Origin of the sequence: Roseobacter sp. SK209-2-6 (assembly GCF_000169455.1) — a bacterium.
Taxonomy (GTDB): domain Bacteria; phylum Pseudomonadota; class Alphaproteobacteria; order Rhodobacterales; family Rhodobacteraceae; genus Pseudophaeobacter.
Map to the genome: position 1 here is coordinate 172,480 of NZ_AAYC01000002.1, position 112,483 is coordinate 284,962.

Below are 112,483 nucleotides of genomic sequence, written 5' to 3' on the forward strand. Positions count from 1 at the left end.
ATGATCAAACCACCTGCGGCGCGCATTTCCCAATGCAACAGGCCCACGGCGTTCTGCTCATCATCATCAGAGCGGAAGGAGTTGGAGCAGACCATCTCACCCAGATTGCCGGTCTGATGGGCAAAGGTTTCCACTTTGGGGCGCATTTCGTGGATCACCACCTCTACGCCCATGTTTGCCGCCTGCCAGGCAGCCTCAGAGCCGGCCATGCCGCCGCCCACGATATGCAATGTCTTTGTCATGAGGGGCACATAGGGCAGGCGCGGCCTTTAGGCAATATTGCAGCTGCAGGAATGCGGCGGGATTGCGGCATCCTGACTGCGGCGCGACTGATTCCAGGCTGCTTTGGGGCAGGGTGATCTACATGGAGGCTGGGTTGCCAAGTGGCGAGCAGGTCAAGATCCGAAACAGCTAGCGCCGTTTTGCGTTCTTTTTCAGAAGATTAGGGGGATTTTGGGGCCGCTGCGCGGGAATGTCGACCGGGAGAGAGATCCGGCTGGAGGGACCTTCCGCCACAGCGGCCCAAAATTGTGTCCAGGCCTCGGCCTGTGCCCAATCTTTGCCATTATCCTGCCTTGATTGAAAGGCCTGATATGGAAACAATATGTGCCGAATGTTAAACAAAGCCTAAAATTTTAGGAAAACTCAGGATTTTTCCCAATTCGGGCTGCGTTTTTCGACAAAGGCAGCCATGCCTTCGATGGTATCGGCCTGCATCAGGTTCTCGACAATCACGCTGCTGGTATAGGCATAGGCTTCTTCGATGGGCATCTGCAGTTGATTGTAATAGGCCTCTTTGCCCACTTTCACCGCTGCGCCCAGTTTAGAGGCGATACGCTCTGCTATCGCGCCGGCCTCGGCCTGCAGGTCTTCTGCGGGAACCGAGCGGTTGATCAGGCCCAATTCGGCGGCGCATGGGGCCAGCATGAAGTCACCGGTAGTGAGCAACTCAAACGCATGTTTGCGCGGGATGTTGCGTGAGAGGGCCACCATGGGTGTGGAGCAAAAGAGCCCGATATTGACGCCATTGACGCCAAAGCGGCAATCCTCGGCAGCAACGGCCAGATCGCAAGAGGCCACCAATTGGCAACCTGCAGCGGTGGCAATGCCATGCACCTGGGCAATGACCGGCTGCGGCAGTTTTTGCAGCCCCAGCATGACAGAGGTGCAGCGGCGAAACAGATCCTCGAAATAGGCGCGCCCGCCATCCGCCGCAGCACGGCCCGCCGTCATTTGGCGGATGTCGTGGCCCGCGCAAAAGGCCTTGCCCGCGCCAGAGAGGATCACAGCCTTGATGGTGCGATCCTCTTGCAGAGCGTCGATCTGCTCTTGCAGTGCGGCCAGCATTTCATCCGAGAGGGCATTGAGCCGCTCGGGCGCGTTCATCTGTAGATGTGCCACCGCGCCTGTGTCGTTACGTTCCAGAATTGCCATCTTGCCCTCCGCCGCAATTGCAGGTGAACACTAGTGGGCAACGAGAGGAAGGGAAAGCATGGGGTTGGCGTTTGATGCAAAAGGCTTGCAGGCCTATATGGATGAGATTTTCCCGCAGGTGGCAGAGGACTTCGCCATCGATGAGCTGAGCGAGGCGGGCATCACCATGCGTCTGAAAGTGGCAGAACGGCACCTGCGTCCCGGCGGGACGGTTTCTGGTCCATCGATGTTCTCCTTGGCTGATTGTACGGTTTATGCGCTGGTGTTGTCGCGCCTGGGGCAGGAGGCGCTGGCAGTCACAACCAATTGTTCGCTTGATTTCATGCGCAAACCAGAGGCAGGCAGAGACATCATCGCCAAGGGCACCCTGCTAAAGCTAGGGCGTAGTCTGGCGGTTGGCGATGTACATATGTTCTCTGAAGGGTCGGACAGGCTGGTGGCACGATCCACCATGACCTATTCAATCCCTCCAAAAGGTTAGCGCGTATAGTTAAAGAGAAGTGGCCAGGGGTTGCCCCACCTTTACCAGGGTTTCGCGCCCCATGGCACTATTGCGGATCAGGTCATCGCTAAAGGCAATTTTCCCAGGTTCGAACACCACCACAACGGTGGAGCCACCAAATTTGAAATAGCCCTTTTCGTCCATTTTCTGCACCTCGCCAGAGGTGCGGGTATTGACGATACTACCAACGCCAAAGGCGCCCACTTCGACAAAGCAATAGCTGCCGAGCCGCTCGTTTTCGATCAATGTCCAGCTGCGCTTGTTCTCACCAAAGACATCGGGTCCAGCGCCCAGTGCAATCGGATTGACCGAATGGAGGTCGCCCGCAAGATCCTGCGCCTGGCTGATCCGGCCCGCGGCCGGAAAATGGTAACGGTGATAATCCGCTGGGCAGAGCCGGACAATGGCAAGGGCGCCACCGACAAAACGCTCCGCGATCCCAGGCAGCATGCTGCGGACTGACATCGGATGCCCCTTAACCGGAACAAAGACATCCTCATTCAGCACTGGGAACACCAGCACGCGGCCATCCGCAGGGGAGACCACCTCCGCCGGGTCGGTGCTGAAGGGGCGCGCTTCGGGTTTTAGCCGACGAATGAAGAAGTTATTGAAACTGTTGAAGGATCCAATCGGATCAAGGGCTTCATCCATATCGATGGAGAGTTCCTCTACCACTGTGCGGATCTTCCCCTTTGACAGGCCGGAATCAAACCAGGCCCCCATCAGGCAGCTGATGAAAGAGGAGCGAAACAGGAGTTTTTCGACAGGCTTTGCGCTGGCGTTCTGATAGGCCCAGCGGATCCATTTCTCCCCCAGAACCACCTCTTCGAAGGTCTTTCCGGTTTCGCGGTCAACAACAGTAATCGGGAGGTTGGTCATCATGCCTGTTCCTGGTTTGCCTGCCAGTCGCCTAGCAGAGCTAGTGGACCTTGCTCAAGAGGGCATTGTTGGCTTTTTGGCGCGCGCCTGCACTCAGGAGCCAGAAGAGGGAATGGCGATCCAAACGCCTGCAAACATCAAAAGCCCCCCGAGGTTCACCCAAATGTGCCAGATGGCATAGCGGAAAGGCAGCGATTTGCGGGCATAGAATGTGGTGCCAATCACATAGCAGGCTGATCCGCCAAGGATGCACCAAAGCGTGGCAAGGGGCACATTTGTCAGATCTGGCAAAGCTCCCAATCCAAGAGCGCCAAGCCCTAGGTAAGAAGCGGTGGACCAGCGCGTTTTTACCGAGCTATGGGTGAGCTTATGCCAAATCGCGAGCAGGGTTAGGGCCCAGCAGAGGCAAAGCAGTGTGAGCGTCCAAGGGGTTCCTGCAATGATGAAAAACGGCGTGAAAGTGCCTGTAATACTAGGGTAAATCGCCGCATGATCCAGCCTGCGTAACAGGGTGCGATGCGGATGCCAGGGTGAAAAATGGTAAAGGCAGGACGCCAGGTTAGAGGCCAGTGCACAGAGCACATAAAGAGCTACTGCTGCCGTCAATAAGGTGGAAGCATTGCTGCCCACCTTGTTCAATAGGATGGCTCCCGCCACCAGGATCAGGGTTAGCCCAAGCAGATGAACCGCCACATCGGCCAGGCGATGGGCGCGGATCGGACTGGGGAAATTCGGCGAAAATGCGGTGGTCATATCTGGCTCTGAAAGATTGCCACATATGCCTAGGATTTGGCGGAGAGCTTGTCCATGTTTCCGGGGCGTCAGCTTCTCAGTCCGGAATGATGCATTCGGTGTCTAAAACCTGCGTAAAAGTCGTGCGTCCAGATCGTACCCCCATGTGCCGACCTTAGGCTTGGGTTTCTACCTCTTCCAGCCAGCGAACCTGTTTTTGGGCTTCGGTTTTTGCGTCTGCAAAGCTCTGAAAGACTTGCTCGCCGTAGTAGCCGATGCTGAACCATCCGCGCCCGTCTTCTGGTTCCCGGCGAAAAGAAAAGAGGGAGCAAATTGCCCCCTCTTTTTGTCAAACCTCTGTCCTCATCCTCAGGGGAAGAGTTTGCGCACATAGTTCGGCAGTGCAAAGGCGGCTTTGTGAATGTCCGGATTGTAGTATCCGGTCTCGATCCCTGCGGCGGCAAAGCGTGCTTCAACATCGGCGAGGGTCACGTTGCGCGACTTGTCCGAATGGCTGCCCCAGCCAAAGGCCATCGGGCCGCCTGCATAGGTTGGCACCGACGCCAGATAGCACGAGGCATCGGCAAAGAGCGCCTGGAACGCGCGCAGGGTGCCGGTGAGCTCGTCGCCCTGCATGAAGGGCACGCCGTTTTGGGTGACGATGATGCCGTCCTCAGTCAGCGAGCGGGCCGCATGGCCGTAGAAAGTATCGGTGAACAGCACTTCGCCGGGGCCGATCGGGTCGGTCGAATCAACGATGATCACGTCGAATTTTTCGGTGTTCTCTTTCATGAAGAGGGCACCGTCGTTGATCACCAGATTGAGGCGCGGATCGTCAAAGGCGCCGTTGCTCAGCATCGGCAGGTATTCTTTTGAGAAATCCACCACACCGGCGTCGATCTCCACCATGGTCACATGCTCAACCGAGGTGTGGCGAAGGGTCTCGCGGGCCATGCCGCCGTCGCCGCCGCCGATGATCAGCACCCGTTTTGCATTGCCATGGGCCAGGATCGGCACATGGGTCAGCATCTCATGATAGATGAAATTGTCACCCTCAGTGGTTTGAACCACGTCATCCAGCGTCAGGATGCGGCCGAACTGGCCGTTCTCAAACACCTTCAGGCGCTGATGCTCGGTCTTGCTGTCATAAAGCATCTCCTCCACGCGCAGACGTTGGGCGTAGTGCTCATGCAGGCTTTCGGTGATCCATTCCTGCTTCTCTGTGCCGCTCATGCTGCCACCTCTTTGGCGATCAGCTCTTCACCGCGCAAAAGCTCGCGCACTTCGACCAGATCGGTGTTGAAGGCCTCTTTGAGGACGTCGACGGCTTTCCAAGGTTCCGCATCGCCGCACATGAAGACGTCAAAGGCGCCATAGCCGATTTCCGGCCAAGTGTGCACAGAGATGTGGCTTTCCGCCAGAACCGCCACGCCGGAGACGCCCTGCGGGGAGAATTTATGCGTGTGAATGTGCAGCAGGGTGGCGCCGCAGACCTCGACACAATCACGAAAGGCTTTCTGAATGCGCGCTTCGCAGTCCAGGCCGGTGCCTTTCATCACTTCGATGATCAGATGCGTGCCGGCAAAAACCTTGCCATCCTTGCGGATGAAATGGTCTTCGCGGTCAGATTCAACAACAGCATCGATATTCGCAGCAGTTACACCGCGCGCGGTATCTTCCTCATGGGCGCCTGTCTCCAGACCGATCCCCAGTTGGAAGAGGTTGGCGTCTTTCATGACACTCCCCTTCGTTCCAGTAGATTGCAATCCAGCCGGCCCTTAGCGCCCCCCCGAATAAGAGTTCAGGGTTGGGATCGGTACCGAAAGTGAGCTGCATCTAGGACTGGACCGGGATTCGATCAAGGAAAATTTTTGGTAAGCGGAAAATAGTCGCCAAAGCCAAGGCGGTTGAAAAGGGGGGTAGCCAGAAAAAAAGGGCCGGGGCGAACCCCGGCCGTCAGGTTGTTCTTTTGTCCAGGGGATCATGGACGCCAGAACGGAAGAGTTCCTTCATAATGGGCTTCCTCACGGGTAAGCCCAATGTCTTTTAATTGCTCTGCGCTAAGATGGCGCAGGTGCTGGCGTGTGCGTTGGCGGCCGGACCATTTAGTGACCAGCACTGCAAAAGCGACCGCTGCCTGCGCCAGCACCGGCAGAGCGGGGCGGCTGTTCAGGTAAGAAATTTGCGAGTTGCTGGATGCGATAGGTGTGGTCATGGTTGCATTCCTTATTGTGTTGATACAATCCTAAATCTCTGTTACAAGCATTTGATACAATGTCTCTGACACAATGTCGAAAGAAGGATTGTAATGGGTACAATTTGGGCGCCGAGCCTAGCAAATAATGCTGGACCAAAGTATCAAAGGGTCGCGGATACGATCCGTACTGCTATTTCAGAGGGTACTTTAACGGTGGGAACAAAACTGCCGCCGGTCCGTGAACTCGCGTATCAGTTGCAGATTACGCCGGGAACAGTCGCTCGGGCCTATAGTGTTTTGACAGATGAAGGCGTTCTGCAGGCAGAAGTGGGGCGCGGCACATTTGTAGCCGAGAAGCAGAGGCAATTGCAGGATGATGTCTGGTCGCGCGAATTGCACCGGCTAGAGGCCAAAGATCCAGGACATGCCAGTCTTTTCAGCCCCAGAATGGCCGATGTGGGTCAGGTCTCTGCCCTCCGCTCTGCCATGCAAGTGGTCGCAAAGTCAGACCCTTACGCCTTTTTGAACTACCCAACGCGTGATGCCTATCGTCCGGTGCGGCAAGCTGTTGTGGATTGGCTTTCGGACCAACCTTTGGGGGCGCTGCGAGAGGATGAGGTGATCCTGACCCACGGCGGCCAAAATGGCATTTTGACGGTGCTTCAGGCCCTGTTGAAGGGGCCGCAACCCGTGATGCTGGTGGAGGATCTCAGCTATGCCGGTTTTCGTCGGGCTGCAGAGTTGCTTCGCGCTAGGGTAGTGGGCGTGGCGATGGATGAGAAGGGGATTGTACCCCAATCTCTGGAACTGGCGATCCGCAAGACCGGTGCCACTGTCCTTTGTACCAGTCCCGAAGTGCACAATCCCACTGGACTGTTCACCCCTTTGGCGCGTCGCAAAGAGATTCTGGAGGTGGTCCGCCGTCACGATGTGCAAATTCTGGAAGATGATTGCTATAGGATGGGAGAGGCCCAGGCACCAAGTTATCGGGCTTTAGCACCGGAACTGGCCTGGCATGTCTGCTCCATCTCCAAAAGCCTGACACCCGCCCTGCGGGTTGGTTTTGCTCTTGCGCCTTCCGGGCGCGCGCAGGATCTGCGTCGGGTCGCGGAGTATAGCTACTTTGGTTTGGCCCAGCCGCTGGCGGAATTGACCCGTGTTTTCCTAAGCGATCCACGAACCAAGGGTCTGGCCCAAGAGGTGCGCCGGGAAATGGCAAAATATGTCCGGGTTGCGGTCAATGCACTCGGCGGTTTTGATTTGGTCTGGAATGATCAGGTGCCCTTCCTTTGGTTGCGACTGCCCGCCGGATGGCGCTCCGCCGCCTTTACGCGTGCAGCGGAAGCCAATCGTGTGCAAATTCGTTCAGCGGATGAGTTTGCGCTGCGCGATGGGCGCGCGCCCAATGCGGTGCGGATCGCCATCAATGCCCATATCAGCCTAAAGCAGTTTGAAGAGGCCATGCTGAGGCTGCGCACGTTATTAGACAATCCGCCCGAGCAGATAAGCGTTTGATGCACGCGCTGCCTGAGCGCGCGCAGTTGTCCATCGAGTTCGTTACTTTTGTTCCACTGGAATTCTAAAGGCTATGTCCGAGGCACCATAGCTCCACTGGTCTTTGGAGGCCGCTATCCCAGCTGTAACAGCTGCGGCTACCAATCCTGCGATCGAAGCGCCGCTAACAATGACACCATCAAGAGTTGCTTGCATTTTGACATCACCTTCGAGATTTTCGCTTGCGCAATTCAGGTGGATCTTGGTCGGCTTCCCTTTGAATTTGGGGAGACGTACGACCGCGGGTGTCACAAAGCTAGCTTTTAGCTCCGCTGAATCAAGTCGACAGGCAAGACCAGTAACTTCCTTGCTCTTGGCCGGGTAGGGCGTACCCGCTTGCGCGGCAGCAACCTGCTTTTCTTCGTCGACTACGCTAACAAATGTGCGCATCACGGGCTCTGTATAGCCGACAATCCGGTTCTGGCTGATGGCTGGATTCTTGAGGGTCGGCTCAATCGGTGGCCCTTTGGGTTCTGCACCTTGCATGCAGCCTGCGAGGAGAACAGAGGAAGTGAGCGCAATGAGTGTTTGAGGTTTCATTAAGTGGTCCAGTTTCAATTTCTGGGTGCTTAGCTAGTTCTGAAATTTGCTTTGGTAAATGATGTGGTGTTCAACGGCATTTTGTGGTGTTTTATTGGCGCAGTTCGAAAAGGCTTACCTTTTTCCCTGTGATGCTTTTGACGTGAAGTGCAGGTGAATAGAGTTTGCGTCCCTCTAGGTGCAGGACACTAGGCCTCCGAATGACAGCTCTGAGCAATTTTGTGGGGTAAAATAATACCCAATTTTTAAGATATTGAATTCACTGTATTTATTCTTTTCAAACCCTGTTGACCTGCATCACAGCCCCCCGTAAATACCCAACATCGAATTCTGATGGTGACTCCCGTCGCTATCTTCACGTCAAACAGGATTGACCTGCCATGAAAACCTTCTCTGCTACCCCGGCAGATATCGAGAAGAAGTGGATCCTCATCGACGCCGAGGGCGTTGTACTGGGCCGTCTTGCCTCGATCATTGCTATGCGCCTGCGTGGCAAGCATAAAGCTTCCTTCACTCCGCATATGGACATGGGTGACAATGTCATCGTGATCAACGCGGACAAAGTCCAGATGACCGGCAAGAAGCGCGAAGAGCACTTCTACTGGCACACTGGCCACCCCGGCGGCATCAAGTCCCGCACTAAGCAGGAAATCCTGGAAGGCAAGCACCCCGAGCGTGTTGTCTATCAGGCCGTCAAGCGCATGCTGCCAGGCAACCGCCTGTCGCGTCAGCAGATGACCAACCTGCGCATCTATGCTGGCACCGAGCACGGGCACGAAGCCCAGTCTCCTGAAGTTCTGGACGTTAAGTCCATGAACAAGAAAAACACCCGGAGCTGATATCGATGTCTGATCAGATCAACACTCTCGAAGAGCTGGCAGCTGCAACCGGTGTGGAAGCAGTCGCTGAAGAAATCATCGCGCGTGAGCCCGTCCGTGACGAGCTGGGCCGCTCCTATGCCACCGGCAAGCGTAAAGACGCTGTCGCCCGTGTTTGGATCAAGCCTGGCTCTGGCAAGGTTGAAGTGAACGGCAAAGAGATGAGCAAATATTTCGCTCGTCCCGTTCTGCAGATGATCCTGCGTCAGCCGTTCCAGGTTGCCGGCGTTGAAGACCAGTTTGACGTTTACGCAACCGTCAAAGGCGGTGGTCTGTCCGGTCAGGCCGGTGCGGTCAAGCACGGTATCTCCAAAGCCCTGCAGCTTTATGATCCCGCCCTGCGCGGTGCTCTGAAGGCAGCTGGCTTCCTGACACGCGACAGCCGTGTTGTTGAACGTAAGAAGTTCGGTCGCCGCAAAGCGCGTCGTTCGTTCCAGTTCTCCAAGCGCTAATTTTCGCTTTCAAATCCTTCTGGATTTTCTTGGGGCTCGCCATTGGCGGGCCCTTTTCCATTGTTAATTTTCCTCTCTCACGAGCCAGTTGATTCAAAGTTTCTTCAGATGTTTCGCATAGATATCAGAGAAAGAGTGATACTGGTTTAGGATTCAGGAGAACCGAATGGCAACCGCGTCAAGTTTCAAAGAAGCCCCGCTGGGCGACGGGAAAATCGAAATTGGGCGCTTTACCCATGGGTATGAAACCGTAAATTTTCGCAACTGGGGGCAGGGTGCTAATGTCCAGCTTGGGTCCTTTTGTTATTTCTCCGAGAATATTCAGGTCATCCTGGACCCCCAAAGCCCATTTGATCGCATTGCGGGATTTCCTTTTGGTAAAGTGTTTCAGGAAGAACTGGGCGGTGAAGACCTGCCGATCCAAAAGGATTGTGAATGGGATGTCTCTATCGGGAATGATGTTCGGATTGGGGACGGTGTGACCATCATGTCCGGGGTCACGATTGGGAATGGTGCGGTGATTGCCGCCAATTCGACCGTGTTCAATGATGTTGGTGCCTATGAAATCTGGGGCGGCAATCCTGCGACCTTCTTGCAGAAGCGGTTTGACGACGAGTTGATCTCTGCGCTGGAGGAACTGGCCTGGTGGAACCTACCTGAAGAGCTGATCAAGGAAATGGCGCCACTCCTGTCTATGGCCCCAAATCTAGAGCTTATTGCTGGGCTGAAATCCATCGTAGCGGATTTTGTCACTTTCCAGGATGATGCAGCCTAGACGGCTGATGACGCTGCGGTAACACAAAGGGCCTCGGTAAATTTGCCGGGGTCTTTGCTTTTCTAGCCCGTTAGGTGTCTGGGTCAATCAACCCCAAACCGCGCAGATAAATGCCGATACCAGTTTCCAAGAGATCCTCTGGCGGAAAGGGTGAAGTCGCACCGGGTGTGTTTCGCGCATAAAGCTCGACCACGCCGTGACTCATCGCAAGGATATGAGCCGAAAACATCGAGGCGGGCGGGCGCTTTTCTTCTGGAATATGCTGGCTGAGGTCCTCTGCCGCTTTTTCCAGAATCGTGCGGGCCCTATGGGCGGCATTGGCCAATTCAGGCGTCCGGTTTACCGATATGCCGCTTTCAAACATGGCGATGTAGTGGCCGGGATATTTGCGCGCAAAAGCAAGATAAGCACGTCCGGTTGCCTCAAAGGCGGCAAGGGCTGAGGGTTGGTATTTGTCATAGGCATGCTGCATCAGGTCGGCAAACATCAAGAAACCCTGACGAGCAGCTTCGGCGATGAGCTCTTCTCGCCCTTCAAAATGGCGATAGACCGCTGCCGGGGTTACGCCTGCTTGTTTCGCCGCCTCCGAAAGCGTAAAACCTGTCGGTCCCTTGGCCTCCACCAGGCGCAGAGCTGCTTCGACGAGGGCCTGGCGTAGGTTGCCGTGATGATAGCCGCGTTTAGGCATTCCAGAGATCCGGTCCGGAACAAATGTTTGGGTCAGCGGGTCCGATGGTAGAGATATCCTTGTTGGCATAGGGCAATGCGTGCAACACGTGACGGATTGCTTCGAGGCGCGCCCGCCGTTTGTCATCCGAGCGCACCACCTGCCAGGGCGCGGCCATATTGTGACTTCGTTCAAGGGTCTCCTGGATCGCCTGTGAGTACTCCTCCCAAAGCGAGAGCCCCTTGATGTCGATCGAGCTGAGTTTCCACTGCTTCAGCGGGTCCGACTCTCTGGAGAGGAAACGGCGCAGTTGTTCTGCACGCCCCACGTTGAGCCAGAATTTGAACAAATAAATCCCGTCCTCAACCAGAGCCCGTTCAAAACCCCCAACCTGGTTGAAGAACCGATGGCGCTCTTCACGGCTGCAAAAGCCAAAAACATGTTCGACCACGCCGCGATTGTACCAGCTTCGGTCAAAGAAGGCGATTTCCCCGGTTGAGGGCAAATGATTGACATAGCGCTGGAAATACCATTGACCGCGCTCCGTTTCTGACGGCTTGGAAAGCGCCACGACACGGGCACCTCGTGGGTTAAGGTTCTCCCGGAACCGCTTGATAGTACCACCTTTTCCAGCTGCATCCCGTCCCTCGAAAAGAACCGCGACGCGATTTCCCGTCTCTTTTACCCAGGCCTGTAGTTTGACCAGTTCGATCTGCAGGGCAGCGATTTCCTCCTCATAAGTCTTGCGTTTCAGGCGCTTTTTATAGGGAAAACCGGGGGCAAGGATGTCATCCTTGTCTGCAGATTTGATCGCTTGGGCGATATCCTTAGGCGCTTCAGTGTCAAAGAACTGGCTGATGGCTCCGTCAAAGGGCAGCGTCATGGTCAAATTTCCTCTATCCTCAGGCATTTATAGGGGAAAATGCAGGGGTAAGTGAATCGCTTTTACAAGAGGCTGTCAATCTGTCCCAGCACCAAGAGGGGGCAAGGGCCGGGGCAGATCACGCCGCATGGTGGGTAAAGCACCGGTTTGGAGCCCTCCTGCGGCGTTTTTTTCCGGACACAAGGTAAGCCGGTTCTATGTGCCGATGTCATCCATGTTGAACGGAGTCGACTGATAGATCTGGTTTATCCAATTGCCATAAAGGAGATGCGCATGGCTACGCCAGCGGTTCTGTGGCGCGCAGCTTGGATCGTCATCCGGGTAGTAGTTTCCGGGCACGTTGATTGGTGTTCCATTGCCCACATCGCGGTCATATTCCTGTTTCAGTGTGTCGCTGTCATATTCAAAATGGTTGAAGATATAGAGCGCGCGATGCGCCTGATCTTCGACCAGACAGGGGCCGACCTCATCACTGCCTAGAAGGGTTTGCAACCCGGGGGCTTCACTGATTTCATCCTGCTTCATCTCCGTCCAACGGCTGACCGGGATCACAAACTCATCAGAAAAGCCGCGCAAATAGGGGGAGGCGGGCTGAAGGTTCTGGTGCCGGAAACAGCCAAAGGCTTTGTGATCCAGCATGTGTTTCTTGACCCCATGGAAGTGATTGATCATGGCCATGCCACCCCAGCAGACGCCAAAGGTGGAATGCACATTTGTCTGTGTCCATTCAAAGACTTCGCAGATTTCGTCCCAATAGGTTACCTCGTCGAAATCGAGATGCTCAATCGGCGCACCAGTGATGATCAGCCCGTCGAACTTCTCCTCTTTCACCTCCTGAAAGGGGCGATAGAACTCAGCCATATGAGCGGCTGCGGTATTCTTGGTGCGATGCTCGCTCATCCGGATCAGCGACAGTTCAATCTGCAAGGGCGTGGCGCCAATGAGGCGTGCAAACTGATTCTCGGTCTGGATTTTCTTGGGCATCAGGTTGAGCAAACCAATGCGGATGGGTCGTATATCCTGACGTGCCGCCTGATCCGGCGACATAACCATCACGCCTTCGTTCGTCAGAACGTCATAGGCGGGTAGGTCAGAGGGGATCTTGATAGGCATGTCAGTGTCCTGATGGTTGGAATTTTGTACGATATAGCGGAAAGTGTTAGATAGGCGAGTTAGCCGCCTGCCTCAAGAGTGCGCGCGATCAATTCATTGAAATCCGCTTCACTCTGAACGGCAGAGATCTGATCAGCTGTCACCGTGACACCCCAATTCCGCGCCATAGACTCATAACGCGGCTGGCGATGGGCCAAGGCCTGGGCATAGGTCCAACGAATGAAGGCATCTGGGTCTGCATCGCCCTCTGATATCGACATTTCCTTGAGATATTCTTCCCAAACCCGGCCCAGGAACTCTGGCTGATAGGACATCGGCTTGGGCGCGCGATCAAAGCGGCGCACCAGCTCCTCTGTATGGGCGTCATCGCCCTTGATCCAGACCATAAGGCAGTGCTTGGACAGCTCGCTTAGAACCGGATCATTGGGGTCATTTGCGTCGACCCATTCGCAGATCGATCCGCCTGTATCGCAGATGAAATTGGAATAACCATAAAGCCGGTCTGCGCGGTCAATGAAGTATTCCGTGTCAAGCAAAGCATGTATTTCCGCCAAGCGGAACTGCTCCTGCCGTCTGCGGTATTCTTCTATGGGCAAACCGCCTTTTGCGGGATCACCAGGTTTCCCCAAATAGGAGGCGACGGGGGTTAGGTTTTCAAAAGAGATATTTGAGCCGATATAGATCGAATCCGACAGCAAGAGATCCCTTAGAAATGGGTTTTTCATCGCTTCAGCCTTGGCATTATCAGCGATATATTCGCCCATGTAACGGGTGCCGATGCGGTAGTCGATTGAATAGTGGAACCAACTGCCTGCACCCCGCAGGATATTGCTGACATAGGTTTTCCCAAGGCCAGACATACCAAAGAACAAGACGCGTTTTTGTGGCGCATCACGCCACTCCTGTGCGGAAGAATACAGCATGGTCCGGCCAGCCTCCTCGATCATTTGACCCTTTGCTAATGAGGCAGACAGGGGGCGTCAATCGTGGCTTTTGCCTGCCACCTGCGGTTTGTGGATTTCGCTGTGGTGCGGCGGCAATGGAGACCTAGGCATGTTTTGCGCGGTTCTCGGCGAGAACATTGTAATAGTTGGCGCCAAAAATAATCACCGCGCCAACCAGAACCCAGATATCCAGCATTTCGCCATAGAGCGCCATGCCCAGCAGAGCCACAGCGGGAAGGCGGGCGAAATCCATTGGAATCACGACGCTTGCAGGTGCCAAGGATAGCGCGGTGGTCAGGCAGAAATGTGCAGTTAGACCGCAAATGCCAACCAAGACTAGATAGGGGAAAGTCTGCGCTGTTGGCAGGGTAATGTCGCCGTCATAGCCAGCAGCCACCAATCCCAGAACGATCTGCATGCCGGTCAGCCAGAACAGAATGTTTGCGATTGTCTGGCTCCGGGTTAGGCGCTTGGTAAAGGTCAGTGTCAGCGCAAAGAAAATCGCGGCGCCGGCGGCCATGACGATCCCGGTGTTGATACTGTCGGGGCTGGGGCGGGCAACGATCAATACGCCAATAAAACCCAAAAGCGCGGATGTGGCGCGGGCCCGTGTCAGGGGCTCTTGGATAATAAGCGGAGCCAGCACAATCACCCACAAAGGTGTGGTGAACTCCAAAGCAACTACCTGCGCCAAAGGGATGACGGTTATCGCATAAAACCACAGGTTCTGCCCGGTGAAATGGGCGATATTGCGAATAACATGCTGACCAAAAAGATCTGTGCTGATCTGATGCATACGGCCCGTGAGTTTCAGGACAAAGCACACAATGCCAAATCCGACAATGCTGCGGTACAGCATGATCTCAAATGTGTCGTGGCTGACAGAGGCTTCGCGGCCCATCACCGCCATGGTCGAGAACGAGGCAATCGCTCCAATCATCCAGAAGGCGGCACGGGTCAAATCGCTCATGCTTTTTGCGATCCCTGTTTTGGGGAAGTTTCGAATTTCGGTGTCCTGCCGCAGGGCTAGCAACTGCGGCGGGAAAAAGCGAGGACCAAAAGAAAAAACGCCGCGCTCCTTTGGGAGGCGGCGATTTTGATTGTAAACTAGAGCAGGCATTCAAAGCGCGTGACGCTTGTTGCCTGTGGCGCCCTTATTCCCACTCAATCGTGCCCGGAGGCTTGGAGGTGATGTCATAGGTGCAGCGGTTGATGCCCTGGACCTCATTGATGATCCGTGTGGCGGTCTCGCCCAGGAACTCATGGCTGAAGGGATAATAATCCGCGGTCATGCCATCGACCGAAGTCACTGCGCGCAGGGCGCAGGCATAGTCATAGGTGCGCCCGTCACCCATCACACCGACAGTACGCACTGGCAGAATGGCCACAAAGGCCTGCCAGATCTCGTCATACAGGCCATGCTTGCGGATCTGGTCGATATAGATCGCATCCGCTTCGCGCAGGATTTCCAGCTTTTCGCGGGTGATCTCACCAGGGCAGCGGATCGCAAGACCTGGACCAGGGAAGGGGTGGCGACCGATAAAGCTCTGCGGCAGGCCCAGCTCACGCCCCAGGGCGCGGACCTCATCCTTGAACAGCTCGCGCAGCGGCTCTACCAGTTTTAGGCCCATCTTTTCAGGCAAGCCGCCCACATTGTGGTGCGATTTGATGGTGACCGAGGGGCCACCTGAAAAGCTAACCGATTCAATTACATCAGGGTACAGAGTGCCCTGTGCCAGGAACTCAGCCCCTTCGATGGTATCCGCATGTTTCTGGAATACATCAATGAACAGCTTGCCGATGATCTTGCGCTTGGTTTCCGGGTCGCTTTGACCGTCCAGCTCGCCCAGGAAAAGATCGCTCTCATCCGCGTGGATTAGCTTGATATTGTAGTTGTCGCGGAACATTGCGACCACTTCTTCGGCCTCATTCTTACGCAACAGGCCGTGGTCCACGAATACACAGGTCAGCTGATCACCGATCGCCTCGTGGATCAGGATTGCCGCTACCGAGGAATCGACGCCACCGGACAATCCGCAAATCACCTGTTTGTCGCCGACCTGCTCGCGGATCTTCTCGATCATCTGCTCGCGGTAGGCGCCCATGGTCCAGTCGCCGCTGAAACCCGCCAGACGCACAAAGTTCTCATAGAGCTTGGCGCCATTGGGGGTGTGATGCACTTCCGGGTGGAATTGCACCGCGTAGAAATTGCGGCTGACGTCGGCGGTGATGGCATAGGGCGCATTGGGCGAGGTGCCATAGACCTCAAAGCCGGGCGCCAGTTTGCTGACGTGATCACCATGGGACATCCAGACCTGTTCGCGGTCGCTGTCATCGGCGAACCAGCCATCGAGGAAGTCCAGGTTGGCAACCGAGGGTGCCACATAGGCACGGCCAAACTCCGCCGTGCCACCACCGCCAGAGATTTTGCCGCCTTCGACCTTGCCGCCAAGCTGCTCCATCATCACCTGCTGACCATAGCAGATGCCCAGGATCGGCACGCCGTAGTCAAAAATCTCCTGCGGTGCGCGTGGAGATCCTTCGCGGGTCACGCTGTCAGGCCCACCAGAGAAGATCACTGCCTTGGGCGCCATTTCGCGCACAAAGTCCATTGTGACATTCTGATAGGGGTGGATTTCGCAATAGACGTTCAGCTCACGCAGGCGGCGCGCAATCAGCTGCGTTACCTGGCTGCCAAAGTCGATGATCAAAAGGCGGTCATGGGATGTCTGGCTCATGTCTGGCTCATAGGGTGCAGCGTCGCATTAGGCAAGAGGCAAGAGCGTTCGGAGGTCACTGCCAGTCGCGATTTCCACAGGGGAGGATCAATTAGCCCATTGAAGCCGAGGCTTTGCCGCCGCGCCGGATCGCGCGTTGGCGATCGGCATATTGGCTCCAAACTGCCAATGTGAGGAAGCTGGCGACATAAATCATTCCCAGCCCAACGATCAACCCGCCTGGCAACGGTCCAACAGCGGCACGTTGCAAGACCTGTGACAGTGATTCCGCTGGGCCTGGATGAATGATCACTTTACCCGCAAAGGCGATGGATTGAATAAGCAGGATCCACAAATAGTTGCGCCGAATTCTGCGGGCAATCGCCCGGCCATAGCCGACATGATACTCAGGCCGCCTGTAGTCTTTGGAGAGTTCCCTCCGCCAGTCACATTCGGGGGGGCGCGGTTCGCCGCTCAGCATTGGTGCATAGAAATGCGTTTCCAGCCAACGCGTTCTGGCGCGAAAAACATTGAAATAACGGTAGCGTCGTGCCTCCATCGCGAGGAAAAAGAGGATCAGGATCCCGACCAGGACCAGGGGCAGTGGAGAGGCTTCAGGAGAGGCAAAGGTGATCGAAAGGGCAACGCCAAGGGTGACAACCGCCCAGTTTGTGGTGGTATCGAGCCGCGTGCGCCATAGGGTGCTGCGATAGACCTCACCACGGTATAGGTGGGCAACGGCGCCTATCTCTGCAGCACTTAAGGCATCAGCTTCCTGTTCTTGATATTCCCTAGCCTGTGCCAATTGCTCCACACAACCCTTTCGCCGTTGCAAAGATGATTCCCAGATCTCCAGCGCAAGAATGCCCGCTGCGCGGCTGCGCTCTGGGGTAATCTGGCAAAAAAATCCTAAGGAGATATGAGAGGACTTGGCTGGGTCGGTGATTTTCGAGCAGCTTTTGTGTTTCGATGATGGATTGAAAGAAATTGCCTGCAAAATGTCGCTTTTTAACCAGAAGGGCCGTTATCCTTCGCTGCCCTGTCTTGGCCGCACGGTAGAAATCTTACCAACCTAATTCCTTTACGAGGACACACCATGGCCGAAGCAGCACCGCGTCGTCGCAGCCGGGGTGGCGGGGGAGCCGCCCGCCGCGCCGAACGTTCTGGCATCAATATCGAGACAGCAAAGTACATCGAGCGCAATATTCCGAACTTTGAGGTTCTGAATGACGAAGCGCTTGAGATCATCGAATACAACGCTGATACCATTCTCGAAGAAGTCGGTGTGAACTTTGTCGATAACCCTGCGGCGCTGGAGCGCTGGCGTGAGGCCGGGGCCGATGTCACCGGTGAGCGCGTGCGCATTCCCCGTGGCCTGGCACGCAAGCTTTGCTCGACAGCGCCGTCCGAGTTTACCCAGCATGCCCGCAATCCGGCAAAATCGGTTGTTATCGGTGGTAAGAACATGGTTCTCGCACCGGTCTACGGCCCTCCCTTTGTTCGAGATGCCGCCGGTGGCCGTCGTTATGCGACCATGGATGACTTCAACAAATTCGTGAAGCTCGCCTATATGTCCAAGTGGTTGCACCACTCGGGCGGCACCGTTTGCGAACCAACTGACATTCCGGTGAACAAGCGGCACCTGGACATGCTCTTGGCGCATATGACCTTGAGCGACAAACCTTTCATGGGCTCTGTGACCGAGCCCAGCCGCGCGCTGGATTCGGTCGAGATGGCCGGGCTGCTTTTCGGTAAGGATTTTGTCCAGAACAACACAGTCATGACCTCCCTGACCAACATCAACTCGCCGATGACCTTCGACGATGTGATGATGGGCTCGCTGGAGGTCTATGCCCAAAACATGCAGGCTTGCATCATCTCGCCCTTTATCGTGGGCGGTGCCATGGCGCCTGTTTCGGTGGCGGGTACTTTGACCCAGGTTCTGGCTGAGGTTCTGGCCGGTGTCGCCTATAGCCAGCTGGTGCGTCCGGGCGCGCCGGTGATCTTTGGCGCTATGGTAACCTCCATCGACATGGGCTCGGGTGCTCCGACCTTTGGTACGCCCGAAGCCTCGCATATCACCTATGGCGCGGGTCAGCTCGCCCGTCGTCTGAACTTGCCGTTCCGTTCTGCTGGCTCTTTCTGCGGCTCCAAACTGCCTGACGCACAGGCCGCTTATGAAACCGCGAATTCCCTGAATATGGGCCTTCTGTCCGGCGTGAACTTCATGCTGCATTCTTGCGGCTGGCTGGAAGGCGGTCTGGTCGCCGACTTTGAGAAATTCGTGATGGATGCGGATCAGCTGGGAGTTCTGCATGGGCTGGCCAAAGGCGTGGCTATTGACGAAAATGCTCAAGCCATGGAAGCGATCCGCGAAGTGGGTCCCGGTGGGCATTACCTTGGCTGTGACCACACTCAGGCCAATTTCAAATCGGCCTTCTGGAAGTCTGAACTTCTGGACTACAAGCCGTTTGAACAATGGGAAGAAGAAGGCAGCCGCGATACTTATGCGCTGGCCACCAATCGGGTTGAATATCTGTTGGCGAATTACCAACAACCCGCTTTGGATCCTGCCATCAATGAAGCGCTTCATAGCTATGTCGCTGAGAAAAAAGCCTCTATGCCGGATTCTTTCATGTAAATTTGACGGGCATCTCCTTGCTGGGGATGCTCGCGCATAAGGCGAGATTACGGGGCAGGGGCCGACTGGGCTTCTGCCCTTTCTCCTTTGGGGGGGGCGTTTTGCCCCGCTTGCACAGGCTGTTCGGCGCAAAACATCGTTTCAGCAACCAATGCAATCAATACCTCGATGTGCCGGGTGAGGATGTAACCCGCATCCCTAGTGCGGCGTCGGTGGTCAAATTCTGCTTCAAGATCCAGCAGACGGGTCAAAGCCTGCCTGGGGCCACAAAGCTGATTGCCGCCAAGAATCCGCTTTAGATCGCGGCTGCGATTATAGTTCGCAACCCCAAGTCTCGCGGTGCGTACCAGCAGTTTAGGACGGTTCAATTGCATCAGGCGCGTTTTTGCATCCAGCATCTTTTGGTCCTTTCCGTTCTGGAATGGGGAAAGTTTATAGCACAACTTTGGCGGGTGTTGCCGGAAGGGGGAGATTGGCGCACGCCCTATTGCCGGTTGATTGATAAGAATTTGGAAACAATGATGGACAAGTCAAAGTTCTGTTCAAAATCAGATAGGTAAAAGCTCTGGGTCTGTGGGGAACCATGGGGGCAGATTGTGGAGCGTTTTGCCTACGCGGTGATCGGAGAACTGCTGCTATGCAAAGACTACTCCCCCCAACATTCCCCGAATGGGCTCCGGAAGAAGTCCATCGCTATCTTCAACACACAGAGGCCGGAACTTCTATTCGCCAACTCGCGCGAGAAGCGGGATGCCATCCCTCAACGATCCTGCGCCAGGTGCGGCGGCTGGAAGCGCGACGTGATGATGCATTGATCGATCGCGCCTTGCAGGAACTTGCGCCGGTTTGTCAGGGTCAGGAAAAACCAGCGAAGAGCGTTCCCTATCAAGCAAAGGTACATCTCGAAAATGCTGCATTGGCAGTGCTGTCTCAGCTTTGTCGCAGCGGCGCGGTCCTGGCGGTTGCCGAGAGCATGGAAAAGGCCGTTGTGGTTCGAGAAGGAGGCGCTGCCCAGCACTCGTTTTCGGTCGACAAGAGCCTAGCGGCCATCCTTGCGCTTTTGGATTGGGTGACCTGTACTCGATCAGATCGATTGAGCCGCTATCACATTACCCCCCTCGGGCGCACTGTTCTCAATCGTTTGATGGCAGAGCGGGAAAACCGTGCGCGCAGCAATATTGAGCAGGGGTTTGCTGAAGGTCAGACGCCCTTTGAACGGGTGCAGCGCAATCGGCAAAGGGAGCGCCGATGCAGGTATGGCATGGGTGAAACCCCGCTCGATATGCTGGCGCGGCTCACAGATAAGACAGGTTCTCCCTATCTACAGGACGTGCTGGTCAAGGCTGGCAAGCGGCTGCGCGAAGACTATGAACTTGCCCAAATCGGCGATCACCTTAATCAGGAGCAGGCCTATTTTTCCGAGGCTCCGGATTGCGGCATCAATAACTCCATTCGCCCCAACCCGGCCACGGAAGCGGCAAAGAAACGGGCGGTATCTGCACTGCAAACACTTGGGCCGGGTTTGAATGACATCGCTCTGCGGTGCTGTTGCCATCTCGAAGGTCTGGAGACAGCCGAGCGCCACTTGGGTTGGTCCGCGCGTTCTGGCAAAGTTGTTTTGCGCATCGCTCTGATGCAGTTGCAAAAGCACTATGAGAAGGCGGATGCGCAGAATGGAGGGTGCGAGAGCAACCAGATGATTGGCTAAAAAGTGATGGGTTTCAGCAATGGCGACCAGATTTCATAGGGAATGCTTGTGGTTTTCTTCGCTAGGCATAGGTTGGGGTTATGCGATTCACACTCAGACAACTTCAGTATTTCGTCGCCCTGTGCGAGCAGCGGAACTTTGGCCGCGCTGCCGAGGCCTGTCATGTGTCCCAGCCCGCGCTTTCGGTGCAGATCAAATCTCTGGAGGATCAGATGGGCGGCTGCCTGGTTGAAAGGCGTGCGCGGGATGTGGTTGTAACGCCCCTTGGCCGCCAGGTGCTGTCCAAAGGGGAGGCGATCCTGCGTGCCTCGCGCGATTTGGAGCGCCTGGCACAGGACCAGGGTAGCGGGCGGCGCAGCCTCTCGCTTGGGGTCATTCCGACAATCGCACCCTATTTGCTGCCAGGGCTTCTGGCGCAGCTACGTGCTGGAGATCTGGAGCTGAGGATCGATATACGAGAGGCGCGGACAGGGCGCCTGTTGGAGGATCTTCAAGAGGGGACATTGGACGCTGCGATCATGGCACTCCCCAGCGGGGCACCCGGATTTGTCGAGGAGGAGCTGTTTCAGGACAGGTTCCTTTTGGCAGGGTCTTCCAATCGGCTGCGTCAGATGCAGTCGCTTGTGCCAGAGCTTGCGCCCTCCAGCCTGCGCGCGGAGTCCCTCATGCTGCTCGAAGATGGGCATTGTCTTACTGACCAGGCCTTGGAGGTTTGCGGCATGCAGCGCGGATCGAGTGGCATAAACATGGGTGCAGGCTCTCTTGCTACGCTCTCGCGGCTGGTGGCTGCTGGCTTTGGTTTGACGCTCATGCCAGAACTCGCGCTTCAGGCAGAATGCAGCGCCGTGCAGGGGCTGAGTGTGGCACGTTTCGCAGGCAATGAACCCTTTCGCAGAATCGGATTGCTGCGGCGGCGAAGCACCAGCGGCGAAGGCTGGTTCCAAGAACTGGGGGAGGTCGTGAGGGAGACGGGTGCTGACATCTTGCACAACGCCCGAAAAGAATACGGGCCCGCAAAAAGCGAGCCCGTTTCGTAATTCACTTCTGAAAAGAAAGCTTAGGCTGCGACTTCGGCCTTGGCTTCTTTCAGATGCTTCAGCACGGTTTCAGGCGAGGATACACCATAGGGGTCTTCGCCGTGGTTGTCAGAAAGGCCGGGCTCTTCGAACCATGCTTCAACAACACCGTTGTTGACGATGGCGGCATAGCGCCAGGAGCGCGCACCAAAGCCCAGGTTATCCTTGGCAACCAGCATACCCATTTTGCGGGTGAACTCACCGGAACCATCAGGAATAACTTTGACGTTTTCCAGGTTTTGCGCTTCGGCCCATTTGTTCATGACAAAGCTGTCATTTACGGACATGCAGTAGATCTCATCGATGCCCTCAGCCGCGAAATCCGCAAAGCCATTTTCAAAGCCTGGCAGCTGGTAGGTGGAGCATGTGGGGGTGAAAGCGCCTGGCAGAGAGAAAAGCACAACGCGCTTGTCTGCAAAGTAGTCAGCAGTGGTTTTGTCTTCCCAGCGGAAAGGGTTGGACCCTTCGATCGACTCGTCGCGGACGCGGGTTTTGAAGGTCACTTCGGGCAGTTTGACGCCAGCTTTCATCTTTGTCTCCATGAATGATGAGAACCTGTTTTCTGCCATTTATAATAGTTCTAAATCGGGTGCAACGATTCTAAATGCTCGGTGGGACGCATGTTTAATTTCAATCTAAGATACTAATAAGTATGGATAAAATTTAGGACGCATACCAAATTCCCTGTTTTTCTAACCTAGAGGATCCGCATGAATGCAGCAGTTAAAATTTCATCCTTGCGGCATATAACGGGTCTGAGTTTAACGGGTCTGAGTTCGTCACTGTAAGCACGGGGCGGTTGGCCAAAATCGACGGGATGGCGCCGCTATGCGCCATTTGCATGGCTGCTTTTCTTTTGTCACGGTGACGTCCGGGAATGAACATGTTACATCAGAACCAACTGCGGCCAAGAGCGGACCAAATATGCGTGATCTAAAGATTCCCGAGCAACGGCATCCTGAAAAGGCACATCGCCCAGATAATGCCCAGCCAAAGAAACCCAGCTGGATCCGAGTGCGCGCGCCCGGAGGAGCAGGCTACGCTGAAACGCATAAGATCATGCGAGACAACAATCTTGCGACGGTCTGCGAAGAGGCCGGTTGCCCAAATGTTGGTGAATGTTGGAGCCAAGGCCACGCCACCATGATGATCATGGGGGAGATCTGTACGCGGGGCTGCACCTTCTGCAATATTGCAACCGGTAAGCCTGACAGTCTGGATGCTTTTGAGCCGGGTCGAGTGGCACACGCGGTGCAAAAACTCGGTCTGAAACATGTGGTGATTACCTCGGTGGATCGCGATGATCTGGCGGATGGTGGGGCGGAACATTTTGCCCAGACCATTCGCGCCGTGCGTCATCGCAGCCCGGAGACCACAATCGAAATTCTGACACCGGATTTCATCAAATGTGACCTCTCTGTTGTTGAAGAGGTGGTTGAAGCGCGTCCCGATGTCTTCAACCACAATCTGGAAACTGTTCCGGGCCTCTATCCAGAGGTGCGCCCCGGCGCGCGCTACTTCCATTCCCTGCGTCTCTTGCAGCATGTTAAAGAGCTGGACCCGTCGATGTTTACCAAATCGGGCATCATGGTTGGCCTGGGTGAAGACGAGCAGGCGGTGCGTCAGGTCATGGACGACATGCGCGCTGCGGATATCGATTTCCTCACCATTGGCCAGTACCTGCAACCAACGCCCAAGCATCACGCGGTAGATCGCTTTGTCACTCCGGAAGAGTTCAAATCCTATGAGAAGGCCGCCTATGGCAAGGGCTTCCATATGGTGTCGGCGACCCCTCTGACGCGCTCTTCCTACCATGCGGGCAATGATTTTGCGCGCCTGCGCGAAGCCCGGAAAGCAAAGCTGGGTCTTGCATGACACCTGAGCAACTGGCGGAGCTGATCACGCTTCGGCATGAGTTGCACAAGATCCCAGAAGTCTCTGGCGATGAAGAGAAAACCGCGCGCCAAATTCAGAGTTATCTGAGGCAAAATAGTCCAGACCAGTTGCTGACTGGTTTGGGGGGTCATGGTGTTGCGGCGATTTACAATGGCCAAGCCGAGGGGCAAACCGTGCTGATCCGGTGTGAGCTGGACGGGCTGCCAATCGAAGAGGTTTCCGATCACGCCTATCGCTCAACCCACCAAGGGCGTGGGCATCTTTGTGGTCATGATGGTCACATGGTTATGGTGGCGGCTCTGGCTAAAGAGCTGGCGCAACAGCGGCCAAGGCAAGGGCGTGTCGTGCTTTTGTTCCAGCCGGCTGAAGAAACCGGCAAGGGCGCCGCTGCGGTTATCGCTGATCCGCGTTTTGCTGAGATTGCTCCGGATTTCGCGTTCTCCTTGCACAATTTGCCTGGTCTAGAAGTTGGGAAAATTGCGCTCTGCAATGGGGTTGCGAACTGTGCTTCACGGGGAATGCGGATCAAGCTGACCGGTAAGACCTCTCACGCGGCCGCGCCTCAGGATGGGGTTTCTCCGGCTACTGCCTTGTCTCACTTGTTGACTGAACTGCCCGCTTTGGGGGGCGGGGAAAATCTGGGGCCGGATTTTGCGCTGGTGACGCTGACCCATGCAAATCTGGGGGAGGCGACCTTTGGTATTGCACCAGGGGAGGCTGAAATCTGGACCACGCTTCGCTGTGTAACCGACAGGCGGATGGAGCAGCTGATTGCTGAGGCAACTGATCTGGTGCAGCAGTGCGCAGATGCAGAGGGCCTTGGCGTCCAAATCGAGTTTGACGACATCTTTGAGGCCTGCACCAATCACCCGGAGGCCAGCGCCATCCTTGCGGAGGCTGCGGCCAATGCCGGTTCTCCAGCAGAGATCCAGGAGCAGCCGCAGCGCTGGTCAGAGGATTTTGGTCAATTCGGAAAACAGGCCAAATCGGCGATGTTCTGGTTGGGCTCAGGAGAAGATCAACCGCAGCTCCACAATCCGGATTATGATTTTCCCGATGCAGCGATTCCGGTGGGGGTTGCAGTTTTTAAGGAAGCGATTGATGTGATCTTGAACGACGACGCCCTGCGAAATTCCAGCTAGACCAGCCTGTTAAAGAGGGTTCTTTTTCGTTTCTGTGCTGGCCTCTTTGGTGGAGGCAAGCACAGTTTTTGGTGTTGCTCCGCCGTGTCATGGGCGGCGGGGCTGACTGGAAAACTCAGTCCTCGTCGGTAAAGCGGACTTTGCCGATATGGGGCAGGTTGCGATTGCGTTGGGCATAGTCGATTCCATAGCCAACCACAAATTCATCCGGAATTTCGAAACCAATCCAATCAGAGCGGAAATCCACCTCTCGCCGCGATGGTTTATCCAGCAGGGCGATCGATTTCAGACGGGCGGGTTTGCGGCTGGCAAGCAGGCTGGTCACATGTTTCAGCGTGTGACCGGTGTCGACAATATCTTCGACAACAAGCACGTCACGCCCTTCAATTGCGCCGCGTAAATCTTTGAGAATGCGTACTTCTCTGCTACTTTCCATGCCATCCCCATAAGAGGAGGCCTCCAGGAAATCCACTTCGATGGGCAGGTCCAGTTCGCGCACGAGATCGGCAATAAAGACAAAGCTGCCACGCAAAAGGCCTACAACGACCAGCTTGTTGGTATCGCCGAACTCTTGGGTGATTTCGTCACAAAGCTCTTCGATACGTGCGGCGATGGCCTTGGCTGAAATCATCACATCGATGACATATGGACGCTGTGGCATGGCTGACCTCTTGTAATTCCCGCGCGTTCATAGGACATGACACGGCACGATCAAAGCAAGAAAAATGACGCCGCCATGCCAACTCATTCCGAAACACGTCAGATGCCCTATAGCGCAGATCAGATGTATGGGCTGGTTGCGGATGTCGCGGCCTATCCCAAATTTCTGCCCTGGTGTGCTGCGGCAAGGATCCGCAGTCGCAAATCGATCGGTGATGCTGAGGTGATGGAGGCGGATCTGGTGATCTCTTTCAAAGTGTTCAGAGAGCGCTTTGGCAGCCGTGTCACGCTGCATTCGAGTGAGAAAAAGATCGAAACGGAGTATCTGGACGGGCCTTTCCGCTACATGAAGTCCCATTGGGTTTTTACCCCACGGGAAGATGGTTCATGCGACGTTAGTTTTTATGTTGATTTTGAGTTCAAAAATGCCGTTTTGCAGGGCATTATTGGCATTGTCTTTAACGAGGCCATGCAGCGCATCGTAAAGGCTTTTGAAGACCGGGCGGCTGAGCTTTATGGTTAGGCTGCCCTCTCGCGGGTAGCCCGAAATATGAGCGAGAGCTTTACCAAGACCCTCGCTGCCTTTGCAGCAGCAGAAATAAAGCCAACCGAGTTGGCGTCAAAGATTGCCTGCTTGTCAGCATTGGACTGGCTTGCCTGTGGATTCGCCGGCCGTAATGAACCCGTCGCGCATATCATTCGTCGTCAGGCCCTCGCCGATGGTGGACATGAGCATTCTTGCCTCTTTTGCGGCGGGCTGGTGCCGGCACGCGCTGCCGCATTGGTCAATGGGACGGTCTCTCATGCGCTCGACTATGATGACACGCATTTTGCCCATATCGGTCACCCTTCTGTCGCGATCTTTCCAGCGGCATTTGCGATTGGTGAAAAGAATAAATGCAGCCTGCCGGATGTTCTATCAGCTGGTTTGATCGGGATGGAGGCCTCTATCCGAGTGGGGCTCTGGTTGGGACGCAGCCATTACCAGGCGGGGTTCCATCAGACCGCCACCGCAGGTGCCTTTGGTGCGCTGATCGCCGCTGGGAGGTTGCTGAAGTTTGACGCGACCCAATATGAAACTGGATTGGGACTGGCTGCCACCAGGGCCGCAGGGCTGAAGGCGCAGTTCGGAACCATGGGCAAGCCCTATAATGCGGGTCTGGCCGCTGCGACCGGTGTTGAGGTGGCAGAGCTGGTTGCCCTGGGCTTTGATGCGGCAGAACACGCCCTAGAGGGTCCTTTGGGATTTGGCGCGACACATGATGGGGAAGGGAACCAAGAGGGAGCTCTCGCTGACCTCGGGCGCCATTGGCATGTTGAGCAGGTCAGCCATAAGTTTCATGCCTGTTGCCACGGTCTACATGCGGCGCTGGAGGCGATGCGCAGCCTTGAGATGGCAGAGCCTGAAATAGCCAGGATTGATGTCGCCACTCATCCGCGCTGGATGACGGTTTGTAACCAGCAAGAGCCAACAACGGGTCTGGGCGCGAAATTCTCCTATCGCGTGGTCCTTGCCATGCAGATCCTAGGCCATGATACGGCACGGCTGGAGAGTTATGGCGATGACGCACTGTTCAGCGCTCCCAAGCTGACCTCTCTCCGGGATCGGATACATGTCACGGCGGATGACGCTCTGGCAGAAACCGAAGCAAGGGTGAGCGTACTGCGTCGGGATGGGCAGCGATTTGAGGCCCGGCATGATCTGAACCAGGAACAGGAATACTCCCAGCGCGAAGAGCGGGTTTTGCAAAAGGCAAGGGCGCTGCTCGGCGCGCGCCGGGCGGAAGAGACCTGGCTTTTCCTGAAACACGATCAAGAGCTAAAAGGGATGGTCGGGCGCCTGATGGGCGGTTGAGCCGGAGGGGAGATGGAAAATGGGCCCTTCCTAAGAAGAGCCCATTCCTGCCTGTTTTGCAGGCCTGTGAGTGGTGGCATTTTCAGCGCGCTGAAAGGTCCAGTCTGTGCTTGACCCGGATCTGCCAGAAAAACTCAGCTGGTCATGTCATAAGCGCGCTCGCCATGGACTGATAGATCGAGGCCATTGGTCTCTGTTTCAAGGTCGACTCGCAGAGATGTGAAAGCGGCAACCAGCTTAACCAGAACAATTGTGACCACGGTGGTAAAGATGCCGACGATTGCGAGTGCGCCGAGCTGAGCCACCCAGCTTCCGTGGCCAAAGGCTGCGATCATCACGGTTCCAAAGATGCCGCCAACTCCATGAACTGCAAAGACATCCAAGGTGTCGTCGATCTTCAATTTATTGCGCACCAGGTTCACTGCTTCTTGGCACAGGATGCCCGCGATTGCGCCAATGGCCAGGGCTTCGACTGGACCGACAAAGCCTGACGCCGGTGTGATCGATGCCAACCCAGCGATGGTGCCGGTAACCAGGCCAACAACGGAGGCCTTGCCGTATTTGATCTTCTCCCAGAGTGCCCAGGTCAGCGATGCGGTTGCAGCAGAGATATGGGTGACGGTGAGGGCCATAGCGGCGCCGCCATCCGCTGCCAGCTGGGAGCCACCGTTGAAACCAAACCAGCCCACCCAGAGCATAGCTGCGCCAATGACCACATAGCCAGGGTTATGCGGAGGGGTTGTGCGGTTCTTACGTGGTCCCAGGAAGACCGCGATGATCAGTGCGGCTAGACCTGCTGTTTCATGTACCACGATACCGCCAGCAAAGTCCTTGACGCCAACCTCACCAAAAATCCCGCCATCGGCCATCATACCGCCGCCCCAGATCCAATGCACCACCGGAGCATAACACAAGAGCATCCAGAGGCCCGAGAATGTGAGTACAAAGGCGAAACCCACGCGCTCCACATAGGCGCCGACGATCAGCGCGGGGGTGATGATCGCAAAAGTCATCTGAAAGGCAAAGAACAGTACCTCTGGCAGAGTGCCAGAAAGGCTGTCCGCAGTCACACCGTTCAGAAACAGCTTGTCCAAACCGCCCCAATAGCCGCTCTCACCGCCGCCAAAGGCAATGGAATAGCCAAAGGCCAGCCAGAGGACGCTCATCAGGCAGGCAATGGCATAGCAATGCATGAAAACGCTGAGTACGTTTCGTGCGCGCACCAGACCGCCATAAAACAGGGCAAGCCCCGGCAGTGTCATGAACAGCACAAGTGCCGTTGCCACGATGATCCAAGCTGTATCAGCCCCATTCATTTCCTCATCCTTCCGTCCGGTTTGAGTGGTTGGAGGATGAAAAAGCCGATGTGAGATGTAGAAAAAAGCGTCAAGAGGTGCAAAAGCGCCAAAAACATGGGCTTTTGCGCAACTGGTGAAAAAATAGGCAGGCAGAGGGCTCAGCTGCCTGTTTCGCGCTCCATTTGCAAAAGCGCATGCCAGAGGAGCGAGAGCGCATGATCGCAACTGCTCTGCCGTACTTGTTCACGGCCAAGCGCGCCAAATTCTATTGTTTGGGTGAGGGTTTCCACGCCCGTGCGAGACAGGCCAAAACAGACCCGCCCTTCGGGCTTGAACTCCGATCCTCCGGGGCCGGCAATTCCAGTGACAGAGACGGCAAGCGTGACCCCGGCCGCCCGGCGCGCGCCTTCGGCCATTTCGCCTGCGGTTTCCTCACTGACTGCGCCGGTTTCGTCCAGGGTGCTGCTTTGCACGCCCAGCATCTGCATTTTGGCGGCATTGGAATAGGTCACAAAGCCCCGGTCCAGAACAGCAGAGGAGCCAGGTACATCGGTCAAGGCGGCTGCAATCATGCCACCGGTGCAGCTTTCCGCAGTCGCAATAGTGACCCCTAGGCTTTGCGCCTTGTGCAGCAGGTTAGGTATGTCGGGGGTCTTTGATGTCATAGGCCCAGAACTCCGTGGCTAAACCCTGCGAGTGCTGCAACACCGATAGCTGCCATAATGCCGGCAATAATATCATCCAGCATCACCCCCATGGGGCCGTGCTTGCGGTCAGCCCAGCCCACCGGGCCGGGTTTCCAGATATCAAAGAGGCGAAACAGGACAAAGGCCGTGACCCAGCCGGGCCAGAGCGCGGTAATGCTGATGTCATGCGACCAGGCAGGATAGGAGATGGCCCAGATCGCCAACCATTGGCCCGCGACCTCATCTATGACGATTTCCGATGGGTCGTGGTTGTCCTTGCCGCGGGTCATCTCTGCAGTGGCCCAGTAGCCCAGGGCACTGACCACGAGGGTCGCCAGAGCCAGCAGAGGGAAACCGCCAAGCTGATGCAACAGGTAGGCAGCGGGCAAAGCTGCCAAGGATCCCCAGGTGCCAGGGGCAGGGCGCAAATGGCCAGTGCCAAAGAAGGTCCCTATCAGCGATGCGATACTCATGGCTTTATCAGCGCCGCAGTGGCGAGAGAGGCAATGCCTTCACTGCGTCCGGTGAACCCCAACCTCTCCGAAGTTGTGGCCTTGATGGAAACGCGTTCAGCATCAATGCCGACAATCGCGGCCATGGTCTGACGCATCTTTTCCGCGTGCGGTCCTACTTTGGGATATTCACATACCAAGGTGCAATCGATGTTGGAGATCTGATAGCCCATCTCGGCGGCAAGCTCGGCGGCGTGTTTCAGGAAAATCTCGCTAGCCGCGCCTTTCCATTGGGGATCGGACGGGGGAAAGTGGCGACCGATATCTCCCTGCGCCAGAGCGCCATAGATCGCATCGGTGACAGCATGCATACCGACATCGGCATCGGAATGCCCCTGCAGGCCGCGTTCATGGGGGATTTCCACACCACAAAGGATCACGCTGTCTCCAGGGCCAAAACGATGTACGTCATAGCCATTGCCCAGTCTGATATCCATTTTCTCTTGTGTTCCTAATATACGTTCTGCCCGGGCAAAATCCTCGGGTCTGGTGATCTTGATGTTATCCGGGTCCCCGGCGACGATGGCAACTGGCAACCCGGCAGCGCGCGCGACCTCTACATCATCCGCGGCACCACCGGGATGGGCGAGATGGCTGGCCAGGATCGCATCGAAGTGAAACCCCTGCGGGGTTTGTGCAGCAAAAAGACCGGTTCTATCCTGTGTTCCGGTCACGATGCTATCGCGCCCGGTCCAAAGCGCATCAGTCACCTCCTGTGCTGGCGCTGCGGCGGGGTGTTCATCCAATGCCTCGCAGATTCTTTTGATAAGGGCAGTTGCGGTGCAGGGGCGGGCTGCATCATGGATCAGGACTTTCTCGATGTTTTGCCCTTCCAGCGCCCTTAGGCCATTCAGAACCGAAGCTGCACGTTCCGCGCCGCCTTTTGCCAGTGCAACGCGTGGGTCATTCTCATATCGCTGCCAGGCCTCCTGGTCATCTGGTGATAGGACCAGCAGGATTTTCTCAATGCCGGCGCGTTCAAAGGCCTTCAATGTCCAATCTATGACGCGCTTACCCTTGAGGGGGCGCCATTGTTTTGGCAATCCGCCACCCGCGCGGGTGCCGCGGCCTGCAGCGACGATAAGGGCAGCTGTGGTCATAACAAGGCTCCAAGTTCTTGCCGATCTGTTTAATTTCTGCTGCATGCAGTAGCAATCACCTGCGTCAACATGCCTAAATTTTAGGCAACTGAAGCCTGGGATAGGGTTGTAGAGCGCCTGTTCATTGTCCAATAGCAAGGGCTTCGGTTAGAAAACTAACACATGCACAAGGATTAAGCAGTTGTCCTTTACCCTCGGAACCACAACTTTGGACCCGCCCATTGCCTTGGCGCCCATGGCTGGAATCACCGACAGGCCCTTTCGGGACCTGGTTCGTAGCTTTGGAGCCGGCCTGATGGTGAGCGAAATGGTTGCGAGCCAAGAGATGGTTCAGGCCAAACCGGGAGTGAGAGAGCGCGCGGAGCTGAGTGCGGATGTGGAAAACACTGCCGTACAATTGGCTGGTCGAGAGGCCGAATGGATGGCTGAGGCCGCACGTCAGGTTGCCGATCGTGGCGCAAGGATCATCGATATCAATATGGGTTGCCCCGCCAAGAAGGTGACCAACGGCTATTCTGGCTCTGCGCTGTTGAAGACACCCGATCATGCGCTTCGCTTGATAGAAGCGGTGGTGGAAGCGGTTGATATTCCTGTGACGCTCAAGACGCGTCTTGGTTGGGATGACAAGTGCCTCAACGCCGCAAGTGTTGCAGCGCGGGCAGAGGATGCCGGTGTTCAGATGGTCACTATTCATGGGCGCACCCGCTGTCAGTTCTACAAAGGGCAGGCGGATTGGTCCGCAATTCGCCAAACAAAGGAAGCCATCACGGTCCCGCTTTTGGCCAATGGGGACATCACCAGTACTGAAACGGCAAAACGCGCCCTGGAGCAGTCGGGGGCTGACGGGGTCATGGTCGGGCGCGGCACTCAGGGAAAGCCCTGGCTTCTGGCGCAGATTTCCCATGACCTCTGGGGAGCTACAAAGCCTGAAATTCCTCGGGGAAATGACCTTATCCGAATGGTTTCAGAGCATTATGAGGCAATGCTTGAGTTTTATGGCCAGGATCTGGGCCTGCGCGTCGCGCGAAAGCACCTGGGCTGGTACATGGATGAAGCGGGAACCCCTTCGGCCCTGCGTCGTCAGATTTTGACTGAGAAAGACCCCAAAAAGGTTCACGCCATGCTGCCAGAGGCCCTGGGCCAGACTGGGGACGGGGGCACGAATGATTACCGATAGCGCGCTTTGGGCCTCTCTCCCGGTTCCGGTTTTTCTGGTGTCGCCCGACGATTTGATCCTGGATGCTAATCCAGCAGCGGAAGGATTCCTGAACACGTCGCAGCGCTCTTTGATCGGTCGCGCAGTCTGGGAACAGATCGCCGTGGACAGTGGCGTAGAGCACTCCTTTGAAAAGGCACGGAGCCAAGGCACGCCCTTGTTTGTGAACGACATTGACGTCGGCGGACGTAACCGGCCCGCGACCCAATGCAGCATGCAGGTGGCGCCTTTGCAGGGGCGGCCCGGGCAAATGGTGCTTCTTCTGTCGCCACGGGAGCTTTCTGCCCGCATGACACAGAACCATTCGTCAAAATCGGCTGCCCAATCCGCGATTGGCATGGCCGAGATGCTGGCGCATGAGATCAAGAACCCCCTGGCTGGGATCACCGGTGCGGCCCAACTGCTGAGTATGGGTCTCAAGCGTGAAGACCTGGAGCTGACCGATCTGATCGTCAGTGAGAGCCGGCGGATCGTTAAGCTCTTGGATCAGGTCGAGCAATTCGGAAATCTGAGTGAACCCCAGTTCAAACCAGTCAATCTGCATGATGTGCTGGACCGTGCGAGGCGCTCTGCGCTTTTGGGATTTGGGTCACATATGCAGATCACCGAAGATTACGATCCCTCTTTGCCTGCCGCTTGGGGGGATGCGGATCAACTGCTGCAAGTTGTTCTGAACCTGCTAAAGAACGCATCAGAAGCAGCTGGTCCGGGCGGTGGTACGATCCGAATTCGCAGTTTCTATGAACATTCGTTCCGCCTGCGTCGTAGTGACGGAACTGGCAAGCTGCTGCCGCTGCAGATTGAGATCGTTGATGATGGTCCGGGGCTGCCAGAAAAAATCCGGGATGAAGTCTTTGACCCCTTTGTGTCGGGGCGGGAAAACGGAACCGGTCTTGGCCTTGCCTTGGTTAGCAAGATCATCGCTGACCATAACGGCTGGGTTTCGGTGACCTCGGAACCGGGAAAGACCGTTTTCCGCCTGTCTTTGTCGCGGGTCCCTAAGGAAGTAATGGAGGTTTGATAGATGGATGGCACCGTACTTGTCGCGGATGATGACCGCACGATCCGCACCGTATTGACCCAGGCGTTGACCCGGGCCGGGTGCCGTGTCCATGCGACTTCCTCGCTAACAACCCTGATGCGCTGGGTTGCCGAAGGCAAAGGCGATGTGGTGATCTCCGATGTGGTCATGCCGGATGGTAACGGTCTGGAAATGCTTCCTAAAATCGCGCAGGACCGACCGGGTTTGCCGGTAATCGTTATCTCGGCGCAGAACACGATCATGACTGCGATCAAAGCCGCCGAGGCAGAGGCCTATGACTATCTGCCCAAGCCCTTTGACCTGCCGGAGCTGATGAAGCGTACCGCGAAAGCGCTTTCTGAAAAACGGATGCCGCAGTTGCAAGCGCCCACATCAGAGGTAGATCAGCCAGAGGATTTGCCATTGGTTGGCCGCAGTGAAGCGATGCAGGCGCTCTACCGTCTGGTGGCGCGGGTGATGAACACTGATATCCCGCTCCTGATCACCGGTGAAAGCGGAACCGGAAAATCCCTGATTGCCCGGTCGGTTCATGATTTCTCTGATCGGAGAACCCTGCCATGTGTGATTGCGACAGAGGCTGATCTCCTGGGGCTTGAAGGGCCCGCACGTCTCTTGGCTGAGGTGAAGGGGGGCACCCTGCTGATCGAGGAGGTCTGCGACCTGCCGGATGAGGCGCAGGCGCGATTGGTCCGCATGATTGATGCGCCCGGTGAGCACAACCCGCGCTTTATGGCGACCAGTCAAAGCAACCCGATGCAGGCGATGGAGCAGGGTGAGCTGCGGCAAGATCTCTATTACCGACTCTCCGGCACCGAGCTCCGGGTGCCAAGCCTGCGCGAGCGAGTTGAGGACATTGCCCTCCTGGCAGAGCACTTCCTGATCAAAGCGGAGAATGAGGGGGCGGCTCATCGGGTGCTGAGTGGTGCTGCACGGGATCTCATGCGCCAGGCGGCCTGGCCGGGGAATGTCAGGCAGCTGGAAAACCTGATGCGCCGTCTGGCGCTGACAGCGCAAAGCGAAGAGATCAGCAAGGCAGAAGTTGAGGCCGGTCTTGGCCCAACAACAGAGGCAGGCCCTATCGCAGGTGGTCCCGTGAATGAACGACTGTCAGAGGCGGTAGGCCGTCATCTGCAGCGCTACTTTGATCTGCATGGCGATATTCTGCCGCCACCCGGCCTCTATGCGCGGATTCTGCGCGAGGTTGAGGCACCGCTGATCGAAATTGCGCTCTCTGCAACCAGTGGAAATCAGGCAAAATGTGCCGATTTGCTGGGGATCAACCGAAATACGCTACGAAAGAAAATCACTGACCTTGATATTGAGGTGACACGCCGCCGCAAACTGATGTAATATCGCCACAGAACTGTGGCAGACAGGTGATTTACCTGTGATGACCACGAGATATGGCGGGAGACCCAGTAGGGTCATACAAGAGGTGAGGGTGGTCCGTGGCGTTTAAGTCACATTTTCGGGCGAGATATGGGCCGTTTTTGGCCTTTGTCCGTTGGCGAAAAACACGTAATGCCCGCAATGCTGGCACGCTGGGGTTGGTGCTTTTAGGCCCGATACTCGCGCTTGCGACCTTTCTGGTTATCGGTCCACTGGATCAAGGCGGAACCTCCAGCGCGCTGCGTCTGATTCTCCTTGCGGATATGGTCTATATTCTGGCGATTGCGGCACTCGTGCTGACCCAGATCTTTCGGCTGTTTGCTGCGAGACGGTCCAAATCGGCGGGATCCCGCTTGCATTTGCGGCTCATTGGCGCTTTCGGTTTTCTGGCTCTGGTCCCGGCCATCATTGTCGCGGTCTTTGCGGTTTTGACGGTGAATATAGGCCTCGAAGGCTGGTTCTCTGAGCGCGTGCGCCAGGTGATTGGCAGCTCACTCTCTGCAGCCGAAGCCTATCAGGATGAGCAGCGCACAGATCTAAAGGCAGATGCGACTGCGCTTGCACGGTTTTTGGATCAAAGCCGCAATCGTGCGTTCTTCATGAATGATGCTGCTCTACGTCAGGTGCTCTCGCAGGGGCAATTGCAGATCCAGCGCGGCCTGAAAGAGGCCTATCTCATCGATGGCACGGGGCGGATCAGAGCAAGGGGCGAACGCTCTTATGAGTTCGATTTTGAGCGCCCCAACGCCAAAGATCTGGCGCGGGCTGCAAATGATGGGATGGTGATTCTGCAGGATTGGGACAACAATGAGTTTCGCGCTCTCGTCCGCCTCAATGCCTTTGTGGATCGCTATCTTTATGTCAGCCGCTCCGTTGATGGCAAGCTGCTGAACCTTTTGGATGAAACGCAAGAAACGGCTTTGCTCTACCAGCAGTTGGAGAGCGAACGCGGGCGCGTGTTGTTTCAGGTAGGGCTGCTTTACATCGGATTTGCGCTCATACTTGTTCTGGCCTCAATGTGGCTTGGCATGTGGTTTGCGGAACGATTGTCACGCCCTGTTGGGCGGCTCACCGTAGCGGCGCAACGTGTTGGAGCTGGTAATCTGGATGTACAGGTGCCTGAAGAGGAAGGCGGCGATGAGATCGCCCAGCTTGGCCATTATTTTAACCAGATGACACGGGAGCTGCGGGCGCAGCGCTCCCGGTTATTGGAGAATACCAACCAAATCGAACGTCGGCGCAGATTGTTCGACTCTGTTTTGTCTTCGGTTACCTCTGGTGTGGTCGGCCTGGATGATCAGGGGCGTATCACCTTTGTAAACCGGTCTGCGGAGCGTCTGCTGGACTGGCAGGGCACCCATCAGACGGTTGCTTTGGCCGTTGCTGTACCTGAATTCGGCCCTCTATTCGAAACGCTTGCCGAAAGCGGTGCTGAGGCGGAGCAGGGCGAAATCAAGGTGACCCGACAGGGGCAATTGGAACACCTGTTGGTTCGGATGTCCCAGCGCCGTTCCGGTGATGGGAAACTCGAAGGCTATGTGGTGGCATTTGATGATGTGACGGATCTGGTAAGCGCCCAGCGTATGGCCGCCTGGGGGGATGTCGCGCGACGTATTGCACATGAGATCAAGAACCCGCTTACCCCAATTCAACTGAGTGCGGAGCGGATCAAGCGGAAATTTGCCCCCAAACTGGGAGAGGAAAACAGTGATCAACTTCAGGCGATGACAGACGTTATTGTACGTCAAACCAACGATTTGCGGCGCATTGTTGATGAATTTTCCAAATTCGCCCGTATGCCAGAGCCGGAAACGCGTGAAGAGGATCTGGTAAAGCTGATCCAGGATGCTGTGATGCTGCAGGCGACCGGCCAGCCAGATGTCAAACTCTCATCCGATTTGCCGCAGCAGCCGCTTTGGGCGGATCTGGATGCGACCATGATCGGACAGGCGCTGACCAATCTGATCAAGAACGCCGGAGAGGCAATCGAAAGCCTGAAGACGAAAGGCCATGACGGCCCTCTGGCTCCGGAAATCCGCGTTTCCGCAGCTGAGGATATTACCGGTGGCTACAGGATCACAATCGCGGACAATGGCATCGGCCTCCCCGAGGATCGATCGCGCCTGTTCGAACCCTATGTGACGACAAGGAATGAAGGAACAGGTCTTGGCCTTCCGATTGTGAAGAAGATCATTGAAGAACATGGCGGCACCCTCAGCCTAGAGGATGCGCCAGTTTTTGAAGGGCACCAGCATTTTGGTGCCATGGCAGTTATACGCTTGCCCGCCGCTGCCCGGGCTTTGCAAGCGAACAAGAATACGGTGAAAGCAGGTCTGACATGAGTGATATTCTGATTGTTGATGATGAGCGTGATATCCGCGAATTGATTTCGGATATTCTGGAGGACGAAGGCTATGCCACGCGTAAGGCTGGAAACTCAGAAGAGTGTATGGCGCAGCTGAACCAGGAACCACCGGCCCTGCTTATTCTGGATATCTGGCTGAAAGACAGCCAAATGGACGGGATCGACATTCTTAAGACCGTTAAGCGTGATAACCCTGAGGTGCCGGTGGTTATCATTTCCGGACACGGTAACATCGAAATTGCCGTGGCTGCGATCAAGCAGGGTGCATATGATTTCATCGAAAAGCCCTTTAACATTGATCAGCTGATGGTCGTGATCCGCCGCGCCATGGAGACCTCTCGACTGCGGCGTGAGAACACGGATCTGCGGCGCAAAGAGGCCGGCAGCTCGGATATGATCGGCGTTTCTGCGGCCTTCAGGGGGCTGGTAGGACAGCTCGATAAAGTCACCAAGTCCAATGGCCGTGTAATGCTCAGCGGACCAGCTGGCAGCGGTAAGGAGATTGCCGCTCGATATATCCACAGCAATTCAAATCGCGCTGCGGCCCCCTTTGTGACAGTAAGCTGTGCTGGTGTCGAACCGGACCGGATGGAAGAGGTGCTATTTGGCCGTGAAACAGCAGAACGCGGGGTCGAGCCCGGCCTGTTGGAGCAGGCCCATGGCGGGATCGTCTTCTTTGATGAGGTGGCCGACATGCCCCTCGGCACGCAATCCAAGATCCTGCGCGTATTGGTTGACCAGCAGTTTCAACGGGTTGGTGGGAATGACAAGGTGCGCGTCGATCTGCGCGTCGTCTCCTCCACCAGCAAAGATCTGGAAGCGGAGATCGCCGCTGAGAACTTTCGACAGGAACTCTATCATCGCCTGAATGTCGTTCCGATTGTGGTTCCGTCCCTGGCGGATCGCAGAGAGGATATTCCTGAACTGGCGAATTTCTTTATTTCGCAGTTCAATGAAACTCAGGGCTTGCCGATCCGCGAGATCAGCGAAGAGGCCGTGGCCTTGATGCAGACCATGACCTGGCCGGGCAATGTCCGACAGCTTAAAAACCTAGTCGAACGGGTTCTGATCCTGGGCGATGGAACCGGACCAATTGAGGCCAAGGATCTGCCGCGCGAAGAAGAAAAGGTCGAAGAGCAGGGGCGCGTGGTTCTCTCTGGAGCGCTTGCGACCTTGCCTCTGCGCGAAGCCCGTGAAGCTTTTGAGCGGGAGTATCTGCTGACACAGATCAACCGGTTTGGGGGTAATATCAGCCGGACGGCATCTTTTGTCGGCATGGAGCGATCCGCGCTGCACCGTAAGCTGAAGTCCCTTGGTGTTGTTACTTCAAACAAGACCGGTGCACGGGTGGCCCATGTTGAGAAAGAAGAAGATATGGCTTGAGAGCTGGGCGGGAAAGCTCTGTTAACCAGAGCGCCCCGCCTGCCTGGGGGATTGAAAAAGCCGCATCTGTCTGGCGTCAGCCCCTGTTGAAACACCCTGGTGAAACAGCCCTGCGCGCGGATGCAAGAAATCCAACAGGCTGCAAAGCGACACTAAGCTGAAAAGCAGTGAGCGCTAGCAGGCGCTTCCCATTTGTCTTGCGCCCTTATTGGTAGGTCACAATTTGGACTGTTCCATTCTTTCGCTGAATCGCGCAACTGTTGCCATCAAGTCTGAGTGGTGTTTGGGCAAGGGGCTGCGGCGGCAGGTTTAGCGTGTTCGTACAACGCGGTAGAGCCAGCTGTTGGTAGCCTTTCTGTGCCATGCAAGATTGCTCAATCCGTCCGCGTAGGGCTCTATTTACATCGACTGTATAACTCCCGCCATCCACCCAGTGGCCCGGCGTCGTCCAACAATGCCCTTCGGAATTGCAAACCCGCCTGCCGGGGTAGAAGACCGGTGGGCGGTGGCGGATCTCTGCGGCGACCGGCGCTTCTTTCAGCGCCTTGACCTCGCATGCCAGAAGATCCCGGTCCAAGCGTGCCTGACTGACCCCATCCCGAAAATAGACGTTCAGTGGACCACAGGCCGCAAGCATGAGCGGCAAAAGAAAAACCAGAATTCGGGTACGCAGAATGCTCATGTAGAAATTCTGCCTTTATTCTCTTACTGATACAATTGAATTGACCCTGTTCACGGCTTCTGTCATTCAAAATGAGCAGAAAGGCGCCCAAAGGATCGAGGCATGAAAGTAATCATCTGCGGCGCGGGCCAGGTTGGCTGGCAAATCGCCCGCCATCTGTCCGGTGAACACAACGATGTTACGGTCGTCGACAACAACGCAGAACTTGTGCGTCGGGCGACGGATACGCTGGATGTTCAAGGCATTGCGGGCTTTGCCTCTTATCCGGATGTACTGGATCGGGCAGGGGCGCGAGACGCCGATATGATCATTGCCGCCACCCACTCGGATGAGGTCAATATGGTGACCTGCCAGGTGGCGCATTCGGTCTTTTCCATCCAGCGCAAGATCGCCCGATTGCGGTCGCGTAGCTATCTGGATGCGATTTACACCGATCTCTATCGCCGCGATCACCTGCCCATTGACGTGGTCATCAGTCCTGAGCGGGAAGTAGCCGCGGCCGCGATGCAGCGGCTTTCGGCACCGGCTGCTTTTGATACCGAAATCTTCATGGAGGGGCAGGCGCAACTTCTGGGAATCCAGATTGATGAGGATTGTCCAGTGGTCAACACGCCTCTGCGGCAGTTGACGGATCTCTTCTCTACCCTGCGCGCGATCGTTGTTGGGGTGCGGCGAGAAGGAACACTCTTTGCGCCAGAACCGGGAGATCAGCTGTTTGTCGGGGATAGCTGCTATGTCTTTTCCCATGCAGAGGATGTGAGAAGAACGATCGAAGTCTTCGGTAAAGTTGAAAAACGCCAGGATAGAGTGGTCATTGTCGGCGGCGGCAATGTTGGCCTGGAGGTGGCAAAGGCCCTGGAAGGGAGTGCGGCGCGCATCCGATCCAAGATGATTGAGCGCAATAGAAAATCTGCTGAGCAGGCTGCGGAAACGCTGGAACGTACCATTGTCTTGAATGGGGATGGGCTGGATCGCTCGCTGATGATCGAAGCCGGGATCGACCGCGCGGATGCCATGCTTGCGGTCACGGATGACGACAAAACCAATATGCTGGCAGCGGTGCGCGCCAAAGCCGAAGGGTGCCCCTTTGCGATTGCGCTGATCAACGATCCGACATTGTTGCCATTGCTGTCACACCTGGGCATTGATGCCTTCATCAACCCGCGCGCCACAACGGTCAGTTCGATCCTGCGCCACATTCGCTATGGGCGTGTGCGTCAGGTTTATTCGATCGGAGATGCCGAGGCCGAGGTGATCGAGGCCGAGGTGCTGGGAACCTCTCCCATGGCGGGTCAGGCCATTCGTGACATCGATTTTCCCGAAGGCGTTTTGGTTGGCGCGGTGCGCAAGGGGGCGGAGGTCCTGCGCCCCTCTGGTGGTTTGCGGATTGAGGAAGGGGACGTCATTGCGCTCTTTGCGATGGCGGATGATGTGCCGGAGGTGGAGCGCTTGATGCAGGTCTCCATCGACTACTTCTAGTGGCCAAGAGAGTAAGACAGGCGCGTGGCCTGTTACGGCTGCCTCTGTTTTTGCTGCTCTTGGGCATTGCCTCTCTGGCAATGTGGGTGCCGGCATTGCAGGCCTTGATCCTGGATGACCATGCGACCTCCCGTAGCTTTTTTTATTCCGGTGTGATCGGCCTGTTCCTCGTGGCGTTGACGGGTTTGTCTTTAGGGAACCGCGTGCCGCGCTACAGCATGCCAGGGCAATTGCTTTCTCTTCTTGCAGCCTTCACGGTTCTGCCTCTGTTTCTGGCTTTGCCTGTCTTTGATGCATTGGGGAATACGCGGTTCATAAATGCCTATTTCGATATGGTAAGCTCCATCACCACGACCGGGGCGGACATCTATCCTGATCCGGACAGGTTGCCAGCCGGTTTGCATCTTTGGCGCGCTATGGTGGCTTGGCTCGGCGGGCTGCTGATGTGGATTTCAGCCTCCGCAGTTCTTGCCCCCCTTTCTCTGGGTGGGTTTGAAATTACCGCACGCGGAGAGCCGGGCCGCGGTGAGACTCCAATACATCTGACCGAAGTCGACCCGAAGGCAAGGTTGATCATTGTCTCCAAAACACTGACCCCGGTCTATGCTGGGCTGACAATGATGCTCTGGGCTCTTCTTTTGATGACCGGAGAGACATCGCTGGCCGCGATGAGCCATGCGATGTCGGTCATGTCGACCTCTGGCATTTCGGCCATCGGCGGGTTGGAGAACTCAAACAGCGGCATCGCCGGAGAGATGATCCTCTTTCTCTTTATGTTTTTTGCCCTATCTCGCCTGACGTTCTCGAATGATACCATAACCACTGGAAGTGGCCGTTTGGACAAGGATCCAGAGTTTCGGATCGGTCTTTTGATTCTCTTTGGGGTTCCGGCCTTGTTGTTTGTGCGCCATTGGCTGGCAGCCCTGGAGGTGGATGCCAGTGATGACATCTGGCAAGCGCTCAGATCCTATTGGGGCGCGCTTTTCACCGTGATGTCTTTCCTCTCAACCACTGGGTTCGAAAGCGCCCAATGGGAAGCTACCCAGGCCTGGTCTGGCCTGCAGACCCCTGGAATGATCCTATTGGGGCTTGCGGTTATAGGTGGCGGAGTGGCTACAACCGCCGGCGGGGTCAAACTGCTGCGGGTCTATGCGCTCTACCTTAATGGGTTGCGCGATATGGAGCGTTTGATCCATCCCTCATCCGTAAGTGGCGCAGGTGCGGGAAACAAACGACTGCAAAAGAACGGAGCCTTTGTGGCCTGGATCTTCTTCATGCTCTTTGCCCTGTCGCTTGCCCTGATCAGCATCGCGCTTGCGGCGGTTGGCAGTAGTTTCGAACAGTCCCTTATCCTTGCCATTGCAAGCCTTTCGACAACAGGGCCCTTGACCGAGATTGCAGGAAATTCCGCGGTTGATCTGGGGGCTTTGGCGCCCGTGGCAAAAATGATCCTTTGCCTGGCTATGGTCCTGGGCAGATTGGAAACGCTTGCCATCATCGCGCTTTTGTCACCAAATCTCTGGCGTAGCTAGTGGAATACCATTAACGTGATCCGACAGGGGGGTGATTTACGGCTGGTGGTCGCGATGATAACCCTACATAATTAGCGCTAATCGATCGTGCTGGTCCGCAGCGCGTAGCAAGAACAAAAGCGAGATAACAAAAAATGGCTTCGGACAGACAGAATCTTCAGGATGCTTTCCTGAACCACGTTCGCAAAACCAAAGTTCCAGTTACAATCTTTCTGATCAATGGTGTGAAACTGCAGGGTGTCATTACCTGGTTCGATAATTTTTGCGTGTTGCTGCGCCGCGATGGTCAGTCGCAGCTGGTCTATAAACACGCAATCTCGACAATAATGCCGGCCCAGCCGATCAGCCTGTATGAAGGTGAAGACGCCTCTTGATGGAGCACGATAGGATCCGCACCCGTGCTTGGGTGCTGCATCCGGAAATTAAATCCGATTTTGACCGCCGCAATGCCGAGGCGGCATTGGCTGAAGGCGTAGCATTGGCAGAGGCCTTACCCGATCTGGATGTGATCGGTTCCAATGTCGTGCGGCTGCCAAAGGCGCATGCTGGTATGCTGTTTGGCTCCGGTAAGATCGAAGAGCTTTCAACCAAGTTGAAGGCCGAAGAAATTGAGCTGGTCCTGATCGACGGGCCGGTTAGCCCCGTTCAGCAGCGTAACCTGGAAAAGGCCTGGAAAGTTAAGATCCTGGATCGGACCGGGCTCATCCTAGAGATTTTCTCGGATCGGGCGCGCACGCGTGAAGGTGTTCTACAGGTTGAGATGGCTGCGCTCAGCTATCAGCGGACGCGACTGGTGCGGGCCTGGACCCACCTGGAGCGTCAGCGCGGCGGGCTTGGTTTTGTTGGCGGCCCGGGTGAAACCCAGATTGAAGCGGACCGTCGCGCCATCGACGAACAGCTGGTGCGGTTGCGCAGGCAGTTGGAAAAGGTGGCCAAGACACGGACCCTGCATCGCGCCGCCCGCGCCAAGGTGCCCTATCCGATTGTTGCTCTTGTTGGTTATACCAATGCCGGTAAATCAACCTTGTTCAACCGTTTGACTGGGGCTGAGGTCATGGCAAAGGATATGCTCTTTGCCACACTGGATCCCACCATGCGCAGGGTGGAGCTGCCGGATGGCCCAGAGATTATTCTCTCCGATACGGTTGGGTTTATCTCGGACCTGCCAACTGAGCTGGTTGCGGCCTTTCGGGCGACGCTGGAAGAGGTTTTGGCGGCAGATGTAATTCTGCATGTGCGTGACATCAGTCATGATGAGACCGCAAAACAGGCCGAGGATGTCGCCTCTATTCTGGAATCCTTGGGTGTTGATGACAGTCGTGCACAGATCGAGATCTGGAACAAACTGGATCAGCTGAGCGAAGAAGAAGCCATTGCGCGGCGTGAACGCGCAGAGCGTGAGGAAGATGTCCATGCGATCTCTGCGCTGACAGGTGAAGGTTTGCCTGGGCTTTTGCAAGATATCGCGACGAAGCTTCAGGGCGTGCTCTTTGAGGAGCAATTCACACTTCCCTACTCAGACGGACGCAAACGCGCGTGGTTATTTGCGCAGGACGTTGTGACAGAGGAAGAGCAAGGCGAAGAAGGTTTTGTTCTGACGGTGCGTTGGACCGAAAAACAAAAGGCGCAATTTCAATCTGTTTAGAAGTAAGCGAAAAGCTGCGCGGAAACGCTTAGCGCTGAATTGCTGTTCGTCATACTATTGGCCAGCCTTCCCGCGAAGGCTGGCCATTTCTTTTCAATTCCGCGGGGTGATGAGCGTAACGCCCACTGCCGCCGCGCGGGCCAGCTCTTCATCCAAAGACATCGGGACGTATTCTCCACGACGCCAAAGCTGTGCCATATCGTCGTAAGAGCGCGACAGAAAATGCCCTGATTGGCCAGTGGATTGGATGAAGAGGGAGCTGTCCGGGTCGGAGAAGTCATAGACCCCTCGATAGCCCGCGGCATGAACATTCTGATAGGGATTTGGACCCTCACCAGAGGTCAGCCCACGACGTAGGGTATTGTCACCACCGCTGGTGGACTGGCGGATGTTCACAAAAAGGCGCAGGAGCGGGACGTCACCAAGGACCTCATGGTCATGCGTTGCTTGATGGGCATCGCCCCAGCGAAGGGATTCAAGCGCATCTCCATAGCGCTCTTCTATCCAAACAATCGCATCATCCAGGGCAAGGCGGGACATATCGGTGCAGCTTTCCTTTGGCGCGCTCTGGGCAACATCGCACCAGGAAGAGGCGCCATTGATATCCCGGAAGACACGCTCCAGAAAGACCGGATCAGGGTGCAGGAATTCTGCGACGAGGGGGCCGAGCTCATCCGAGATCAGGCGCGTTTGCAAGGCGCGTAGCCAAGCGGAATAGATCAGCGGCTCGGGCAGATGCTCGTTCATTTCCCCGTTCCATTCCGACAAGAGCGAAAGCGCGATCTGCCTCTGCCTTTCGCGGGTCCCGTCTTCGGCAGCCGCACCCGTAAACCAGAGGTCAGCCCCAATCAGGGGTAAGAGCGAACGGGCCGTATAGGAGACCGTATCAAGCTGCGCTTCGATAAAGCTGTCCCTTGTGTGAACCTCACGGCTTTGCATCAGGCGACGCCAGCGATTGATGCGTTGTGTATCACCCCAAGAAAAGGTCACATGGTTTGGAAATGGCCGTTCAACAGTCTTATTGTTGGTATTGCCCAGAATTCCGCCTCTTGGGTTGATAAACTCTGGATTGGCTGCATAGGGCGCACGCCCTTGCCAGCGGTTTTCTCTTCGCCACCCCTGCGAGGGCATGCGCCCCTGACTTTGATGTTTGGCATCGCGCGCCGGGAAGGCGCCAACGGTTTTGAACCCGATACTGTTCTTGTCGGCCAGTGTCAGATTCTGCGAGGGAGCCATGAACAATTCGCCCGCTGTGATGGCCTCTGCAACGGATTGGCTACGCATGAGGGCAATAGCCGCAGTCATAGAAGTGTCGTCGGAGCGAAGCGCATTCCACGCCAGGCTAACCACATGCCCGGGAGGGGTAATCGTCTCGAGATCAAAGAGATTGCTTGGCAGCACCGGGCCATTCTCTGTCCATCGGAGTTTGAGCGTGACCGGGGGCGAGCCTTTGATATTGATGATAGAGGGGCGGGTGGTGAATCCCCTGTAGCCATCAGGGCTAAGGTATTCTTCCGGGTTGTCGGGGTTCAGTTTTTCAATGAACAGATCCTGATCGTCCAAATAGGAAGAGGTGATGCCCCACCCAAGTTGGTTTGAACGACCGGTCAGGATCGCTGGGATGCCGGGTATGGTTCCGCCAATCACGCCTCCGGTCGCCAGCTCCATCCGCGCCAGATACCAAAACCCCGGTGCTGTCAGATCCAGATGGGGGTCATTTGCCAGCAAGGTCCCACCGGTCGCAGAGCGAGAAGCAGAAGCGGCCCAGGCATTTGAAGCACCGGCCAAGCCACGTGCGGCAACAGGCATCAAATCCTGACCCGGTGCGGGGTTCGCGTTAGCATATGATGGCAAACCCTCGATCAGACTGGCATATTCGGGCAGAGCTGTAGTGCCCTTACCCGGTGCGTCAGGCAGGATGTCCTGCAACTTTTTGGCATCTTCCAGCGCCAAGGAAACCCTTGCGCGCAGGATTTCATTCTTGAACTGGTCCGAAAGCTTCAAAGCCATGAGCTTCATCAGGGCAATGCTATCGGCAGGTTGCCAAGGGGCAATTGGCATATTGAAGAGGAACATCTCTGGCGCGCCACGCCCCAGTGCCTCTTCGTTTACCTCCAGGAGACGGGCGTTTACACCTGCGGAATAGGCTTTCAGGGCCTGCTGTGTCTCCGGGCTTTGTGCCGCAACCGATTCCTGTGCCAGGCGATAGATGTCCAACCGACGCAGAAAGGCATCCGTTTCTGCCGTGCGCGCGCCAAAAACCTCGGACAGGCGGCCCTGTGCGGTGCGACGCATGATCGCCATTTGCCACAACCGGTCCTGAGCATGGGCATAGCCGAGCCCATAATAGACATCCTCATCACTGGCCCCAAAGCTGCCAAAGATGTGGGGTACATTGGCATTGTCACGCACAATTTCCAGCGGCGCAGAAAGGCCGGGCAAGGCGACTTCTTTCTCGTATTCCGGCAGCGACCGTGAGGCCAGGTAATAGGTCAGGCCCGAAGCCAGCAGAACCAGAAGAATCAAAGCAGCTGCGAAGCGAAACAGCCAGCGGAAAAGAAGTGCCATATGCGTTTGAGTTTCCTGTTTTCTTTGCGGAATTCGCCATGTGAGATTGCACAGGCCTGCGCCAGTGATACTGTGGCGCCAACATAGAGCAAGCACGAACAGGGGAAAAGCGAATGGCAAAAACCGCATTTCTAGGACTAGGTGTCATGGGCTATCCCATGGCAGGACATTTGAAGTCTGCAGGCCATGAGGTCTGTGTTTTCAACCGGACACAGGCCAAGGCAGAGGCCTGGGCAAAGGCGCATGAGGGGCGTTCCGCCCCGACCCCGCGCGAAGCTGCCGAAGGCGCTGAATTTGTCATGGCCTGTGTTGGCAATGATGATGATCTGCGCTCCGTCTGTCTGGGGCCGGATGGAGCATTCGCAGGAATGGCCAAGGGGAGCGTCTTTGTCGATCACACGACGGTTTCCGAGAAAGTGACAAGAGAGTTGCATGCCGCAGCGGCACAAGCAGGTATCGCCTTTGTGGATGCGCCGATTTCTGGTGGTCAGGCCGGCGCAGAAAATGGTGTTTTATCCGTGATGTGCGGGGGCGCAGAAGACGCCTATCTCCGTGTGGAACCTGTCATTGCAGCCTATGCCAAGATTTGTCGCCGCATTGGCGAAAGCGGGGCAGGGCAGCTGACAAAGATGTGCAACCAGATCGCAATCGCCGGGTTGGTCCAAGGGTTGAGCGAAGCCCTGCATTTTGCCGAAAAGGCCGGGCTGGATGGTCGTGCTGTGGTCGAAGTGATCAGCCAAGGGGCTGCCGGAAGTTGGCAGATGGCCAACCGCCATGAAACCATGTTGGTTGACCATTTTGATCATGGCTTTGCCGTGGATTGGATGCGCAAGGACCTTGGGATCTGCCTCTCGGCTGCGGACGAAACTGGGGCCAGCCTACCCGTTACTGCACTTGTCGACCAATTCTACAAAGATGTGCAAAAGCTTGGAGGCGGTCGCTGGGATACCTCCTCTTTGTTTAAGCGCTTGAAGGCCTTGGACTAAGATCCTGACAAGGGAAACAGGCTCAGGAAACGAGAACTGAAAAGGGCGGCGTTAGAAGAGGGGCCGCCCTTGTTACATTTCGGGGCTTGAAGCGCATTTGCCAGCCAGCCAGTTAGCCGACCGACAACGAGGCAAAGGCTTAGGGGATAATACGGGTGTATTTCGCGCCTTCCAACGTTGCTCCAATGCGGAAACCTGCCTGCCCGAACACAGCGGCCAGAATTGGCGAAGTCAGCGTATTGGTATCGGTGGCAATGGAATTGCCTTCATCCTTGATCACATATTCCAGACCCGCGCCGGCGGCCCAGCCCGAAGAACGGCGGAATCCGGACAGCGCATCCTGCGTCATGAAGAAGAGAACATGAGCATATTGTTGCGCGCCAATCTGAAGACCTGCATTGCCTTTGACAGTAGAGTAATAATCCACGGTGGTGTCATTGATACGCAATGCACCCCGTCCATAGGCACCACCAAAGACAAAGCCAGCCTCGGTCACAAGCGGCATAACCAGCATGCCGGTTGACTTGTCAGCGAGGGTCCGGGTGTTGGGGTACAGATTATACATTTGGCTCAGTGTGGCATCGACGCGAGCATCGATGACAGCGGCATTGTTGCTGCCAACACCATTGCCGCAGGCGGCGGTTGTGGTGACGCCAGCCAGAATTCCAAGGGTGACACCGCGTCGCGAGATACGGCTGGAGGGAGTGCTGCTCATTTTTCAGTTGCCTGTCCTGGGCCCGCATATCTGTCAGAGGTCTTAGATTTCAAAGACGTGAAGATGGGGCGGAGTTCTCAACAAGTGGTTGGTTTGTCCAACCTAAAGGCAAGTATACCGCCGTTGCGACGGACTGTCATCACATAGCAACCCGTGATGGGCGGCTTCTCGCCCGATTTTATTTCAATTTTGTACAGGTTCAGGCCCTGTCCATATATGGGCAGGGCATGGGGTTACCCATTCAGTATTTGGGCAACCTCTGGTGCAAAATAGCTGAGAATCCCGTCACAACCGGCGCGCTTAAAGGCCAATAAGCTCTCGAGCATGACCTTTTCCCCATCGATCCAGCCATTTTGCGCAGCAGCCTTGATCATCGCGTATTCACCGGAGACCTGATAGGCAAAAGTTGGCGCGCCAAAAGTGGATTTGGTGCGATAGCAGATATCCAAATAGGCAAGGCCGGGCTTGACCATGACCATATCGGCGCCTTCTTGCAGATCCCGCTCGATCAGGCGCATTGCCTCGTTGCTGTTGCCCGGATCCATTTGATAGGTCTTTTTATCGCCCTGTAGCGCACCAGAAGCGCCGACGGCATCGCGAAAAGGACCATAAAAGCCAGAGGCATATTTCGCCGAATAGGACATGATGCAAACATTGTGGTAACCAGCGGCCTCCAATGCCTGTCGCATCGCCCCTATCCGGCCATCCATCATATCAGAAGGGCCAATAATATCCGCGCCGGACTCTGCCTGTGCCAGAGTCATTTTGACCAATGCTTCAACCGTGCGATCGTTGACGATTTCGCCATTCTCAACATAGCCGTCATGGCCATTGATGTTATATGGATCCAAGGCAACGTCGGTCATGACCGCGATATTGGGGGCGGCTTCCTTGATAGCGCGAATGGCGCGGTTGCTCAGATTATCGGGGCTCCAGGCCTCGGCGCAATCCTCTGTTTTCAAAGAGCTATCCGTATAGGGAAAGATGCAAATCGCGGGAATTCCCAGGGCTTCGGCCTCAACCGCTGCTTTAGAAATCAAATCGACAGAACGACGGTACACGCCTGGCATCGAGGCAATGGGTTCTTCGATCCCTTCACCATCTCGAACAAAAACTGGCCAGATCAGATCCTCTGCGGTCAGGTTGTTTTCACGTACCATACCCCGGATCGCCGGGCTAACACGGGTGCGGCGCAGGCGCGCTGCGGGAAAGGGGGCTACGGTTGGTCTCATGCCTGGCTCATCCGTTGTTGTTCTGCCAAGTGGGTGGCATGGATTTGCAAGCCAGGCAAGTGGCACATTCGCCGCGTTTTGATCGGGTGCAAAGTCAAAGGTATAGACTGGGGCTTGTCTTGAACCGGCTCTCGGAGGATATAGGGGAATAATCCAAGGCTGCTCTCCAATGGCCGACCGGATTATGTATTGACGGAAACGCACAGACAAGGCTGACTTTTTTGGATTTGCTCCAAACACTTTCGGAACTGATCGAGTTTCGTTCCTTCTCAAATCTTTGGTTTTGGATTGCTCTGGCCGCACTCTGGTCAGGCCTTAGCCATCGTATCCTCGGCGTGCCGCATGACATGGTTCTGAGGGCGCGGCGGCGTGGCGGGCAACATGCTTCGGATCTGCAAGATCTGGCGCGGATTCATATCAACCGGATGATCTATGTTAGCCAATCTGCCGGGGTCTGGCTGCTGGCAGGAAGCTGTTTTGTCTTGTCGGCACTGGCCACTCTGGGTTTTGTTCTTGGGGTCGAATTCGCGCAGGCGGTCTTTTTGCTAATGTTCCCTTTTGCGCTTGTTCGGCTGGTCAATCTATTTGCCGCCTATCGCGCAGCTGAAAGGGACTATGGCTTTGAAGAACTTTGTTCTCTGATCCTGTACTGCCGCACGATCATTCAAGTTCTTGGCGTTGTTTTCATTTTCGTTACGGCGCTTTGGGGCATGTTTCAAAACCTCAGCATTGGTGCACTAGGCTGAGAAAGAGCAGGGGGACGGATCCCTTGCCTTCCCCTCATTCGGGCTTAGAAAGAGCGGGATAGAGATCTCAAGTTCAAAGAGGAGCGCAGAATGGCGCAGGGTTCGATCACGCAGGGCTCGATCACAATGGGCGGCGCACCGGAAGGGTATGACGCGCGCCTGATCTTGAAAGAGCTTGAGACATCGAAACAGCCGGTGTTGCATATCGCCCGTGACGATAAGCGGATGGAAGCCATGCGCGCGGCGCTCAGCTTTTTTGCGCCAGACCTGCCGATCTTGGTTTTTCCCGGCTGGGATTGTCTGCCCTATGACCGGGTTTCGCCAAATGCAGATGTTTCTGCTGCGCGCATGGCGACCCTGGCCGCTTTGGTACATCAAATGCCAAAGCAGTTTGTCCTTCTGACGACGCTAAACGGTGCCAGCCAGCGCGTACCGGCGCGATCCATCCTGAAGGAGGCTGCATTTCGCGCCAGGGTAGATCAACGCGTTGACGAAGAAGCACTGCGTAAGTTCCTGGTTCGTATGGGTTTTGTGCAGTCTCCGACGGTTATGGAAGCCGGTGATTATGCAATCCGTGGCGGGATCATCGATATCTTCCCCCCAGGAGAAAGTGGACCGGTGCGATTGGATTTCTTTGGTGATATCCTGGACGGCGCCCGGCGTTTTGATCCTGTGTCTCAGCGCACGACGGAAAAGCTGGACCTGGTTGAGCTGGCTCCGGTTTCTGAGGTAATTCTAGATGAGGCTGCAATCACGCGGTTTCGGCAGAATTATCGTATCGAGTTTGGCGCAGCCGGAACTGATGATCCCCTGTATGAAGCCGTAAGTGCGGGGCGAAAACACCAGGGCATTGAGCATTGGCTACCCTTTTTCCACGAGACCCTGGAAACGCTATTTGATTATTTGCCTGATGCGACAATCACTCTGGATGACCAATCGACGCCTGCTCGACTTGCGCGTTGGGATAGCATTCAGGATCAATATGAAACCCGCAAACATGCGATGTCTCAAAAGGGACGCATGGACAGCGTCTATAAGCCCGCGCCACCCGGCGGGCTGTATATGGATGACATGGCCTGGAAAGAAGCCACGGCGCGGCATCGGGTTATACAATTCCATCCTCTCGCGCAGGCTTCGGGACCAGGGGTCGTAGATGCGGGCGGACGTATCGGGCGAAACTTCTCCCCTGAAAGACAGCAGGAAAATATAAGCCTTTTTGGCGCCTTAGCTTCCCATATTAAAGCGCGCCTGCAGGAGGGGCCGGTTGTTGTCGCTTCTTATTCAGAGGGTGCGCGGGAACGGCTCTCTGGTCTGATTGAGGATGAAGGCCTTGCAGAGGTCATTCATCTTCGCGATGGGGGCAGCATTGGAAAATCTGGTTTGCATCTGGCCGTCTGGGCTTTGGAGCATGGGTTTCAGACAGCGGATCTGACCGTCATTTCCGAACAGGATGTGCTGGGGGACCGGCTGATCCGCGCGCCGAAGAAACGGCGCAAGGCCGAGAACTTCCTGACCGAGACACAATCTCTTTCACCGGGTGATCTGGTTGTGCATGTGGACCATGGGATCGGCCGCTACAGGGGGTTGGAAGTGGTGACAGCTGCGGGTGCTGCGCATGAGTGTATTCTACTGGAATATGCCGAAGACTCAAAACTCTACCTTCCTGTTGAAAATATCGAGCTTCTGTCCAAATACGGGCATGACGAAGGCCTATTGGATCGCCTGGGTGGCGGAGCCTGGCAGGCCAAGAAGGCCAAGCTCAAGGAGCGGATCCGGGAAATGGCAGATCGTCTCATCCGCATTGCGGCTGAGCGGGCCCTGCGCAAGGCTCCCGTCATGGATCCTCCTCCACATGCCTGGGAGGAGTTTTCAGCGCGTTTCCCCTATCAGGAAACGGAGGATCAGCTGCGCGCCATCGAAGATGTGATGGAAGATCTGCATTCCGGTCAACCGATGGATCGCTTGATCTGTGGAGATGTGGGCTTTGGCAAAACCGAGGTTGCAATGCGTGCAGCATTTGTTGCGGCAATGTCCGGCTTGCAGGTTGCCATCGTTGCGCCCACCACGCTTTTAGCCCGGCAACACGCGGCAGGGTTTGCGGAGCGGTTTCGCGGGTTTCCGTTGGAAGTTAGGCAGTTGTCGCGCTTTGTTTCTGCAAAAGATGCATCCAAAACACGTGAAGGATTGGCCAAAGGGACCATTGATATTGTGGTCGGCACCCATGCGCTCCTGGCGAAAAACATCAGGTTCCAGAATCTTGGCCTGCTGATCATCGATGAAGAGCAGCACTTTGGTGTGGCGCATAAAGAACGTCTGAAACAACTGCGCAGCGACATTCATGTGCTGACGCTGACAGCAACCCCGATCCCGCGCACGCTGCAGCTTTCTCTGACTGGGGTGCGGGATCTTTCCATCATTGGCACGCCTCCGGTGGATCGGTTGGCGATTAGAACCTATGTCAGCGAGTTTGATGCTGTAACAATCCGCGAGGCGTTGCTGCGTGAGCATTATCGCGGAGGGCAGAGCTTTTATGTGGTGCCGCGGATCTCAGATCTGCCCGAAATCGAAGAATTCTTGAAAACCCAGCTGCCGGAGCTTCGCTATGTGGTGGCAACGGGTCAGATGGCGGCCGGCGAGTTGGATGACCGAATGAATGCCTTCTACGATGGCAAATTCGATGTGTTGCTAGCCACAACGATTGTTGAAAGCGGATTGGATATTCCGACCGCTAATACCATGGTTGTGCATCGTGCCGATATGTTTGGTCTGGCGCAGCTTTATCAGATCAGGGGCAGGGTGGGACGGTCCAAAACCCGTGCCTATGCCTATCTGACGACCAAACCGCGCCAGCGTTTGACCCAGACCGCCGAAAAGCGCCTGCGGGTCCTTGGCTCGCTGGATACGCTGGGGGCCGGCTTTACCTTAGCCTCGCAAGACCTTGATATCAGGGGAGCCGGCAACCTGCTGGGTGAAGAGCAATCTGGTCAGATGCGTGATGTCGGCTATGAGTTGTACCAATCCATGCTGGAAGAGGCGATTGCCAAGATCAAGGCTGGCGAATTAGAAGGGCTCTCGGATGCGGATGAGCAATGGGCGCCTCAGATCAATCTGGGCGTGCCGGTTCTGATCCCGGAAAACTATGTGCCGGATCTGGATGTCCGCCTGGGTTTGTATCGCCGACTTTCCTCGCTTTCGACCAAGGTTGAGCTGGAGGGCTTTGCCGCCGAACTGATTGATAGATTTGGTAAACTGCCAAAAGAGGTCAACACTCTCATGTTGGTGGTGCGGATCAAGGGCATGTGCAAACGTGCAGGTATTGCCAAAATGGACGGAGGCCCAAAGGGGGCTACCATTCAATTCCACAATGACAAGTTTGCCTCACCGCAGGGATTGGTCGAGTTTATTGAGGGTCAGAATGGGCTGGCCAAGGTGAAAGACAACAAGATTGTCGTGCGCCGCGACTGGAAGAAGGACAGCGACAAGATCAAAGGCGCATTTGCCATTGCGCGCGATCTTGCCGAAAAGGTGGTGGCAGAAAAGAAAAAAGCTAAAAGCAAGGCTTCGTAAGCACTGCCCCTGGCTTTGGAAAACCGTTGGATTTAGCCCAGCCTTAGGAGCAGCAGGCATTCTGTTGCTCCATCGCGGCCTGGGCGCATCCGCAACTGGCAAATACCCCATCAGAACGGGCCTGGGCCTGATCCAGCTTTTGTTTGATATGGTGAATTTCTATCTCTTCACCTCGCGCTAACAGGCAATCATGCAGACCCTTCAGGCTCCAGACGTTATCCGGGTGGATAGCAGCACGCGGGAGGGATCCACCAAGGCCAAGATCCTCCCGATAGACCGCTTCTGCCTCTTCCACATGTCCCTGCTCCAGCAGGAGCGCACCCAGTGCGTGACGCGTCGGCTGCATCCACCCCCATGGCTCATCATAGGGGAGGTCGTCATCAAGGGCGACTGAGCGGCGTAAATGCCCATAGGCGATATCGAAATTTCCTTTTCGATACTCAATCTCACCCCGCAGCATTTCCGATGCAATTTCAAGAAGATCCACAACCTTGTTGTTGTGCATCAGACGGCTTTCTGGAACCTTTGCTTTGGCCAATAGGAAAAGGCTTTCTTCTGCCTCGGCCTCTGCCACGCGGCCCAGGGCGGCGTGGCCGATTGCCCGTGCATAATGCGTGCTTGCTGTCAAAGTTCGATAGAGGTCTTGATCCTCGGGCAACTCCAGTTCGCTTGCTTCCTGCCATCTACCAAACCGGATCAGAATATGCGGATGCAGAGACATAAAGGATTCAAAATAGTCCGCCATGGGCGGGCTTTCGATCCGTAGCATTGCCTCGGGGGTGGTGTCCCAAAGCCCCTGGTTCGCACGCAAAGCGGGCTCGATTTGTCCAAGGAAAAGAGCGCCATAGATGACGAAGTGATAGTCATGCTGACGATAGCCCGTGTAGATGTTAAACGCGCCTTCTTGTTCATAGTACTTTAGATCCGCAGTGACGGCCACTTCGTTCCACAGGACAACGTCGTGGTAATTGCCACAGAGCACATCGATATGGGTAGGCATATGAACCAAATGGCCGGCATCAGGAACCAGGCGGCGCAACACATCGCCGGCCTTCAGGGCTTTTTCCGGGGTCGGTGACATCTCCATAAGGTGAATGTAGAAATGCAGCAGTCCTGGGTGCCGCATCGCACCGGGTAGCTGGGCCATTGCCTGCTCCAGCAGCTCTTGAGCCTCCACAGTGGCTGCGCCCTTTGCCGGTTCGCCGGTTTTTAGATCCCACATCTGCCAGGGGGTCAATGTCAGCAGGCTTTCTGCGAATAGACTGCAAATATCAAGTTGATCAGGACAGCTGTTGTAGGCTTGACGCATGGTTTCAGCAAAGGCCCGGTCCCAATCCGCCATATTGTCGGATAGGTCCCGCTGGGGGTAGCGGTCCTTCAAAGCTTCGATCAAGAGCTTTTCAGGTTGGCTGCAGGTTTTGCTACAGGCATTTGCTTTGCGGCAGAAATCATATGCGGTTTCCAAGGCCGCCTGACGGCCGGCTTCGTCATATAGCTCCCAGGGCATATTGTAGTTGGGACCGGAGGCATATGAGACCCCCCAATGGGCCATGGCGCAATGAGGGTCATGTTCCAAGGCTTTGTAAAAGCACTGGATTGCCTCAGCATGGTTGAAGGCATAGGTCCAGATAAGACCACGATCGAACCAAAGCTGAGCTTCTGGGGCGGTTGTTGTGATGGGCCATGTATAATCGCCCAGATCATAATAATCACGCATGTCAAATTCCCGACGCAAAACCTGTGAAAGCGTAGGAGGGCAGCTCCTCACTGGCAAGGTGCGATCAAAATGACCGCGCGTTGTCATTCCGCTGGCAGGCGCGCCTCTACCTTTGCCATGTGCAACATGAGGAGGAGACCCGCGCAGGACATGGTCAGAACCCCCAGGGTCACCGGTAGAAGGGATCCGTCAAACAGCAGACCGATTGGGGCAGCGATGACGGCGGCAAGCACCGTTGCAATAGCGCCAATGACAGAGGCGGCCATACCTGCGATATGGCCCATGGGTTCCATCGCCATGGCGTTCAGATTTCCCAGGGTAGTTCCCGCGATAAAGAAAATCGTGGTTTGCCAGAACACGAAGAGTGCAAATGCCATGTTCAGCGAGAGGGTCATATTCTCCAGAACCAGCATGGAGCCCGAGAAAAAGATCTGAGCGGCCAGGGACCATGTCACCATTCTGCGCATGCCGACGCGGACCACCAGGGCAGCATTCAGCAAACTGGCACTGCCAGAGACCAGTGCGATAAACCCGAACCAAAAGGGAAAGCTCTCAGCGCGGTCAAAAATGACATCGTAGATCGGCTGCACCATTGTGAGCGTGGTAAACAGCATGCCCATGCACAGGGTCTGCACGCAGATCGAGAGGCGTACAGTTGGGTGCGCGAACATTTCTCCCACCGAGGCCAGCAGGAGCGGGAGGCGGAAGGGGCGGCGGTTTTCCTTTGCCAGGGGTTCCGGCAGGCGCAAGCCCATCCAGCTCACCACGATGATTGCAAAGAGTACAAAGGCGGCAAAGATTCCGCGCCAGCCCGCAAGGGCAATGATGCCCGCGCCCAGCATGGGAGCAAAGGCGGGGACCAGAGTAAAGATCATCATGGCGATCGACATAAGCCGCGCCATTTCGCGCCCTGAATACAGATCGCGCACTATTGCCAGGGCCACAACTCTGGGTCCTGCGGCGCCGATCCCCATGAGAACACGAGAGATCAAGACCAATTCCAATGATGATGCAAACCAGGCCACGGTGGAGGAAATGATATAGAGCGTCGCGCCTGCATAGATGACAGGCTTTCGACCAAAAGCATCCGAGAGCGGACCCGTAAAGAAGGTTCCGACCCCCATACCCAAAACAAAACTGGTCAGGATGAGCTGCGCTCGGTTGATATCGCTGGGGCTGAGTTCCTCACCGATTTCAGGAAGGGCAGGCAGCATCGCGTCGATTGAAAAGGCAATCGTGGCAAACATCATCGCAATCAATGCGATGAACTCCGCTTTGGACATGCTGGGGGTCGCGTTTTCTGACATTTGGGGCACTCAAGAAATGGGTGAAACCACAGCCTTGTTCAGCCGAAGGGCTGGGACAGGCTTTGGGTTCCTTTTGCGCTATCACCACTCGGGGGTTTCAACCATTGGCGATGACGCACAGGGGTATGTGCATGATTGCTTTGTGTAGTAAAATGTTGAGGTTTAAGTGGGGGTTAGCTAGGTCTTGTGGCGGGATTCATGAGGCTGATCATCTTGATTTGCAACCTCTTCAGCATCTGCATCCTCGGGGGGAATTCCAAGGTGCGCAATCAGCCAATCCGTTTGTTTTTCGCGTTTTTGCATTTGAAGCTGGGCAAATTCACGTATGGCGATGGCAAAAATGCCAAGTCCGCTGAAAATAAGAATGGTGGTTGCGATTTTCCCGATCTCGGTTGCCGGGACCAGGTTGCCATAGCCAACGGTTGAAATAGTCACCACGGTAAAGAAATAGGAATCGACCCAACTCCAGCCTTCTACCAGGTGAAAGAAGACCGTGCTGCTGACCAGGATGATCAGCAGACTCAGAAAAATGGTAGCGCGGCGTAGTGGTCTCACGTTTCCTCCTTCTTGTTTTCAAGCTGGGATTGGATGTCTTTTATCACCTGCAGCCAGAGTTCCGGAGGTTGCGCCCCGGGGACCGCATGTTGGTTGGCAATGATCTGGGTCGGTACAGAGTTTACCCCCATTTTGCGCGAATGGGCGTCGCGATTGCGAATTTCCTCGACATCATTCTCACCGGACAACAGCTGACGGGTGACTTCCGCATCCATTCCAATTTCGGAAGCGATTTCAACCAGCACTTGGTGATCCCCTATATCGCGGGCATGGGTGAAATAGGCTTCAAACAAGGCTGTTACTGCTGCCTCTTGCTTGCCTTCAATACCTGCCCAGTGGATCAAACGATGCGCATCCAGGGTATTCGGGGTCCGCTGCATACCTTCAAAGTCAATCGAAATCCCTGCTTTGGCCGCATGTTCCACAACAGGCGCGTAGGCTTTGACCGCGCCTTCCTTGCCGCCGAATTTGTTCTCCAGGTACTCGCGCCGATCCATGCCCTCTCGCGGCATATCGGGGTTCAGCTGAAAGGGATGCCATTCGATGACAAAGGGATGGTCTGGCATTTCTGCCAGTGCCTTGTCCAAATGAGTCTTGCCAATATAGCACCAGGGGCAAATTGGATCAGAGAGGATATCGAGTTTCACGGCGGTCATTGGACTATCCTTTGAAAAGAGCAGGCAGCGCGCGGCGCAGAAGTTTGCCATTGGCGCCCGTTGGCAGGCTTTCGAGTTGCACAAAGGCGCGGGGCTGCTTGTACCCTGCTAATCGCGAAGAGGCAAAAGCCTGTAGCTCTGGTATGTTCACGGTTTCGGGAGAGGAGAAAAAGGCAACGATGATATAGGTGTCTTCTTTGACCTCGACCGCTGCGCAGCCAACCTGCGAGATCGCAGGATGGGCGGAGAGAGCAGTTTCCACCTCTATCGGAGAGACCCGGAAACCCCCGGCATTCATCATGTCATCATCTCGACCAAGGTAGGAGATTTCCCCATTATCATGCATAACCCCTTGATCCCCGGTCAAAAACCAATCCCCTCGCATGCGGGAGAGGGTGTCTTCCGGCGCGTTCAGGTATCCAAGCATAAGGCCAGGGTCGCTCTTGTGGATGGCAATTGTGCCTTCCTCACCCATCGGAGCGGGGGCGCCGTCGCGCAGAATTGCAATTCTGCGCCCTTCCTGCGGTCGGCCCAGTGATTTCCCTCTCGCTGCTGCGCCGGGACAGCTTGATATGAAGGTGGAGCATTCCGACATGCCATAGGCTTCGTACAACTCTGTTCCGCTGGCCTGTTTCCAGGCCTCATGCAGGTGATCGGAGAGTTTCTCTCCGGCGCAGAGCCCATGACGCAGATCGGGCAGGTCAAACCTGTGCTTCGACTTTAAAATCCTCCGGTAAACTCCAGGTGCCGCAGCAAAAAGGCTGGCTCGATGCTTTCTTAGCAACTGGGGTAGATCGGAGAGTTCTGTTCCTTCTGCAGGGATCAAGGCAGTTGCGCCGATACTCCAAGGGTCCATCAAACCGGTGCCTAAGGTAAAGGTCCAGTTGAAGGCCCCGGCATGTAAGAGACGATCATCGGGTGTGAGACCATACCAGCCGGAAAACATCATTTGTCGCGCCCAGATGGCACGGTGTGCGTGTCCAACCGCACGGGCCTTGCCGCTGGTGCCAGAGGTGAAGACTGCATAGGCCAGACGCTCTGGATCACCCAGGTCATAGGCGCAAGGGGGCAGGGACTGCATGGCCTGAAGCGCATCCAAATGGAACGTTTTCGCGTGCTCTGCACAAGCAACTGCTGGATCTCGCAAGACCGCTGCTGGCTGCAGGTCATCGATGATCTTCGCGGTCTCAAACTCTGTCAGTTGTGGTGAGGTCGGGATCGGGACCAGTCCCGCAGCGATGGCACCGAGATAGGCAATGGGAAATTCGACCGTATTGCCTAGGCGCATCAAGAGAAGGTCACCGGGTTTCAAACCCGCCTGCAACAGACCGGTGCCGGTGCCGCGTACCGCTGCCTCTAGCTGGCCAAAAGTCCAGACAGTGCTATCTTTGTGGCCAAGGACCTCCAGGGCGGGTTTGTCCGGTTGGTTGCATGCCTTGGCCAGCACATAGTCAGCCAGATTGAAAGGGGCTGGACAGGGGGCAAAAGGCCCATGATCAAATAGAGAAAGCATAAGCTTTGGCTAGCTTGTCACATGCTCCGTTGCAAGCTGGCACCGAGCGTCATATAGAAATGTCATGAAAAGAAGCGACCCCAAATCCCTAATTACCATCGCCCGTGCCAATGGCGAAGAGGGCGAAACGGAACCCCTGGACCTTGGGGCGCGCGTTCGGGAACTGCGCAAGGCGCGGGACTGGACCCTGGAGCATGCAGCAAATCAGGCAGGCTTGGCGCGTTCAACCCTGTCCAAGATTGAAAACGGGCAGATGTCGCCAACCTATGACGCGCTAAAGAAATTGGCGATCGGATTGCAAATCTCGGTTCCGCAGCTCTTTACCCCGCCGCAGCGCGGCCAGGTCAATGGCCGCATGACCGTAACCAAGTTGAACGAGGGATCCGCCCAGGCAACGGCTACTTATGAGCATGAGCTTTTGGCGGATGGATTGCGGCGCAAGCAGATGCTGCCCTATCGGGCACGCGTTCGTGCGCGCTCCATGGATGAGTTCGATGGCTGGGTCCGCCACGATGGCGAAGAGTTCCTTTATGTCTTGACCGGAGTGGTCAAGCTGTTCACGGAATTCTACGAGCCGGTAGAGATGCGCAGAGGCGATAGCGCCTACTATGATGCCGCGATGGGGCATAATGTGATTTCGGTCAGCCCGGAAGATGCCACTATTCTTTGGGTGACGTCGCTGACCTGATCGCGTGAGACGACCAAGACAGGAATTGGAAACGCCCTGGTTTTCTGGCCAGGGCGTTTCATCGTTTTAGGCCTCTTTGGCAAATAGCCAGCGTAACACGAAATGCCCTAAGACAACGCCAATCAGCTGCATGGCGATAAAGCCGAGGATATGGCCGGGGTAAATACCCGCAAAGGTGTCACTAAAACCGCGCGCAATGGTAACAGCGGGGTTCGCGAAACTGGTCGATGAGGTGAACCAATAGGCCCCAGTAATATAGAGGCCAACCAGCGCCGGTACGGTATCGGGTTTGCTACGCAACCCTCCGAAGATGACAAAGAGCAGCCCAAAGGTTGCAACGATCTCAGAGAACCACTGCGCCAAACTGGTGCGATGCATGGTTTGGGAGGACTGCAAGAGGGGCAAATCAAACATGATGTGACAGGCCCAAACACCAAGAATGCCACCTGCAATCTGTACCAGTACATAGCCTGGCACTTCACGCCAGTCGTGTTCGCCTCTTAGAGCAAAGGCCAGGGTGACCGCAGGGTTGAAATGTGCACCGGACAGCGGACCCAGAGTGGTGATGATCGCATAGAGCATACAGCCGGTTGCAATAGCGTTGGCCAAAAGGGCGAGGGCGATATTTCCACCGGACAGGCTTTGGGCCATGATGCCAGAGCCCACAACACCGATCAGCAAAAAGCCTGTTCCCAAAAACTCTGCTGCTAGCCGTCGTGCGTTCATGACAAGGCCCCGATGTTCTGGAGTTCCTCTTGCAGCTCAAGCTGGGAGAGGTCCTTGGGGAGGGCGACAAAGGCCTTTGCCTTGCGAGACAGCTTCTCATAGGCCGTTTCAAAGGCCTCTTGCCAGTCAGATTCTGAAGCACTTGCCGGGTCTTCAATTCCCCAATGGGCACGAAGGGGGGCGCCTGGCCAAATTGGGCAGGTTTCACCAGCGGCCGAGGCGCAAACTGTAACCACCAGATCCATTTCCGGTGCGCCATCTGCAGAAAATTCATCCCAGCTTTTGGAGCGCGCGGCACTGGTGTCGTAGCCCTTTTCATTCAACAGGGTTAAAGACTGCGGGTGCACCTTGCCCGTGGGCTGAGAGCCGGCAGAATAGGCAGTGATTTTTCCCGCGCCGAGTTTGTTCAAGAGATGCTCCAACAGAATGGAGCGGGCGGAATTGCCTGTGCACAGCACGAGGATGTTCATGAGAGGGTCCTTTGATCCGGTGATCTTGCGATAGTTTCGATGGTTCCGATGCTGTCCGATTGCTGCTGCAGCGAAATCCGGTCCAATGTGCTATAGGGGAGGGCGATAAAAGCTTGGATCCGTTGCTTTAGGATCCCATAGGCCTGTTGTAGGGCTAGTTGCTTTTCTGCTTCGTTTCCTGCGGCCTTTAGCGGGTCCTCCATCCCCCAGTGGGCGCTTATGGGCTGCCCTGGCCAAGCTGGGCATTCTTCGTTCGCAGCGTTGTTGCAAACGGTGAAAGTAAAATCCATTTGTGTTGCGGTGCCAGTGTTGAAATCCGCAAGCGATTTGGACGAAAGCCGCGATGTGTCATGTCCCCGTGCGCTCAGAAGGTTTAGAACCGCAGGATCCGGGCCTTCCCCGGGGGTCGTGCCGGCTGAGTAGGCCTGAAAGCTTCCCTGTCCTAGGTCGTTCAGAAGCGCCTCTGCCATAACGGAACGCGCGGAATTGGCCGTGCAGACAAAGAGAACCTTAAGCGGCGAGTGGGGGGAGGGTTTCGGGGCATCTCCAATTTCCGGCGTCAGGCAAACATCGGGTCGATTGTTGCAGCAATCCGTCAAGAGAGAGCGAAACATCCCTCTCAACCCATCAAGATTAGCCATATAGAGGAGCGAATTTCCTCTGCGGCTCTGGGTGATGAGCCCCGCCTTCATGAGGGAGGAAAGATAGGCCGAAGAGGTATTGGCTTTGTAGTTCAGAGCGGTTGCGATCTCACCAGCTGGGACGGCATCGGGATAGCGACGTACCAGGAGCCGAAAAATCGCCAGACGGTTTTCATGGGCAAGGGCGGATAGCTGAGTGATGCAATCTATTTCCATAATTCGGGAAATATGGAAATAGATTGCATGCGTCAAGAGATTATAGCCGACCAAAGGGCGCGATTTTGGCGAGCGATGGGTGAAATCCAAGAGCGCGCCAGTGTTGGGCTAGTCTTCCTGGTACCACCAAACCTGAGGCATAAACTCTGTCCTGTCGCCGTAGAGAGGTGTTTTTTCAGGGTATTTCAGCTGAGATACATGCGCGATACGCGCATTCCCAAAGGACCAGATTGGGATCACATAGCGACCCGCGGTCAAAACGCGATCCAGGGCTCGGACGGCTGAGTTGAACTCCTCGGGAGTTTTGGCCTTCAGCATTTCCTCAATCATTGAATCTATCGCGGGAGAGGTAACTCCCATGATGTTCCGGCTGCCCGTTTGTGCCGCACTGTCAGATCCCCAGTAAAGTCTTTGCTCATTGCCTGGGCTGAGAGAGAGGTCGCGTCGCACCCTCGTCAGGTCGAAGTCAAACCCATTTTGGCGCTGGACATATTGAGCATTATCAACGGTTTCGACCTTTAGAGAAATGCCCAGTCGCGCCAGTGCATTCGCGTAGATATCGCAAATGGAGGACATTTCACTATCGCCCTGGCGTAGCAAGGCGGTGAGTTCCAGAGGTTTCCCATCGGCGTTGGTGAGCTTCCCATCCACAACGTTCCAGCCAGCCTCTTGCAAAAGAGCTGCCGCTTTTCGCAGGTTTTTGCGATTGCGCTTTGTCCCATCGCTCTGTGGCAGCTCGTAGCCTTCTATTGTGCCGGGTAAGAGTACGTCTGCAAAAGGCTCGAGAAGGGTCTTAACGCGGCTCTGAGCCGCTCCTGGATGCATTCCAAGGGTAGAGTTGGAGAAATAGCTGGTAATACGGGGCTGCACCCCGCCTGTTATTGTCTCATTGATGTATTCAAAGTTGAAAGCAAGCAGCAGCGCTTCACGCACGCGCCAATCATCAAGAGGAACACGCCGCGTATTCATTGCCAGACCGGTAATCCCGGTAGGGCGCTGGTGAGGGATCTCACTTTTGACGATGTTGCCCTGCAGCACAGCGGGAAAACCATAGGCGCTTTCCCATTTGTCCGCGTTGAATTCCCGATAGCTTGTCAGCTCTCCAGCTTTGAAGGCCTCAAATAAGACCGTTTGGTCTCCAAAAAAATCAATGCGAATTTCACTTAAATTTTGCGTTCCATTTCTAAAAGGAAGATCCATTCCCCAATAGTCGGGGTTTTTTCTAAAGGTAACAAAACGGCCGGCATCGAAATCTTCGATAATATATGCGCCAGTGCCGATAGGTATTTCGCCGAGGGAAGAACTGGCGAATTCTTTTCCCTCCCACTGGGCTTTTTTCAGAACCGGGCGCAAACCAGCGATCAAGGCGAGCTCTCGGTCCTCTACATTGAAGGAAATCCGCAAGCTCCTTGGCCCGGTTTGCTCAATCTTGGCTATTTTGTTCCAGAAGCTCCGATAGCGCAGGTGTCCCTGGGTTCCCAGGGTTTCGTAGGACCAGATTACATCCTCAACAGTGACGGGGCTGCCATCGGAGAATTTGGCCTCCTCGCGCAGGGTAAATTCGACCCAAGAGCGGTCTTCAGGAACTTCAACTGATTCGGCCAAGAGCCCGTAAAGAGTGAAAGGTTCGTCCCATGAGCGTCCCAGCAAACTTTCATATCCCCAAAACCGCATCTGCCAAGGAGCAGTGCCTTTGGAAGAGAAGGGGTTGAGGCTGTCGAAGCCGCCTGTGTTGCCAAAAACGACCCGTCCACCCTGTGGCGCATCCGGGTTCGCATAGGGGAGTGACACAAAATCATGTGGTAGAGCAGGGCTGCCATACATAGCTATGCCATGGGATGATTCTGCCAGTGCAAAATGACTGCTCGCCAGAAGGGGGATCAAGGCTGCTGCACAGCTGTGGGATTGGAAAAAAATTGGTCTCACTTTGGCAACAATCTCATATAGCCCTTATTTTCATGCTCCTACTACCATTCAAATTCAATTTCGTCATTTCAAACTTTTAGCTTGGATGCTGGAGGGAAATTGCTTATAAAGGAGTCACTGCTCGATAGGTTTCTTGCCTGTATGAAACCTGCCTCAATAACTCAACGCCCGCTTCGCGCGGGCGTTTTTTTGTGTCCAATCCAAATCTTGGCGTCTAAGAGCAGTACTACCTTTAGGTTTGAAGGCTTGGCGCGACTAGCCTCAGAGAAGTTCTGAATAGTCTCCGAAACTCCGTAGTCCTACGCGTTTATTTTGCGACTGCAGCATGTCATGATCCCTTTGAACAAGAGCAAACATGGAGTCAAGAGAGATGACACTTGGAGGCAAACAAGCGGTTGTTACCGGGTCAAATTCCGGCATTGGTCTGGGGATCGCAAGGGAATTGGCCAGAGCCGGCGCGAATGTTGTTCTGAATTCCTTTACTGATAGGGAAGAGGACCACGCGCTAGCTGAGGCTATCAGCAATGAGTTCCAGGTCGAGGTTCGCTATATTCAAGCGGATATGTCCAAAGGTAACGAATGCAGAGCCTTGATTGAAAAATCCGGCCAGTGCGACATCCTGGTGAACAACGCAGGCATCCAGCATGTTGCGCCGCTTGAGGATTTTCCAGAAGAGAAATGGGACGCGATTATCGCGATCAATCTGAGTTCAGCCTTTCACACGACCGCAGCTGCTCTGCCCAAAATGAAGGCCGCTGGTTGGGGGAGGATTATCAACATCGCCTCAGCACATGGTTTGACGGCTTCGCCCTTTAAATCAGCATATGTTGCTGCAAAACATGGGGTTGTGGGGCTAACCAAAACCACTGCACTGGAGACGGCCGAGGAAGCAATCACCTGCAATGCTATATGCCCGGGCTATGTTTTGACGCCCCTGGTTGAGGCGCAAATCCCCGATACGATGGAAAAATACCAGATGAGTCGGGAGGATGTGATCAAAAAGGTCATGCTGGAACGTCAGCCCTCCAGAGAATTTGCAACAGTTGAACAGCTGGGTGGATCAACGGTCTTTTTCTGCTCTGACGCGGCAGCGCAAATTACCGGAACCACGCTCAGCGTTGATGGGGGTTGGACTGCGCTATAAGTTATAAGCAGTACCTATACCCATTGGGATGTAGAGAAGGGAGCGCGCGCGCTCCCTTTTCTTGTTTGGTTAGTCTTCAGTCTCAGAGGGGCGCGTCTCTGCTCCGGTGGGCTGCGATGGGTCCTTTGGGTTCGGATAGACTAGCCCGGCGGAGATAACCAGCTTGGCGGCATCCTCAACACTCATATCCAGTTCGATCACGTCTTCTTTTGGAAAGAACAGCAAAAAGCCCGAAGTCGGGTTTGGAGTTGTGGGGACAAAGACACTCATCAATTGCCCACCGGTCTCAGCTCGTTCGGATACTTCACCCTTTGCCGTGGTCGAGATAAAGCCGATCGCCCAGATGCCCCGGCGCGGATATTGGATCAGACAGGCTTTTTCAAAACTCCGCTCGCTTTGTGCAAATACGGTTTCCGAAATCTGTTTGATGCCAGAATAGACCGTGCGCACCACGGGCATGCGTTCTACCAGACCTTCGGCAAAACTGATGAGTGAGCGGCCTATAATCCCCTTGGCAATCCAACCCACCACGATGGTGAAGAACAAAAAGATAATGAGCCCAACACCGCGCAGATTGATGCCAATATATTGTTCGGGCAAAAACGTATGCGGCACCAATGGCAATACCACGCCGTCAATCCAACCCATCACGGTCCACAAAAGCCAGATCGTCAGTCCAACCGGGGCAATAACAACGATCCCTGTGAAAAAGGAGGAGCGAAGCCGTGCAAAGAGGCCTGGGCGATGGCGAGGGGTATCTTCGTCAAATGGTGTTGTCATGGGGCGCATTCATGGTTCGGTTACGCTGTAGCTAGGCATTCAGCTAAGGCTGAGCAATGGGGAGTTCCCAGAAAAGCGGCTTAGCTCTTCAAATTGACCAACTCCTTGGCAATTTCAGAGGCAAGCCGTGCATTGTTGCGCACCAGAGCGATGTTTGCTTCCAAAGACCGACCATTGGTCAATTCAAAAATGCGCTGAAGTAGGAAAGGGGTGACGGCCTTGCCTGTAACACCCTGGGCATCTGCTTCGGTCTGGGCTTCTTCAATCACGGGGGCCAGAACCTCCGCTTTGATTTCGGCCTCTGCGGGGATTGGGTTTGCAATCAATTGTCCGCCAGGAAGTCCCATAGCCCCGCGTGTCAGATGTGAACGCGCAATCTCTGCCGCAGTTTCAGCGCGTAGCGGTGCGCTCAGCTCTGATTGGGCGGACCAGAAAGCTGGGAAACTGTCCTGGCGATAGGCAATAACCGGAACCCCCTGTGTCTCCAGAACTTCCAGGGTTTTGGGCAGGTCCAGAATGGCCTTTGCACCGGCGGCAACAACGGTCACCGGGGTCTGCGCCAGCTCCATCAGATCAGCTGAAATGTCGAAATTGTCTTCCGCGCCTTTATGAACGCCGCCAATTCCTCCGGTTGCGAAGACATGAATTCCGGCCAGCTTGGCGGCGATCATGGTCGCAGCAACAGTTGTCGCACCGGTTTTACCCATAGCGATACAGACCGGCATATCCGCGCGGGAAACCTTCGCGACCTCTTTGGCTTGACCTAAAGCCTGCAATTGATCGGCTTCCAAACCCGCATGGAGAACGCCATTGATTACCGCAATTGTAGCCGGCGTTGCGCCTGCATCGCGGATATCCTGCTCAACTTGTGCTGCAACTTCAACATTCTGAGGATAGGGCATGCCGTGAGTGATGATGGTGCTTTCCAGCGCCACAATTGCACGGCCTTCCGCTTTGGCGGCGGCTACCTCTGTTGAATAGCGGATTTCGATCACAGCGGGGGTTCTCCTGAAACATAGGTCGCAGCGGCTTGCAATGCGGCGCAAAGGGCGGTTTTGCGGTCATCGCCGCGGGATTCAGCGGCGATATGTGCCGCCATAAAGGTATCACCCGCTCCGGTGACACGGGCGACGGTCACACGGGGCGGAATTTCGGTTATCACGGTTCTTGTGCCAGCCTGGGCCTCACTGGCGGAACTTCCCCCGTCCGTCACCAGAACGCGGGCGGCGCCACGATCCAAAAGGGCAAGGGCAGCGGTTTCGCTATCTGTGAAACTGTCCTGACACAGGATCCCGGCCTCTTCGAGGTTCACATAGAGCGTGCCACGGCTATGGGTCAAAAAGGGGCGCAGACGCTCCGCTTTGCCAGGCGAAGCAGGCGCAATGCGCAGATCGGCAAGGGCAAATGCGGGGTTGCAGGCAATCTCAGCCAGCAGCGAAAGCGTCAGGTTGCCGTCCAAGGCCACAGCCCCTTCATAGGGGGTTTCGGCTGAACCTAGGCTACCATCCAGGAGCGGGCGAAGGATCTTGTCGCCGGCGGCTTCCAGAGAATGGGCATCAGCAATTGCAGCGATCAGGCCATTTGCCCCCTCAACCGCCATATAGCGATCTGTTGGTAAATCATCTGAGCGATAGATCAGATCGGTCTCCACGCCCAGATGGCCACAGGCCGCAATCAGCTCTTGCCCTTCCGGGTCCTGACCAACGGCGCTGAGCAGGGAGGGTGCCAGACCAAAGCGCGCCAGTGTCATCGCAATGTTCATGGCAACGCCACCAGGCAATCTGCTGATACGTCCAGGCATGTCTGAGCCTCGGCGCATCTCGACAGTCGAACGGCCAATGATGTCCCAAAGAACCGAACCAATACAAAGCACCTGCGGGTGCGTCGAAGCTGAAGAACTTGCCAGTGTCATGAGGGTTCTATTGCCTAGTTTTTCAAGTACCGCAAGTCGCAAGCCCGCTAGGGGTGGGCAAAAACCAGTGAGGCCCAGAGGCTTCGCCAAACCGCCCCGTTTGATTGCTCTTCCGGCCGAATAAGGACTGCATTCAGGAGATAGTCCCGCTCTGGGGTCAGACCGACCAGAACTTGACCTTGGGTGTCCGTGCGCAAAAGGTGGCGTTCAACCACATTGTCTCTGCTGCGTTCATAGACTTCGACCTGAACATCCGACAGAGGCGCTCCTCGATGTAAGAGCAAAACGGGCAGGGTGCTGCCTTGCATCTGATAGGGGTTTTCAAGTGCGACTAGCTCGATCTCCATCCCGCGGGCCCTATCCGCACCAAGGCCATGCCCCACTGCAAGCAAGAGTTTTGCATGTCGACTGTAGTTTTCGCGAAACCCGGTTCGTGGCAATCCCCTCTGCAAATGCTGCGCGAGCAGGCCATTCAGGTCTTTTTCCTGGGCAAAACTCTCAAACTCCTCCCAGGTATCATAGGTCAATTCATCTGGCTGCGTTTCATGAACTAGGGTCAACAACCCAGGCTGTGGAACCTGCATCGAAAAAGCTGGCAGATCCCCCATGCGTCCTGAATAGGGGACCATGCCCGCAGTATTTGCTGTTTCAAAGCGCAAAATACGGTGATCAAAATAGGGCAATCTAGCGCCTTTGAACATTTGACCATTACGCAGATCAACCTCTATCACCTCGTTCTTTGTGACTTGAAATTTCACCGGTTCAAGCCAAAACTCATGGGCATTGGCACCAAATGCAATCAAAGAGATTGTAGCACCCAGAATTGCATCGTAAGCTTTTGAAAACACGAGGCGGAGGAGGTAGTTGACCATTTACAGAGCTCTTCTATTTTGCCGGTTCAGACTGGCCTTGCTGATCCTTTTGTCAAGCCTGACCTTCGGTGTTCCCGTGGTCTCCAGCGCCCATGAGGTAACACCCACTATTGGAAACTTCTCAGTAGAGAACTCGCTGCTAACGATAGAGTTGCGTCTTAATGCAGAAGCTTTGATTGCAGGGATTGATCTCGACGGGTTGCAGAATACGGACAGTAGCGACAGCGCCAAGGATTATGATGATCTACGCTTACTCTCAGGTAGTGAGCTTACCCCAATGCTGGAACTCGCGCTTGAAGATTGGATACCCGCTTTCCAAGTCTTGGGTTCAGAGCCGGTGCGACTGGAGCTTGTAAACCTAAATGTTGCGGAGGTTCGTGGTGCAGATCTCCCACGGCCCACGCTAGTGACAATAACGGCCTCTTTGGGAGCATCAGAGAGATTTCTGAAGTTTCACTGGCCCAAAGGGTCGGGCGCCTTGGTTTTGCGCCAAAATGGGGTGGCTGAGCCCTATACCGGCTATTTGCAGGGCGGGGAAACATCACCGCCTATCGCGGTGTTGGGCGGCGCGGTACAAGACCCTTCGGAAGTTTTCTTCGACTACATACCCATCGGATTTGATCACATCCTTCCCAAAGGGTTAGATCATATCCTGTTTGTGCTCGGCCTATTCTTCCTGAGCCTGCGGCTCCCTGCGCTGTTTTGGCAAATCACCTGCTTTACCTTGGCACATAGCGTCACGCTGGCCCTTGGGATTCTGGGGCTGGTTAAGGTGCACCCGGGCATTGTCGAGCCCTTGATTGCGGCATCAATCATTTTTGTCGCGGTTGAAAACATCTTTGTGCGTCGATTGCACAGTTGGCGGGCGGCAATGATCTTTGGTTTTGGCTTGCTGCATGGGTTGGGGTTTGCCACTGTCTTGTCAGAAGTTGGACTGCCCCCTAACCATCTGTTTCCAGCACTTTTTGGGTTTAATGTCGGTGTTGAACTGGGGCAGTTAGCCGTTATCGCTGCTGCCTATGCAACAATTGGCTATTGGTTTGGAAAACACCCAAAGTACCGCGGTCGAGTCGCGATGCCAGCTTCTCTGACAATCGCTTTGATTGGCGGCTATTGGCTTGTTGAGCGGCTGCCCGACTTGCCATTTTCATCAGGCCTGTAGGTGGGGAGGCTCTCTCCTACGGCCCCTCACGTCACTTCATCGCCGCGATCAGCTTATGAAGCGCAGTGGCCGGATCTTCGACGCCCCAGATTTCGTCGCTAAGCCCAAAGAAATCTGTAACAGGCGCAAACTGACGGACCAGCTCTTCGTTCAATCCACCTTCTGCGACCACGGGAACTTCGATCATCTGTGACCACCATTCAAAAAGCTCGTGATCCGCAATAGCGCCATCCCCAAGCCCTGAGGTGCCCACCGGCCCAAAGCTGACATAATCCGCACCGGCCTCTCCGGCGCCCATACCATCATGACGGGAAGCACCGCAGAAACTGCCTACAATAGCATCAGCACCCAAGGCTTTACGGGCGGCGCGTACCGATTTGGAGGCGTCGGTCAGATGGACCCCATCAAGCCCCAGGCGTTCGGCCAGGATTTGGTGATCGGAAATGACCAGCGCCACATCGCGAGCATGGCAGACCTCACGCAGGGCGTCGCCCGCCCGGCTGAGCGTATCTTCATCGCGGCTGGCCATGTTCAGACGGACACAGGCCACCTCATTCTTGTCCAGGACCCGTGCCAAAACCTCTGGATAGCGGCCGAGTTCGAAACTAGGCGGTGTGATCAGGTAGATCTGGGGCGTTTCGGGGGTGTCAGCAGTGCTGTCCATCATGAGATCCTCCTGGTCTTTGACAGGTTTGTTTAGCGCAAATGAGATTGAACGCAAGACGCTGAGCCTCGCTATCTGCGCGATTGCGGTGCCTTGGCATTCAAATCTGCGCAAGAGAGGCCTGCGGGCTTGCTCATCTTTGCGGCGCGGATTACAGCAATGCTGGTTTTTCTAGGAGTAGGCAATGCCCAGCGATACCCCTCAGCCCTCTTTTGTTTTGGTGCGCCCTCAAATGGGTGAAAACATTGGGGCGGCTGCCCGTGCAATGTGGAATTTTGGCCTGGACAGAATGCGCATCGTTGCACCGAGAGATGGCTGGCCGAACCAAAAGGCAGTTGCCATGGCCTCTGGTGCCGGGCGTCTTCTGGACGAAGCACTATTGGCGCCGGATCTGCCGGGAGCCTTAGAAGACTGTACCTTTGTCTTTGCCACCACTGCGCGCCCGCGAGAGCTGACAAAACCGGTCTATACCCCAGAGGCTGCAATGCGGCTTGCCGCTGAGAAAATCAAATCAGGTGAGAAGGTTGCGGTTCTTTTTGGACCTGAACGGGCAGGGCTCGAGAACGAAGATATTGCCAAGGCAAATGCGATTATTTCTGTACCGGTGAACCCGGATTTCGCTTCGCTTAACCTGGGCCAATGTGTGCTGCTGACCGCATATGAATGGCGCCGTCAGGCCGAAGATGTGCCCGAGGTCGTGACCGATTTGGGAAAATCGGATTGGGCAACAGGTAAAGATGTCGAGGCTTTGGTCAACCATTACGAAGATCGTTTGGATGAAGCAGGTTTCTTCTTTCCTCCGGATAAGGCACCGAGCATGAAGGTGGTTTTTCGCAATATGTTCAGCCGCATGCCTTTGACCCGCGCCGATGTGCAGATGTTGCATGGTGTCATGCGGCAGATGGTGCGCTGGAAAGAAAAAGACAGCTAAAACAGCAAATTGCCAAAGGAAAAGTCAAAACTCCTGAGCAATGGACCGGGATCCACTGGACCTTGGTCCCATGCGACCCTAGCTTAGCCGCAGAATGAAAGAGGCAGCCATGAGCAAGCGCAGCATATTCGAAGACGTGTCGGGTGAGAAATCTGAAGCACCCGAGATCGCAACCGGGGTTCTTGACCAGGGGCGAAGAGGCGCGCGTGGTGCGATCCGGGGCTGGTTGATGTTCCTCTTTGCTCTGGTCGTTGCCATGATCGTGGTCGGCGGGCTGACGCGATTGACCGACTCTGGTCTGTCGATCACCGAATGGCGTCCCGTTACCGGTGCTGTGCCTCCACTTAGCGAAGCGGATTGGCAGGCAGAATTCGAGAAATACAAGCAGATCGACCAATGGCGCATTGAAAACCAATGGATGCAGCTCGCGGACTTTAAGCAGATCTATTGGTGGGAATGGGGCCACAGGCAACTGGGCCGGGTCATGGGGCTTATTTGGGCGATTGGTTTTTTCGGCTTCTTAAGCGCAGGAAAAATTCCGACCGGCTGGGCTGGACGCCTGGCCCTGCCAGGACTCCTCGGTGGAGTGCAAGGTGGCATCGGCTGGTGGATGGTCGCCTCGGGCGTGACCCAAGGCGAAGGGATGACTGCAGTTGCCTCCTACCGCTTGGCCGTTCACCTGGGACTTGCTTTTGTGATCCTTGGGTTTCTTGCCTGGTTCATCCTGCAACTCGGTCGGCCCGAGCGAGAGCTGATGCAGGCCCGCCGCGCCAAAGAGGTGAAGATCTTTGGTCTTTCTACCGGGCTGCTGCACTTTGCCTTTCTGCAGATCCTTCTGGGCGCGCTTGTTGCAGGTATCGATGCGGGGCGCTCTTATACCGATTGGCCTTTGATGGGCGGACAAGTGATCCCACCGGATCCACTTTTGCTGGAACCGGTCTGGAAAAACTTCTTTGAAAATCCAGGTTTGGTGCAGTTTGTTCACCGGGTTTTCGGCTATCTCTTGCTGGCCTTTGGCCTCGTTGTCTGGTTGCGGGGGCGTGCCAGCGCCCATCGGGCCACGCGGTTTGCCTTTAACCTGGTAATGGCAGTTCTTTCGCTGCAGATCGTGCTGGGCATTCTGACTGTGCTCTATGCTGCGCCTTGGCAGGCGGCCATTCTGCACCAACTGGCAGCGGTTTTGCTCTGGACCGTGATTTTACGCGCGCGCTTCCTGGCGGGCTACCCGATTTCAACATCAATTAAGGATCATTGAATATGTCGGCATTTGCAGAACTGATGGCTTATACCCGCGAAACGCAGGCGCTCGGAGAGATTGCCGGCCGGTTGGGTTGGGATCAGGAGACCATGATGCCCGCAGGAGCGGCCCCCCAGCGCGGCGAAGAAATGGCCGCGATTGAAGCAGTTTTGCACGCAAGACGCGCCAGCCCAGAGGTGGCCGATTGGCTTGCCCAGGCTGAAGCTCCTGATGCAACTGGCGCTGCGCAGCTACGAGAGATCAAGCGCAGTTATGATCGGACGGTCAAAGTGCCCGCGGATCTTGCCAAAGAAATCGCCAAGGTGACATCGCAGGCCCAGGGAAAATGGGCCGCGGCGCGCGCAGCGGAAGATGTTGCCGCCTTTGTCCCGGTGCTGAAAGAAGTTGTGGCCCTCAAGCGCGAAGAGGGGCAGGCCCTTGCAGCAGGCGGCGATCTTTATGATGCGATGGTTGCTGATTATGAACATGAAACAACTGCGGCTGAAATAGCGGCTATTTTTGATGCCATGCGCCCGGGTCTTGTTGATCTGCGGTCCCGTGTGTTGGAAAAACCAACGCCCAAAGGCCTCGTAGGGGAGTTTGACGAAGCAGCGCAAATGCAGCTGACAGCTAAACTGGCACAGGCTTTTGGCTATGATTTGGATCACGGTCGTGTGGACAAGGCGGTGCACCCCTTTAGTTCCGGGTCAGGCCTGGATGTCCGGATCACCACCCGCACCAACAAGGCTGATCCCTTCAACTGTTTCTACTCGACCATTCATGAGGTCGGCCATGCCGCCTATGAGCAGAACATCAGCCATGACTACCTGCTGACGCCCCTTGGGCGTGGGGTTTCGATGGGGGTGCATGAAAGCCAAAGCCGGATCTATGAAAATCAGATCGGACGCGGAGAAGCCTTTACCACTTGGCTATTCGCTGAAATGCGCGAGGTTTTTGGTGATTTCGGCATTGAAGACGCTGGTTCTTTCTACAAAGCGGTCAACACCGTTCACAAAGGCTACATCCGGACAGAAGCGGATGAGTTGCAGTATAATCTGCACATCATGCTGCGTTTTGATCTGGAGCGTGCCCTGATGGCAGGGGATCTAGAAGTTGAGGATCTGGAAGCAGCCTGGAATGATCGCTTTGAAGCGGATTTTGGCTATGCGGTCGACAGGCCGTCCAACGGATGTCTGCAGGATGTGCATTGGTCCGTTGGTCTTTTTGGCTATTTCCCAACCTATTCCCTGGGCAATGTCTATGCGGGCTGTTTGAATCAGAAGATGCGCGGTGATTTGCCCGGATTGGACCAGGAGCTTGCCACTGGCGACACAAGCTCTGCAACAGGTTGGTTGCGGGAAAATCTGCAGCAGTTCGGTGGGCTCCGCAGCCCGCGCGATACGATCCAGAATGCCTCGGGCATGGTGCCGGATCACGCGCCATTGATGTCCTATCTCGAAGAGAAATTCACGCGGATCTACGGTCTCTGAAGCCGCTGAAACAAGTAGGGGCCAGTCAAACCGGCCCTGAAAACTGTCTAAGATTTGCTAGATCAAGGCCATGCGTTCTGCGCGCTCTGGATCCGGGAAAGGGCGGTAAAGGCCGATCTCCGAACTGGCGATCAATGTGTTTACATTGTTATAGAGGCGCTCAACCTCTTCGTCTTTTGCCTCCAGCGTGCGAAAGGCCTGATCCAACTGGGTCATATCGTTGAATTCGATCTCGAGCAGGAAATCACGGCAGCTATCTGCTGCAAGTCCCAGTTTTCGCCGCAAAAGTCGCCAATTGCGGATAGCGCCACGATCCTGCAGATACCCCATCCAAAGTTCCACAGCATTGGCAAAAGCCAGGGCCTTGGTGCCGTCTTTCAGGTCGATAGAGCAATGATAGAGGTTCATAGACAGGGTCCCATAGCTGGTTGGCGCGCGATGGGAGCATGACAGATTTCGGTTATTTACAGGTAAACTCTGAAACAAAGGCAGGGAGCGATCGTCTGCCCCTGCCTGTTGCCCGGTCAGGTAGAGGCAAAACTCCCTTGATACCCCTCTTCTTCAAGTTGTTTCTGGCGGGTCTGCATGTTTTCAACAAGCTGGTGATTTTCCAGAGCCTCAGCGCCTGCACCGTAGCTTTCAAAGTTCAGAATGTCCTGCACGGGAAGCCGCGGGCGCCATCCAGCTGTTTGCAGCTCTGGGCGGTCGTGAAACTTGGATACATAGCCAAGGCAGATATAGGCGACAGGGACCACATGGCTGGGGATGTTCAGAACCTGTTTCAACTTGCGGTGATCCAGAATGCTGACCCAGCCAAAGCCCAGTCCTTCGCTGCGTGCCGCCAGCCAGAGGTTCTGCACCGCGCAAACGCTGCTATAGAGATCCATTTCCGGCGCATGGGTTCGACCGATCACCACGGGCCCCGCCCGCTGTTTGTCACAGGTAAGACAGATATTTACTGGCGCTTCCAATATGCCTTCCAGTTTGAGGTTGCGATAGGTGTCGCGCCTTTTTTCCTCAAACATCTCTGCCGCTTCCTGATGTGCGGTCTGAAACAGCGAGTGGACCTTTTGCTTGGTATCCTGAGAGCGGATAACAACAAAGTTCCAGGGCTGCATAAATCCAACCGAAGGCGCGTAATGGCTGGCCAGCAAAACCCGGCTTAGGACGTCATCCGGGATTTCCGTAGACAGGAACTGACCACGGACATCGCGGCGGGTAAAAACCGTCTTGTAAAAGGCTTCGCGCTCTGCGGTGTCAAAGCAATGTGGGTCCGCAGACAGATTTTGGGCGTGCTCCATAGTATTCCCCTTGATGGAACGCAAATGCCTACGCGGTCCAGGCGCGGCAATATGGGTTCCAGGCCGGTCTTCTGGCTTCGGATCACCCCAGTCGACGCCCTTCCCGAAAGTGACTTCAGTGGCATATTCGTCGACCAGTCCCCGTTACAGCGTTGGGCACGCAGCGGATTTGCACCGCCTTCCCGATTCTCCCTACAAGAGCAGGGCACCTGAAACTGATTCCGCTCAACCATGCAAGATCGAGCAGCGCGGACATTAGGGCGGGGATCCCTGTCTGGCAAGCCTCAGGTGAAGGACAAAAAACGCCGCCCGGTTGGGGCGGCGTTCTTGATCGACTGAAAGAAGGTAGAAGAGTTATTCTTCTGCGGCGCCTTCTTCTTCGTCACCGTTTTCCGCGATCCAGGCGACAGAGACGACTTCTTCACCTTTACCGGTGTTGAACACTCGTACACCGCCGGCAGAGCGAGACCGGAAGGAGATGCCATCAACCGGGACCCGGATCGACTGGCCTTTGGAAGTGGCCAGCATGATTTGGTCCTCCAGCGTGACCGGGAAGGTCGCCACAATCTCGCCGCCCTTCATGGCGCCAACACCCTGTCCACCGCGACCGCTGACACGATAGTCATGAGCAGAGGTCAGGTTGCCCGCGCCAGCCTTGTTGATTGTCACCAGCAGATCATTTGCCGCCAGCATTTCCTGATAGCGATCTTCGCTGAGGGCACCTTCGTTCTCTTCGGATGTTTCCTCATCTGAGACATCATTGCCAAGCTCGCCACGGAACCTTTTGATAAAGGCGCTACGCTCCCAGGGTTCGGCGTCAAAGTGGCGCACAACGGACATCGAGACAACTTCGGCCCCATCGCCCAGTTTGATGCCGCGGACACCCACCGAATTGCGGCTGTTGAAGACGCGAACTTCGGTAGTAGGGAAGCGGATGGCGCGGCCGGTATTGGTGACCAGCATGACATCATCTTCTTCAGAACAGATGCGTGCATTGATCAGCTTGGTCTCCGCGTGCTCCTCTTCGAACTTCATCGCAATCTTGCCGTTGGATTTCACGTTTGTGAAGTCTGACAGACGGTTACGGCGCACAGTTCCAGCGGATGTGGCAAAAACAATTTGCAGATCCGCCCATTCGTTGTCTGGCCGGTCAACAGGCATGATTGCCGCGATGGAGACACCGGTTGGGATTGGCAAAATATTGACAATGGCCTTACCCTTGCCGGTTCTGCCAGATTGCGGCAAGCGCCAGGTCTTCAGTTTGTAGACCATTCCGTCGGTGGTGAAGAAAAGGAGCTGCGTGTGGGTATTGGCCACAAATAGGTTTGTGACAACATCCTCTTCCTTGGTCTGCATACCTGACAGACCTTTGCCGCCGCGTTTCTGCGCGCGGAAATCAGCGAGAGGCGTACGTTTGATGTAGCCACCGGAGGTCACGGTGACGACCATATCCTCGCGCTCGATCAGGTCTTCGTCTTCCATGTCGCCGGACCAATCGACAATCTCGGTACGGCGAGGCACGGCAAACTGTTCCCGAACTTCGCGCAGCTCATCAGCAATGATGCTCATGATACGTTCGCGAGAGGACAGAATATCAAGGTATTCCTTGATCTTGGCTGCCAGTTCTTCAAGTTCGTCAGTGACTTCCTTGACGCCGATTTGCGTCAGGCGCTGGAGGCGAAGTTCCAGGATGGCGCGGGCTTGAGTTTCGGACAGATTATAGGTTGCGTCCTCATTCATCTTATGGGTCGGATCATCGATCAGCTGAATGTAACCGGCGATGTCAGAGGCCGGCCAGCGACGGGTCATCAGCTTTTGACGCGCTTCTGCAGCATCGGCAGAAGAGCGGATGGTCGCGACCACCTCGTCGACATTGGAGACGGCAACAGCCAAGCCACAGAGAATGTGACTGCGTTCACGCGCCTTGCGCAAGAGGTAGGCCGTCCGGCGCGCCACCACATCTTCACGAAAATCGATGAAAGAGGTGAGGAAACGGCGCAGCGTTAGCTGCTCGGGGCGACCACCATTCAGGGCCAGCATGTTGCAGCCAAAGGAGGTCTGCATCGGCGAGAAACGAAAGAGCTGGTTCAGAACCACCTCTGGTGTGGCGTCACGTTTCAACTCCACCACAACGCGGACACCGTTGCGGTCGGATTCATCCTGAACATGAGAAACGCCTTCGATACGCTTTTCGCGCACCTGTTCGGCGATCTTTTCGATCATCGAGGCCTTGTTGACCTGATAAGGAATCTCATCCACAACAATGGCGTAGCGATCTTTCCTAATCTCTTCGACGCGCGTTTTCGACCGGATAATGACACTGCCGCGTCCCTCCAGATAGGCTTTGCGCGCACCGGAACGACCCAGCATGACACCACCTGTCGGAAAGTCGGGGCCAGGAACATATTCGATCAGCTGTTCGCTGGTCAGATCCGGGTCGTCTATCAAGGCAAGAGTGGCATCCACAACCTCACCCAAGTTGTGTGGTGGAATGTTGGTTGCCATACCAACGGCAATACCGCCAGCACCATTGACCAGCATATTCGGAAAGCGGGCAGGGAGGACCGTTGGCTCCTGGTCTTTGCCATCGTAGTTGTCCTGGAAGTCGACCGTCTCTTTGTCGATATCCGACAGCATGAAGGCAGCGGGCTTGTCCATACGCACTTCTGTGTAGCGCATCGCAGCCGGGTTATCGCCATCCATCGAGCCAAAGTTGCCCTGACCATCGAGGAGCGGCAAAGACATGGAGAAATCCTGCGCCATCCGGACCAGAGCGTCATAGATCGCGCTGTCACCATGGGGGTGATACTTACCCATGACATCGCCAACTGGACGTGCCGACTTTCGATAGGATTTATCATGGCTGTTGCCGGTCTCATGCATCGCATAAAGAATGCGGCGATGAACCGGTTTCAAACCGTCGCGCAGGTCCGGAATGGCCCGGCTGACGATGACGGACATCGCGTAGTCCAGGTATGAGGTCCGCATCTCTGCTTCGATGGAAACAGTAGGACCATCATATGCAGGACGCTGAGGAGGTGTTTCTTCAGCGTTTTCAGGAGTTTCCGGCGTATCTGTCACGTTGGCTGCCCGATCTTTTCTTTGGGTCTATATCTTGTGGATGCACCATATCAGAGAGCGCATATAAGGTGCAAGCAAGCAGCTCTCATTGCTGTGATTTCACTGGAAAAATCACTTTTCGCAGGACGTTAACCTCTTGCGGGCTATGGTTTTCTTATGGGGGCTCTCGAATGGAGGTCGCAAATGGAGATGAGCGAAACAGAAATGATGCTCAAAGGCTATGGGCTGACGACGGCAGAATTTACCTATCACATGCCCGATTTCACCCATGTGCTAAACACCTATGTCTGGCAAGACTATGATTTGGCGCCAGATCACCCGCGCTTGTTTGAGTTTATTGAATTCTGGCAGCGAGAATTGGACGGCCCGCTGCATTCTGTCCGGTTTAGCCATAGAAAAATGGTCAGCGCCGGTGAATGGCGACAAGTCAAAGGCGTCTTTCACCTAAACTAGTTACACACTGCTAGGCAGAGCAACTGGCCCCGCCAAGAACACAGAACTTGGCACAATGCGGATGGTTGAGACGAACAGACTTTTCGGCCTCACGCAGGGTTGCCCCCAGCTCAAACTCAGGCGAGTAGGGGAGCAATGTACAGGCAAGGACAACCGGAGTCTTAGCGCCTTTGCGCTTTACCACCATGCGTGAAGAAGCACACATGACGTCATTGGGGGATTTGTTCAAAATACCCCAGCAGGCCGTTGTGATTTCCGGGACTTCGACCTCTTCGTCCATTTCGGGGAAAAGTACAGTTTGCGCAGGGGATTGAGCGTTGATATTAAAGCCATGTTCTTGAAACAACGCGGCAAACCCGCAACGGGAGGTGGCGTCATCCTCATCCCATAGGGTGCGCCCAGCCACTGCCAGCGCAACACCTAGATCTCGTAGCCAGATCATTCCTTCGATGGTCTTCTTAAAGCTCCCGACACCGCGCACCGCGTCATGCTTTGCTTCTGTATAGTGATCCAGAGAAACGCGCAGGGTCAGCTTGCCTGGATACTTTTGATGGAGGCGCTCCAATCCCGAGCGCATATGCTTGCGCATCATAGGGCGCATCGCATTGGTCAAAATGAGCACGTCAAACCCACGCTCCAGGGCGCTCTCGGCCATCTCGATCATCTCGGGATTCATAAAGGGCTCACCACCGGTGAAGCCAATTTCACGGATGGGCCAGCACCGCTCTTCAATCTGATCCAGATACGACGACACTTCCGCGGCATTCAGATAGATCAGCGCATCATTTGTGGGAGAGCTGAGAATATAGCAATTCTCACACTCGATATTGCAGAGCGTTCCCGTATTGAACCAGAGCGTTTCAGGATTGCTGAGTGCGACAGAGGCACGTTCGCTGCCATCCGCTGTCACCTTACTGTTTTGGAATTTTCCCATATTGGCTTTGGGCAGATCTTTCACGCGCTTGGCTTTCGGGCTGTTTCTTTCGCCAGAAGCTAGCGTATACTGCGCAAAAATGAAAAGCCGTTACCTGCGGTTATGACAGGGATGTGATGCTGTGGGGGTGGTCAAAGCTCCGGCATCAAGAGAGTAGGAAAATACGCTATGGTAGCGCGCGTCATACCTGTCGATCCTTTTGATTTGGTGATTTTCGGGGCTACCGGGGATTTGGCCCTTAGGAAAATTCTGCCCGCGCTGTTCAAGCGTTTCTGCCGCGGTGGTTTTCCCAGTGGCGCGCGGATTATTGGTGCGGCCAGATCAGAGTTGGAGGAGGGCGCCTTTCAGGAGATTGTAGCCAAACGCCTGCGTGAAGACCTAGGCGAGCAATCCGTTGACCCCTCTAATCTAAAGAGATTTCTTTCTTTTCTGAGCTATGTTGCTCTGGATGGCTATGGCGATCTGGGCTGGGCGCAACTCACGGGTTTGCTGTCTATCTCCGCAAAGGACCGCGTCCGTGTGTTCTATTTCTCTGTCGGGCCAAAGCTTTTTGGTCCTCTTGCCGAAAGATTGCACCAACATGGTTTGCCACATGGTGAAACCCGTATCGTTGTTGAAAAGCCCTTTGGCCACGACCTGTCTTCGGCGAAAGAGCTGAACCGCACACTTGCGGGGCATTTTGACGAAGGGCAGATCTACCGGATCGACCATTATCTGGGAAAGGAAACGGTGCAAAACCTGATGGCGGTTCGCTTTGGCAATATGCTGTTCGAGCCGCTGTGGAACAGCCAATATGTGGACCATATTCAGATCACGGTTGCCGAGAGCCTGGGCGTTGCGGGCCGTGAGGAATACTATGATCGCTCCGGCGCCATGCGTGATATGATGCAAAACCATCTCATGCAGCTTTTGTGTCTGATCGCGATGGAGCCGCCAGCCAAGTTTGACCCTGATGCAGTTCGGGATGAAAAACTAAAGGTAATCAGAGCCTTGGATCCTGTCGAACCCTACCACCTTGTTCGCGGTCAATATGTAGCACCGGCAAACAGTCCGCTAGATGATCAGGACTATCGCAACACAGTACAAAACCCACGGTCGACAACCGAAAGCTATGTGGCCTTCAAGGCTCATATCAGCAACTGGAGATGGGCCGGAACCCCGTTCTATCTTCGTACAGGTAAACGACTAAAAGCGCGCTCTTCGGTGATCAATGTCCTGTTCAAAGATGCACCGCATTCGATCTTTGGTGAGGCCGCTGGACGTCATGCCAATCACCTTAAGATCAGGTTGCAACCAAATGAAGGCATTACACTAAGTGTGACCATCAAAGAACCTGGACCCGGTGGAATGCGGTTGATTGACGTACCTCTGGATATGAGTTTTGCTGAAGCGCTTGGGCCAGAGGCGAGCGATCCTCCGGATGCCTATGAGCGCTTGATCATGGATGTTGTCAGAGGCAACCAGACGCTGTTCATGCGTGGTGATGAGGTCGAAGCGGCCTGGGCTTGGACGGACCCGATAATTGCGGGTTGGGAAGCACGTGGAGACGTGCCGAAACCCTATGAAAGCGGGACCGCGGGTCCAGGTGATGCAGATGTTCTGATGCGGCGAGACCGCCGTGAGTGGAGAGGAATAAATCCATGATTTTTAATGAATATCCTGACAGGGATATGCTTGCAATCGAAGTGGCAAGCGAAATCGCCGGGGATTTGGAAACCCATCTTTTGCACCACGATGGCGCCTCCTTGGCCGTTGCCGGGGGAACCACTCCTGCACCTATTTTCGATGACCTCTGTGCGGCCGATATCGCCTGGGATCGGGTCAATGTGCTGGCAACCGATGAGCGCTGGGTTGCAAGTGACAATGAACGGTCGAATGCGCGCATGATCCGAGAACGTCTGATGACAGATCGGGCAAAAGAAGCGCGTTTTATTCCGTTCCATGTTCCCGCACGTGAACCAGCTGATGTATTGGCGGAATTGGAAGCGCAAATCGCCCCGCAACTGCCTCTATCTGTTCTGCTTTTGGGAATGGGGGAAGACATGCATACGGCTTCCTTGTTTCCCGGTGCCGAAGGTTTGACGGAGGCACTGGGGAGAAAGGCACCAATTCTGGCAGTTTTCCACCCAAGCAGCCAGCCTGAAGCACGTCTCAGTTTAACGGCACGAATTTTGGATGGGGCTTTGGCCAAACATCTGGTCATCTATGGACAGGCCAAAAAAGACGCTTTGGATAGAGCGATGTCCTTGCCACCGGAGCAGGCTCCGATCCAGGCGGTCCTGTCTGAGGCAACCATCCATTGGGCTCCATAACCGATTGTGAAAAGAAGAAAGTTCGGAAGAGCCTTGTTTCCTATTAGTTAGCCCATGGTTTTCTAGTAGGAGTCGCCCTTCAGGGTAGCTCGCTTCCGGATACCCAGAAATAACCTGTAATCAATATTATGTTAAAAAAAGTTCCGTTCCGTCACCTGGGATTGGCAGTGTTTCCGGATCTGAATACCCTAAAATCTGTTGGAAACCAGAGGAACGAGCCGATGAACCTTCAAGGAAGTTGCGTTGTTGTAACTGGCGCCGCAAGTGGTATCGGAAGAGCACTGGCGATTGCTTTGAAATCTCATGGGGCTGATCAGGTTGTTTGTGCTGACATTGACCTAGTCGGCGCGCAAACAACTGCTGACCAGATCGCGGGCACTGCTCTACAGATGGATGCTTCTGAAGAAGAAAGCATCAAGCATCTGATCGAGCATGTTGAGCGAGAAATTGCACCGATTGATCTCTTTTGTTCCAATGCCGGGATTTTGACCATGGGTGGTGTTGAGATCTCCAATGAGGATTGGCAACGAACTTGGGACATCAATGTTATGTCCCATGTCTGGGCTGCGCGTCATGTGGTTCCTAGGATGCTCGAACGTGGCGAAGGATATCTGCTGAATACAGCTTCTGCAGCTGGTCTTTTGAACCAAATTGGTGCGGCTCCTTATGGTGTGACCAAACACGCTGCCGTGGGTTTTGCTGAATGGCTGGCGATTACCTATGGTGACAAAGGGATTGGTGTCTCGGTGCTATGTCCACAGGCCGTCCGGTCTGAAATGACCCGCGGGTTCGAAGATAGCGTGGCAAGTTTGGATGGATTGCTTGAGCCGGAAACCGTTGCAGATTTCTGCATAACAGCTTTGAAAAACAATGATTTCCTGATCCTTCCACATCCGCAGGTCAAGGAGTATATGCAAATCAAAGCTGGAAGCTATGCGCGATGGATTGCAGGTATGCAAAAACTGCGCGACCGCTTCATGGGCTGATTTCAGAATACCCTAACACGGTTTTGACCTGGCCGTTAAACCCTTTGATCAATTGCGGATCGGGCGCATCAGCCCTTCCTGGGATACGCTTGCAACCAGTTTGCCACTTTGTGTATAGATCGATCCGCGATTGAAGCCTCGACCGCCGCCAGCAAAGGGTGAGTCCATTGTGTAAAGGTGCCAATTCTGAAATTCGACCGGCGCGTGAAACCACATGGCATGGTCCAGACTTGCTGTCATTGCTTCTGGCTTGTACCAGGTCAACCCATGGGGCCGAAGTGCCGAACCTAATAGGCCAAAATCTGAGGCATAGGCCATCAGAACATGCTGCAGCTGTGGCCCAGCGTTTTTCGCAGCTTCCATTCTGATCCACATGTGATTGACATCGTTTGTTTTTTCAGGATCCAATGGGTCTCTTGGATTGATGTCACGAATTTCAAATGGCCGTTCCCGCGTAAACTCGGCGCGCTGTGCCTCATGTATTATATGGGCCTGTTCCAAGTGAATTTCTTCACGTGACCTCAGCCCTTCCGGAGACGGAACATCCGGCATTTGATGCTGATGCGCCCATCCGGCTTCTTCTTTGTGAAAGGAAGCCGCGAGGTTGAGGATCTGACGCCCATTTTGCAATGCGATCACGCGGCGGGTGGTGAAACTTCCGCCATCCCGTGCCGGGTCTACTTCGTAGATAACCGGGCGCGCGGGATCGCCGGGACGGATAAAATAGGCATGCAATGAATGGCAAAGACGCCCCTCTACCGTGGCATAGGCTGCAGCCAAGGCCTGAGCAATGACCTGTCCACCATAGATCCGTGTCGGGGTTTCGCCTCCAGACCCAATACCGCGGAAAAGATTGCGATCTAGGTTCTCCAAGTCGAGGAGTTTCAATAGAACCTGTGCTGCATCTGTCATTGGATTTTCCTAGGTCAATGCCGCCTGAACCAGGGCTTTGAGTTCCGCGCGTGAAGGATAGGTGCTGGACGGAGAGAGCTGTGTCAAGAAGACGACAGAAAGTTGCTCTACCGGGTCTATCCAAAAGAAGGTGGAGGCCATGCCGCCCCAACTGAAGTCCCCAATGGATCCAGGGCAACGCGCTCTGGCGGGATCCAGAACAACAGCCCCGCCTAAACCGAACCCCATGCCATCCATTGGTTGCTCGGCAAAACTCTGTGGACCCATGGATGAGATATCACCAGGCAGGTGATTTTTAGTCATGAATTCAATGGTTTTTGGTCCAATGAGGGAATCGGATCCCGCGCGCCCACCTCGCCGGATCAATTCTGCAAATTTCATGTAGTCATCAACGGTAGAAAGCAGGCCGCCACCGCCCGAAAACATATCGGTTTTCTCAAAAGGCGAAGTTCCATAGCTGTCCACCAAGCGAAGGCTGTCTTCACCATCGCGCGCAGTGTTGAGCGCCATCGCGTCACCGGCGAGAGGTGTATAAAGTGAAGCAAACCTATTTCCGGCACCCTCGGGAACCGTGAAGGCGGTTTCCCTCATATCTAAGGGATCGAAGATTTGTTGTTGGAAAAAGGTGTCCAGCCCCTGCCCCGACACGACCTCGATCACGCGACCAATCACATCTATCCCCACCGAATACTCCCAGCGGTAACCGGGCTGAAACGCTAAGGGAAAACCAGCAAGATGTGAGACCATTTGGTCTAGAGGGCCTTGGTTTGGCTTGAAGAGCAAGTCCTCTTTGTCCATGGCTTCTGGCAGGACACCAGGGTTAAAAGGATAGCTTAATCCACTGGTATGGGTGAGTAATTCATGCAGGGTTGGCGCTCTGCTGGCTTCTACCTGATCTATGCTTTCGGCCCCAGGAACCAGGGCCAGCATGTCAGAAAACTCAGGAAGGAACTCTGACACCGGGGCATCCAGATGAAACAATCCTTTTTCAGCGAGCATCATCAGAGCCATAGAGGTCACTGGCTTGGTCATCGAGTAAATTCTGACCAGCGTATCCCGTTCAAACGGGAGATGCTCTTCTTGATTGCGTTCTCCGACAGAGTGGAAGAACACTTCCTCTCCCTCTTGCTTGATCAGCACAGAGCTGCCAGCATATTTCCTATTTTCAACATAGCTTTGCTGCCAATCTTTAATGTTGGCAAGACGGTTTAAATCCACATTCCCCCCTCCAAGGCAAAGGCTAACCTTGTTGTATTATGTTCTGCATGGCCTCTTTGCTCTGGCTATTGAACCAGCCAGTTTCAGGCTCATTTTCGGCGATGGCCGTTTCGATTTTACGGATTGTGTCTGACCGAAGTTGCGCCTTGATGGCCGCATAGGCTTGGCTCGGCAGTTCCGCGAGTTTGCGTGCTTCTGAGAGTGAATAAGCCCAGAGATCCTCGTGATCCTCTGCAATAATATCGATAAAGCCTGCGTTTCTGGCTGCGATCGGACCAATGGGTTGGCCTGTCAGCATCAAACGACGTTGGGTATCAGGATCCAGCGTCGCTTTGATGATCTCCAACGGTCCGATGGGAAAATCGACACCAGCTTGAACCTCTGCCAGGCCCAAGTTTGATTTACTTAGGGCAACGCGCCGGTCGCTTGCCAGTACAAAGAAAAGACCACCAGCAATGGCTGCGCCACCAACACAGGCCACAACAGGTTTGGGGCAGGCATAAAGCGCGAGAAAGCCTACATTGAGGCCGTGAACTACTGCCTGCTGTTGTGCCAGGTCAAAATTCTGTGCTTCCTTTAGATCCAATCCTGCAGAGAAAACCTTGAATGGGCTAGATAAAATGATTGCCTTTACGGTTTCATCCTGACCAAGAGAGGTGATCATTTCTGCAAAACTCAATAGAAACTCTGAAGTCAACGCATTGGCCGGCGCGCGGCCGAGTTGTAGCTCAATGATGCCGTCTTCTACCTGCCGGATGTTCAGTTCGGATTCTGCCACAATGGCCTCCCTGCTCTCTCGGCGCTCACCTGAATGAGCGCCTGCTTCAGTCCATAATGCGCGGCCTTTGCGTTTTGGTCGAGACATAAGACCTACGTAGAACCACGCATAACTTCTGACGTTCTAAGAGAGAGAGATGAAGAAATTGGCAGTGGTGCCAAAACCATCAGGAGACCAACCTAATTCTCGAGTGCGTCTAATCCCTGTCGGGCAAAGACCTTCACATATCCACCAAGCATTATCGCACGCTGAGGATTTGAAGCATTTCCATCCAAGGCACGTTTCAAAACGCCCTGCAAGATGCCAGCCATTCTGAAGAAACTAAAGGAGAGGTAGAAACCAAAGTTCTCAATCCCAGGCAGATCCCTGCGTTTGCAATAGCTTTCGATGAACTCTTGATCTGTTGGCAATCCCAAATCTCTGCGGTTGACACCGGCCAGGCCACGTCCTTCGCGTCCTGGCGGCAGTTGCCATTGCATTATTACACCAGCAAGATCCGCATAGGGGTGTCCTATGGTGGAAAGCTCCCAATCGAGGACAGCACGGCATTCCGTACCTTCGGCGGCAAAGATCATGTTGTCGATCCGATAGTCACCATGTACCAAGCCCCTTTGACCATCATCAGCGGGCATGGCTTCTTTCAAAGCGCGGATCAGGGTATTCATTTCGGAAATGTTTTCAGTTTCCGATGCCTGATACTGCTTGGTCCATCGCGCAAGCTGGCGCTGGAAATAGTTACCCTCTGGCCCATAATCCAGCAAACTGTACTTAGCTATGTCAATCTGGTGCAGTTCGGCAAGAACGCGGTTCATTTCCTTTATGATGCCCGTCCTTGTTGCGTTTTCGAAACCTGGCATCGAGGGGTCCGTGATGTTACGTCCCTCTACATGGTCCATGACATAAAAGGGGGAGCCTATGACCTCTTCATCTTCGCATAAGAGATGCATCTGAGCGACCGGTACCGCACTGTTTTTCAATGCTTTTTGAACGCGATACTCGCGCTCAACCGCATGGGCGGATTTCAGCAGCACCCCAGGTGGTTTGCGCCGCAGAACATAGCTTCCGGCATGGGTCCGAAGGCGAAAGGTTGGATTTGATTGACCCGTCTCAAACTTGTCCACCTCAAAATCCTGATCAAAACCATCCAGGTAGTCACGAAGATAGGCCGCTACTGCATCTTTATCCAAAGTCTGGGATCCACCAGTCATTTCGAAACACCCCCTCAGCTGTAGGAAATCAAAGGCATCGTTTCAGCTTTTGAAAGATGCGGTACAGAATTGAACTCATTCAGAAAGAACCGGTCTTGTGAGGCTATGAACCGGGTCACGGCACTATTCCTAATCTGCAGGTTCAACGTTATCATCTGCGCGTCAGGCACACCTAGGGCATGAGCGGTCAATCGTGCGATGACACCGCCCGAGCTGATCACCAAAACCCGTTCCGCCCCATCTCTGATTGCCTGTTTTCGCGCGGCCTCAACACGGTTGCAAAAACTTTCCCAGCTTTCCTTTGCGTTTGTGATCCCACCTCTTTGCCATTGGGCAAGGGTTTCCTTCAAAGCACGAAAATGCGTCTTTCGATCCTGTATCACCTCTGTGGGAGCCTGTCCTCCAAAGCGCGAATGAAGGAGATCATTAAAGTCATATTCATTCCACCCAGGATCTTCTTCAGCGAAAACCGGAAACCCCATTTCTTCATAGGTCTGTTTCTGCCGCTGAAGGCTGCCGGTAATGACCCTATCAGGACGCCAGTCGATGTCGCGAAGCGTCTTTCCAAGAGCGCGCGATTGCTGTCGGCCAAGGTCACTCAGCTGATCGTAGTTTTCAGCGCCAAAAGAGGCCTGGCCATGCCTGATCAGCAAAAGCTCGACCATATTCAACGCCGAAACTCTTGTGACAAGCGGCGGCCTGCTTCCTGATATTCGGTAGCAATCCTATCAACCAGTTCTTGGGTTGAGGTGATGGATTTAACCTCACCAATCCCCTGCCCTGATCCCCAAATCTCTTTCCAGGCTTTGGGCTTTGAAGAACCATCTCCAAAGTTCATCGAAGAGGCATCTGCACTAGGTAAGTTACTTGGGTCAAGACCGGCATTCTCAACCGACTTCTTCAGGTAGTTCCCTGAAACACCTGTAAACAAAGACGAATAGATGATGTCTTCGGCGGTGCTTTCGACGATCATCTGTTTATAGTCAGGCTGGGCATTTGCCTCATGGGTGGCAATAAAGGGCGATCCCGCATAGCCAAAATCTGCGCCCATTGCACGCGCGGCTAGCAGGGATTGACCACATGCGATTGCGCCCGACAGCGCAAGGGGGCCATCAAACCAGGACCTGATTTCACGGATCAAAGCGAGGGGAGATTGCTGTCCTGCATGCCCGCCAGCCCCGGCAGCAACTGCGATCAAGCCGTCAGCCCCCTTCTCTATCGCTTTTTTGGCAAAGGTGTTGTTGATCACGTCATGCAGTACGACACCGCCGCATGAATGTGCAGCCTCATTCACCTCAGGCCTTGCGCCCAGCGATGTGATCCAAACCGGTACTTTCCAGCGCTGGCAGATCTCCAGATCACGCTCCAAGCGGGTGTTTGAGCGATGGACAATCTGGTTCACCGCAAAAGGCGCCGCCGGGGTATCTGGGTTCTCCTGATTGTAGCGGTCCAGCTCTTCAGTGATCTGTTTTAACCACGCTTCAAGCAAAATAGGATCGCCATCCGCTTCACGCGCGTTTAGGGCGGGAAAAGCCCCGATGATCCCGGCTTTACACTGGGCAATGACCAGCTCTGGCACGGAAATGATGAACAGAGGTGACCCTATCAGCGGTATGCGAAGGTTTTGCAGCGCCTTAGGTAACTCTCTCCTTGGCGTGTCAGAAGAAACATCTTTCATTTTCAGATCCTTATTCATTGTTTCTGATACAGCCTAGCTCAGAGCGCTGGCGAAAATGTTTTGGCCCGACATCACGTTGATTCCACCAGAGACCGGGACAATCGATCCGGTTACATAGGCGCCACCCTTCCCGCTCAGGAACAGTACTGCGCCCGCGATGTCTTCATAGCGCCCCACCCGCCCGAGCGGGACATCCCGCCCGACCTTCTCTCTCATTTCCTTATCTGCCGTAACAAAGGCAGTCATGCGGGAAACAAAGGGACCGGGCGCCAGCGCATTTACTGTGATGTTCTTTGATGCGAGTTCTTTAGCCAGGATCTTGCTCAGATGGATCACTGCAGCCTTTGAGGCGGAATAGCTATAGGCGCCATCGCCCATCGGAACCTCGCCCATGACCGAGCCAACATTGATCACGCGCGCAGGATCACCATTGGATCCGCTGGCGGTCAACATAGGCAAGAGCTGACGGGTCAGTTCAAAAACACCCGTCACATTCACATTCATGACTTTTTCCCAGGCCTCATGGGGGAAAGATTCGAGCTCTGCTCCCCATGTGATGCCTGAGTTATTCATAAGAATATCAAGTTGGTCCGTGCGCTTTTTAACTTCCGCAACCAGGTCTGCGATCCCTTCGGCGCTTGCGACATCCCCTGCAAACCCTTCAGCTGACCCCGGCGCATTCAAAGCGTTAAGTTCCTCCGCGACAGCCGCACAGGCTTCGCCTTTGCGAGAGGCAATCAGAACAAATGCGCCAGCGCGTACCATGGCCTCAGCTGCCATGCGACCGATCCCGGTTGCACCTCCTGTTACCAGAGCGGTTTTGCCCTCCAGCGAAAATAGATCCATCATTTCTTCTTCTCCCTAGAAGCCACGCAAATTTGCAACGATCGCAGCGTGATAGCCATAGTCCCCTAACCATTCCGCAGAGACCCGGGCGCGTTTCATGTAAAATCCCATGTCAAAGGCATCAGTCATCCCGATCCCACCGTGCATCTGTACACCTTCCTGCACAACACGCTGCGCAGTTTCTGTTGCGCGCGCTTTTGCCACCGAAACTGCAAGTGCTGCATTTTGTGGGTCCTGGTCCAGCATGCGCCCAGCGTTCAACACGGCGGAGGAGGTCACTTCAATTTCGCACCACAAATGCGCCGCGCGATGCTGCAAGGCTTGAAAGCTGCCGATTGGAACACCGAACTGCTTTCTTTCTTTCAAATAGCCGGTGGTCATTCCAAACGCCGCCTCTGCCAGGCCTGTTGCCTCTGCAGCCAGCGCAGCCTGACCTGCTTGCAAAGCAGGTGAAAGGAGCGTCAGGCCCTCCCCAGGGCGACCAACCAGTGTTTCACCGGTGACCTCAACATTTTCAAATGAGAATTCTGCCACATCTCTGCTGTCAATCATCTGAACCTCTTGCTGGGTGAGACCAGGCAGAGATTTCTCCAGATCAAAGAGGCAAAGACCATCAGGGGAACGGGCAAGCAATAGAATGCGGTTTGCGTTGCAACCATCTGCAACAAAAACCTTTTGCCCTGAAAGAATGTAGCCATTCCCACGCGGTTCCGCCGTCATTTCGACTTTGGATGGGTCAAACTTGGAAGCCTCGTCTATTGCCAGCGCATAGGTAAGAGTGCCCGCAGCCAGCTGACTTAAACGATCGCATGCGACGTCGGTTTCAACGCTTCTCAACACTCCAGCAGCGATCACAGCTGTGCTGATAAAGGAGCTGACGGTCAGATTGCGCCCCATTTCGCGCGCGAGAACATTTGCTGCTGCATGTCCCATTGCGGATCCGCCGTATTCCTCTGGCACGAGGATACCACTCCAGCCAGCAGCAGCCATTTCCTGCCAAAGTTCCGGTTCATTTGTGCGACCAGCGTCGCGCATCTGGCGTAATTTGCCGATAGGAGCAGAGCGATCCAAAAGCGTGCGTGCTGAATCTGCTAGAATTTTTTCTTCTTCTGTTTCAACAAGTTTCATAACTATCCTACCCCGGAAGACCAAGAATGCGTCGACTGATAATGGAGAGCATCACCTCTGATGTACCTCCTTCTATGGAGTTTGCCTTGGTGCGCAGCCAATTGGGGGATGCATCCGAACTCCAGCTTAGTTCGAGGCTTCCGCCCAACTCCATTACCAATTCAAGCCGACGTTTGTTCAACTCGGTTCCCATGTACTTCAGCATGGCAGAGGCATCGCCAACGCCTTGCCCGCATTCTGCTTGGTCTTTGTAGCGCTCCAGTGTCATCTCAAGCGCGAGACTGTCGACCTCTGCCTGCATCGCTTTTGCCAAGAGGATTGGGTCAGAATGACCTGTCTCGCTATCCTGCAACACCGCGCCAAGTGGGCGCCCTGCCCCCATGACCTGACCACCATTGCTGATCATTTCCCGCTCGTGTGTCAGCAGATATTTTGCGACATCCCAGCCGCGATTGACCTTTCCTACCACCTGCTCTTTGGGAACTTCGACCGCATCAAAATAGGTCTCACAAAAGGGGGAAGAACCAGAAATCAACTGAATTGGTTTGGTTGAGACCCCAGCGCTGCGCATATCAATCAGCAGGAAAGAGATACCTAGGTGTTTTGGCGCCTCGCGGTCGGTGCGAATGAGGGCGAAAATCCAATCCGCGTGATCGGCGTAGCTGGTCCAGATCTTCTGTCCGGTCACAGTCCAGTGGTCGCCATCGTCCACCCCAAGTGTTTGCACACCGGCGAGATCTGATCCTGCTCCGGGCTCTGAATAGCCCTGACACCAACGTATCTCACCCCGTGCAATGGGCGGCAGGTAGTGCAGTTTTTGTTCCTCGGTGCCGAATTTGAGCAATGCCGGGCCAAGCATCCAGATGCCAAAACTGTCTAGCGGAGATCTGGCACCAATCTTTCGCATCTCGTCCTTTAGGACTTTGTCCTCATCCCGCGTCAGCCCGGCGCCGCCATAGGCTTTGGGCCATGTGGGAACAGTGAATCCTCTTTCTGCGCAAACCCTTAGCCACTGTTCTTGCGCAGTTGATGTGAATGACCAACGCGTGCCTCCCCAACAAATGGCATCTTCACCACTTGCACCGTCCCGCATTTCTGTTGGGCAGTGTTGTTCAAGCCAGTCGCGAACATTTGAGCGAAACTCAGCGAGAGGTTCCTCTCCATCAGATTGCGCTTCAGCCATGAACTCCCCCAGTCGCTTCACGATTTCACAATGTAGAATTGCATTTCGAAAATTGATTGACAACGCGTCTGAGCAGCAGAAGACTTTACGTAATTCCAGAAATCACAGCCGGAGATAGGGCAAATACATGCATTCCATGCTGAGCAATGAACCAGGCGGGCCAGAAACTTTGATCTGGAGCGAGCAACCCGATCTTTCCCCCAAAAAGGGAGAAATCCTGGTCTCTGTCCGGGCAGCCGGTGTGAATTTCCCCGATACCTTAATCATTCGCGATCTGTATCAGGTCAAACCACCCAGACCCTTTGCCCCAGGTGGGGAGGTTTCAGGGGAAGTTATTGCGATTGGTGAAGGGGTTACAGGATACAGTTTAGGTGATCGCGTCCTGGCTCTGACCGGTCACGGTGGCTTTGCAACACAGATCTGCGTGCCTGCAAATCAAGCGGTGAAGTTTCCGGAAACGATGAGCTATGAGGAAGCTGCGGCTTTTGTATTCACCTATGGCACGTCTTATCACGCATTGAAGGACCGAGCGTCACTGGCACCAGGTGAAACCCTTTTGGTTCTCGGGGCCGCAGGTGGGGTTGGCGTTGCCGCCATTGAACTGGGAAAGGCCATGGGTGCCCGTGTGATTGCCGCAGTTTCCACCGAGGAAAAGGCAGAATTCTGCCTCTCTGTCGGCGCCGATGAGGCGCTGGTTTACAGTCGTGAGATGAACAAAGCTGATCAAAAGAAGTTCTCGAGTGAAATCAGAGAACTTACAGGCCGTTCCGGAGTCGACGTGGCCTATGACGCGGTTGGTGGTGACTACGCAGAGCCCGTCCTGCGCTCAATGGCCTGGCAAGGCAGGTATCTTGTTGTTGGGTTCCCGGCCGGAATTCCCAAAATCCCGCTGAATCTGCCCTTGCTAAAAGGCTGTGACATCCGTGGTGTCTTTTGGGGCGCTTCGGTGTTTCAGGACCCGAAAGGCCATGCAAGCAACATGGCGGAACTGCAGGAGCTGTTCCGCTCTGCTAAGATCAGGCCGCGGATCCATGCGTCCCTGCCAATGCAAAGGGCCGCAGAGGCCCTGGGGATCATCGAGCGACGGGAGGTCATGGGCAAAGTTGTCCTTACCAACGCTTGAGGGAGATATTGCACCCTTTATGGCGCAATGTTTCGCAAAAAATCGTGCGAAAATGGCAACATAGGTCGGTCAAACTGCCTGATACACGCTTCGCATTCGCAGCAAAAATGTCCTATTTTGAGGACAGTGAGTTGCGATGAGGTTGGAGATGTCGAGCATACTTATTTTGAACGGCCCAAACCTGAATCTTCTGGGCACCCGACAGCCAGAGGTCTATGGCTCTGAGACATTGCAAATGATCGAAAAGGCCTGCCGCGATCACGCGCAAGCCAAGGGACTGGAGGTGGACTGCCTGCAGTCCAACCACGAAGGTGAACTGATTGATGCAATTCACAATGCTCGGGGGAAACATCAGGGCATTATCTTAAATGCCGGTGCCTACACGCATACATCAATTGCCTTGATGGATGCGGTTTTTTCCGTTGAGTTGCCTATGATTGAGATTCACCTTTCAAATATTCATGCTCGTGAAGCCTTCCGTCATACCTCCTATATCGCACGCGCTGCATTAGGTCAGATCTGTGGTTTTGGAAGCCAAGGCTACCTACTGGCGCTAGATGCACTGGCCGTGCATTTGGCAGCGCAGCGCGGAGACCAATAGAATGGATCTGGTCGACTACCTGCATTTCGTCTCTGGCGCGCAGAGCCTGGAAGAGCTTTGGCACAATCATGTGCAGCAGATGTCTGAATATGGTTTTGACCGCCTGATGTATGGCTATACGCGCTATAAGACGGAAACTTCCCTGGGAGATCCTGATGATTTTCTCATTTTGACAAATCACAATCAGGATTACGTCAATGGTTTCCTGAACAATGGGCTTTACTTTCATGCGCCGATGCTTCGCTGGGCGCTAGAGAATGAGGGCGCGGGGAGTTGGCAGAAAATCCAGCAAATGGCTGAGCAAAATATGCTGGATTCTAAGGCGCGTCGCGTTGTTGAATTCAATCAAAGCCAAGGGATGAGTGCTGGCTATACAGTCAGCTTCTTCTCCGCTTCTAAGCGCTACAAGGGGGCAATTTCCCTTGGAGCAAAGAAAGGGATTGATCAGAGAGAAGTTGATTCTGCCTGGCGCGAGCAGGGCGATGATATCGTCCTGATGAACAATGTTGTTCATCTGAAAATTCTGACACTTCCCTATGAGACCCCGAACCGAACACTTACCAAACGTCAGAAAGAGGCGTTGCAATGGGTTGGTGATGGTAAGACCACCCAGGATATTGCGCTCCTGATGGGGCTGACCGCTGCAACGGTGGAAAAGCACCTTCGACTGGCACGCGAATCCCTGTCGGTTGAGACCACGGCCCAGGCCGTCTTGAAGGCAACACTACAAAACCAGATGTATATAGTTGAATCTTAACAGCATATTTTTCCAGTCAGACTGATGATTTCAAGAATCTTTTCAGATGCTTACGGAAGGTTACCTAGCGGAAACTCTCTGCATTCGGGTATGGAAATCACTACTACACTTTAGCGCTGAATTCTGCGAAAATAACCTCGTTCCGTGAGTGGTGGCTTTAGCCTAGGAACTTTGGGAAACGATCTCTGCAATTTCAGGGCTCTCCTTCCTGTACGGTCACTGGTACGTATTGTTCCGCTCCAGTGACCGTGAGACAGAGGGGCTCCATCCATCCCCATCAATGGAGCCCCTCATTTTTCCTTTCTGGAAGATGAACGCAGAAAACTCTGCTTGGGTAGCCGGGATTGCTCGTGACGACTGTCTGTCGACACTGGCTATTGCAGATTGTGCTACACTTCAAAGCCAGGCTTTGCTCCTCTATTGGGGGTGCCGTTAGGAATTTGGCCTTCCTCGAACTCACACCCCTCCAAACTTGATGATGCCCTTTAGAAGCGGCCCAACGAAAAAGAGCTGGTGAAATCCACCAGCTCTTTCGATTGTTCTAGATCTGAAATTAAAGTGTCAGATCGCTTAGCCCTGAGCAGCTTTTGCAACTTCAGCGGCGAAGTCTTCTTTTTCGACTTCGATGCCTTCGCCTACTTCGAGACGAATGAAGCCGGTGATGGTGGCGCCTGCTTCTTTCGCTGCCGCTTCAACGGTCAGATCTGGGTTCACCACAAACTGCTGGTTCAGCAGTGTGGATTCCGCAACGAACTTCTTCATGCGGCCTACGATCATTTTCTCGATCACGGCTTCAGGCTTGCCGGACTCGCGCGCGATATCCATCTGAACCTGCTTTTCCTTCTCAACGACAGCTGCGTCGAGGTCATCTTCGGACAGAGCGGCGGGGTTCACAGCAGCGATATGCATTGCAACCTGCTTGCCGAATGCCTCGTCACCGCCGTTCATGGCAACCAGAACACCGATTTTGCCCATGCCTGCGGTCGCAGCGTTGTGGACATAGGAGATGACAGTTTCACCTTCGACGGAAGCCATGCGACGAACAGACATGTTCTCACCGATGGTGGCGATCTTGTCGGTCAGGACGTCGGCAACGGACTTGCCACCCATGTCGGCAGCTTTCAGCGCCTCAACATCGGCAACACCCAGAGCGGCCTTGGCGATACCGCCGACCATTTCCTGGAATTCGGCGTTTTTGCCAACAAAGTCGGTTTCAGAGTTCACTTCAACCGCGACACCTTTGCCGCCTTCAACAACAACAGCAACCAGACCCTCTGCCGCGGTACGACCGGATTTTTTGGCAGCCTTGGCAAGTCCTTTGGTGCGCAGCCAGTCAACAGCGGCTTCCATGTCACCATTGGTTTCTGTCAGTGCTTTTTTGGCGTCCATCATGCCGGCGCCGGTGGAGTCGCGCAGTTCTTTAACGAGTGCAGCTGTGATTGCCATTTTTGGCTCTCCTCAAATCAAAACGGATTTGGGGCAGGTGATACCCTGCCCCGCATGTCAAAGCTATGACAGGCAGATTAGGCGCTGGCTTCTTCAGCAACCGCTTCTTCTGCTGGTGCTTCGTCCAGAGCACCAAGATCAACGCCTGCGGCGCCCAGCTGAGCGGTCATGCCGTCCAGAGCTGCGCGAGCAACCAGATCGCAGTAAAGCGAAATCGCGCGCGAGGCGTCGTCGTTGCCAGGGATGACAAAATCTACGCCATCAGGGGAGCAGTTGGTGTCGACAACAGCCACAACCGGAATACCCAGTTTCTTGGCTTCTGCGATTGCCAGTGCTTCTTTTTTCACGTCGATGACGAAGAGCAGATCAGGAACGCCGCCCATTTCGCGGATACCACCCAGAGAAGCCTGCAGTTTCTGCTGGTCACGTTCCATGCCCAGACGCTCTTTCTTGGTCAGGCCTTCGGCGCCGGATTCCATCTTCTCGTCGATTTCTTTCAGACGGTTGATGGATTGGGAAACGGTTTTCCAGTTGGTGAGCGTGCCGCCCAGCCAACGGTGGTTCATGTAGTACTGCGCGGATTTCTCTGCGGCTTCGGCGATTGGGCCAGCGGCCTGACGCTTGGTGCCAACGAAAAGGATACGGCCGCCCTTTGCAACAGTGTCGCGTACGATCTGCAGAGCCTGGTCCAGCATTGGAACGGTCTGGGTCAAGTCCATGATGTGGATGCCGTTGCGCGCACCATAGATATAGGTGGACATGCGCGGGTTCCAGCGCTGGGTCTGGTGGCCAAAGTGGACGCCTGCTTCGAGCAGCTGGCGCAGAGTGAACTCAGGAAGAGCCATGCGTTTATTCCTTGTTTCCGGTTTCAGTCCTCGGTGGGGGTCTCAGAGCGTGTGCTCCAACCGGCGGTCTGTCGGGGATGTCTCCCCCAATCAGGCCAAACCCCACCTGCGGGTTCGAATGGCGCGCGTATACTGCAGGTGGGATAGGCCTGCAAGCATTATTTTCCATGGCTGGTAAGCCCCTGCCGCACAGCCTCTTCACACTGCGATGCGAGCTGCTTTCGGTTGGCAAAATCACTGACTTTCAGGGCATCGTGATAGACTAACTCCACACGCCCCTGGCGTTTCGCGGCCAGCGTTTTCAATAAATGCGGTCCAAACTCCATATCCCCCCACCAACCATAAAAACGTGGCTCTTCGCCGGATGGAGCTGTGAAAACAACAGAAACAGGCTGAACATAACTGTCTTCCCTTAGTTCCTCTTGAAAGAGCGCAGCAAAAAGGGTGGTCTTAAAGGGTAAGACCCTTCGCCCATCGGTTGAGGTTCCCTCAGGGAAGAACAGGAGCTTATGACCTGCTTTGAGGCGTGACTCAAACAGAAGGGTCTGCTCTTTGGCTTTTTTGGGGTTTCGTTCGATAAAGACCGTTCCTGTGGCGCGTGCCAACCAGCCGATGCCCGGCCAACTCGCCACTTCTGCCTTGGAGACAAAGTAGACGCGCTTACGTGCGTTCAGAGCAAAAATATCGAGCCAGGAAGAGTGGTTGGCGACCACAATCCCCTGCTGCTTCATCAGAGTGCCTTTGGTTTGAAACTGCATCCCCAATACACGAAAGGCGTTCCGACAGACAAACTGCGTGATGTAGGGGGTTAGCGGGCGGTGAAGTCCGTAGAGTGGTCGCTCCACAAGCCGGAGCAGGAGCAAAAGCAGCAAGCCACCAAAAACAAGCATACCCAGAGCGAACCCGCGAAAAAGCACTCTGACCCAGCCAATTGGGGGTATGTGCAAGGGTTCCGGCTCTTCTGAATCGGTCCAGGTTACGGGCATTGGGCCACCTGTTTCTGACCCACATACATGCGACGTTGCCGTGTGTTCATTTTGCTGGTGTCCAGTATCAAACAGACATCTGTTGTGTTGAACTCTCTATCCACAAAAGCGCCATCGCCCACGGCTCCCCCCAATCTGAGGTATGCCTTTATCAAGGCGGGCATGCTCAGCATTGCGCGCTTTCGATCAGGCTGCGCATCCCCCATGAGTTCCATCGATTGGTAGGTTTTTGAACGGCTTATCAGATCTTGTGGAGCCGAATACTCTCTCTGCAATAGCGTGAGAGGCTCAGCCAGCTCTGCCAAATTCACACCTGGAAAGCTGGCCACACCAAAGAGAATTTCGATTTCGTGCTGTTTTACATAGTCTGCCAATCCATTCCACAAATGAAACAGGGCTGGACCGCCTCTGAAATCCGCATCTAGACAGGAGCGTCCTAGTTCCAACAATCTACGCTCTGAAGCTTTGAGTGCGGAATGATCGTATTCACTGTCTGAATAGAAACCACCCGCAGCCTCTGCCTGATCACCACGCATCAAGCGGTAAACCCCAGCGAGACGACCAGTGCTGACTTCCTGAACCAACAAGTGATCGCAGAAAGGATCAAAGTGATCTTTTTCCAACTTTTTTTTGTGATCAACCAGTGGGCCAGAGGCGCCCATTTCTTCGACGAAGACCTCATAGCGCAGAGACTGAGCCGCCCTAACCTCTTCCTTGGTTGTCGCAAGTGAAACCTGAAAATCGGGCTGTTTCTCGACCATTGAAGTCTCATTTCTGGCGCTTCCAGGCCGCAAATAACTGCTGTGCTTGGGAAGGGCAAGATTTCCAAACAATTCTACGGGCTTTCTTAACCTTTCATAAACCGCTATGGCTCATGCACAAGGATGAGGGGTACTTTTACCCCATCAATGACCAGTTTACCCTGGTCAGGGAAGTTAACGGTAATCTTGCCGCCCGCATTGGATTGGACTTGCCCGATCCCCCAGTCCGGGAACTCTGGATGTTTTACATACATTCCAGGCGCAAGAAGAGCATTGAGGTCGGTCATGAGGCGGGCCCGTTCGGAGGAAAATTATGGCTGTAGATAACGCCGATTTGGCAGCATTGATAGGCTCGAGAATATGTCATGATCTTATCAGCCCCGTTGGAGCTATCAACAACGGGCTTGAATTGCTTGGAATGTCGGGTGTTGTCGATGGGCCAGAACTGGAACTCATTTCGGATAGTGTGCTGAACGCCAATGCGCGCATCCGTTTCTTCCGTGTTGCCTTTGGCGCAGCCGGTGAGCAGCAGATGGGCCGCGCGGAGATCATCTCTATTTTGGCGGACATGTCAAAAGCCGGGCGCATGTCCTATTCTTGGACTCCTCTGGAAGGCTGTTCCAGGGAGGAAGTGCGCATGGTGTTCCTGGCGCTCCTCTGTCTTGAGAGCGCCCTGCCCTATGGTGGTCAGGTCACCATGCTCTGCTCTGGTCAGTCCTGGTCCATCACCGGAGAGGGAACAAAGCTGAATTTGGATGAGAGCCTTTGGGGTCATCTGGATGGCAGCGATGACGCCGCAGCAATCACCCCTGCCCTTGTGCAGTTCGCTATGTTGCCTGTTGCGGCAAAACAAGCGGGGCGTCGCATCCAGTTTGACCAGACCCTGGAAAAGATCACGATCCAGTTCTAAACGTCCTGGCAAGAGTTTCAGACTGACAGCAACCAGAAATAAACCCCGCAAAGCGCGGGGTTTACTTTTTGGGGGCGCGGCCCTTTGCTTAGCTGCGTAGGGTACCGTTGCCCCGAACAAGATATTTGAAACTGGTAAGTTGCGCCGCTCCTACGGGGCCGCGAGCATGCATTTTTCCAGTGGCAATGCCAATCTCTGCACCCATGCCAAACTCACCACCATCAGCAAATTGGGTGGAAGCATTGAGCATGAGGATTGCACTATCCAACTCATTGAAGAAACGTTCGGCAGCCGACGCATCTTCGGTGATGATACAGTCCGTATGTTGAGAGTGGTACTTGCGGATATGCGCCAGGGCCTCATCGATATCTGCAACTGGTTTTGCAGCGATGATTGCGTCCAGATACTCTTTTCCCCAGTCCTCTTCACTCGCAGCGATCAAGTTTTCCGGCCCTGTCAGGCCTTTGGCGGCATGGATCTCCACGCCAGCAGCGGCCAGAGAGTTCAGTACCTCCGCACCGATGCTCTCAACGATGTCCTGATGGATCAACAGGCATTCTGCGGCACCACAGATACCAGTGCGCCGAGTTTTAGCGTTCAGGACAACCTCAACAGCTTTTTTGGGGTCCGCCGCCTTGTCGAGGTAGATGTGAACAATCCCCTCGAGATGGGCAAAAACGGGCACTCGGGCCTCTCGTTGGACCAGCCCCACCAGACCTTTGCCCCCGCGCGGGACAATGACGTCAACATAGTCGGTCATGGTCAACAGTTCCTGCACCGCGGCGCGGTCGCGCGTTGGCACCAGTTGAACAGCTTCCTCCGGAAGACCTGCAGATTTCAGCCCCTCTGCAAGACAGGCGTGGATGGCCTGGCTGGAATGAAAGCTTTCTGACCCGCCGCGCAGGATCACCGCATTGCCGGATTTCAGGCACAGAGCGCCTGCATCGGCGGTCACATTCGGGCGGCTCTCATAGATCACGCCGATGACGCCCAAAGGCGTGCGAACCCTTTGGATGTTGAGCCCCGATGGCTGATCCCAGTCCGCCAAGACCTCCCCAATTGGGTCCGCTTGCTCAGCGACGGCTTTTAGACCATCAACGATCCCTTGGATACGGGGTTCGTCCAGCATTAATCGATCCATCATCGCCGCAGATAGCCCCTTGGCTTTGCCAAATTCCAGATCCTGGGCATTTGCAGCGATAATGTTCTGTCTTTGCGTCCAGACAGCTTCTGCCGCTGCCAAAAGGGCGTCTTTCTTGCATTCAGCGCTGGCGGTTGCCAGAACCTGTGCGGCTTGCTTTGCACGTTTGCCAAGCTCCGCCATCACGGCGGGGATATTCACTTCGGTATTCATTGTTTATGGCCTTTAGCAATCCAGGCTGGATCCGGTTTCGTTGTGCCGCAGCCTAAACGAAGTTGCGCGGCGTGATCCAGACCTGGACGGGAAGTCTTACAGCGCCAAATCATCGCGATGGATCAGGGCCGCGCGTCCGGGATACCCCAGGCAGCTTTCGATTTCATGCGATTGGCGCCCCTGAATGGCGCGGGCCTCATCACCTGTATAGCGTGACAGCCCCTGCCCCAGTTTGCGCCCGTCTGGGCTGAGGATGGCCAGGGGATCGCCCCGACCAAAGTCACCCTCCACATGACGCACCCCTGCGGGCAATAGGCTTTTACCGTTTTGCAGCGCATTGGCGGCACCTTCGTCCACTGTAAGAACGCCACGGGTTTTCATCGCAGAAATCCAGCGTTTGCGCGCCAGATGAGGGTCATCCTGCGCCGTAAACCAGGTGCAATCGGCTCCATCTTCCAGTGTTTTCAGCGGGTTCAAGGGTGAGCCTTCGGTGATCACCATGGCGCAGCCCGAGGCCGTCGCCATTTTTGCGGCCATCAGCTTGGTGATCATGCCGCCCTTGGAAAGGCCGGAAACCCCATCACCAGCCATCGCTTCGATCTCCGGCGTGATCACATCAACACGTTCAAAACGCTTTGCATCGGGGTCCATTGCTGGATTTGCGCTATAAAAACCGTCCACATCCGACAAGAGCACAAGCGCATCTGCGCCGACGGTCACGGCGACCTGTGCCGCCAAACGATCATTGTCACCATAGCGAATTTCATCGGTGGCAATCGTATCGTTTTCGTTCACGATAGGGACCGCGCCCATAGAAATCAGCGTTTCCAATGTTGCACGGGAATTCAGGTAGCGCCGTCGATTGGCACTGTCTTCCAATGTGACCAAGACCTGGGCCGTTGTAATACTATGAGGCGCCAGGGCTTCTTCGTAGGCGCGTGCCAGACGGATCTGCCCCACTGCGGCAGCGGCCTGCGACTTTTCCAAGGGCAGTTCTGTGCGCGGAAGTTCCAGCACCTCGCGCCCCAGCGCAATGGAGCCGGATGAGACCAGGATCACATCCTTGCCAAGAGATTTGAGCCAGGCGACATCATTCGCCAAGGAGTGCAGCCAGCCGGCGCGCAACTTGCCACTTTCACGGTCAACCAGCAGAGCAGAACCGATTTTGACAACAATACGCTTGGCACTTTTTAGGGTTGCCAAGGTGCTTCCTCCTCGACGGGTTTCAGGCGGATGCGATTGTCATCTACCTGTGCCCGCACGGCGCGAAGGACTTCGTTCAACCCTTCCCGGCTAACACCTGACATCATGAAGACAGGCCCACCAGCCTCTTCCTCCAGAGCTTTGCGCGCTTCCTCGCGCTCTTCGTCGTCAAGTGCATCAACCTTGTTCAGGGCAGTGACGCGGGGTTTTGTCGCCAGCTCGCCGCCATAGGCTTCCAGCTCATCAATGATGGTCCGGTAGTCTCTGGCAACGTCATCCGAGGTGCCATCAACCAGATGAAGCAGAACCGCGCAGCGTTCAACATGACCCAGGAACCGGTCGCCGATGCCTTTGCCCTCATGCGCGCCGGCAATAAGGCCCGGAATATCGGCCATGACGAATTCTGCATTATCAACTCCCACAACGCCGAGGTTCGGGTGCAGTGTAGTAAAGGGATAGTCGGCGATCTTGGGCCGCGCATTAGAAGTGGCGGACAGAAAGGTGGATTTTCCGGCGTTTGGAAGGCCAAGTAGGCCTGCATCCGCGATAAGTTTGAGCCTTAGCCATATCGTACGATCAACCCCTTCCTGACCAGGATTGGCGCGTCGCGGTGCCTGGTTGGTCGAGGATTTGAAATGTAGGTTGCCAAAACCGCCGTTGCCGCCTTTTGCGAGCAGAACGCGTTGACCCAATTCCGTCATATCGGCCAGCACGGTCTCTTCATCCTCATCGAGGATCTCTGTGCCTACCGGAACCCGCAGGATGATGTCATCCCCATCCTTGCCGGTGCGTTGCCGACCCATGCCGGATTGGCCGTTTTTTGCAAAGAAATGCTGTTGATAGCGGAAATCAATCAGCGTGTTCAGGCCATCAACAGTCTCGGCCCAGACAGAGCCCCCCTTGCCGCCATCGCCGCCATCCGGTCCGCCATACTCGATGTATTTCTCACGGCGGAAGCTAACACAGCCGTTGCCGCCGCCACCGGACCGGACGTAGACCTTTGCCAGATCGAGGAATTTCATGACGGCTCCTTTGGGCTCAACCCGTGATACGGGTAGACCCTCTTCTCTATAGGTATGGGGAAACCGGGCCTGAAGGCCCGGTTAACGGATTTAGGGAGTGGCTTACCCGAAAGCTGCGGAAAGACCAATCAGAGTTTTCGGCTATATGTCCAGGTTGGGACGTTTGAATCACGCGCCAGGCAATAGGTTTCCGCATCGCCCAGGTATTCAAACCCGCTATGGATCAGCACACGGGCCGATGCCGGGTTGTCCTGAAAAACAGAGGCAAACATCGCCGCATTTTTCAGCGGGTTCGCATTCACCAAAGCTTCAACCGCCTCTGACGCCAATCCAGTGTTCCAAAACACCGGTGCAATCCAAAAGCTCACCTCTGTTTGGTTGCGGTCCATGCGCTTGAGGCCGATGATGCCTTTCAGCTCTTCGCCACCGTCAGGGGTGCCGTCGATCGCCCAGATATCTTCTTCGCGGTTTTCAGCCATTGCACGCGCAACAAAAGCATCAACCGCGCCCGGCGGCATCGGATTCGGAATAGAGCTGGTCATGCGTGCGACGCGTTTGTCGCCCGCATAGTGGGAAATCAGGCCCTTGTCGGACTCCCGAAGGGGTCGCAGGACGAACCGGCTGGTGTTGATTACCGGTTGACTGATCACGTGATCCAGACTCATTACTCTGCTCCTTATGCAAAGGCCTCGAACAATTGGCTGCCTCTATATCAAGGCATAAAAATTGGGCATTTGAAGGGCGGTTAAGATCCGCTTCTTCACAATCCTGACATTCCAGTCGCAGTACCAAGAAGCTGCTTGGCTACTGCAAACCCATGAACCTTCTATTCTTCTGCCGCAAAGCGACCGAAAAACAAGAAAGGGGACCGGCTCTTGCCGATCCCCTTAATATCTAAAACCTTAGCGGGTTCGGCTTACTCAGCGGCCTCCGCCACTGGGAGAACCGATACAAAGGTGCGGCCTTTGAGGCCTTTGTGGAAGGTGACTGCACCTTCGGTGGTTGCAAAGATGGTGTGGTCTTTGCCAATGCCAACACCCTCGCCCGGCCAGAACTTGGTGCCGCGCTGACGAATGATGATATTGCCTGCGATGGCCGCCTGGCCACCGTAGAGTTTCACACCAAGGCGGCGACCAGCTGAGTCGCGGCCGTTACGGGAGGAACCACCAGCTTTTTTATGTGCCATTCTTTCTCTCCTTAGCCTTTAGCCAGCTCTTTGGCCTGCTCAACCCATTCGGGCTTCACTTTGACCGCTTCGATACCAGCAATGTCGTCTGCCGACAAGGCTGCGATCTGAGCAAAGCTGGTCAGACCGGCTTCTGCCAGTTTCTTGGCAGCAGCTGGGCCAACACCGGTCAACTGGGTCAGATCATCACCAGCAGCGGCTTCGGCAGCCGGGGCAGCCTTTGCAGCGGCTTTAGGAGCAGCTTTAGTTGCGCCCGATGCCAGGATCTCGGTGATCTTGACCAGAGTCAGCTTCTGACGGTGGCCTTTGGTGCGCTTGGAAGAGTGCTTCCGGCGGCGCTTAACGAAGTTGATGACCTTGTCACCTTTGATCTGGTCGATCACTTCTGCTTTTACAGCAGCGCCATCTACCAGAGGTGCACCAACAACAGGAGCGTCGCCGCCCAGCATCAGTACTTCGTCGAATTGGATGGTTTCGCCAGCATCAGCAGCCAATTTTTCAACGCGGAGGATATCACCCGCTTGAACTTTGTACTGCTTGCCGCCAGTCTTGAGGACCGCAAACATCTGCGTCTTTCCTTTTCCAACCGCGTCCTTCGGCCCCCATAATGGGTGTTTCGGCTGATGCCGCCTCGAACAGCGCGCCCACATAGGAGCGGTATTACAAATAGAACCCGGCACAGGGATTCCGGGCCGGGATGCGGGCTTTTGAACCGAAAGCAGCAGTAAGTCAAGTCCCAAGCGCTTAATCTTTCTGCTGCGCAATTCTCGCGGTCTGAGACTACATTCACCGCCACAAAGATACGCACTGGCAAGCATCGTTTCTTTAGCGTTTTGTCACGAGGCCCCGGTGTGACTGTAAACAGTGCAGGCTGCGCACTAGAGATCTTGCCCCTGCCCCAGATCCTTCATCTCATAGGCCAAGGCCTCAAAGCGGTTAGCCGTTATTTCAAACTGAACCGCATTCAGCAATTCATAGACCTGCTGCATCAAAGGGTTTTCCAGAGCTTCGACATAGGCAAGTAGCTCCTCATCGCTGAACCCCTGGTAAGTATAGGCAGAGGCCGCAAGGTTTGCGGCCTGAATTGCGACCCGGATTTCGGCTTCCTGGCTTTTCTGAAAGGCGCGCAGCCCTTCAGCGTCGAGTTGCAGCTCAATGACACCCGCGGCATGAGCTGCCATAAGGAAACGAAATTGCACCTCTTGAATGGACTTCAAACCTGAATCAGAGGCGTCAATAGCGGCCCCCATGCGTTTAAAGAGTGCTAAACGATTGCTAGCCTCACGGACCAAATCCGCAATGATACGCTCACCGGCGATCTGCTTCAGGTCATCTTCTTCTACCAGATGTGAAGCGTTTTCCGCCGATACCAGACGCTTGCCCAGATCGCTGTCGTAAAAGCGCATAGCAAACTCCAGGGCATCCTCCTGCAGGGTCTTGGTCAGGATTTCCAGTGCCAGCCCCCGCATCTTGTCCTGGTCAAAAACCTTTGAGGCAAGCCGGCTCCATTCGTCGCCAAAAGCGCTAGAAGTCATCCCCAACATCTCGGGTGCTCCACCCGCTGTCAGGGCGATGCTATCCAGGGCCACGTCAAATCCTGTCACTTCAAGGAAGGTTTTGACTTTGGCACTTTCTGCGGCGTGGGCCGAAAATGTCCCCAAAACGAGAAAAAGAGCGGCGTAGAGAACACGCAAAATGGAGCGGAGGGGGGAATAAGGAAAAGACATAGGCAATATCTAGGTGAAAAAAATGAGCAAACAACAAAAATCGGCTTTCTCTCAAGAAGTTGAAATTCCCCTCTTGCACCGATTGCATTTCACGACTAAACCGCCGCTCACCCCCCGCGGAGAGGTGCCGGAGTGGTCGAACGGGGCGGTCTCGAAAACCGTTGTCCCTTCACGGGGACCCAGGGTTCGAATCCCTGTCTCTCCGCCATTTTTCTTCGAAAATGACATCTGAGGATTTCTGAGCGCGAAAGCGAATTCTCCAGAGGCCTTGAGAAAAGAGAGCGCAAGGCCCCTTGCTCAAGAATAAAAGTCTGCTTCCTTCACATCGGTTTTCCCGAAGACAAGACACCCGAGGGGCTGCTCAGGTAGTTTCGAATTGTTGGATCAATCTGCAGGCTTTTCTCCGAGTAGGTACCACAGCGTTCGAGCGCTTCTCTCGCAGTAACGCGCTCATCAAGACGTTTCCAAATGGCCTTGGCCGCATAGGGGTGTGCATAGGGCCGCCAGGCAACTCCCATTGTTACGCCACGCAGGTACTTTAGCTGTTGCCGATGTGCAGAATATAGAATGGTCTGTGCGACGCAGCCTTCGCGTGTACGCTCGTGTTCGGTCACATAAATTCTATTTCCTCGCATCGTGACAAGCCCGTCATATCGGGAAACCTGGCGAATGCTTTTGTCCACCGAAACCGCATTCTCGTAGGATCTGCAGGTGACATAGCCATCTTTTTCAGAAACCCGGACCAGTGAAACAAAGATCTTTCCCTCCCAGGAAGGAGTACAGAAATGCGAATGGTAAAACCCGAGGTAGCGGCGAAGGTTCTTTTGTTGCCCTCTATAAGGTGCAAGAAAAGAATCTGAGGTAGATTCACCGATCAGATGGTCTTCGCTCCGCAAGATCTCATCCAATTCAGCTGGGTCGCCAAACAACTGCTTCTCACTAAGGTCAAAATGGCGGGCGATGCGGCGCAGGTTGTGGGCTGAAGGCATGGAGCTGCCGTTCAGATACCGATTGAACTGCTGCCTGTTGATTCCGATTTCACGGCAGATCTGTGAAATGCTCCCATGCTCCGCACAAAGAAGCCTGAGGTTTTCTGAAAAATTGTCGTTCATATGGCGTTTACCCTTCGCGGACTGACGCGACTTAGGAGCAAAAAGCGTCAATTCACTCAATTTTGCACAGTTTGAATCCAGTGTGAAGCGGTCAATCTCTTCCTGTTCCCAGTTGGAAGACATGATGGAAATGACGACAAAGACGATTGAAATTCAGTGCCACCATCAGCCGGAAGGGATGTGGACGAGGAGGTCCCGCCCCTTTTTTGTGTCAGCTGAACTGATCCCGGCTGCGGATATGGGCCGCTATTCGCCTGATCCTCATCCCTTGGGTAACAAGCTGCTGCCCGAAATTTCCGGTTTCGGTGGTCTTTAGCGTTCCCTCTACAACTCATTCGGATGTCCGGCATTCCGGCCTGATCGGCGTGCGGCAGGTCAGGTTGCCAGCAGAATCATCAATCACTCCACCGCGATAGGGAGAAACCGACCCTCATCACAACCATGCGCCAGCGAAGGCGCAGACAAAACCAAAAACCGGAAGACAGAGTGGGTGGAACTCACATCACCAGGGCTTCTTTGAACAGCATTCCAGGGAGGAAAAACATGAAAATCGAATGGACAAAGGCATCCGTGGGGCGCCGGAGCTTCTTGAAAGGCGCCACAGCATTTGGGGCAGCTGCGGCTTTGCCTATCGGGCTGGCGGACCGAGCCCTCGCAGCCAGTGATGGGGTGTTGCGCGTGCGTGCCTACGGCGATGCGCCAAATATGGATCCGGCACATAGTGTTGGTGTCACCGAGGAAGAAGTGCATGCGGCAATCTACAACAAGCTGATCCAATATAAACCTGGCCGCGAATGGGACTGGCAATTGGATGCCGCCTCCATGATTGAACAGGTTGATCCGACCCATATCAAATTTGCCCTGCGCGACAATATTGGCTTTACCAATGGGTTCGGCTCCATGAGTGCTGAGGATGTGAAGTCAGTTTTGAACGCATGTGCCGATGCAACCGAAGTCGATAGCGGATATGGCCTCTCAGCCATGTGAGTACAGTGAGCGCGAAGCACCATGTACTCAAGAGCCTTTGCCCGCTTTGGTCGATCGCCTGCCTTATATCACCGGCAATATCGTTCCAAAAGGCAGTTGAGGCCGCAGGTGGGCGGATTGGCAGCGATCCGGTTGCGGAAAGCGGTCCTTATCTGCGCTCCAGCTGGGCTGCCAAGGAAAAAACCGTGCTGAGCCGCAATCCGGATTGGAAAGGTGATGCGCCGGCCTGGGATACAATTGAGATCCTGCCTATCGATGACGAGAACACTGCGGAGATCGCTTTTGAAGCCGGCGAACTGGATTTCACCCGCGTCTCGCTTGGGTCCGTGGATCGCTATCGCGGGGGCGTCCCAAATGGTGGAACGTTGGTAGAGAACCCATCGCTCTATTACGTCTGGCTGGGTATGAATCTGGATCATCCCAAGCTGCAAAACCAGAAGCTGCGGCAGGCAATTCAACACGCCATTGATGTGCCGACCGTGCTTGAAGCCTCATACTTTGGGGCGGCAGCACCTTCGACCGGGATCATCGCTCCGGGCCTTGCGGGCAATCGGGCGCAGGGATTGGTGCCGGCGGAAGCCAATATCGAAAAGGCTATGGCCTTGCTGGCCGAGTCCGGCGAAACCAATGTCACCCTGACCCTCGATATCCTGAATAAGACCACCTACACCACGATGGCGCAGGTCATTCAGGCGATGTTGGCACAGATCGGCATCACACTTGAAGTTAACGTGCTAGAGAGTGGCGCCTTCTGGGCCAGCGGTGACAATGAGAACCTACAGCTTGTGCTGAACCGGTTCTCTATGGCGCCGGATCCATCTTATGCGACGGCCTGGTTTATCAAGGAGCAGGCAGGCATCTGGAACTGGGAACGTTTCCGCAATGCCGAGTTCGATGAGCTGCACCAGGCCGCCTCGCAGGAGACCGACATCACCAAGCGCGATGCGATGTATCAACGGGCGCAGGATTTGATGGAAGAAAGCGGTGCCTATCGCTTCCTCACCCATGAGGCGACCCCGGTGATCCATTCATCTCGAGTAAACCCGGCATTGCGTCCGGATGGGCTAGCGCTGCTGCGTTACTTCGGAAAAGCCTAACTTCTCCCTAGGCTTATGCGCGGCTGCCATTCGTCCCAGAGGTGGCCGCGCAACTTATTTCTGGCTCAAAAGGTGCCTGACCCCATGTTGCAATATGCTCTTCGCAGATTTGCCCTTGCTGTACTTATTGTCCTGGTGGCAGTGACCGCCATGTTCCTGATGATCCGTGCTGTGCCCGGTGATCCGGTTCAAATCATGCTTGGCCCGCGCGCCACACCTGAACTGCAGGCACGGCTGACGGCGGAGCTGGCGCTGGACCAGCCGATCTGGCGCCAATTGGTGATCTTCTACGGCAACCTCCTGCAGGGCGATCTGGGCACCGATGTGTTTTCCGGTCGTTCCGTGACCAATATTGTCTTTCAACAACTCCCACATACGCTGTCATTGATCTTTGCATCAATCCTTTGGTCTGCGGCCCTAGGAATCGGGCTTGGCGCCTATGCGGCGGCCCATCCCAATACCCTGATTGATCGAATGACTGCAGCCATATCCGTTGCTTTCGTTGCTGCCCCGGCCTTTGTGGTTGCCCTACTCTCGCTGCTGATCTTTGCGGTGAACCTGAAATGGTTTCCTGCCATCGGCGTCGGGGAGGGGATTTGGGATAAACTGGATCACCTCGTCCTGCCGGCCTTTGCGATCGGGCTTAGCTGGGTTGGCTATGTCGCGCGACTGGTGCGGGCTTCGATGCTGGAAGTCATGGGTGAAAACCACATCCGCACGGCCCGTGCCTTTGGCATCAGCGAAGGGCGCATTGTGCTGAGCTATGCGCTGCGCATTGCGATCCTGCCGGTTGTGACCGTGATCGGCGTGGGCATGGGGTTTTTGCTGAGTTCCGCCGTCTTTGCCGAGATCGTGTTTGCCCGCCCGGGACTGGGCAAGCTGGTGATCGATAGTATCACCACCCGCAACTATCCGATTGTCATGGGCTCCGTGCTGGTCTCCACGACCCTGTTTGTTGTCTCCACTGCGCTGGCGGACCTGATCAACGCCTGGCTCGACCCCCGTGCCCGCAGCGAAAACTGAGGAGGCCCGAGATATGTCAAAATCGCGCTCTGAACTTAGCCTGATCCTGACCGGTGTAGCCCGTGACCCTCTGGGCTTGATGGGATTGATCATCGTGGGAACCATCATCTTCTGCGCCCTGTTTGCTGCATGGATCACCCCGCATGATCCCATCGGCATGAACATCAAAGACCGCCTCCAGGGGCCCTCCCTGACCTACCTTCTTGGCACAGACCAATTGGGCCGCGATACTTTCTCGCGGGTTATCATGGGCGGTCAGGTTGCTCTGAAAGTTGCTCTGCCAGCGGTGTTCGGGGCCATGATCATCGGCCTCACCCTGGGTATGATTGCAGGATATGGTCCGAAATGGCTGGACAACCTGCTGATGCTGTTTTTTGACACCATCCGTTCTTTCCCAACCGTAATGTTTGCACTGGCAGTTGTGGCTCTGGTTGGGCCGTCTTTGCAAACCGTCGTCTTTGTGGTCATGGCAACCTCCATCCCGACCTATGGGCGGGTGGCCCGCACTCAGACACTGACCCTGCGCAACTCAGAGTTTATTCTCGCCGAACGCTCGATGGGAGCCGGCATGGCGCGCATTCTCGGGGTTCATATGTTGCCCAATATCATCGGTGTTCTGGCGGTTCTTGCGGCGATGGATATCCCCACGGTGATTGCACTCGAGGCCGGACTTTCCTTTCTTGGGCTTGGTGTAAAGCCACCAACCCCGAGCTGGGGCGCCCTGCTTAAGGATGGTTATGCGCTCATCCGTCAGACCCCCTGGCTGGTGGTTGGTGGCGGCCTTCCAATCATCCTTGCCACCCTCGGTTTCACCTTCTTGGGTGAGAGCCTGCGCGATGTGGTGGATCCGAAACTGAGGAAACAGCGATGAGTGATACACTTCTGCAAATTGACAACCTGGGTGTGGATTATGAAACCGCGCGCGGAGACCTGAAGGCACTGCGGGACATTACCTTTGATGTGAACCGAGGTGAGATTGTCGGTATTGTCGGGGAAAGCGGGTGTGGAAAATCCACTCTGATTTCTTCCATACTAAGGCTGACTGCTCCAAACACCAGGTTTCGCCAGGGTGAGATCCGCTTTAAGGGGCAGGATCTGTTACCCCTGTCGGAACGCAGGATGCGGGCATTGCGTGGGGAAGACATCTCCATCGTGTTCCAGGATCCGATGCAGACCCATAATCCGGTTTTGACCATCGGCCAGCAGATGCTGGATATCCAGCATCGCTCCAAGGCGTCCAAGGCAGAGAAGCGAGCACGCGCTGCGAAGATGCTTGGCGCCGTGGGCATTCCAGACCCCGAGGCAAGGTTGGACCAGTTTCCGCATGAGTTCTCTGGCGGGATGCGCCAGCGGATCGCCATTGCCATGGCGCTGATGTCGGAACCCGATCTGCTGATCGCGGATGAGCCGACCACAGCGCTGGATGCAACACTGGAGGTGCAGATCATCGAACGTCTGCAGGAGCTGCAGCAGCAGTTCGACTGCGCCATCTTGTTCATTTCGCACCATCTTGGTGTCATTGCAGAGCTCTGCGATCGCGTGGTGGTGATGTATGCCGGCGCAGTGATCGAAAGCGGCGATGTCAGGGAGATCTTTCACAACCCGAAACACCCCTATACTCGCCGTCTGATCGACTGTGACCCAGGTCATATCAAGACACGTGCCCGTGTTCTTCCAACCATACCGGGCGAGGTCCCGGATCTGGCCAACCTGCCGGAGGGTTGCATTTTTCGAGACAGATGTGATCAGGCCCTTCCGTGCTGCGCCCATCAAGTTCCGCCTCTTACGCAGTTGCAGGAGGGGCATCGGGCGGCCTGTTGGCTCAATCATGAGGAGGTGAGCGCATGACCCTTCTGGACGTAAAGAACCTGCACACCAGTTATGGCAAAGTGGATGTGCTGGCTGGGGTGAGTTTTGAGGTTGAGCCGGGCGAAACCTATGCGCTGGTTGGCGAAAGCGGGTCAGGCAAAACCACTGTCATCCGTGCGATTGCCGGGCTTGCCCCGGCTCAGCAAGGCTCGGTTAAGTTTGACGGCCGGGAGATACGGGGCGCCTCGGAACGGGAACTCCGTCCCTTGCGTAAGGACATCGCGATGATGTTCCAGGATCCGGTTGGCAGCCTCTCGCCACGCCTGACAATTCGTAGCCTGATCACCGAACCCTATCGCATTCAAGGTATGCGGCAGCGAGACCTGGATGCCGAGGCAAAGCGACTGCTTGAGATGGTCAATCTGCCCGCTCATTTTGCCGATCGCTACCCCTATCAACTGTCGGGTGGTCAAGCCCGCCGTGTAGGAGTGGCGCGCGCCCTGGCCTTGGAACCAAAGCTG

111 protein-coding genes, 1 tRNA gene and 1 riboswitch (2 of these 113 running past the window's edge) are annotated in these 112,483 nt (G+C 55.1%); of the genes, 46 read left to right on the forward strand and 66 right to left on the reverse strand.

Annotated elements, in window-relative coordinates; all coding sequences use genetic code 11:
* Both trmFO and RSK20926_RS03965 read right to left on the reverse strand, forming a co-directional pair.
* Positions 1-242, reverse strand: the start of a protein-coding gene (trmFO, locus tag RSK20926_RS03960) for a methylenetetrahydrofolate--tRNA-(uracil(54)-C(5))-methyltransferase (FADH(2)-oxidizing) TrmFO (RefSeq protein ID WP_008204561.1). Its footprint begins 1,102 nt before the window's first position; only the first 242 of its 1,344 coding nucleotides appear in the window; the start codon lies at positions 240-242; its stop codon lies off the left edge, out of view.
* Between the two features lie 403 nt (positions 243-645).
* Positions 646-1,434, reverse strand: coding sequence for an enoyl-CoA hydratase (locus RSK20926_RS03965; RefSeq protein WP_008204564.1), 789 nt, complete (start codon positions 1,432-1,434; stop codon positions 646-648).
* A gap of 58 nt (positions 1,435-1,492) precedes the next feature.
* Here RSK20926_RS03965 and RSK20926_RS03970 point away from each other — a divergent pair, with 58 nt between their 5' ends.
* Positions 1,493-1,915: a PaaI family thioesterase gene (locus tag RSK20926_RS03970; RefSeq protein WP_008204565.1), complete on the forward strand. Its 423-nt coding sequence runs from the start codon at positions 1,493-1,495 to the stop codon at positions 1,913-1,915.
* 9 nt (positions 1,916-1,924) lie between these two features.
* Here the strand turns inward: RSK20926_RS03970 and asd are convergent, their stop codons facing one another.
* The 5 genes from asd to RSK20926_RS03995 form a co-directional block, all read right to left on the reverse strand.
* Entirely contained in the window at positions 1,925-2,815 is an 891-nt protein-coding gene (gene asd, locus RSK20926_RS03975; protein ID WP_083805735.1) for an archaetidylserine decarboxylase, read from the reverse strand.
* Positions 2,816-2,908: 93 nt separating this feature from the next.
* Complete coding sequence (gene trhA, locus RSK20926_RS03980) at positions 2,909-3,568, reverse strand: PAQR family membrane homeostasis protein TrhA (RefSeq protein ID WP_008204567.1); 660 nt, start codon at positions 3,566-3,568, stop codon at positions 2,909-2,911.
* A 348-nt stretch (positions 3,569-3,916) separates the two neighbouring features.
* Positions 3,917-4,780 (reverse strand): polyamine aminopropyltransferase, encoded by an 864-nt coding sequence (gene speE, locus RSK20926_RS03985; protein ID WP_008204568.1) that lies wholly within the window; start codon positions 4,778-4,780, stop codon positions 3,917-3,919.
* Positions 4,777-5,283 (reverse strand): adenosylmethionine decarboxylase, encoded by a 507-nt coding sequence (gene speD / locus RSK20926_RS03990; RefSeq protein WP_008204569.1) that lies wholly within the window; start codon positions 5,281-5,283, stop codon positions 4,777-4,779. Before speD ends, speE begins: the two co-directional genes overlap by 4 nt.
* A gap of 245 nt (positions 5,284-5,528) precedes the next feature.
* The gene (locus RSK20926_RS03995) at positions 5,529-5,762 is read right to left on the reverse strand and encodes a DUF1127 domain-containing protein (RefSeq protein WP_008204570.1); all 234 of its coding nucleotides are present in this window, start codon (positions 5,760-5,762) and stop codon (positions 5,529-5,531) included.
* 93 nt (positions 5,763-5,855) lie between these two features.
* On the opposite strand from RSK20926_RS03995, the gene RSK20926_RS04000 reads away from it, so the two are divergent.
* A complete protein-coding gene (locus tag RSK20926_RS04000; protein ID WP_037253715.1) occupies positions 5,856-7,259 on the forward strand; it encodes an aminotransferase-like domain-containing protein in 1,404 nt (467 codons plus the stop codon).
* Between the two features lie 42 nt (positions 7,260-7,301).
* Here the strand turns inward: RSK20926_RS04000 and RSK20926_RS04005 are convergent, their stop codons facing one another.
* Positions 7,302-7,838: a hypothetical protein gene (locus tag RSK20926_RS04005; RefSeq protein WP_008204572.1), complete on the reverse strand. Its 537-nt coding sequence runs from the start codon at positions 7,836-7,838 to the stop codon at positions 7,302-7,304.
* Positions 7,839-8,218: 380 nt separating this feature from the next.
* On the opposite strand from RSK20926_RS04005, the gene rplM reads away from it, so the two are divergent.
* The 3 genes from rplM (at position 8,219) to RSK20926_RS04020 (ending at position 9,943) form a co-directional block, all read left to right on the forward strand.
* Complete coding sequence (gene rplM, locus RSK20926_RS04010; protein WP_008204574.1) at positions 8,219-8,677, forward strand: 50S ribosomal protein L13; 459 nt, start codon at positions 8,219-8,221, stop codon at positions 8,675-8,677.
* A 5-nt stretch (positions 8,678-8,682) separates the two neighbouring features.
* Complete coding sequence (rpsI, locus tag RSK20926_RS04015) at positions 8,683-9,168, forward strand: 30S ribosomal protein S9 (RefSeq protein WP_008204575.1); 486 nt, start codon at positions 8,683-8,685, stop codon at positions 9,166-9,168.
* A gap of 166 nt (positions 9,169-9,334) precedes the next feature.
* A complete protein-coding gene (locus RSK20926_RS04020; RefSeq protein WP_008204576.1) occupies positions 9,335-9,943 on the forward strand; it encodes a CatB-related O-acetyltransferase in 609 nt (202 codons plus the stop codon).
* 70 nt (positions 9,944-10,013) lie between these two features.
* Here the strand turns inward: RSK20926_RS04020 and RSK20926_RS04025 are convergent, their stop codons facing one another.
* The 7 genes from RSK20926_RS04025 to RSK20926_RS04055 form a co-directional block, all read right to left on the reverse strand.
* Positions 10,014-10,631 (reverse strand): TetR/AcrR family transcriptional regulator, encoded by a 618-nt coding sequence (locus RSK20926_RS04025; protein WP_008204577.1) that lies wholly within the window; start codon positions 10,629-10,631, stop codon positions 10,014-10,016.
* On the reverse strand, positions 10,624-11,493 hold the full coding sequence (gene ppk2 / locus RSK20926_RS04030; RefSeq protein ID WP_008204578.1) for a polyphosphate kinase 2: 870 nt from the start codon (positions 11,491-11,493) through the stop codon (positions 10,624-10,626). Before ppk2 ends, RSK20926_RS04025 begins: the two co-directional genes overlap by 8 nt.
* Positions 11,494-11,688: 195 nt before the next feature.
* The gene (gene metA / locus RSK20926_RS04035) at positions 11,689-12,606 is read right to left on the reverse strand and encodes a homoserine O-acetyltransferase MetA (RefSeq protein WP_008204579.1); all 918 of its coding nucleotides are present in this window, start codon (positions 12,604-12,606) and stop codon (positions 11,689-11,691) included.
* 59 nt (positions 12,607-12,665) lie between these two features.
* Entirely contained in the window at positions 12,666-13,529 is an 864-nt protein-coding gene (locus tag RSK20926_RS04040) for a hypothetical protein (RefSeq protein WP_037253885.1), read from the reverse strand.
* Between the two features lie 124 nt (positions 13,530-13,653).
* Positions 13,654-14,520: a DMT family transporter gene (locus RSK20926_RS04045; RefSeq protein ID WP_037253889.1), complete on the reverse strand. Its 867-nt coding sequence runs from the start codon at positions 14,518-14,520 to the stop codon at positions 13,654-13,656.
* 184 nt (positions 14,521-14,704) lie between these two features.
* Positions 14,705-16,288 (reverse strand): glutamine-hydrolyzing GMP synthase, encoded by a 1,584-nt coding sequence (guaA, locus tag RSK20926_RS04050; protein WP_008204582.1) that lies wholly within the window; start codon positions 16,286-16,288, stop codon positions 14,705-14,707.
* 91 nt (positions 16,289-16,379) lie between these two features.
* The gene (locus RSK20926_RS04055; RefSeq protein ID WP_037253892.1) at positions 16,380-17,072 is read right to left on the reverse strand and encodes a DUF2270 domain-containing protein; all 693 of its coding nucleotides are present in this window, start codon (positions 17,070-17,072) and stop codon (positions 16,380-16,382) included.
* Between the two features lie 291 nt (positions 17,073-17,363).
* On the opposite strand from RSK20926_RS04055, the gene RSK20926_RS04060 reads away from it, so the two are divergent.
* A complete protein-coding gene (locus RSK20926_RS04060) occupies positions 17,364-18,908 on the forward strand; it encodes a trimethylamine methyltransferase family protein (protein WP_008204585.1) in 1,545 nt (514 codons plus the stop codon).
* A gap of 47 nt (positions 18,909-18,955) precedes the next feature.
* Here RSK20926_RS04060 and RSK20926_RS04065 read toward each other — a convergent pair whose 3' ends face one another.
* A complete protein-coding gene (locus RSK20926_RS04065; RefSeq protein WP_008204587.1) occupies positions 18,956-19,306 on the reverse strand; it encodes a DUF6477 family protein in 351 nt (116 codons plus the stop codon).
* A 239-nt stretch (positions 19,307-19,545) separates the two neighbouring features.
* Between RSK20926_RS04065 and RSK20926_RS04070 the strand changes: the two genes are divergently transcribed.
* Together RSK20926_RS04070 and RSK20926_RS04075 are read left to right on the forward strand one after the other, a co-directional pair.
* Positions 19,546-20,616, forward strand: a complete 1,071-nt coding sequence (locus RSK20926_RS04070; RefSeq protein WP_008204588.1) for a DUF6456 domain-containing protein — start codon at positions 19,546-19,548, stop codon at positions 20,614-20,616.
* 80 nt (positions 20,617-20,696) lie between these two features.
* Entirely contained in the window at positions 20,697-21,653 is a 957-nt protein-coding gene (locus RSK20926_RS04075; RefSeq protein ID WP_037253716.1) for a hydrogen peroxide-inducible genes activator, read from the forward strand.
* 20 nt (positions 21,654-21,673) lie between these two features.
* Here RSK20926_RS04075 and RSK20926_RS04080 read toward each other — a convergent pair whose 3' ends face one another.
* On the reverse strand, positions 21,674-22,222 hold the full coding sequence (locus RSK20926_RS04080; protein WP_037253717.1) for a peroxiredoxin: 549 nt from the start codon (positions 22,220-22,222) through the stop codon (positions 21,674-21,676).
* Between the two features lie 298 nt (positions 22,223-22,520).
* On the opposite strand from RSK20926_RS04080, the gene lipA reads away from it, so the two are divergent.
* Together lipA and RSK20926_RS04090 are read left to right on the forward strand one after the other, a co-directional pair.
* Complete coding sequence (gene lipA / locus RSK20926_RS04085) at positions 22,521-23,567, forward strand: lipoyl synthase (RefSeq protein ID WP_008204594.1); 1,047 nt, start codon at positions 22,521-22,523, stop codon at positions 23,565-23,567.
* A complete protein-coding gene (locus RSK20926_RS04090; RefSeq protein WP_008204595.1) occupies positions 23,564-24,730 on the forward strand; it encodes an amidohydrolase in 1,167 nt (388 codons plus the stop codon). The genes lipA and RSK20926_RS04090 overlap by 4 nt, the downstream gene beginning before the upstream one ends.
* Before the next feature lie 115 nt (positions 24,731-24,845).
* Here the strand turns inward: RSK20926_RS04090 and hpt are convergent, their stop codons facing one another.
* Entirely contained in the window at positions 24,846-25,391 is a 546-nt protein-coding gene (gene hpt / locus RSK20926_RS04095) for a hypoxanthine phosphoribosyltransferase (protein WP_008204597.1), read from the reverse strand.
* A gap of 75 nt (positions 25,392-25,466) precedes the next feature.
* On the opposite strand from hpt, the gene RSK20926_RS04100 reads away from it, so the two are divergent.
* Together RSK20926_RS04100 and RSK20926_RS04105 are read left to right on the forward strand one after the other, a co-directional pair.
* A complete protein-coding gene (locus tag RSK20926_RS04100) occupies positions 25,467-25,913 on the forward strand; it encodes a type II toxin-antitoxin system RatA family toxin (protein WP_037253719.1) in 447 nt (148 codons plus the stop codon).
* A 27-nt stretch (positions 25,914-25,940) separates the two neighbouring features.
* Positions 25,941-27,245 (forward strand): MmgE/PrpD family protein, encoded by a 1,305-nt coding sequence (locus RSK20926_RS04105; protein ID WP_008204600.1) that lies wholly within the window; start codon positions 25,941-25,943, stop codon positions 27,243-27,245.
* Between the two features lie 134 nt (positions 27,246-27,379).
* On the opposite strand, the gene RSK20926_RS04110 is transcribed toward RSK20926_RS04105, so the two are convergent.
* The 4 genes from RSK20926_RS04110 to RSK20926_RS04125 form a co-directional block, all read right to left on the reverse strand.
* A complete protein-coding gene (locus RSK20926_RS04110; protein ID WP_008204602.1) occupies positions 27,380-28,561 on the reverse strand; it encodes an ammonium transporter in 1,182 nt (393 codons plus the stop codon).
* A 140-nt stretch (positions 28,562-28,701) separates the two neighbouring features.
* Positions 28,702-29,208: a CinA family protein gene (locus RSK20926_RS04115; protein WP_008204603.1), complete on the reverse strand. Its 507-nt coding sequence runs from the start codon at positions 29,206-29,208 to the stop codon at positions 28,702-28,704.
* Positions 29,205-29,702 (reverse strand): phosphatidylglycerophosphatase A family protein, encoded by a 498-nt coding sequence (locus tag RSK20926_RS04120; RefSeq protein ID WP_008204604.1) that lies wholly within the window; start codon positions 29,700-29,702, stop codon positions 29,205-29,207. Before RSK20926_RS04120 ends, RSK20926_RS04115 begins: the two co-directional genes overlap by 4 nt.
* On the reverse strand, positions 29,699-30,841 hold the full coding sequence (locus tag RSK20926_RS04125; protein WP_008204606.1) for a bifunctional 2-C-methyl-D-erythritol 4-phosphate cytidylyltransferase/2-C-methyl-D-erythritol 2,4-cyclodiphosphate synthase: 1,143 nt from the start codon (positions 30,839-30,841) through the stop codon (positions 29,699-29,701). The genes RSK20926_RS04120 and RSK20926_RS04125 overlap by 4 nt, the downstream gene beginning before the upstream one ends.
* 181 nt (positions 30,842-31,022) lie before the next feature.
* On the opposite strand from RSK20926_RS04125, the gene dusB reads away from it, so the two are divergent.
* From dusB to ntrX, 5 genes are all read left to right on the forward strand, one after another.
* Complete coding sequence (gene dusB, locus RSK20926_RS04130) at positions 31,023-32,018, forward strand: tRNA dihydrouridine synthase DusB (protein WP_050773035.1); 996 nt, start codon at positions 31,023-31,025, stop codon at positions 32,016-32,018.
* Positions 32,005-33,078, forward strand: a complete 1,074-nt coding sequence (locus RSK20926_RS04135; protein ID WP_008204609.1) for a two-component system sensor histidine kinase NtrB — start codon at positions 32,005-32,007, stop codon at positions 33,076-33,078. The genes dusB and RSK20926_RS04135 overlap by 14 nt, the downstream gene beginning before the upstream one ends.
* Before the next feature lie 3 nt (positions 33,079-33,081).
* On the forward strand, positions 33,082-34,449 hold the full coding sequence (locus RSK20926_RS04140; RefSeq protein ID WP_008204610.1) for a response regulator: 1,368 nt from the start codon (positions 33,082-33,084) through the stop codon (positions 34,447-34,449).
* A 98-nt stretch (positions 34,450-34,547) separates the two neighbouring features.
* Complete coding sequence (locus tag RSK20926_RS04145; protein ID WP_037253720.1) at positions 34,548-36,830, forward strand: sensor histidine kinase NtrY-like; 2,283 nt, start codon at positions 34,548-34,550, stop codon at positions 36,828-36,830.
* Entirely contained in the window at positions 36,827-38,236 is a 1,410-nt protein-coding gene (gene ntrX, locus RSK20926_RS04150) for a nitrogen assimilation response regulator NtrX (protein ID WP_008204614.1), read from the forward strand. Before RSK20926_RS04145 ends, ntrX begins: the two co-directional genes overlap by 4 nt.
* Positions 38,237-38,441: 205 nt before the next feature.
* On the opposite strand, the gene RSK20926_RS04155 is transcribed toward ntrX, so the two are convergent.
* On the reverse strand, positions 38,442-38,918 hold the full coding sequence (locus RSK20926_RS04155; RefSeq protein WP_008204617.1) for a hypothetical protein: 477 nt from the start codon (positions 38,916-38,918) through the stop codon (positions 38,442-38,444).
* A 102-nt stretch (positions 38,919-39,020) separates the two neighbouring features.
* Between RSK20926_RS04155 and trkA the strand changes: the two genes are divergently transcribed.
* From trkA to hflX, 4 genes are all read left to right on the forward strand, one after another.
* A complete protein-coding gene (gene trkA / locus RSK20926_RS04160) occupies positions 39,021-40,397 on the forward strand; it encodes a Trk system potassium transporter TrkA (RefSeq protein ID WP_008204618.1) in 1,377 nt (458 codons plus the stop codon).
* 80 nt (positions 40,398-40,477) lie between these two features.
* Complete coding sequence (locus tag RSK20926_RS04165) at positions 40,478-41,929, forward strand: TrkH family potassium uptake protein (RefSeq protein WP_008204620.1); 1,452 nt, start codon at positions 40,478-40,480, stop codon at positions 41,927-41,929.
* A 134-nt stretch (positions 41,930-42,063) separates the two neighbouring features.
* Positions 42,064-42,303, forward strand: a complete 240-nt coding sequence (gene hfq / locus RSK20926_RS04170) for an RNA chaperone Hfq (protein WP_008204623.1) — start codon at positions 42,064-42,066, stop codon at positions 42,301-42,303.
* The gene (hflX, locus tag RSK20926_RS04175) at positions 42,303-43,574 is read left to right on the forward strand and encodes a GTPase HflX (RefSeq protein WP_008204625.1); all 1,272 of its coding nucleotides are present in this window, start codon (positions 42,303-42,305) and stop codon (positions 43,572-43,574) included. The genes hfq and hflX overlap by 1 nt, the downstream gene beginning before the upstream one ends.
* A gap of 93 nt (positions 43,575-43,667) precedes the next feature.
* Here hflX and RSK20926_RS04180 read toward each other — a convergent pair whose 3' ends face one another.
* Positions 43,668-46,142, reverse strand: a complete 2,475-nt coding sequence (locus tag RSK20926_RS04180; protein ID WP_008204626.1) for a penicillin acylase family protein — start codon at positions 46,140-46,142, stop codon at positions 43,668-43,670.
* Positions 46,143-46,255: 113 nt separating this feature from the next.
* On the opposite strand from RSK20926_RS04180, the gene RSK20926_RS04185 reads away from it, so the two are divergent.
* Positions 46,256-47,128: an NAD(P)-dependent oxidoreductase gene (locus tag RSK20926_RS04185; protein WP_008204627.1), complete on the forward strand. Its 873-nt coding sequence runs from the start codon at positions 46,256-46,258 to the stop codon at positions 47,126-47,128.
* Between the two features lie 139 nt (positions 47,129-47,267).
* Here the strand turns inward: RSK20926_RS04185 and RSK20926_RS04190 are convergent, their stop codons facing one another.
* Together RSK20926_RS04190 and hemB are read right to left on the reverse strand one after the other, a co-directional pair.
* The gene (locus RSK20926_RS04190; protein ID WP_008204628.1) at positions 47,268-47,843 is read right to left on the reverse strand and encodes a YSC84-related protein; all 576 of its coding nucleotides are present in this window, start codon (positions 47,841-47,843) and stop codon (positions 47,268-47,270) included.
* Positions 47,844-48,076: 233 nt separating this feature from the next.
* Complete coding sequence (gene hemB / locus RSK20926_RS04195; RefSeq protein ID WP_008204629.1) at positions 48,077-49,075, reverse strand: porphobilinogen synthase; 999 nt, start codon at positions 49,073-49,075, stop codon at positions 48,077-48,079.
* Positions 49,076-49,296: 221 nt separating this feature from the next.
* Here hemB and RSK20926_RS04200 point away from each other — a divergent pair, with 221 nt between their 5' ends.
* Both RSK20926_RS04200 and mfd read left to right on the forward strand, forming a co-directional pair.
* The gene (locus tag RSK20926_RS04200; protein WP_008204631.1) at positions 49,297-49,821 is read left to right on the forward strand and encodes a hypothetical protein; all 525 of its coding nucleotides are present in this window, start codon (positions 49,297-49,299) and stop codon (positions 49,819-49,821) included.
* Positions 49,822-49,911: 90 nt separating this feature from the next.
* Positions 49,912-53,388: a transcription-repair coupling factor gene (gene mfd / locus RSK20926_RS04205; RefSeq protein WP_008204632.1), complete on the forward strand. Its 3,477-nt coding sequence runs from the start codon at positions 49,912-49,914 to the stop codon at positions 53,386-53,388.
* A 43-nt stretch (positions 53,389-53,431) separates the two neighbouring features.
* Here mfd and RSK20926_RS04210 read toward each other — a convergent pair whose 3' ends face one another.
* The 5 genes from RSK20926_RS04210 to RSK20926_RS04230 all read right to left on the reverse strand — a co-directional run bounded on the left by RSK20926_RS04210 (position 53,432) and on the right by RSK20926_RS04230 (position 59,136).
* Positions 53,432-55,105: a tetratricopeptide repeat protein gene (locus tag RSK20926_RS04210; protein WP_008204633.1), complete on the reverse strand. Its 1,674-nt coding sequence runs from the start codon at positions 55,103-55,105 to the stop codon at positions 53,432-53,434.
* An 83-nt stretch (positions 55,106-55,188) separates the two neighbouring features.
* Positions 55,189-56,412: a multidrug effflux MFS transporter gene (locus RSK20926_RS04215; protein WP_037253724.1), complete on the reverse strand. Its 1,224-nt coding sequence runs from the start codon at positions 56,410-56,412 to the stop codon at positions 55,189-55,191.
* A 177-nt stretch (positions 56,413-56,589) separates the two neighbouring features.
* Positions 56,590-56,967, reverse strand: coding sequence for a potassium channel family protein (locus tag RSK20926_RS04220; RefSeq protein WP_008204636.1), 378 nt, complete (start codon positions 56,965-56,967; stop codon positions 56,590-56,592).
* Positions 56,964-57,623: a DsbA family oxidoreductase gene (locus RSK20926_RS04225; protein WP_008204637.1), complete on the reverse strand. Its 660-nt coding sequence runs from the start codon at positions 57,621-57,623 to the stop codon at positions 56,964-56,966. The genes RSK20926_RS04220 and RSK20926_RS04225 overlap by 4 nt, the downstream gene beginning before the upstream one ends.
* A gap of 4 nt (positions 57,624-57,627) precedes the next feature.
* Positions 57,628-59,136: a class I adenylate-forming enzyme family protein gene (locus RSK20926_RS04230; protein ID WP_008204639.1), complete on the reverse strand. Its 1,509-nt coding sequence runs from the start codon at positions 59,134-59,136 to the stop codon at positions 57,628-57,630.
* 64 nt (positions 59,137-59,200) lie between these two features.
* Here RSK20926_RS04230 and RSK20926_RS04235 point away from each other — a divergent pair, with 64 nt between their 5' ends.
* Positions 59,201-59,824 carry a helix-turn-helix domain-containing protein gene (locus RSK20926_RS04235; protein ID WP_008204641.1) on the forward strand — a complete coding sequence of 208 codons (624 nt, stop codon included), beginning with the start codon at positions 59,201-59,203 and terminating at the stop codon, positions 59,822-59,824.
* A gap of 66 nt (positions 59,825-59,890) precedes the next feature.
* On the opposite strand, the gene RSK20926_RS04240 is transcribed toward RSK20926_RS04235, so the two are convergent.
* From RSK20926_RS04240 to RSK20926_RS04255, 4 genes are all read right to left on the reverse strand, one after another.
* Complete coding sequence (locus RSK20926_RS04240) at positions 59,891-60,550, reverse strand: aquaporin (protein WP_008204642.1); 660 nt, start codon at positions 60,548-60,550, stop codon at positions 59,891-59,893.
* Positions 60,547-61,020: an arsenate reductase ArsC gene (locus RSK20926_RS04245; protein WP_008204643.1), complete on the reverse strand. Its 474-nt coding sequence runs from the start codon at positions 61,018-61,020 to the stop codon at positions 60,547-60,549. Before RSK20926_RS04245 ends, RSK20926_RS04240 begins: the two co-directional genes overlap by 4 nt.
* Entirely contained in the window at positions 61,017-61,877 is an 861-nt protein-coding gene (locus RSK20926_RS04250; RefSeq protein ID WP_037253902.1) for an arsenate reductase/protein-tyrosine-phosphatase family protein, read from the reverse strand. Before RSK20926_RS04250 ends, RSK20926_RS04245 begins: the two co-directional genes overlap by 4 nt.
* Before the next feature lie 108 nt (positions 61,878-61,985).
* Positions 61,986-63,803 carry an extracellular solute-binding protein gene (locus RSK20926_RS04255; protein ID WP_037253726.1) on the reverse strand — a complete coding sequence of 606 codons (1,818 nt, stop codon included), beginning with the start codon at positions 63,801-63,803 and terminating at the stop codon, positions 61,986-61,988.
* Positions 63,804-64,173: 370 nt separating this feature from the next.
* Between RSK20926_RS04255 and RSK20926_RS04260 the strand changes: the two genes are divergently transcribed.
* Positions 64,174-64,947, forward strand: coding sequence for a 3-hydroxybutyrate dehydrogenase (locus tag RSK20926_RS04260; protein ID WP_037253728.1), 774 nt, complete (start codon positions 64,174-64,176; stop codon positions 64,945-64,947).
* Between the two features lie 69 nt (positions 64,948-65,016).
* Here RSK20926_RS04260 and RSK20926_RS04265 read toward each other — a convergent pair whose 3' ends face one another.
* The 4 genes from RSK20926_RS04265 to RSK20926_RS04280 all read right to left on the reverse strand — a co-directional run bounded on the left by RSK20926_RS04265 (position 65,017) and on the right by RSK20926_RS04280 (position 68,487).
* On the reverse strand, positions 65,017-65,727 hold the full coding sequence (locus tag RSK20926_RS04265) for a DUF502 domain-containing protein (RefSeq protein WP_037253730.1): 711 nt from the start codon (positions 65,725-65,727) through the stop codon (positions 65,017-65,019).
* 80 nt (positions 65,728-65,807) lie between these two features.
* Entirely contained in the window at positions 65,808-66,722 is a 915-nt protein-coding gene (locus tag RSK20926_RS04270; RefSeq protein WP_008204648.1) for a pseudouridine-5'-phosphate glycosidase, read from the reverse strand.
* Positions 66,719-67,639, reverse strand: coding sequence for a PfkB family carbohydrate kinase (locus RSK20926_RS04275; protein WP_008204650.1), 921 nt, complete (start codon positions 67,637-67,639; stop codon positions 66,719-66,721). The genes RSK20926_RS04270 and RSK20926_RS04275 overlap by 4 nt, the downstream gene beginning before the upstream one ends.
* A gap of 47 nt (positions 67,640-67,686) precedes the next feature.
* On the reverse strand, positions 67,687-68,487 hold the full coding sequence (locus RSK20926_RS04280) for a DUF4198 domain-containing protein (protein WP_232281844.1): 801 nt from the start codon (positions 68,485-68,487) through the stop codon (positions 67,687-67,689).
* 22 nt (positions 68,488-68,509) lie between these two features.
* On the opposite strand from RSK20926_RS04280, the gene RSK20926_RS04285 reads away from it, so the two are divergent.
* Positions 68,510-69,673: a HupE/UreJ family protein gene (locus tag RSK20926_RS04285; RefSeq protein ID WP_037253904.1), complete on the forward strand. Its 1,164-nt coding sequence runs from the start codon at positions 68,510-68,512 to the stop codon at positions 69,671-69,673.
* Positions 69,674-69,704: 31 nt separating this feature from the next.
* Here RSK20926_RS04285 and RSK20926_RS04290 read toward each other — a convergent pair whose 3' ends face one another.
* The gene (locus RSK20926_RS04290; protein ID WP_037253907.1) at positions 69,705-70,337 is read right to left on the reverse strand and encodes a thiamine phosphate synthase; all 633 of its coding nucleotides are present in this window, start codon (positions 70,335-70,337) and stop codon (positions 69,705-69,707) included.
* 184 nt (positions 70,338-70,521) lie between these two features.
* On the opposite strand from RSK20926_RS04290, the gene RSK20926_RS04295 reads away from it, so the two are divergent.
* From RSK20926_RS04295 to RSK20926_RS04305, 3 genes are all read left to right on the forward strand, one after another.
* Entirely contained in the window at positions 70,522-71,268 is a 747-nt protein-coding gene (locus tag RSK20926_RS04295) for an RNA methyltransferase (RefSeq protein WP_008204654.1), read from the forward strand.
* 109 nt (positions 71,269-71,377) lie between these two features.
* A complete protein-coding gene (ctaA, locus tag RSK20926_RS04300) occupies positions 71,378-72,523 on the forward strand; it encodes a heme A synthase (RefSeq protein WP_037253735.1) in 1,146 nt (381 codons plus the stop codon).
* Between the two features lie 2 nt (positions 72,524-72,525).
* Positions 72,526-73,995 (forward strand): carboxypeptidase M32, encoded by a 1,470-nt coding sequence (locus RSK20926_RS04305; protein WP_008204657.1) that lies wholly within the window; start codon positions 72,526-72,528, stop codon positions 73,993-73,995.
* A 57-nt stretch (positions 73,996-74,052) separates the two neighbouring features.
* Here the strand turns inward: RSK20926_RS04305 and RSK20926_RS04310 are convergent, their stop codons facing one another.
* From RSK20926_RS04310 to gyrA, 3 genes are all read right to left on the reverse strand, one after another.
* Complete coding sequence (locus tag RSK20926_RS04310) at positions 74,053-74,403, reverse strand: DUF6614 family protein (protein ID WP_008204658.1); 351 nt, start codon at positions 74,401-74,403, stop codon at positions 74,053-74,055.
* A 116-nt stretch (positions 74,404-74,519) separates the two neighbouring features.
* A complete protein-coding gene (gene bluB / locus RSK20926_RS04315; RefSeq protein ID WP_008204659.1) occupies positions 74,520-75,296 on the reverse strand; it encodes a 5,6-dimethylbenzimidazole synthase in 777 nt (258 codons plus the stop codon).
* Positions 75,297-75,340: 44 nt separating this feature from the next.
* Positions 75,341-75,524, reverse strand: a riboswitch (cobalamin riboswitch).
* A 126-nt stretch (positions 75,525-75,650) separates the two neighbouring features.
* Entirely contained in the window at positions 75,651-78,377 is a 2,727-nt protein-coding gene (gene gyrA / locus RSK20926_RS04320) for a DNA gyrase subunit A (protein ID WP_037253740.1), read from the reverse strand.
* 183 nt (positions 78,378-78,560) lie between these two features.
* Between gyrA and RSK20926_RS04325 the strand changes: the two genes are divergently transcribed.
* Entirely contained in the window at positions 78,561-78,830 is a 270-nt protein-coding gene (locus tag RSK20926_RS04325; RefSeq protein ID WP_008204661.1) for an usg protein, read from the forward strand.
* Between the two features lie 10 nt (positions 78,831-78,840).
* Here RSK20926_RS04325 and RSK20926_RS04330 read toward each other — a convergent pair whose 3' ends face one another.
* Positions 78,841-79,788 carry a radical SAM protein gene (locus RSK20926_RS04330; RefSeq protein ID WP_008204662.1) on the reverse strand — a complete coding sequence of 316 codons (948 nt, stop codon included), beginning with the start codon at positions 79,786-79,788 and terminating at the stop codon, positions 78,841-78,843.
* A gap of 144 nt (positions 79,789-79,932) precedes the next feature.
* Here RSK20926_RS04330 and zwf point away from each other — a divergent pair, with 144 nt between their 5' ends.
* The 3 genes from zwf (at position 79,933) to RSK20926_RS04345 (ending at position 83,062) form a co-directional block, all read left to right on the forward strand.
* On the forward strand, positions 79,933-81,408 hold the full coding sequence (gene zwf / locus RSK20926_RS04335) for a glucose-6-phosphate dehydrogenase (RefSeq protein ID WP_008204664.1): 1,476 nt from the start codon (positions 79,933-79,935) through the stop codon (positions 81,406-81,408).
* A complete protein-coding gene (pgl, locus tag RSK20926_RS04340; RefSeq protein WP_008204665.1) occupies positions 81,405-82,076 on the forward strand; it encodes a 6-phosphogluconolactonase in 672 nt (223 codons plus the stop codon). The genes zwf and pgl overlap by 4 nt, the downstream gene beginning before the upstream one ends.
* A gap of 221 nt (positions 82,077-82,297) precedes the next feature.
* Positions 82,298-83,062 carry an SDR family oxidoreductase gene (locus RSK20926_RS04345; RefSeq protein WP_008204667.1) on the forward strand — a complete coding sequence of 255 codons (765 nt, stop codon included), beginning with the start codon at positions 82,298-82,300 and terminating at the stop codon, positions 83,060-83,062.
* A 48-nt stretch (positions 83,063-83,110) separates the two neighbouring features.
* Here the strand turns inward: RSK20926_RS04345 and RSK20926_RS04350 are convergent, their stop codons facing one another.
* The 9 genes from RSK20926_RS04350 to RSK20926_RS04390 all read right to left on the reverse strand — a co-directional run bounded on the left by RSK20926_RS04350 (position 83,111) and on the right by RSK20926_RS04390 (position 92,013).
* Positions 83,111-83,974 (reverse strand): acyl-CoA thioesterase, encoded by an 864-nt coding sequence (locus RSK20926_RS04350; RefSeq protein ID WP_008204668.1) that lies wholly within the window; start codon positions 83,972-83,974, stop codon positions 83,111-83,113.
* A 9-nt stretch (positions 83,975-83,983) separates the two neighbouring features.
* Positions 83,984-85,192, reverse strand: a complete 1,209-nt coding sequence (locus tag RSK20926_RS04355) for a serine hydrolase domain-containing protein (RefSeq protein WP_008204669.1) — start codon at positions 85,190-85,192, stop codon at positions 83,984-83,986.
* A gap of 22 nt (positions 85,193-85,214) precedes the next feature.
* Positions 85,215-85,970 carry an enoyl-CoA hydratase/isomerase family protein gene (locus tag RSK20926_RS04360; protein ID WP_037253909.1) on the reverse strand — a complete coding sequence of 252 codons (756 nt, stop codon included), beginning with the start codon at positions 85,968-85,970 and terminating at the stop codon, positions 85,215-85,217.
* Positions 85,971-86,149: 179 nt separating this feature from the next.
* The gene (locus RSK20926_RS04365; RefSeq protein WP_008204671.1) at positions 86,150-87,178 is read right to left on the reverse strand and encodes a phosphotransferase family protein; all 1,029 of its coding nucleotides are present in this window, start codon (positions 87,176-87,178) and stop codon (positions 86,150-86,152) included.
* A 14-nt stretch (positions 87,179-87,192) separates the two neighbouring features.
* Complete coding sequence (locus RSK20926_RS04370; protein WP_008204672.1) at positions 87,193-87,843, reverse strand: histidine phosphatase family protein; 651 nt, start codon at positions 87,841-87,843, stop codon at positions 87,193-87,195.
* Positions 87,844-87,845: 2 nt separating this feature from the next.
* Positions 87,846-88,856, reverse strand: a complete 1,011-nt coding sequence (locus RSK20926_RS04375; protein ID WP_037253910.1) for an NAD(P)H-dependent flavin oxidoreductase — start codon at positions 88,854-88,856, stop codon at positions 87,846-87,848.
* 33 nt (positions 88,857-88,889) lie between these two features.
* Positions 88,890-89,705 carry an SDR family NAD(P)-dependent oxidoreductase gene (locus RSK20926_RS04380; RefSeq protein ID WP_008204674.1) on the reverse strand — a complete coding sequence of 272 codons (816 nt, stop codon included), beginning with the start codon at positions 89,703-89,705 and terminating at the stop codon, positions 88,890-88,892.
* A gap of 12 nt (positions 89,706-89,717) precedes the next feature.
* Positions 89,718-90,830, reverse strand: a complete 1,113-nt coding sequence (locus RSK20926_RS04385; protein ID WP_008204675.1) for an acyl-CoA dehydrogenase family protein — start codon at positions 90,828-90,830, stop codon at positions 89,718-89,720.
* Between the two features lie 7 nt (positions 90,831-90,837).
* Positions 90,838-92,013, reverse strand: a complete 1,176-nt coding sequence (locus RSK20926_RS04390; RefSeq protein ID WP_008204677.1) for an acyl-CoA dehydrogenase family protein — start codon at positions 92,011-92,013, stop codon at positions 90,838-90,840.
* A gap of 127 nt (positions 92,014-92,140) precedes the next feature.
* On the opposite strand from RSK20926_RS04390, the gene RSK20926_RS04395 reads away from it, so the two are divergent.
* The 3 genes from RSK20926_RS04395 to RSK20926_RS04405 all read left to right on the forward strand — a co-directional run bounded on the left by RSK20926_RS04395 (position 92,141) and on the right by RSK20926_RS04405 (position 94,494).
* Positions 92,141-93,136 (forward strand): NADPH:quinone oxidoreductase family protein, encoded by a 996-nt coding sequence (locus RSK20926_RS04395; RefSeq protein WP_008204678.1) that lies wholly within the window; start codon positions 92,141-92,143, stop codon positions 93,134-93,136.
* Between the two features lie 148 nt (positions 93,137-93,284).
* Complete coding sequence (gene aroQ, locus RSK20926_RS04400; RefSeq protein ID WP_008204680.1) at positions 93,285-93,737, forward strand: type II 3-dehydroquinate dehydratase; 453 nt, start codon at positions 93,285-93,287, stop codon at positions 93,735-93,737.
* Between the two features lies 1 nt (position 93,738).
* Positions 93,739-94,494, forward strand: coding sequence for an autoinducer binding domain-containing protein (locus RSK20926_RS04405; RefSeq protein ID WP_008204681.1), 756 nt, complete (start codon positions 93,739-93,741; stop codon positions 94,492-94,494).
* Between the two features lie 570 nt (positions 94,495-95,064).
* Here RSK20926_RS04405 and tsf read toward each other — a convergent pair.
* From tsf to RSK20926_RS22370, 5 genes are all read right to left on the reverse strand, one after another.
* The gene (gene tsf, locus RSK20926_RS04410) at positions 95,065-95,940 is read right to left on the reverse strand and encodes a translation elongation factor Ts (protein ID WP_008204682.1); all 876 of its coding nucleotides are present in this window, start codon (positions 95,938-95,940) and stop codon (positions 95,065-95,067) included.
* Between the two features lie 77 nt (positions 95,941-96,017).
* On the reverse strand, positions 96,018-96,785 hold the full coding sequence (gene rpsB, locus RSK20926_RS04415; RefSeq protein WP_008204683.1) for a 30S ribosomal protein S2: 768 nt from the start codon (positions 96,783-96,785) through the stop codon (positions 96,018-96,020).
* A 158-nt stretch (positions 96,786-96,943) separates the two neighbouring features.
* Positions 96,944-97,771 carry a lysophospholipid acyltransferase family protein gene (locus RSK20926_RS04420; RefSeq protein ID WP_037253743.1) on the reverse strand — a complete coding sequence of 276 codons (828 nt, stop codon included), beginning with the start codon at positions 97,769-97,771 and terminating at the stop codon, positions 96,944-96,946.
* Entirely contained in the window at positions 97,762-98,532 is a 771-nt protein-coding gene (locus RSK20926_RS04425) for a GNAT family N-acetyltransferase (RefSeq protein ID WP_008204685.1), read from the reverse strand. Before RSK20926_RS04425 ends, RSK20926_RS04420 begins: the two co-directional genes overlap by 10 nt.
* A gap of 104 nt (positions 98,533-98,636) precedes the next feature.
* Entirely contained in the window at positions 98,637-98,819 is a 183-nt protein-coding gene (locus RSK20926_RS22370) for a DUF3553 domain-containing protein (protein ID WP_083805729.1), read from the reverse strand.
* A gap of 26 nt (positions 98,820-98,845) precedes the next feature.
* Between RSK20926_RS22370 and RSK20926_RS04435 the strand changes: the two genes are divergently transcribed.
* Positions 98,846-99,442, forward strand: a complete 597-nt coding sequence (locus tag RSK20926_RS04435) for a histidine phosphotransferase family protein (RefSeq protein WP_037253747.1) — start codon at positions 98,846-98,848, stop codon at positions 99,440-99,442.
* Positions 99,443-99,530: 88 nt separating this feature from the next.
* On the opposite strand, the gene RSK20926_RS04440 is transcribed toward RSK20926_RS04435, so the two are convergent.
* The 7 genes from RSK20926_RS04440 to RSK20926_RS04470 all read right to left on the reverse strand — a co-directional run bounded on the left by RSK20926_RS04440 (position 99,531) and on the right by RSK20926_RS04470 (position 105,934).
* Positions 99,531-100,796 carry a glutamate-5-semialdehyde dehydrogenase gene (locus RSK20926_RS04440; RefSeq protein ID WP_008204688.1) on the reverse strand — a complete coding sequence of 422 codons (1,266 nt, stop codon included), beginning with the start codon at positions 100,794-100,796 and terminating at the stop codon, positions 99,531-99,533.
* A gap of 96 nt (positions 100,797-100,892) precedes the next feature.
* On the reverse strand, positions 100,893-101,999 hold the full coding sequence (gene proB / locus RSK20926_RS04445) for a glutamate 5-kinase (RefSeq protein ID WP_008204689.1): 1,107 nt from the start codon (positions 101,997-101,999) through the stop codon (positions 100,893-100,895).
* Entirely contained in the window at positions 101,987-103,021 is a 1,035-nt protein-coding gene (obgE, locus tag RSK20926_RS04450; RefSeq protein WP_008204690.1) for a GTPase ObgE, read from the reverse strand. Before obgE ends, proB begins: the two co-directional genes overlap by 13 nt.
* Positions 103,022-103,149: 128 nt before the next feature.
* Complete coding sequence (locus RSK20926_RS04455; RefSeq protein WP_008204692.1) at positions 103,150-103,686, reverse strand: GNAT family N-acetyltransferase; 537 nt, start codon at positions 103,684-103,686, stop codon at positions 103,150-103,152.
* A gap of 251 nt (positions 103,687-103,937) precedes the next feature.
* Positions 103,938-104,207: a 50S ribosomal protein L27 gene (rpmA, locus tag RSK20926_RS04460; protein WP_008204693.1), complete on the reverse strand. Its 270-nt coding sequence runs from the start codon at positions 104,205-104,207 to the stop codon at positions 103,938-103,940.
* Positions 104,208-104,218: 11 nt separating this feature from the next.
* Positions 104,219-104,773 carry a 50S ribosomal protein L21 gene (rplU, locus tag RSK20926_RS04465; protein WP_008204694.1) on the reverse strand — a complete coding sequence of 185 codons (555 nt, stop codon included), beginning with the start codon at positions 104,771-104,773 and terminating at the stop codon, positions 104,219-104,221.
* A 312-nt stretch (positions 104,774-105,085) separates the two neighbouring features.
* Positions 105,086-105,934 (reverse strand): DUF2059 domain-containing protein, encoded by an 849-nt coding sequence (locus tag RSK20926_RS04470; protein ID WP_008204695.1) that lies wholly within the window; start codon positions 105,932-105,934, stop codon positions 105,086-105,088.
* A 118-nt stretch (positions 105,935-106,052) separates the two neighbouring features.
* Between RSK20926_RS04470 and RSK20926_RS04475 the strand changes: the two genes are divergently transcribed.
* Positions 106,053-106,142: transfer RNA gene (locus tag RSK20926_RS04475), tRNA-Ser, on the forward strand.
* A gap of 112 nt (positions 106,143-106,254) precedes the next feature.
* On the opposite strand, the gene RSK20926_RS04480 is transcribed toward RSK20926_RS04475, so the two are convergent.
* A complete protein-coding gene (locus RSK20926_RS04480) occupies positions 106,255-107,046 on the reverse strand; it encodes a helix-turn-helix transcriptional regulator (protein WP_037253915.1) in 792 nt (263 codons plus the stop codon).
* A 121-nt stretch (positions 107,047-107,167) separates the two neighbouring features.
* Between RSK20926_RS04480 and RSK20926_RS04485 the strand changes: the two genes are divergently transcribed.
* From RSK20926_RS04485 to RSK20926_RS04510, 7 genes are all read left to right on the forward strand, one after another.
* Complete coding sequence (locus RSK20926_RS04485; RefSeq protein ID WP_008204697.1) at positions 107,168-107,362, forward strand: hypothetical protein; 195 nt, start codon at positions 107,168-107,170, stop codon at positions 107,360-107,362.
* Positions 107,363-107,589: 227 nt separating this feature from the next.
* A complete protein-coding gene (locus RSK20926_RS23125; protein ID WP_008204698.1) occupies positions 107,590-108,033 on the forward strand; it encodes a twin-arginine translocation signal domain-containing protein in 444 nt (147 codons plus the stop codon).
* Positions 108,034-108,038: 5 nt separating this feature from the next.
* A complete protein-coding gene (locus RSK20926_RS04490; RefSeq protein WP_008204699.1) occupies positions 108,039-109,130 on the forward strand; it encodes an ABC transporter substrate-binding protein in 1,092 nt (363 codons plus the stop codon).
* Between the two features lie 84 nt (positions 109,131-109,214).
* Entirely contained in the window at positions 109,215-110,153 is a 939-nt protein-coding gene (locus RSK20926_RS04495; protein ID WP_008204700.1) for an ABC transporter permease, read from the forward strand.
* Between the two features lie 13 nt (positions 110,154-110,166).
* Positions 110,167-111,024, forward strand: coding sequence for an ABC transporter permease (locus RSK20926_RS04500; protein ID WP_008204701.1), 858 nt, complete (start codon positions 110,167-110,169; stop codon positions 111,022-111,024).
* Positions 111,021-112,001 carry an ABC transporter ATP-binding protein gene (locus RSK20926_RS04505; protein ID WP_008204702.1) on the forward strand — a complete coding sequence of 327 codons (981 nt, stop codon included), beginning with the start codon at positions 111,021-111,023 and terminating at the stop codon, positions 111,999-112,001. The genes RSK20926_RS04500 and RSK20926_RS04505 overlap by 4 nt, the downstream gene beginning before the upstream one ends.
* A protein-coding gene (locus tag RSK20926_RS04510; RefSeq protein ID WP_008204703.1) for an ABC transporter ATP-binding protein crosses the window boundary here: on the forward strand, positions 111,998-112,483 show its 5' portion. 453 nt of this gene lie beyond the right edge of the window; 486 of the gene's 939 nt are visible here — the first part of the coding sequence; the start codon lies at positions 111,998-112,000; its stop codon lies off the right edge, out of view. The genes RSK20926_RS04505 and RSK20926_RS04510 overlap by 4 nt, the downstream gene beginning before the upstream one ends.

What these genes read in the sequence shown, in the direction of transcription:
- RSK20926_RS04180 (WP_008204626.1), bottom strand. Translation starts at nt 46,142, where the DNA reads ATGGCACTTCTTTTCCGCTGGCTGTTTCGCTTCGCAGCTGCTTTGATT.
- RSK20926_RS04000 (WP_037253715.1), top strand. Translation starts at nt 5,856, where the DNA reads ATGGGTACAATTTGGGCGCCGAGCCTAGCAAATAATGCTGGACCAAAG.
- pgl (WP_008204665.1), top strand. Translation starts at nt 81,405, where the DNA reads ATGATTTTTAATGAATATCCTGACAGGGATATGCTTGCAATCGAAGTG.
- ctaA (WP_037253735.1), top strand. Translation starts at nt 71,378, where the DNA reads ATGAGCAAGCGCAGCATATTCGAAGACGTGTCGGGTGAGAAATCTGAA.
- RSK20926_RS04435 (WP_037253747.1), top strand. Translation starts at nt 98,846, where the DNA reads ATGGCTGTAGATAACGCCGATTTGGCAGCATTGATAGGCTCGAGAATA.
- RSK20926_RS04025 (WP_008204577.1), bottom strand. Translation starts at nt 10,631, where the DNA reads ATGCCTAAACGCGGCTATCATCACGGCAACCTACGCCAGGCCCTCGTC.
- hfq (WP_008204623.1), top strand. Translation starts at nt 42,064, where the DNA reads ATGGCTTCGGACAGACAGAATCTTCAGGATGCTTTCCTGAACCACGTT.
- RSK20926_RS04485 (WP_008204697.1), top strand. Translation starts at nt 107,168, where the DNA reads ATGATGGAAATGACGACAAAGACGATTGAAATTCAGTGCCACCATCAG.
- RSK20926_RS04120 (WP_008204604.1), bottom strand. Translation starts at nt 29,702, where the DNA reads ATGAGTATCGCATCGCTGATAGGGACCTTCTTTGGCACTGGCCATTTG.
- zwf (WP_008204664.1), top strand. Translation starts at nt 79,933, where the DNA reads ATGGTAGCGCGCGTCATACCTGTCGATCCTTTTGATTTGGTGATTTTC.
- RSK20926_RS04385 (WP_008204675.1), bottom strand. Translation starts at nt 90,830, where the DNA reads ATGAAACTTGTTGAAACAGAAGAAGAAAAAATTCTAGCAGATTCAGCA.
- RSK20926_RS04235 (WP_008204641.1), top strand. Translation starts at nt 59,201, where the DNA reads ATGAAAAGAAGCGACCCCAAATCCCTAATTACCATCGCCCGTGCCAAT.
- RSK20926_RS04290 (WP_037253907.1), bottom strand. Translation starts at nt 70,337, where the DNA reads ATGGACAGCACTGCTGACACCCCCGAAACGCCCCAGATCTACCTGATC.
- RSK20926_RS04190 (WP_008204628.1), bottom strand. Translation starts at nt 47,843, where the DNA reads ATGAGCAGCACTCCCTCCAGCCGTATCTCGCGACGCGGTGTCACCCTT.
- RSK20926_RS04310 (WP_008204658.1), bottom strand. Translation starts at nt 74,403, where the DNA reads ATGAACCTCTATCATTGCTCTATCGACCTGAAAGACGGCACCAAGGCC.
- speE (WP_008204568.1), bottom strand. Translation starts at nt 4,780, where the DNA reads ATGAGCGGCACAGAGAAGCAGGAATGGATCACCGAAAGCCTGCATGAG.
- RSK20926_RS04260 (WP_037253728.1), top strand. Translation starts at nt 64,174, where the DNA reads ATGACACTTGGAGGCAAACAAGCGGTTGTTACCGGGTCAAATTCCGGC.
- RSK20926_RS04080 (WP_037253717.1), bottom strand. Translation starts at nt 22,222, where the DNA reads ATGAAAGCTGGCGTCAAACTGCCCGAAGTGACCTTCAAAACCCGCGTC.
- RSK20926_RS04375 (WP_037253910.1), bottom strand. Translation starts at nt 88,856, where the DNA reads ATGAAAGATGTTTCTTCTGACACGCCAAGGAGAGAGTTACCTAAGGCG.
- RSK20926_RS04225 (WP_008204637.1), bottom strand. Translation starts at nt 57,623, where the DNA reads ATGACCGCCGTGAAACTCGATATCCTCTCTGATCCAATTTGCCCCTGG.
- rpsI (WP_008204575.1), top strand. Translation starts at nt 8,683, where the DNA reads ATGTCTGATCAGATCAACACTCTCGAAGAGCTGGCAGCTGCAACCGGT.
- RSK20926_RS04495 (WP_008204700.1), top strand. Translation starts at nt 109,215, where the DNA reads ATGTTGCAATATGCTCTTCGCAGATTTGCCCTTGCTGTACTTATTGTC.
- RSK20926_RS04295 (WP_008204654.1), top strand. Translation starts at nt 70,522, where the DNA reads ATGCCCAGCGATACCCCTCAGCCCTCTTTTGTTTTGGTGCGCCCTCAA.
- RSK20926_RS04040 (WP_037253885.1), bottom strand. Translation starts at nt 13,529, where the DNA reads ATGCTGTATTCTTCCGCACAGGAGTGGCGTGATGCGCCACAAAAACGC.
- RSK20926_RS04345 (WP_008204667.1), top strand. Translation starts at nt 82,298, where the DNA reads ATGAACCTTCAAGGAAGTTGCGTTGTTGTAACTGGCGCCGCAAGTGGT.
- RSK20926_RS04365 (WP_008204671.1), bottom strand. Translation starts at nt 87,178, where the DNA reads ATGACTGGTGGATCCCAGACTTTGGATAAAGATGCAGTAGCGGCCTAT.
- trkA (WP_008204618.1), top strand. Translation starts at nt 39,021, where the DNA reads ATGAAAGTAATCATCTGCGGCGCGGGCCAGGTTGGCTGGCAAATCGCC.
- metA (WP_008204579.1), bottom strand. Translation starts at nt 12,606, where the DNA reads ATGCCTATCAAGATCCCCTCTGACCTACCCGCCTATGACGTTCTGACG.
- RSK20926_RS04380 (WP_008204674.1), bottom strand. Translation starts at nt 89,705, where the DNA reads ATGATGGATCTATTTTCGCTGGAGGGCAAAACCGCTCTGGTAACAGGA.
- bluB (WP_008204659.1), bottom strand. Translation starts at nt 75,296, where the DNA reads ATGGAGCACGCCCAAAATCTGTCTGCGGACCCACATTGCTTTGACACC.
- RSK20926_RS03965 (WP_008204564.1), bottom strand. Translation starts at nt 1,434, where the DNA reads ATGGCAATTCTGGAACGTAACGACACAGGCGCGGTGGCACATCTACAG.
- speD (WP_008204569.1), bottom strand. Translation starts at nt 5,283, where the DNA reads ATGAAAGACGCCAACCTCTTCCAACTGGGGATCGGTCTGGAGACAGGC.
- RSK20926_RS04480 (WP_037253915.1), bottom strand. Translation starts at nt 107,046, where the DNA reads ATGAACGACAATTTTTCAGAAAACCTCAGGCTTCTTTGTGCGGAGCAT.
- RSK20926_RS22370 (WP_083805729.1), bottom strand. Translation starts at nt 98,819, where the DNA reads ATGACCGACCTCAATGCTCTTCTTGCGCCTGGAATGTATGTAAAACAT.
- rplU (WP_008204694.1), bottom strand. Translation starts at nt 104,773, where the DNA reads ATGTTTGCGGTCCTCAAGACTGGCGGCAAGCAGTACAAAGTTCAAGCG.
- RSK20926_RS04305 (WP_008204657.1), top strand. Translation starts at nt 72,526, where the DNA reads ATGTCGGCATTTGCAGAACTGATGGCTTATACCCGCGAAACGCAGGCG.
- RSK20926_RS04275 (WP_008204650.1), bottom strand. Translation starts at nt 67,639, where the DNA reads ATGACACTGGCAAGTTCTTCAGCTTCGACGCACCCGCAGGTGCTTTGT.
- RSK20926_RS04215 (WP_037253724.1), bottom strand. Translation starts at nt 56,412, where the DNA reads ATGTCAGAAAACGCGACCCCCAGCATGTCCAAAGCGGAGTTCATCGCA.
- ppk2 (WP_008204578.1), bottom strand. Translation starts at nt 11,493, where the DNA reads ATGACGCTGCCCTTTGACGGAGCCATCAGCCAGTTCTTTGACACTGAA.
- RSK20926_RS04470 (WP_008204695.1), bottom strand. Translation starts at nt 105,934, where the DNA reads ATGTCTTTTCCTTATTCCCCCCTCCGCTCCATTTTGCGTGTTCTCTAC.
- RSK20926_RS04110 (WP_008204602.1), bottom strand. Translation starts at nt 28,561, where the DNA reads ATGAATGGGGCTGATACAGCTTGGATCATCGTGGCAACGGCACTTGTG.
- RSK20926_RS04405 (WP_008204681.1), top strand. Translation starts at nt 93,739, where the DNA reads ATGGATCTGGTCGACTACCTGCATTTCGTCTCTGGCGCGCAGAGCCTG.
- trhA (WP_008204567.1), bottom strand. Translation starts at nt 3,568, where the DNA reads ATGACCACCGCATTTTCGCCGAATTTCCCCAGTCCGATCCGCGCCCAT.
- RSK20926_RS04115 (WP_008204603.1), bottom strand. Translation starts at nt 29,208, where the DNA reads ATGACATCAAAGACCCCCGACATACCTAACCTGCTGCACAAGGCGCAA.
- rpsB (WP_008204683.1), bottom strand. Translation starts at nt 96,785, where the DNA reads ATGGCTCTTCCTGAGTTCACTCTGCGCCAGCTGCTCGAAGCAGGCGTC.
- RSK20926_RS04420 (WP_037253743.1), bottom strand. Translation starts at nt 97,771, where the DNA reads ATGCCCGTAACCTGGACCGATTCAGAAGAGCCGGAACCCTTGCACATA.
- RSK20926_RS04165 (WP_008204620.1), top strand. Translation starts at nt 40,478, where the DNA reads ATGTGGGTGCCGGCATTGCAGGCCTTGATCCTGGATGACCATGCGACC.
- RSK20926_RS04125 (WP_008204606.1), bottom strand. Translation starts at nt 30,841, where the DNA reads ATGACCACAGCTGCCCTTATCGTCGCTGCAGGCCGCGGCACCCGCGCG.
- RSK20926_RS04065 (WP_008204587.1), bottom strand. Translation starts at nt 19,306, where the DNA reads ATGCTGGATGCAAAAACGCGCCTGATGCAATTGAACCGTCCTAAACTG.
- tsf (WP_008204682.1), bottom strand. Translation starts at nt 95,940, where the DNA reads ATGGCAATCACAGCTGCACTCGTTAAAGAACTGCGCGACTCCACCGGC.
- RSK20926_RS04395 (WP_008204678.1), top strand. Translation starts at nt 92,141, where the DNA reads ATGCATTCCATGCTGAGCAATGAACCAGGCGGGCCAGAAACTTTGATC.
- mfd (WP_008204632.1), top strand. Translation starts at nt 49,912, where the DNA reads ATGGCGCAGGGTTCGATCACGCAGGGCTCGATCACAATGGGCGGCGCA.
- RSK20926_RS04230 (WP_008204639.1), bottom strand. Translation starts at nt 59,136, where the DNA reads ATGCTTTCTCTATTTGATCATGGGCCTTTTGCCCCCTGTCCAGCCCCT.
- RSK20926_RS04135 (WP_008204609.1), top strand. Translation starts at nt 32,005, where the DNA reads ATGATTACCGATAGCGCGCTTTGGGCCTCTCTCCCGGTTCCGGTTTTT.
- hpt (WP_008204597.1), bottom strand. Translation starts at nt 25,391, where the DNA reads ATGCCACAGCGTCCATATGTCATCGATGTGATGATTTCAGCCAAGGCC.
- RSK20926_RS04045 (WP_037253889.1), bottom strand. Translation starts at nt 14,520, where the DNA reads ATGAGCGATTTGACCCGTGCCGCCTTCTGGATGATTGGAGCGATTGCC.
- RSK20926_RS04390 (WP_008204677.1), bottom strand. Translation starts at nt 92,013, where the DNA reads ATGGCTGAAGCGCAATCTGATGGAGAGGAACCTCTCGCTGAGTTTCGC.
- RSK20926_RS04075 (WP_037253716.1), top strand. Translation starts at nt 20,697, where the DNA reads ATGCGATTCACACTCAGACAACTTCAGTATTTCGTCGCCCTGTGCGAG.
- RSK20926_RS04020 (WP_008204576.1), top strand. Translation starts at nt 9,335, where the DNA reads ATGGCAACCGCGTCAAGTTTCAAAGAAGCCCCGCTGGGCGACGGGAAA.
- RSK20926_RS04105 (WP_008204600.1), top strand. Translation starts at nt 25,941, where the DNA reads ATGAGCGAGAGCTTTACCAAGACCCTCGCTGCCTTTGCAGCAGCAGAA.
- RSK20926_RS04155 (WP_008204617.1), bottom strand. Translation starts at nt 38,918, where the DNA reads ATGAGCATTCTGCGTACCCGAATTCTGGTTTTTCTTTTGCCGCTCATG.
- hemB (WP_008204629.1), bottom strand. Translation starts at nt 49,075, where the DNA reads ATGAGACCAACCGTAGCCCCCTTTCCCGCAGCGCGCCTGCGCCGCACC.
- RSK20926_RS04370 (WP_008204672.1), bottom strand. Translation starts at nt 87,843, where the DNA reads ATGGTCGAGCTTTTGCTGATCAGGCATGGCCAGGCCTCTTTTGGCGCT.
- RSK20926_RS23125 (WP_008204698.1), top strand. Translation starts at nt 107,590, where the DNA reads ATGAAAATCGAATGGACAAAGGCATCCGTGGGGCGCCGGAGCTTCTTG.
- rpmA (WP_008204693.1), bottom strand. Translation starts at nt 104,207, where the DNA reads ATGGCACATAAAAAAGCTGGTGGTTCCTCCCGTAACGGCCGCGACTCA.
- RSK20926_RS04350 (WP_008204668.1), bottom strand. Translation starts at nt 83,974, where the DNA reads ATGACAGATGCAGCACAGGTTCTATTGAAACTCCTCGACTTGGAGAAC.
- RSK20926_RS04185 (WP_008204627.1), top strand. Translation starts at nt 46,256, where the DNA reads ATGGCAAAAACCGCATTTCTAGGACTAGGTGTCATGGGCTATCCCATG.
- aroQ (WP_008204680.1), top strand. Translation starts at nt 93,285, where the DNA reads ATGTCGAGCATACTTATTTTGAACGGCCCAAACCTGAATCTTCTGGGC.
- RSK20926_RS04240 (WP_008204642.1), bottom strand. Translation starts at nt 60,550, where the DNA reads ATGAACGCACGACGGCTAGCAGCAGAGTTTTTGGGAACAGGCTTTTTG.
- RSK20926_RS04425 (WP_008204685.1), bottom strand. Translation starts at nt 98,532, where the DNA reads ATGGTCGAGAAACAGCCCGATTTTCAGGTTTCACTTGCGACAACCAAG.
- lipA (WP_008204594.1), top strand. Translation starts at nt 22,521, where the DNA reads ATGCGCCATTTGCATGGCTGCTTTTCTTTTGTCACGGTGACGTCCGGG.
- RSK20926_RS04090 (WP_008204595.1), top strand. Translation starts at nt 23,564, where the DNA reads ATGACACCTGAGCAACTGGCGGAGCTGATCACGCTTCGGCATGAGTTG.
- guaA (WP_008204582.1), bottom strand. Translation starts at nt 16,288, where the DNA reads ATGAGCCAGACATCCCATGACCGCCTTTTGATCATCGACTTTGGCAGC.
- RSK20926_RS04500 (WP_008204701.1), top strand. Translation starts at nt 110,167, where the DNA reads ATGTCAAAATCGCGCTCTGAACTTAGCCTGATCCTGACCGGTGTAGCC.
- RSK20926_RS04245 (WP_008204643.1), bottom strand. Translation starts at nt 61,020, where the DNA reads ATGAACATCCTCGTGCTGTGCACAGGCAATTCCGCCCGCTCCATTCTG.
- RSK20926_RS04210 (WP_008204633.1), bottom strand. Translation starts at nt 55,105, where the DNA reads ATGCGTGATTATTATGATCTGGGCGATTATACATGGCCCATCACAACA.
- RSK20926_RS04140 (WP_008204610.1), top strand. Translation starts at nt 33,082, where the DNA reads ATGGATGGCACCGTACTTGTCGCGGATGATGACCGCACGATCCGCACC.
- RSK20926_RS04070 (WP_008204588.1), top strand. Translation starts at nt 19,546, where the DNA reads ATGCAAAGACTACTCCCCCCAACATTCCCCGAATGGGCTCCGGAAGAA.
- RSK20926_RS04250 (WP_037253902.1), bottom strand. Translation starts at nt 61,877, where the DNA reads ATGGAAATAGATTGCATCACTCAGCTATCCGCCCTTGCCCATGAAAAC.
- RSK20926_RS04265 (WP_037253730.1), bottom strand. Translation starts at nt 65,727, where the DNA reads ATGACAACACCATTTGACGAAGATACCCCTCGCCATCGCCCAGGCCTC.
- RSK20926_RS04455 (WP_008204692.1), bottom strand. Translation starts at nt 103,686, where the DNA reads ATGAGTCTGGATCACGTGATCAGTCAACCGGTAATCAACACCAGCCGG.
- rplM (WP_008204574.1), top strand. Translation starts at nt 8,219, where the DNA reads ATGAAAACCTTCTCTGCTACCCCGGCAGATATCGAGAAGAAGTGGATC.
- RSK20926_RS04440 (WP_008204688.1), bottom strand. Translation starts at nt 100,796, where the DNA reads ATGAATACCGAAGTGAATATCCCCGCCGTGATGGCGGAGCTTGGCAAA.
- asd (WP_083805735.1), bottom strand. Translation starts at nt 2,815, where the DNA reads ATGACCAACCTCCCGATTACTGTTGTTGACCGCGAAACCGGAAAGACC.
- RSK20926_RS04005 (WP_008204572.1), bottom strand. Translation starts at nt 7,838, where the DNA reads ATGAAACCTCAAACACTCATTGCGCTCACTTCCTCTGTTCTCCTCGCA.
- RSK20926_RS04505 (WP_008204702.1), top strand. Translation starts at nt 111,021, where the DNA reads ATGAGTGATACACTTCTGCAAATTGACAACCTGGGTGTGGATTATGAA.
- RSK20926_RS04325 (WP_008204661.1), top strand. Translation starts at nt 78,561, where the DNA reads ATGGAGATGAGCGAAACAGAAATGATGCTCAAAGGCTATGGGCTGACG.
- RSK20926_RS04100 (WP_037253719.1), top strand. Translation starts at nt 25,467, where the DNA reads ATGCCAACTCATTCCGAAACACGTCAGATGCCCTATAGCGCAGATCAG.
- RSK20926_RS03995 (WP_008204570.1), bottom strand. Translation starts at nt 5,762, where the DNA reads ATGACCACACCTATCGCATCCAGCAACTCGCAAATTTCTTACCTGAAC.
- obgE (WP_008204690.1), bottom strand. Translation starts at nt 103,021, where the DNA reads ATGAAATTCCTCGATCTGGCAAAGGTCTACGTCCGGTCCGGTGGCGGC.
- hflX (WP_008204625.1), top strand. Translation starts at nt 42,303, where the DNA reads ATGGAGCACGATAGGATCCGCACCCGTGCTTGGGTGCTGCATCCGGAA.
- RSK20926_RS04060 (WP_008204585.1), top strand. Translation starts at nt 17,364, where the DNA reads ATGGCCGAAGCAGCACCGCGTCGTCGCAGCCGGGGTGGCGGGGGAGCC.
- RSK20926_RS03970 (WP_008204565.1), top strand. Translation starts at nt 1,493, where the DNA reads ATGGGGTTGGCGTTTGATGCAAAAGGCTTGCAGGCCTATATGGATGAG.
- ntrX (WP_008204614.1), top strand. Translation starts at nt 36,827, where the DNA reads ATGAGTGATATTCTGATTGTTGATGATGAGCGTGATATCCGCGAATTG.